This is a genomic window from Rhizobium tibeticum (assembly GCF_900110205.1).
In the GTDB taxonomy this organism is placed as follows: domain Bacteria; phylum Pseudomonadota; class Alphaproteobacteria; order Rhizobiales; family Rhizobiaceae; genus Rhizobium; species Rhizobium tibeticum.
In genome coordinates this window covers 56,392-166,396 of record NZ_FOCV01000008.1, presented here as the reverse complement: position 1 = coordinate 166,396, position 110,005 = coordinate 56,392, and the positions used below count along the sequence as shown (strand labels likewise).

Here is a 110,005-nt window from a genome sequence, read left to right as displayed (position 1 = left end):
AGGCACTGGAGACGGCGATTGGCCTTCGCATCCGCAAGCTCCGGATCGAGAAGAATTTGACGCTGGATGATCTTGCCGACGCCTCCGGCGTCAGCCGGGCTATGATTTCGCGGATCGAGCGTGGCGAAGCGAGCCCGACAGCGTCGCTGCTTGCCAGGGTTTGTGCAGCGCTCGGCCTCTCGCTCTCGGCCTTCTTTGCCGAGGAGGGCGAGGTCTCGCCGCTTTCGCGCCGGCACGATCAGCAGGTCTGGCGGGATCCGGAGACGGGTTACATGCGCCGCTCCGTCTCACCGCCCGGAACTGCCTCGGATGTCGATATCGTCGACGTCGAATTCCCGGCCGGTGCCCGCGTCAGTTTCCCTCCGCATGCGGCAAGCAACGGCATGACCCAGCATATCTGGCTTTTCGACGGCGAGATGGAGATGACGACGGGCGACACGGTCCACCGACTCCTGCCTGGTGACTGTCTGTTCATGCCCGTCAGCGAGGGTCACCGTTTTCACAACCCCGGCAACATACCCGCTCGCTACTGCGTCGTGCTCGACCGTCGCGGCCACTAATTCACTTCAGGAGAGAATGATGATAGCCACGATCCGCCTTCTCGACGCCGCAGAAGCCCGCGCGGCAATTCCCGACCTTTGCGAGGTGCTGACCGATTGCGTGAATGGTGGCGCATCGGTCGGCTTCATGCAGCCCTATGGCAATGCCGATGCCGCGCCCTACTGGCAGGTCGTCGCCGATGCCGTCGCATCTGGCGCAACGCTGCTTCTCGTGGCCGAGATTGACGGTCGGGCCGTCGGTACTGTGCAGGTCGGCGCGGCGCAGATGCCGAACCAGCCGCATCGCGGCGATCTGAAGAAGTTGCTGGTGCATCGCTCGGCTCGCGGCAAGGGGCTAGCGCGGTTGCTGATGGATGCCGCCGAGCGCGAAGCTGCCGCCCGCGGCAAGATGATCCTGGTGCTCGACACGGCAACCGGCAGCGACGCCGAGGCGATCTATCCACGGCTTGGCTGGGAGCGGGTCGGTGTGATCCCGGACTACGCGCTGTGGCCGCAAGGCGGCCTCTGCGACACCACGCTTTTCTACAAGCGGGTTGCTTGAAATAGCTTAGGCCGGCTTGCGCATCGGATCGTCGAGCGCCGGATTGTAGAAGAGCGACAGCGTCAGGCTCTTGGCAATGCGTTCGGCGGTCGCCATGAACCAGGCCTTGGCTTCCGGGTTCGGGGCGATATCACTGAGCGTCTCCGAAAACAGCGCCAGCCATTGCGGGAAGAGATCGGGCGACATGTTCGCGACGCCTGTATGCGCCTGTACCGGCTTTCCGCCATAGGCGCCGCTGCGGAAGGCGACTGATGACCAGAAGCTCTTCATCTTCCGCATATGCTCGGGCCAGCGACCGGAGAGGCGGGCGTCGAACACCGGTCCGAGCGCCGGATGCTGGAGCACGCGACCGTAGAACGTCTCGACCAGTCGATCGATGAACGCCTCGTCGATCCCCATCGCCTTCATTTAGGCTTCAGCGCGCTCGCGAATGGCGGCCACATGCATCGCGCGGCCCAGTATTTCCGTATCCATCGTCAACTCCGGCACGTCGCAATCGGCGACCGTTCTCATATAGGCTGTCAACGCCGCAAGATGAAGCCGCTGCGACCCAGGGCAGCATTGCGCCTCAATAATCGCTTCTGTTTTCGCTTCTGGGGTTATCGACCATCTTCTCGCGATAGATGTCACCCTGTCGGGCCTTCAGTCGCCACGGCCGGGCCTTCTGCAGCGGAATGTCATAGACTGGGTCGTCGCGATCTAGCACCGCGGTTGCCAGGCTTGGTTCGGGAGCCGCTGGACATTGCGTCACCCAGTTTCCATCCGGGCCGATAATGCCGGCCGGCCCCTTTGTGGCCTTCTGCACCGGCGTTGCAGCGCCGATCCAGATGCAGTTCAGTCCCGCATGCGCGCGCAGCGCAATCTGGAAATAATCGGGAGTGCCGTATGAGGAAAAGAGCACAGCATCGACGCCAAGCCTCTCATATTCCCCGAAGATCTCCGGAAACTGCGATTCGATGCAGATCGCGCAGCCGAAACGATAGCCGTCGACGTCGAAGGTGATCGGCGCGGTGCCGGGCGAGTACCAGCCGCCAAGCTCGCTGTTCGACAAAAACCTCTTGTCGTAGCGGGTCAGCAGCGCCCCGGTATCGGAAAACACATAGAGGCTGTTGTGCGGCGGGTAACCCTCGGATAGCCGGTGCGCTCCGCCGATCACCGCGAAGATGCGAAGCTCGCCGCAGAGACTGGCGATTGTACGAAGCTCGGCCTCCTGCTGCGGCCAATCGAAACCGGCCCAATCGTCGGGATGCATCATCTGCAATTTCGAATATCCCGAAAGCGCGCCTTCGCAGAAGTTGACGACCCGCGCGCCATTGGCAGCCGCGGCCGCAATCATGCTCCGGATTGCGCTGCCGTTCGCGGCAATGTCAGGCGAAACGATGGTCTGTGCTGCGGCTATCTTCAACGGCCCACCTCTCGTGATTCGGTCCGTATCTTTCACCGATTCGACGCGGTGTGGAACCGCAAATCGGGAACGATGAAGATACGTGAAGCGAAGCCGGCGTTAAGGAGTGGCGAGGCCGCGCAGCACTCCGATCATTGCTTTCCCATCGCTGAAATAGGGATCGCCGCCCCCATTGCGGCCGGTCTTCGTGGCGCCGATGCCGGGGATCTCGTAAGTCGACGACAGTTGTCCGGCCTTCTGAAGATCGCCGATGATCAGACCCCGCTCAGCGTCGACATCGGGCGCGATGTGATGGGTGATTTGGCCGGTGTCGTGGCTGAAGCCGACACCACGATCAAAACTCGCCGAGCCGAGCCACAGCGGACGCCCGTCCGCACCGGTGCTCCTAGTTAGCCAAAAACGTACATGGTGGCGCTCGTCGGCGCTCTTGCCCACTGCCTTTTCAAACGCCAGATCCTGCTTGCGCCCCTCAAACAGCAAGGCGCTGACCGGAGCGTCGAGGTCGGGTCGATCGAGCATGACGCTCAAGCCGATTTCGGCCGATGTACGTAGCGTAATCTTGTCGGCTGGATCCCATCCGGCCGATGCGAATGCCCGGAGCACGTCCTCCTTCGAGCCAACAAGCCCAACATTGATCGGGTCGCCAGGAATGTCCTGTTCGGTGGTTGTGACCATTGGGCCAAATTCCCCAATGCGGCCGGCGTCGCGATGAATCCATATTTCCGGAATGAAGAAATAAGCGACAAGCAGATACGCAACCAACATGGCCGCCACACCGCCTATCGCTATCTGTGTTTTCGTCAAGCGTCGCATCCTACTCGCCCCCCGGTCTCGGCTATATCATACGATCCTCCTGCGATCGGTGCCAGCTTCCGCCGTTTTTATCGCGTCGATGGCAAGTCCAGGTGTACGCATGCGCGTCCTGGTGTCCCTATCGCGCCTCTCACCCTTGCCATCCGCCCTCGTTGCGCTTAGCTCTCGGGCACCACGAATCCGGATATCGAATGCCGCACAAGGTCTCCCTGTCCCGTCTAAAGCTGACCGACTTTCGCAACTACGCGTCAGTCTCGCTGTCGCTCGACGGTCGGCATGTGGTGCTGACAGGAGATAATGGTGCCGGCAAGACCAATCTGATGGAAGCCGTTTCCCTGCTGTCGCCGGGCCGCGGTTTGCGCCGCGCCACCTATGGCGATATCACTCGCGTCGGTGCGAGCGGCGGGTTTGCGATCTTCGCTGAGCTCGACGGCATGGAGGGCGAGGTGGAGATCGGCACCGGCGTCGACACCACCGATGATAGTGCCTCGCGGCGTTTGCGCATCAATGCCACGCCGGCGAAATCGGTCGATGAACTGACCGATCATCTGCGCCTCCTGTGGCTGACGCCGTCGATGGATGGCCTCTTCACCGGTGGCTCGTCCGAGCGCCGTCGTTTTCTCGACCGGCTCGTGCTCTCGCTTGATCCGGCTCATGGTCGCCGCGCCAGCGATTTCGAGCGCGCCATGCGCAGCCGCAACAAGCTGCTCGACGAGCGCCGCTTCGATCCCGCTTGGCTTTCCGGCATCGAGCAGCAGATGGCGAGTCTTGGCATTGCCATGGCAATGGCGCGCCAGGAAATGCTCGGCCTCCTCGCCCGGCTCATCGAGGAAACGCACGATACGGCGCCGTTTCCGGCTGCCGTGCTCGAACTCGCTGGCTTTATGGACGGCCAGTTCTCGCGCCCCGCTGTCGATCTCGAGGACGAGTACACCGCCGTGCTTGCCGAAAGCCGCTATCGCGATGCCGCGGCCGGCCGTACGCTCGTCGGTCCGCATCGCGCCGATCTCATCGTCCGCCACCGGCAAAAGCAGATGGAAGCAGCGCGCTGTTCGACGGGCGAGCAGAAGGCGTTGCTGGTCGGACTGATCCTTGCCCATGCCCGGCTGGTCGCCAATCTCACCGGCCACGCGCCGATCCTACTGCTCGATGAGATCGCCGCGCATCTTGACGAAGGCAGGCGTGCCGCCCTTTTCGACCTCATCGACGCGCTGGGTGGTCAGGCCTTCATGACGGGTACGGACCGCGCCATGTTCTCCGCGCTCGGTGAGCGCGCGCAATTCTTCACCGTTGCCGACGGAAGGGTTTTCGAGTGAGCGATGCCGCTTCCCCCACAACCAAAGGCCGTGGTAGCATCGCGCCCATGGAACCCCTGAGCCCGGAAGAAATCGCGCGATATCAGCGTCATATCCTGCTTCCCGAGATCGGCGGTGCTGGTCAGCAGAAGCTGAAGGCCGCGCGCGTGCTGGTGATCGGGGCCGGCGGGCTGGGCGCGCCGGTCCTGCAATATCTCGCGGCCGCGGGCGTCGGCACGCTCGGCATTGCCGATGACGACCGCGTTTCGCTTTCCAACCTGCAGCGGCAGGTGATCCACGATTCCGGCACGATCGGCGAGCTGAAGACGGAAAGTGCGGCCTTTGCAATCGCCAGATTGAACCCGCACGTCAATGTGATTCGCTTCGAGGAGCGCTTTTCGCCGGACACGGCCCGCCGTCACCTCTCGGGTTTCGACCTCCTGATCGATGGCTCCGACAATTTCGATACCCGCTATACCGCAGCCGATACCGCCGAGACGGCGCAAATCCCGTTGGTGACGGGCGCCGTCGGCCGCTTCGATGGCTCCATCACAGTGCTGAAGCCCTACGAGACGGCGGAGGATGGCACACCCAACCCGACCTATCGCGATCTCTTTCCCGAGAAACCACCGGCTGGCCTGATCCCGGCCTGTGCGGAAACCGGCATCATTGGCGCGCTGACCGGCGTGATCGGCACGCTGATGGCCATGGAAGCGATCAAACTGATCACCGGCACCGGTGAACCGCTAATCGGCCGACTGCTGCTCTACGATGCGCTTGCCGCCCGCTTCGATACGATTCGCTACAAGCGACGGCGCCAAAGGCAAAGCCAGGCGTCATGAAGATCGTTCGCATCGATGAAGGTTTTCAGCGGTGGGACGAGCTGCTGGCGCTGATCCTGTCGTCCTTCGCCTATATGAACGATCGCATCGATCCACCATCTTCGGCCCTGAAACTGACGCTCCCGAGCCTTGCCGACAGGGCGCGTTTAGAAATCGTCTATGCGGCGACGGAAGGCGAAGTCCTGCGCGGCTGCGTCTTCCTGCGGCCGGAGGATGATTGCCTTTACATCGGCAAGCTGGCGATTTCCCCGGATGCTCAGGGCCGGGGGATCGGCCGCAGGCTCCTGGCGGTTGCGGAAGAGGTGGCGCGGTCTCGCGCGCTAGCGTCGCTGAGGCTCGAGACGCGCATTGAGCTCGTCGAAAACCATCGCGTCTTCGTGCGCTGGGGATTTGAGAAGACCGCCGAAAACGCGCATCCGGGCTTCACACGCACGACGTCGATCGAGATGCGTAAGCCGGTCTCGGTTTAGCGGCCGGGCAGCACCCGGTTCGGCGGGCGATGTCCGTCGATGAAGGTGCGGATGTTGATGATCACCTTGTCGCCCATGTCGATACGGCCTTCGATCGTCGCCGAACTCATGTGCGGCAGAAGTACGACCTTACCTTCGTTTGCGAGCTTGACGAGCTTCGGATTGACCGCCGGCTCATTCTCGAAGACGTCGAGACCAGCGCCCGCCAGCTTGCCCTCCCGCAGGCTCTTGATCAGCGCGGCCTCGTCGACCACGTCGCCGCGGGCAGTGTTGACGAGGTAGGCGGTCGGCTGCAGCAGCGCCAGACGGCGGGCCGAAAGCAGATGGAAGGTCGCCGGCGTCGACGGGCAGTTGACCGAAACGATGTCGACACGAGCGAGCATCTGGTCGAGGCTCTCCCAATAGGTCGCCTCTAGTTCGTCTTCGGTCGCCGGGTTCACCCGCTTGCGGTTGTGGTAGTGGATCGAGAGGCCAAAGGCCTTGGCGCGGCGGGCGACGGCGGTGCCGATCCGGCCCATGCCGACGATACCGATGCGTTTGCCATGGATGCGCCGCCCGAGCATCCAGGTCGGTGACCATCCGGCCCATTCACCTGGCTGATCGGTCAGCACGCGCGCACCTTCGCCCAGCCGGCGCGGCACGGCGAGGATCAGCGCCATGGTCATGTCAGCAGTGTCCTCGGTCAGCACATTCGGCGTGTTCGTGACTGTGATGCCCTTGCGGGCCGCAGCCTCCACGTCGATATGGTCGGTGCCGTTCGAGAAGCTGGCGATCAGCTTCAGCTGTGGCCCGGCCTCCTCGATCAGGGCTGCGTCGATCCGGTCGGTGACCGTCGGAACCAACACGTCGGCGCTTTTGACGGCGGCAATCAGCTCGGCCTTGGAGCGTGGCACATCGTCGATATTCAGTTCCGCATCGAAGAGTTCGCGCATGCGCGTCTCGACCGCGTCGGGCAGCTTCCGTGTGATGTAGACCTTCGGTTTTTTCTTCGTCGTCATGTGCGCCGGCGCTAACTTGTTCAGAGGTCCTTAACCAAGACGCGGGATAATTTTCCCGTTCCGGGCAATTTCTACCAGACCCGCACGCGAAGACAAACAAAACTCGTCCAGCGTGCGCAGGAATGTCAAATTCCCGGAATCAGGCAGCAGTCCTGCCCTCATCTGAGCAAACGGAAGTCCCATGCATAGCAAAGTCCTGAAATCTTGCCTCGCCCTTGCGATCGGTTTCGTGCTTTCGACGGGAACGGCCGAAATGGCCTCCGCGCAGGCGGCAAAGGGACCGAGCGGCCTGCCGCTGCCGCGTTTCGTCACGCTCAAGTCCAAGCGCGTCAACCTGCGCATCGGCCCTGGCACGGACTATGCGGCCTCTTGGATGTATCTGAAGGCCGGCCTGCCCGTCGAGATCATCCAGGAATACGACAACTGGCGCCAGATCCGCGATGCCGACGGCACCGAAGGCTGGGTCAACCAATCGTTGCTGTCAGGCTCGCGCGCGGCGATCGCTGCCCCGTGGATGAAGGGCAAGGGCAAGTCCGTCTATGTCAACATGCGCCGTGATGCCCTGCCATCGGCAAGCGTTATTGCCAAGCTGGAGCCCGGCGTCATGATGAACATCGGTGAATGCAATGGCGATTGGTGCTTCGCCAAGAGCGACGGCGCCGAAGGCTGGGTGGCGCAGTCGGAAATCTGGGGCGCGTATCCTGGCGAGGCCTTTAAATAAGCCCAGCCTGCTTGCCGGCTTCAGCAAGCGACTTCATCGGCCGCGGGCCGATTTGCTGGATCACGATGCCGGCCGCGAGGCAGCCAAGCTTGCCGCAATCTTCCAATGTCCGGCCCTGCGTATATCCGTAGAGGAAGCCGGATGCGAACAGATCGCCGGCGCCCGTCGTATCGACCAGTTCCCTGATCTTGATGGCATCGACATAGAAGCGTTCCGTGTCTTTCAGGATCACGGCGCCGTCCTCGCTCATCGTCACGGCCGCGATCTTGCAGTCCTTGGCAATGCTGTTGAGCGCCGCCTCGAAGTCGTCGGTTTCATAGAGCGCCAGCACTTCCTGGCGATTGGCGAAGACGATATCGACAGTGCCGGAGCGCATCAGATCGAGGAATTCGCCGCGGTAGCGGTCGACGCAGAAGCTGTCGGAGAGTGTCATCGACATCTCGCGGCCGTTCTCGTGGGCGATACGGGCGCATTCGCGGATCGCTTCCTTGGCGCGCGGCGGATCCCAGAGGTAGCCCTCGAAATAGGTGACCTTGGACGCGGCGACCACGTCGGCCTCGACGTCCTCAGGCCCGAGATCGACGCAGGCGCCGAGATAAGTGTTCATCGAGCGTTCGCCGTCGTCGGTCACGAAGATCATTGAGCGCGCGGTCGGCGGGAACGTACCCTTCGGCTGCGTCTGATAGTGAACGCCCTGTGCGCGGATGTCATGGGCGAAGATCTCGCCGAGCTGATCTTCGGCGACCTTGCCGAAATAGGCGGCCTTGCCGCCGAAGCTCGCGACACCGGCTGCCGTATTACCGGCGCTGCCGCCGGAGGCTTCCACCGCCGGCCCCATGTGTGCATAGAGAAGTTCGGCGCGCTCAGCATCGATGAGGTTCATCGCCGCCTTGGTGATCTTATTGTCAATGAGGAACTGGTCGTCGCAACGCGCGATGATATCGACGATAGCATTGCCGACAGTCAGAACATCGAATTTGGTCATGAAAGGGAAGGTCCCGGTTTTGGTGATAGCCGGTGATCGGTCTTAGCGAATTTTCGCCGCATGGGAAGCGGAAATGCCGTTTGAGCCTATCTATGCCTTCGCAAAGTGCGCTGCTGCGGATCAAATGCCACGAGGCGTTCATCAAGCCGTGCTTCAGGTAACGGCCGCATAGATGAGGTCAGGTACGACAAGCCACTCGTTCTTGCGCAAGGCGGACACATCGAGCCTGCCACGTCGATCGCGGCGGGCAACTCCGACGAAACGATAGCGGCTGCCTCGAATGTCGATCACGCGAGCAGGGATCGGTCTGCCATCGATATGGCCGATAACCGGCCCGTCAAAACGGGAGCCGTTGAGGAAGAAATATTCATGGGGGAGGTTCCTGCTCACCATCCTATTGCCTTTCGTCGTTTGGTCGTGCGCCCAGCGCAATTGCGGACGCGCTTCTCATCGCGGGTTGGCCTTCTCCAAAGGAACGTCGCTTTTTGATGGCAACCTTGAAAAAGGACGCCGCGGTTTCTTGAGCTCGACGACAAATGACTCCCTTTGAGAACGCATCTATGGATCCTGATGGTTGGCGAGATGGTCAGCTGAAAAATGCAATCAACCTGACCGAGCGGTCCGAAATCGGCTGTCAAATGTTGACGAGGCAAGCCAAACGACGGCCTCCAAAGGGTGTCCAGGAATCGAGGTTGCCGAGCCGGCGAACACGGTGTCACCGAAAAGGAAGACGTTCACTTCGATATCTGCGAGGAAATCAAGATCAATCGCGTCTGCGCAGCGTCCGCAGAGCGTGGCGACATGCAGCCCAAAGTCGACAATGGCCGCAATCGTTCCCGACAAAGCTCCGACCTGTGCGCCGGCCGAGGATGCCGATGGCGGGATGACAGCCCAGCAAGGCGCTCGCCACCGATGCCCGGTCAACCGCTTCGCCTGCGTCGGGGGAAGGGTCGCAAGTATGCTAAACACAAACTCGCATTGAGCACCGATGGCGCCGGCGGCAGCCTGAATTGCTTTATTCCCATGATCAGGGCTGACTGCTGGAATTTCGTAAACTACCGGCTTGGTCAAACCGAGATGCGCCTGGAAGGTTCGCGACTGCCGACAAGTGCATAGCCTTGCGCTCGAAGCCCAGCGAATCCTCGGCAATCGCCTGAACGCCGTATGCCTCGTCCTCCGAGGAGATTAGATCGAGCGGAAGATTGCGCAGTTGCTCCCGTCTCCGGAGCCTGGCGAGAACGTCAGCTGTCTTATCCTTGAGTTCGAAGTACATTGCTGTTCTCCGTGCCTTGGTTCCGCGGCGCTCGTGGCGCCTCGTCATGAGGATGGAACGGTGATAGGCATTCCATTCGGACGCCGCGCTTCCGGCATTAAAATCTCATAGCGCCTAAAAAGCGCGAGCCGACGGAGCGTGTCATTTCCCGCCTAGTGTTCGATCTGCTGCTCTGCCACGGCACTGGCGATAATCTGATCAGAACCCTTTGCGTAGAGCGGAAGCGCCAGGGTGATCGCTTCGCTGCGCCCGTTGATGCTGGCTGTATATCGCTTGTAGACGCGATCCTGCCCTTGCTCTTCACCTGCCGAGACTGCGTTCACCTTCTCGACCAATGCCTTTTCGAAGACGGCTGCGTCGACGTCGCCCAATGCCACCGTGCAGCCTTCGACGATCTTGCCTCCGACATTCGCCCGTGAGACCACCAGTGCTTGAAAGCTTTCGCTTTCGCCGCCACTGACAATCCACCCTTCCAGCGCTTCGGGGTTTTCCATCGGCGTGAAGGTCAGCGCCAGATCCTGTGCCATCGAAGGCCATTCGTCAGTTTTCGCACGCTCGGACATGCGCTCGAAGTCTGGGCCGGAGGAAACGCAGCTGTCGTAGAAGAACGCAAGCTTGGAGCTCGCGTCATCGGCGAACGACGGCCCGGCGGCGGCAAGCAGGAAGAGCCAGACAGCAAAGCTACGCTTCATATTGTCTCCGAGCGGCAAAGTCAGTGCGGCCTTTCGGCCGCACGGATCATTTCAAACCGGGCGCACATTGTCGGCAGAGGTTCTGCCGGTTCGTCGGTCCTGTGCGACTTCGAACGCCACATCCATGCCTTCCTTCACGGTGTCGATTCCGCCTCGTTGAGCGGCCGTGATGTGCAGAAAGATATCGGTACCTCCGTCATCCGGCGCGATGAATCCAAAGCCCTTGTCCAGGTTGAACCACTTGACTTTACCTGTTGGCAAAATTTACCCCCATTTTGGTCTCCCCAGCCGACATGGGACATCGCATGATTTTGGCGGCGAACACAAGAGCCGTTGAAGGCAGAGGCGGGGCGGGGCGCGGGGCGCTGACAGCGCGAATCGCCAGTCCGCATTTTCACGGACTCAAATCCGATGGCGCTGGTAAGATTCGAAACCACATGCGCCACAATCGGCCGCTTGCGGGTTGCCTCGGCTCTTCGCAAAAATCCGTTGACGTCATCCCCATGTCATTTTCCTCTCCTATAGACAACGTCAACGAGATTGGCATGAGCGGCTTGCGGGTCGCAGTCAATAGAGAAGGGAATGATGCCCTTCGACGATACCGGAGCGACGCTGACCACGGATGGACTGGCAGCATCGCAAGCCGGCTATCCGGCAAGACCGGATGCGGAAAAGCGGGCGAGGCCCGCTTTTTTTGTTTTTGTGTCGCGCGTGTTTGTCATCCCGGCCGATTTGCTGCTACGCATGCTTATTCCCTCGCAAGGCAGCCGTACTGAATGTCAGCCATCATCTTCGACGTCCTTCCCATCTTCATTATGATCCTTATCGGCTGGCTGACCGTGAAACTGCGGGTGATGAAGGCGGAGATCGGCGATGCGCTGAGCGAATTCGTCTTCAAGATCGCCGTGCCGCTCTTGTTGTTCCGCACGATCGCGGCGGCAGAGTTTCACGGGGCATCGCCGTTCAGGCTCTGGATCGCCTACTTCTCCGGTGTTGCAGTGACCTGGATCGCCGCCCATCTCGCCGCGACGCGCTTCTTCGGGCGCGATGATCGCATCGGCGTGCTCGCCGGCGTGTCGTCAGCCTTCGCCAACACCATCTTCATCGGCTTGCCGCTCGTGCAGCGAACGGTTGGCGACAAGGGGCTCGTGCCGCTCTCGATCCTGATCGCGGTCCATCTTCCTGTCATGATGATTATCGGTACCATCATGATGGAGCGCGCCGAACACAAGATCTCGGGCAAGCAGGAGCGGAGCATCGCCAAACTGGTCCGCCAGATTGCCCAAAACCTCGTGCGAAACCCGCTGGTGATCGGCTTGGCCGGAGGCTCTGCCATGCATCTTCTCGGCCTCACGATGCCCGGGCCGGTGGAATCCATCGTCGATCAGATTGCCGGAGTCGCCGGACCGGTTGCGTTGATCTCGCTCGGCATGGCGCTCGAGAAATACGGGATATCCGGCAATGCTGGCATCGCAAGCGTTACCGCCGGCTTCAAGCTCCTGCTGTTGCCGGCCTGCGTCTGGACGGCCAGCCATCTGGTGGGGCTCGCCAGCGACTGGACGGCGGCCCTGGTGCTGATTTCGTCGGTTCCGACGGGCGTCAACGCCTGGCTGATCGCCAATCGTTTCGGCGTCGGCCACAGCCTGGCGGCATCGACGATCACGCTAACGACGGCACTCGGCGCCATCTCCGTATCGTTCTGGGCCTTGCTGCTTGGCGTCTAGCGCAAAGAAAAAGCCCGGCGCAGGCCGGGCTTCGATTCTCTCAGCAACAGAGCATGCTTACTGCGTCGCGCTATCCGGTGCGTTCGGATCCGGAAGCGGAACCGGCGACTCGGCCAGGGTGTGAAGGTAGAGGATGACGTTGGCGCGGTCCGTGTCCTTCGGAAGACCTGCAAAACCCATCGCCGTGCCGGCAACATATTTCTTCGGCGCTGCCAGGAAGTGGTTCAGATGATCGAAGGTCCACTTCTCGCTGCCGCCCTTGGAGAAGTCCTTCATGGCCGACGAATAGGCAAAGCCCTCGTGCGTGCCGATCGGACGATCGACGAGACTATAGAGGTTCGGGCCAACTTTGTTCGGCCCCCCCTTGGTCGCGTCATGACAGGCCTGACACTTCTTGAAGACAGCTTCGCCAGCCTTGGCGTCTGCCTTCGAAAGCAGCTGCGCGATCGGAACGGCTGCAGCCGGTGCGGCCTCGCCGCCACCAGAGGCGGGTGCCTCTTCGGCTACGATCGCGAAACCTTCCTTCTCCGGCTTCTCCGAATGAAAGATTCCCTCCGACGCGATGGAGACGGACATCAGAACGAAAACCGTCCCGAGCAGTGCCCCCACAGCCGTATTCACGTATGAATTCATCTGCAATGCTCCCCTTGCAGCCGGCAGACATAAAACCGGACCATCTTGAAATCGCGCGGAACCTATGTCTTTTGGCTATTCGTTGCAACAGTCTAAATGGGCTGCTGCGTGAGACTTTTTGACACCTTTCCGCCCGGATTAGAAGGCCCGAACAATGACCAGTCCAAATTTAGATCACGTGCTCGTGCTGATCCCGGCCCGCATGGCATCGACCCGTCTTCCGGGTAAGCCGCTTGCCGATATTTGCGGTCTGCCGATGATCGTGCAGGTGGCGTTGCGGGCGAAGGAAGCCGAGATTGGCCGCGTCGTCGTCGCCGTCGATGACCAGCGGGTCTTTGATGTCGTTGCCGAGGCGGGCTTCGAGGTCGTCATGACGAGCAAGAATCATCAGTCCGGTTCGGACCGCATCTACGAAGCGCTCAGGAAGGTGGATCCGGAAAAGCAGGCCAAGTTTATCGTCAACGTGCAGGGCGATCTGCCGACGATTGAACCGGAGACGGTTCGCGCCGCACTGCGCCCTCTGGAGGACCCGAGCGTCGATATCGCAACACTAACGATCGCGATCGATAACGAGGCGGACAAGACTGCACCGCATATCGTCAAGGTCGTCGGTTCACCGCTCTCCGAAAGCCGTCTGAAGGCTCTCTACTTCACCCGGGCGACGGCACCTTACGGTGATGGACCACTCTACCACCATGTCGGCCTCTATGCTTACCGCCGGTCGGCCCTGGAGCGTTTCGTAAAGCTTGGACCATCGGTCCTGGAAAAGCGCGAGTCGCTGGAGCAACTGCGTGCGCTGGAGGCCGGCATGCGCATCGATGTCGAGATCGTTGACACGGTTCCGCTCGGTGTCGATACTCCCGCCGACCTTGAGAAGGCGCGGCACATTCTCTCCGCTAGAACGAAGTGACGGATTTTCCATGAACATCAAGACCAACAGGATCGCCTTCCAGGGCGAGTTCGGCGCGAACTCCGACATGGCGTGCCGCGACATGTTTCCGACCATGGGACCGCTGCCATGCCAGACGTTCGAGGATGCCTTCGTGGCGGTCGAGAACGGCGATGCCGATATCGGGATGATCCCGATCGAGAACACGATCGCCGGTCGCGTCGCCGACATTCATCACCTGCTGCCGGAGTCCCGCCTGCACATCATCGGCGAATATTTCATGCCGATCCGCTTCCAGCTGATGGTGCTTCCTGGCGTGACAAAGGATGAGATTCGCACGGTTCACAGCCATATCCATGCACTTGGCCAGTGCCGCAAGATCGTGCGCTCGCACGGCTGGAAGCCGGTGATCGCCGGCGACACGGCAGGTGCCGCAAAGCTCGTCCAGGAGACCGGTGATCGCTCGATGGCCGCGCTTGCGCCGCGTCTTGCTGCGGATCTCTACGGTCTCGACATCGTGGCAGAGAACGTTGAGGACACCGAGGACAACGTCACCCGCTTCGTCGTCCTCTCGCGCGACGAGGAATGGGCGCATCGCAATTCCGCCGAGGAGAAGCTCGTTACGACATTTGTCTTCAACGTCCGAAACATTCCGGCCGCGCTCTACAAGGCGCTCGGCGGTTTTGCGACGAACACCATCAACATGACCAAACTGGAGAGCTATCAGCTCGGCGGCAAGTTTGTCGCAACGCAGTTCTATGCCGATATCGAGGGACATCCGAACGATCCGAACGTCCGGCGGGCACTGGAGGAACTTCGGTTTTTCTCCGAGAAGGTCCGTATTCTCGGCGTCTACAAGGGTCACCCGATGCGGGGCCAGTTGCAGAAATGAGAAGGGCGCCTCCGGGCGGGCGCCCTTTTCCGTTATAGCTTACTTATCCGGCTCACAGACACGCAAGCGATGGCCGTCCGGGTCGAGAACGACGAAGGTTGGACCGAAATCCATATCCGTCAGATCTTGCGCGATGGGTAGCTGGCGTTTGCGCCAGTCTTCGTAAAGCGTTGACACGCCGTTCTCGCCGGGAACCATGAAGGCGATCTCGGCGCGGCTGCCAGTGGCAGAGGGCTGCGGCGCGACCTTGCTCAGCCGCCAGAGACCGAGCGTGAAGCCGCCGTCGAGCGCGAAAGCGACGAAGTTCGGAGCTTCGGCCACCGGCTCGCGGCCAAGCAGCGATCGGTAGAAACCGGCGCTTTCGGCCGGGTCCTTGACGTAGAGAATGATGAGGTTCGGGCTGTTCATCGGGGGTCCTCGTTGTGAGATGGTGGCAGGCGAAGAAACGCCGCTGCACTCATCGGCAGCGGCGGCGGTCGTTTACGCGTCTTGGGAGTTGCGCTGTCGAGGTCTATCCTTCGTGGCAGGGGCGGCCCCAGTCCACGAAGCCGAGATCGCGTTTCATCGCCTCGGGCATGGTCTCTAGATCGAGGCGCGGATACTTGCTCCGTGCCATGTGGCGCGACGCGTTCAGCATCATCCGCAGCAGCGTGGATTGCGGGTATCCTGTATGAGCGGCGGTATCCTCGACAGGATGATTGCCACGCGTCGATCGGGTGAGTTTCAGGCTCGTCATCATCGGTCCTCCTGTTGGATTGATACCGATAATAGCGCTAACCACTGTCAGTTTATGGCAGTAGCATCGCGGTCAGGGTGCAATCTCTTGCTGGTCCCGCCATTCCTTGAGTAGCACTGCGCGCCGGCGCGGATAACGCCCGTCCTGGGGGGTCATTTCGACGATCCGATCCGTGCGGAAGTGACGGTAATCCCGACGCAATTCGCACCAGGCAACAACAACGCGCACGTGCTCGAAATAACTCAGTGCGAAAGGCCAGATATTGCGGACGGAGACGGTTCCGCTTTCATCCGAATAGGTCAGCTTGAGGATTCGTTCGCTGCGAATCGCCTTGCGAATGGCGCTGAGATCGGCCTTGTCGGCAACGGGCGGTCGGAGATGCACGAGCAGCGGCGATGTCTCGATTTCGTCGCGCATCTCTTGCGGCAGCACATCCGCGATCTTCGCCAGTGCGTCGGCGCCGGCGGCGGCAAGTCGCGGATCGGCGGCGCGCGCCACCCAGCGCGAACCGAGAACGAGCGCCTCGATTTCGTCTAGTGAGAACATCATCGGCGGCAGCATGAAGCCCGGCTTCAGCACATAGCCGAGGCCAGGCTCTCCTTCGATCAGAGCCCCTTGTGCCTGCAGGCTGGCGATATCGCGGTAAAGCGTGCGGATGCTGACGCCGGTCTCTGTTGCCAGCACCGCGCCGCTGACCGGGCGGCGATAGCGCCGCAGGGTTTGCAGCAGCGTCAAAAGGCGTTCGGAGCGTGCCATATCAGGGGCCTCGTTCTGTCAGGCCTTATTGCCTTTTCCACTCTACCCAATCGCGCATTAGTCGATGGGCGATCGCGCCCTTGGGCGGCGGGGCTTTGCCGGTCGCGCCGGGGCGTTCGAGCATCTCAAGCGTTTCGGCACGCGTGAACCAGCGGCAGTCCTCCAGCTCCTGGCTGTCGAACTTCACGTGCGCGGACCTGGCTTCGGCGTAGCAGCCGATCATCAGTGAATGCGGCATCGGCCAGGGTTGCGAGGCGTGGTAGCGGATCCTTCCCGTTTGGATTCCGGATTCCTCCAGCGTCTCGCGCCGCACGGCGTTCTCGATCGTCTCACCCGGCTCGACAAAACCGGCGAGACAGGAATACATACCCGGCGCAAAATGCGGGCTGCGGCCGAGTAGGCAGAGATCGCGTTCCTCGTCGATCGTCAGCATGATGACGACGGGATCGGTGCGCGGGAAGATTTCGTGTCCGCAGGCCGCGCAGACGCGCTTGTACCCGCCGATATGGATTTCCATGGTCGAGCCGCAGCGACCGCAGAACTTGTTGTCCCGGTTCCAGCGAATGAGGCTTGCGCCCTGGGCGAACTCACCGAGAAGGACTTCATCAAGCAGCATCTCGCGAAATAGCGAGCGTCCGTCCGAGGGCTTGTATTGGCTAGCCAATTCCTCTTCCGCGACGCCGACGGGAACCGCAAGCCGGGGCTCGCCGGTCTTGCGATAGCCGAGCAGCACTGTTTCGTCCCAGTTCGGCCGCAGGTCTTTCAGTTCGTAACGGGCAAACAGCGGATCGAGCACCTGTCCGTCGTGCTTCAATACCAATTTGTCGCCCGCAAAAGCGAAGATATGCGTTCCCTCCTTCGCAAGTGCCTTGTCGACGGAAGTCTCGTCGCGATGTTCGGAATCGCGGATCAGGTCGTTGGCAGCGAAGGCAGTCAGGCTGCTGGGTTCCGGATGCGGAACATCCGAATCGAAAAGCGAACGGCTCATGATGAAAGGGCTTCCCGCAACTTCTCCATAAGGTCATCTCTCTTATCCGCCGCATAGGGTTCCGCCTTGCCAAATCCCCAAACCGGATTTGGCCAATTGGCATCGCCTTCGAAGCGGGCAATGACATGAACATGAAGCTGACGGACGATATTGCCAAGGGCCCCGATATTGATTTTTGCCGCGCCGGTGATCTTCTTCAGGGCGGAGGCGACCATCTCCGTCTCGAATGTCAGCAACACCTGGTCGAGCGGGGTCAGTTCGAAGACTTCGGTGACATCCGTCCTGCGCGGTACGAGAATCAGCCACGGCCAACGGGCGTCCTTCGACAGCCTGAGATCGCAGAGCCCCGTCTGCATAACTCTGTCGCTATCGCTTTCCAACCGACGGTCGAGCTTGAAATCGTCCAACGGGCATTCCTCCATGTTTTCTTGAGGCTAGCAGTTTTTTTTGAGCTTGGCTTGCTTTTGATGGCGATATTGCCGATATGTGCATCCGGGAGGTTGGTGGTGGACGAGCCACTCGCCAACCGGGTCAGGTCCGGAAGGAAGCAGCCCTAACGAGCCCGGCACGGGTCATCGTGCCAGCCTCCCACCCTTCTCTCCATCCTTTGCCCGATGAGTCCGGGCGCTAAGCAGGGCGATGAGCGACACCGAGCGACAATCAAAAGATGCCGCCTCGACGGGCACCGGATACCGGGTGCTGGCACGCAAATACCGCCCCAAGGATTTCACGGATCTGATGGTCGGCCAGGAGCCGATGGTCCAGACCCTGACCAACGCTTTCGAGACCGGCCGCATTGCGCAGGCCTACATGCTGACCGGTGTTCGCGGGGTCGGCAAGACGACGACGGCCCGCATCCTTGCCCGCGCCCTGAACTACAAGACCTCAGAGGTCGACAAGCCGACGATCGATCTGCGCATTCCCGGCGAGCACTGCCAGGCGATCATGGAAGGCCGGCATGTCGATGTCATCGAGATGGACGCCGCCTCTCATACGGGTATCGACGATATCCGCGAGATCATCGAGCAGGTGCGCTACCGTCCGGTTTCGGCGCGCTACAAGGTCTACATCATCGACGAAGTGCACATGCTTTCGACGCAGGCCTTCAACGGCCTGCTGAAGACGCTCGAAGAGCCGCCCGAACATGTGAAATTCATCTTCGCCACCACCGAAATCCGCAAGGTGCCTATCACGGTCCTGTCGCGCTGCCAGCGCTTTGACCTGCGCCGCATCAGCGCCTCGGATCTCGTCGGCCTCTTCACCACGATCGCATCGAAGGAAGGCATCGAGGCAGAGCCCGATGCGCTGGCGATGATCGCCCGCGCCGCCGAAGGCTCGGCACGTGACGGTCTGTCGCTGCTTGATCAGGCAATCGCCCATGGCGGCGGCGCCGTTTTGACCGAAGCCGTACGCGGCATGCTCGGCCTTGCCGACCGCGCTCGCATCGTCGATCTCTTTCATTACATCGTCAAAGGTGATGTTGCTGCGGCGCTGCGCGAATTCGAAGGCCAGTACGAAGCTGGTGCCAATCCGGTTGCGGTGCTGACCGACCTTGCCGATTTCACGCATCTCGTGACGCGGCTGAAGTATGTGCCGGACGCGGCGAACGACCCTTCGCTCAGCGAGATCGAACGCACAAAGGCTGCGGAATTCGCCCAGGGCGTGGCGGTGACGGCGCTGTCGCGCATCTGGCAGATGCTGTTGAAGGGCATTCCGGAAGCCGAAGGCTCCTCGCGCCCGGCAGGCGCCGCCGAGATGGTGCTGATCCGACTGGCGCATGCCGCGCATCTACCGGCACCTGAGGATGCTGCCCGTCGCCTCGCGGAGTTTTCCGAGACGAACGGTGGAAGCCGTCCGTCTGCGCCGTCGGGCAACAGCGGTGGCGGCGCAACGGTGAACTATCAGGGCAATCTGGCGGCGCGATCGACGGACCCGATACCGCGTCCGCAGCCGGTAGGGCCGACCGCCATGCTGCGTGCGGTTCCCAATCCCGATCCGCATTACGCGCCGGTTGGGCGTGTCGAGACGAAGCCCACCGAGGCGCCGAAGCCATTGGTGCCGGTCAATTCCATCGCCGATCTCGCCAATCTAGCAGGCGACAAGCGCGATGCGAAGATCAAGGCGCTGGTGCGCAACTTCGTCCGTCCCGTTCGCATCGAACCCGGTCGCCTCGACGTCAATCTGACCGAAGGCGCCCCCGGCACGCTGCTCAACGAACTGGCGGTCAAACTCAAGGACTGGACGGGCATCCATTGGATCGTCAGCCTCAGCCGCGAGCAGGGCCAGCCGACGATTGTCGAGGCCGAAGCCAGCGCCAAGGCGCAGCAGGTGAGCGACGCCCGGCAGGACCCGGATGTGGCGGCGATCCTCGCGCAGTTCCCGGGCGCCAAGATCATCGACGTGCGCGTGCGGGCACCGGAGCCGGACGAGGAAGAGGAGGTCAAGGCGCCTGCCGCTGCCGAATCCGATGAAGGCGACATCCTGCCCGGCGACGACATAATATTCTGAGTTATCGAGAAGGAGCGAGACGATGCGCGACATCATGGGCATGATGGGCAAAGTCAAGGAAATGCAGGCCAAGATGGAGAAAATGCAGGCGGAGATCGCCGAACTCCATGCGGAAGGCAAGTCGGGTGGCGGCCTCATTACCGTGGTCCTCAATGGCAAGGGCGAGATGCAGAGCCTGAAGATCGACCCGTCGCTATTCAAGGAAGACGATGTCGAGATTCTCGAAGACCTGATTGTTGCCGCTCACAAGGATGCCAAGGACAAGGCCGAAGCCGCCGCGGCTGAGAAGACCAAGGCGCTGACCGCCGGCCTGCCGATCCCGCCCGGCTTCAAGATGCCGTTCTGATCGGCCAGTAGCCCGAAGGAGCGGTGCCGGCAACCTGGCACCGCTCCCGTCATTTGAGGGGGGATTCGGATGACGTTGACCAGCCTGTTCGTCTTTGCCTGCGCGCTGTTCGTGGCTGCCGGCTCTCCGGGGCCGAGCGTTGCTGCCCTCGTCGCCCGTGTGATCTCCAAGGGCGCGCGTGACGTTCTTCCCTTCCTGGCGGCCATGTGGCTCGGCGAGGCGATCTGGCTGACCTGCGCCGTTGCCGGTCTCGCCGCGATCGCCGAAACCTTCCATTACGCCTTCGTTGCCATCAAGGGGCTCGGCGTCTGCTATCTGCTCTATCTCGCCTGGAAGATGTGGTTTGCCTCGCCGGACCGTGAGGCTGAATCGCTGCCCGACACGCAATCGTCGCTAAAGCTTTTCTTCGCTGGCATGACGGTGACGCTAGGCAACCCGAAGATCATGATGTTCTATATGGCGCTGCTGCCCTCGATCATCGACATCCGCGCCGTGACCATGGTCGGCTGGGGCGAACTCGTCGGGACGATGCTTCTGGTGCTGATCGTCATCGATATCAGTTGGGCGCTGCTCGCGGCGAAGGCGAGAGGCTTCCTGAAAAGCCGCCGCGCTATTCGTGTGGCCAATCGGGCCAGCGCCGGAACGATGGCCGGCGCTGCGGTCGCGATCGCGATGCGTTAGGCTATCGCTGTGAGATATGCCGCTTGGGAGCCGGTGCCGGCGGCACCCAAGTCAGAATCATGTTGGCAACGCCTGCGGCGATATTGAGACCGGACGTGCCCTCCGCCGAGACTGGCTGCAGCGCAATCGAGCCTTCGAAACCGCCGATAAGGACATTAGCCCCGACACCGAGGCCGACAGTCGCATTGGCTGCGACGCCGGAGTAGCTTCCCTGCAGAGCGCCGTCGAGCCGGTTGGTCGGTGCATAGACGAGCCAAATCATTCCGCCGCCCGCCAGCGTGCCGATATCAATGCCGAGCTTAGTGATTGTACCGGTATAGCGTTCGCTCGGCCGTCCCGGCGAAGACGGGGTGAATATGCAGTTGAGCGTCCGTTTCGAACCGATGATCACGCCAAATCCGGGAGATATGTCACAGCCAAGCGAGCCGACTTTGACGCGGGCAGCCGCCGGCGTCGCTGATAGGAAGGTAGTGGCCGTTGCGGCGATGACTACCGCCGCGATAAGTCTTGCGATGGACATGCGAGCCTCCTTCGATTTACACTCCGTGCGTGAAAAACTAGGAGCGTCGGCCTCGTCAGCAAGTGGCAGTGGTTGAAATCGCGTCAGAGGTGGTGTCGCGCCAGTTTCACCAGTTCGCGGCCGATCGGCTTCATCGGTTCGCCGCGCAATACGAGGGAGGTCGTCACTGCGCCGTAGCGCGCGATGCTGTCGACGATGATCTCAAGCTCGGACGGCGAGGGGACCAGGACCTTCAACACGAAGCAATCCTCTCCCGTCAGCCTGAGAACCTCGACAATCTGTGGCATTTCCGAGAATTGCTTGAGACAGCTGCGGATATGTTCGTGGCTCGTACGCAGCCGAACGACGGCCATCATGCCCAGCCCGAGGGCCGCGGCATTGACGCGGGCACTGTAACCCTCGATGATTCCCCGTTCTTCCAGGCGTTTCAGCCGCTCGGACGCAGCCGGTTGCGACAGACCGACCTTGCGCCCGAGTTCGGAAACAGAGATGCGCCCGTCCGCCTGCATGATCTCGACGATCAGCATGTCGGTCGGGTCGAGTTGTCGGCTCATAAAACCAGCCATCATTCTTCGCCTTTAATTCATCGGTTGAACGATGATTTCTCCGATGATTTCCTATGTCGTTTGCGGACTATCTCACGCAGCTTATGCGTCGAGCAACAGGAAGGAAGCGATGCGAGATATCATCATGGTGCCGGGCATTGGCGGGTCTGGCGAAGCACACTGGCAGTCCCGATGGGAGGCGGCCGATCCCCGCATGCGGCGGTTTTCTCCCTCAAACTGGGATCGGCCGGACCTCGAGGATTGGATCGCCGCGCTGGACCGGGCTGCAGGACAATCGGAGAACGAACCGCTTCTCGTCGCCCACAGCCTCTCGTGCCTTCTGGTTGCCCATTGGGCGCGGCGGGCGGCGCATCGCGTCAGCGGCGCCTTGCTGGTCGCGCCACCGGACCCACGCTCGCCGGTTTTCCCCCCCGGAGGCCGCCGGCTTTGCCGATCCACCTTTCACGGCCCTTCCGTTCCTGTCGCTTGTCATAGCCAGTAGCGACGACCCTTTCGGTTCGCTCGACTATGCGCGTACCAAGGCCGATGCTTGGGGTAGCGAATTCATGGGTATCGGTGCCCGCGGTCACATCAATGAGAAGAGCGGGCTCGGCGAGTGGCCGGAGGGAAGGGCGGCATTGGCGGCTTTTGAGGCGCGCCTGCGCTAGGTGCCTGCCTGCACTGCCAAGATATTGCGCAGTTTATAGTGGATCGGTGCTGCGAGATAGCGGCTGCGATCCTGCGCCGCGAGTGTCTTGCCGAAGGTCGCGATCATCTCCGGCATCGTCACCTTCTCGCCGTCATAGGGCCGATAGTCGACAGTTATTCCGGCGGCGATTGCCCCACCGTGAAGAACGCGGCAATAGATGCCTGGCCGCGCTGCCTGTGTGTAGCGCTTGATAAACAGCGGGTCGCCCATCCGGGCGGCAAAAGTGGCGCAAGGGATGCGTGCGCTGGTGACCTCCAGAACAAGATCGCCGGCTATGAATCTATCGCCCACCGAGACCATGCGGTTATCGAGGTCGTCGATCACCATGTTCTCTCCGAACGTCCCCGGCTCGATTGGCCGCCCAAGCTCCTTTGACCACCAGTCGAGCGTCAGCGAACCCTCGAGATAGACGGCCTGGTCAGCGCCGCCATGGTGTTTCCGGTTACAAATGGCGTCGCCGACAAGCCCCTCGGCATCGACGAGCACGTTGCCGCCGACGGGATGCTTGTAGATGCCGGTCTTGTAGCTCTTGCCGGGTAGCCGCTCGGCACTGCCAATGCAGACGGCGAGGATTTTCATCGAGCGGCGCTCCCAAGCTGTTTCCGTTTTTACAACATATGGGCTAATAACCCCTCATGGCAAAGCGAGTCACCGGCCCCGAGATCGAAAAACTGATTCAGCTTCTGGCGAAGGTGCCCGGCCTCGGTCCGCGGTCCGCGCGCCGGGCTGCCCTGCACCTCATCAAGAAGAAAGACCAGCTGCTCGGCCCCTTGTCGAATGCGATGGGCGAGGCCTATGACAAGGTCAAGATCTGCTCGCATTGCGGCAATGTCGATACGGTTGATCCCTGCACGGTCTGCACGGACGACCGGCGCGACCAATCCGTCATCATCGTCGTCGAAGATGTCTCTGACCTCTGGGCGCTGGAGCGTGCCGGCGCCTTGAACGCGACCTATCATGTACTCGGCGGCACCCTCTCACCGCTGGATGGTGTCGGGCCTGATGACCTCAACATTCGCGGTCTGATCGAGCGCGCCAGCGCCGGCGGCATCCGCGAACTAATCATTGCGGTCAATGCGACCGTCGAGGGGCAGACGACAGCACACTATATAACCGACCAGCTGAGCGGGCTCGACGTGAAGATCACGCGCCTCGCCCACGGCGTCCCGGTCGGCGGCGAGCTCGACTATCTCGACGAAGGAACACTGCAAGCGGCGCTCAGAGCACGTACAGCAATCTAGGGGGAAGCATGAACAGGAGCATTTTCGGCCGCCTCTTGATCGCAACGGCGGCGTTGCTGACGCTGTCATGCTCGTCGGTTCTTTCCGCATCGAAAGCTGATGTCGAAGCGCAATTCGAAAGATGGGTGCAGGCCGATCTCTGGCCGGAGGCGCAGAAGAACGGTATTTCGGAGCGGGCGTTTCGCGCGTCCTTCGCGGGCGTCGAACTCAACTGGAGCCTCACCGATCTTGCCCCTCCCGGCTTCCCGCCGCCGAAGCAACAGAAGCAGACGCAGGCTGAATTCTCCTCGCCGGCGCCCTATTTCAACGAGGATCGGCTGAGGCGGCTGGGTGGCACCGGCCGCGGTTTTGCATCACAATATGCCTCGACGCTGAAGAAGATCGAAAGAACCTACGGGGTCCCCGGTTCGATCGTGCTTGCCGTCTGGGGACGCGAAACGGGTTTCGGGGCGGCCAAGATCCCCAACTCGGCGATCGAGGTGCTGGCGACGAAGGCGTTCATGTCGACACGCAAGGAGATGTTCCGCACTGAACTGCTCGCTGCCCTGCACATCATCGATCGCGGCGACGCGACACCAGCCGAATTCAAAGGCTCATCGGCGGGCGCGCTTGGCCAGCCGCAGTTCATGCCGACCAGTTATCTAAAATATGCCGTCGATTTCGACGGTGACGGCCACCCCAATATCTGGACATCGGTTCCCGACACGCTTGCCTCGATCGCCAATTTCCTGGTCCAGAAGGGCTGGCAGCGCGGTCGTGGCTGGGGATATGAAGTGACGATTCCCGATCAGGTTTCCTGCGCGCAAGAAGGGCCGGATCTCGCCAAGCCCGTATCGCACTGGGCCTCGCTCGGCATCGCGCGCATATCCGGCAAGGCCTTCCCTTCCGACGAAGGCAAAGCATCCGGCATGATACTTGTACCGGCCGGCCGCGACGGGCCGGAATTCGTCGTCACGCCGAACTTCTACGTGATCAAGGAATACAACAACTCCGACCTTTACGCGCTCTATATAGGCAACCTCTCCGATCGCATTGCGTACGGCTCCGGCGCCTTCCAAGGGGCATGGGGCGATGTCGGCAAGATGCTGCGATCCGACGTCGCGGCCATGCAGAAGACATTGGAGAAGAAGGGATACGATGTCGGCGGCTCCGACGGGCTGCCGGGCTACAAGACGCGCCGGTCCATCGGCCAGTGGCAGGAAAAGAACGGCATGAAGCCGACCTGCTATCCCGAGGCAACGATGATCGGCAAGTTGAAGTAAGCCTAGAGGTTGCGCTTCAAGCCCTCGTGGCTCGCGACGAACCCCAGCTTCGCGTAGAAGCGGATTGAATCCCTCCGCGATTTGTCGGACGTCAATTGCACCAGACCACAGCCGCGTTCGGCGCAGCGCGCAACTGCCCATTCGATGAAATCGGAGCCAAGGCCCAAGCCACGCGCGTCTCTGGCAACACGCACGCTCTCGATCTGCCCGCGCCACATGCCCGTTCGGGACAGGCCGGGAATAAACGTCAGCTGCAGGCAGCCGATGACACGATCGTCCTCGTCCACCGCGACGGCCAGCAGTTGGTTTGCATCGGCTTCGATTGCCTCGAATGCGGTAACATACCTTGCATCTGGCGGATCCGAGATGACCTCGCGGGGCGCTCCGAGATAATCATCAGAGAGCAGGCCGATGATTGCCGTCAGATCGGAAGGACGGGCGGGGCGAAAGGAATACATGTCTTGCCTCAATGGTGCAGATCGATCGGTGTCTTGTAGAAGACGTCGCTGTCGGGCGGAATGGCCTGGCGTTCGATCAGCCGGTGGACCTGCGGCAGTTGTTCACCGTGGTGAAGCGCCCGAAGCCTTTCGATGTTTTCCGCATCGGCCTGCGTTCGGCGCTGATTGTGCCTGATGTATTCGACCCAGGTCGGCGTGTGGTAGGTCTCCGTCCATCGCCCCGGCTTTTCGAGATCGCGCATCAGCGCCCAATTGCGGGCGCCATCGCGAATTCTGATACGCCGCCGCTCGCCCATCAGTGCCAGGAACTCGTGAACATCCGCATCGGCGATTTCGTAGTCGATTTGGACGACGATCGGACCGCTGCGCGGCGTAATATCGAGGCCGAGCGCCGGCTCGATGAAGCGGTTGAGCGGGTCGAGATTGAGCGAGGCAAAGGCCGGCATGGCAAAGCGCAGCCCGACGACGATGCCGAAGAGCATGACGACGGCGGAGATCAACAAGGTATCCGAGACGCCGTAGCGATCGGCCGCCACGCCCCATAGCCAGCTGCCGCCCGCGATGCCGCCGAAGGTCACCGTCTGATAGAGCGACAAAGCGCGACCAACGACCCAGCGCGGCGTCGACAGCTGGACGATCGTGTTGAAAAGCGAAAGTGCCAGCACCCAGCATGCCCCTGATATCACCAGCCCGGCACAGGTCAGTGCGGCAATCGGGCTAAAAGAGGCAATCGCGGCGCTCAGCGCAAAGCCGGCGAAGGAAATCCGCACGATCGTTTCACTGGAGAAGCGTTCGCGCAGCTGATCATTCAGCATCGCGCCGCCGATCGCACCGATGCCGAAGGAGCCGAGCATGAGACCGTAGGTCAACGGGCCGCCGACAACGAGGTCGATCGCCACGATCGGCAGCAGTGCGAGAATCGAGCTGGCGCTGATCCCGAAGATGAGCCCGCGCAGCAGCACCTTCTGCAGGTTGGGCGACATTGACACATAGCGAAGGCCCGCAAACACTGCGCTGCCAAGCGTTTCCCGTGGCAGGGTAGAGGCCGGGGGGGCCGGCTTCCAGCGAATGAGCGCATAGATCAGTGCGAAGTAGCTCAGCGTGTTGACGGCAAAGGCCGCTGCTGCGCCGGCGGCAGCGACGATAACGCCGCCGATCGCGGGGCCAACGCTGCGGGTGATGTTGAAGCCGACGCTGTTCAACGTGACCGCGCCCGGCAGGTCGCTGCGTGGAACCATGTCGCCGACCGAAGCCTGCCACGACGGATTGTTCAACGCAGTACCGCAGCCGATCAGGAACGTGAAGAAGAGGAGCAGCCAGGGCGAAAGCCAGTTGAAGTAGGCCGATACGCTGAGCAGCGCCGAAACCGCAAGCATGAAATACTGCGCGGTCAGCATCACCCGGCGGCGGTCGAAGCTGTCGGCAAGGGCGCCCGATACGAGCGAGAAGAGCATGATCGGCAGCGCCGTCGATGTCTGCACCAGCGCGACCATATTTTCCGATGCCGTGATGGTTGTCATCATCCAGGCAGCGCCAACCGCCTGGATCAGCCCCCCGAAGTTCGAAGCGAGGCTTGCAAACCAGATCGTCCGGTAGGTCTCGTGCCGCAACGGCGCCAGTGTCGACGAAGTGTATGGCACGATCCCTCCCGATGTCGGTCCCTCTGAGCCAATATATGGCGAAAGATGCCGCTGGCTAGCGCGGGAGCTCAATGGGAAGGTTAGCGATGGAGCTTGCAATTTCGTAAAAACGGGCCTATATCGCTCTCAAATCTTGATCGTATTGATGAAGAGTGGGCCGCAAGGACCCGCTCTTTTTTATTACCGCGATCACCCAAAATGCATGACATTGCTAGGAGCGCATCGCTTGTCGGATCCGACGAAAGCAGACAATGAACTTGAGCCGCGGCTCATCACGGAAACTGGTCTCGACCAGCGTCTTGCCGACATTATCGAGCCCGTGCTTGTTGACCTTGGTTACCGTCTGGTCCGTGTGCGCATGCTCAACCAGAACGGCGCCACCATGCAGATCATGGCCGAGCGCAACGATGGAACGATGGACGTCGAAGGCTGCGAAGAGGTCTCGATGGCCGTTTCTCCGGTTCTCGATGTGGAAGATCCTATCGATAGAGAGTATCATCTGGAAGTGTCTTCGCCGGGTATTGACCGCCCGATGGTGCGGAAGTCCGATTTTGTGCGCTGGCAGGGACATCTTCTGAAGTGCGAAACGTCGATCATGGTCGGCAACCGTAAGCGCTTCCGCGGTAAGATCGTTGCGACCGACGCCGACGGTTTCACGCTCGAGCGTGACCAGGTTTCCGAGGACGAAGAACAGAATATCGTTATTCCGTTCACGGCCCTCGCCGATGCAAAGCTCATTCTGACCGACGATCTGATCCGTGATGCACTGCGCGCCGACAAGCTGGCGAAGGCAGAGGCCGCGAACCAGAACGAAGCGGAAGACGAAGAATAACCGATCAACTTGTGGCTCCAGGGACGGGAACCCCGGACGCCTAGACGGAGAGAAAAGACAATGGCAGTCAGTGCGAACCGGCTCGAACTTCTGCAGATCGCAGATGCAGTGGCGCGCGAAAAGGTCATCGACCGTGAGATCGTGCTTGCCGCAATGGCAGATGCGATCCAGAAGGCAGCGCGCTCTCGCTACGGCACTGAGTCCAACATTCGGGCCGACATCAACCCGAAGACCGGCGAAATCCGCCTTCAGCGCCTGCTCGAAGTTGTCGACAAGGCCGAAGACTATTCGACCCAGATCCCGCTCGAGCTGGCCCGCGACCGCAACCCGGATGCAGCCCTTGGCGATTTCATCGCCGATCCGCTGCCGCCGATGGATTTCGGCCGTATCGCGGCTCAGTCCGCAAAGCAGGTTATCGTCCAGAAGGTTCGCGAGGCCGAGCGTGATCGCCAGTTCGACGAGTTCAAGGATCGCGTTGGCGAGATCGTCAACGGCACCGTCAAGCGCGTCGAATACGGCAACGTCATCGTCGATCTCGGCCGTGGCGAAGGCATCATCCGTCGCGACGAAATGATCCCGCGCGAAAACGTCCGCTATGGCGATCGCGTCCGCGCCTACGTATATGATGTTCGTAGAGAGCAGCGCGGCCCGCAGATCTTCCTGTCGCGCACGCATCCGCAGTTCATGGTGAAGCTGTTCACTATGGAAGTGCCTGAAATCTACGACGGCATTATCCAGGTGAAGTCGGTTGCCCGCGATCCGGGTTCGCGCGCCAAGATTGCCGTGATCTCGAACGACAGCTCGATCGATCCGGTCGGCGCCTGCGTCGGTATGCGCGGTTCGCGCGTTCAGGCCGTTGTCGGCGAGCTTCAGGGCGAAAAGATCGACATCATTCCGTGGTCGCAGGATCCAGCGACCTTCGTCGTCAACGCTCTGCAGCCGGCTGAAGTGGCCAAGGTCGTTCTCGACGAAGATGCAGAGCGCATCGAAGTCGTGGTTCCGGACGAGCAGTTGTCGCTGGCCATCGGCCGCCGCGGCCAGAACGTCCGCCTGGCGTCGCAGCTGACCGGCTGGGACATCGACATCATGACGGAGGCCGAAGAATCCGAGCGCCGCCAGAAGGAATTCAACGAGCGTACCAATCTTTTCATGGACTCGCTCGACGTTGACGAGATGGTCGGCCAGGTACTGGCCTCGGAAGGCTTCGCAGCCGTCGAAGAGCTGGCTTACGTCGATCTCGACGAAATCACCTCGATCGACGGTTTCGACGAAGACACGGCACAGGAAATCCAGACCCGCGCCCGCGAATACCTGGAGCGCCTGGAGGCCGAAATGGACGAAAAGCGCAAGGCGCTTGGCGTTTCGGACGAACTGCGCCAGATCGACGGCATAACCGCTCAGATGATGGTCGCGCTCGGCGAAGACGGCATTAAGACGATCGAGGACTTCGCCGGCTGCGCCGCTGACGATCTCGTCGGCTGGAGCGAACGCAAGAACGGTGAGACCAAGAAGTTCGAAGGGCTGTTCTCCAAGTTTGACGTCTCGCGCGTCGAAGCCGAGCAGATGGTCGTTCAGGCTCGCCTCGCGGCTGGGTGGATCACCGAAGAAGATCTCGCCAAGGACGCGGAAGCTGAAGAAGCTCCCGAGGCCGAGCAGGAAGTATAATGTCCGCGCGGGAGCCGACCGTTTCTCCTGAGGACGACGATCTTGCAGGATATGACGTGAATGGTCGCATGTGCATCGTGACGCGCGAAAGCGGATCGCCGGATGAGCTGATCCGCTTCGTCGCCGCTCCCGATGGGACTGTGGTCGCCGATCTGAAGCGCCAGCTTCCGGGACGCGGCTGTTGGGTCAAGATCGATCGCTCGCTGGTCGACAAGGCGGTGGCGAAGAAGCTCTTCGCCCGCGCTTTGAAAGCGGATGTGAAGGCGGCAGCCGATCTCGGCCAAACCGTTGAGACGCTGCTCGAACAGCAGTTGATGCAGATGATGAACATGGCCCGCAAGGCGGGGCAGTTCGTTACGGGCTCCGCGAAAGTGGACGCCGCAGTCAGGAGTGGAGCGGCGATTGCCGTGTTCCACGCGACGAATGCCGCCGAAGATGGCGTGAGAAAAATCGACCAGGCTCGCAAGGCCTGGCACCTCGGAATGGAGACCGAGGAGGAAATACCTTCCTACCGTCTCTTCTCGGAGAGCGAAATGGAAGGCCTGATGGGCCAGAACGCTTTTATCCATGCTGCAGTGCTTGCAGGGCAGGCGGGTGAGGGTGTAGTGAAGCGCGCAAAGATGCTCGAACAGTACCGCAATGGCGGTCAGTCCCGGGCAGCGGGCGGCGCTGGCCGGCAAAAACAATGATACGGTCACCGGCTTGTCCGGTCCCAACATCATTGATCGACATATTTGATTGACAGGGCCTGATGACGTCATCGCTCCCTGTCCGAAGGAACGGGAACGAATGACCGATAGCAATGACGACAAGACACTGAACGGACCGGGCAAGAAGACTCTGACCCTGAAGCCGTCGGGCATGAGCCAGGGCACCGTGCGCCAGGACATGGGCCGCGGTCGCACCAAGGCGGTCGTTGTCGAGACCCGAAAGCGGCGTCCGATGCGTCCGGAAGACGAACGCCCGATCACATCTGCAGCGCCGGCAGCGCCTCTTCGCGCCGCCGAACCCGCCCGTTCTCCGGCACCCGCGGCACCGGTTCAGGCGCGCGGTCCGCAGGTACCACAGCCGCGCATCCATCAGCCGGGTGGACAGCAGCAGCGTCCGCAGCAGCCTTCATCGCAATCTTCGCGTCCTCAAGATCGTCCGCGGCCGGTTGTCCTGAACCACCTGTCTCCGGAAGAAATGGACGCCCGTCGTCGCGCGCTTGCCATGGCGCAGGTTCGTGATGCCGAAGATGCCGTTCGCCGCGCCGAGGAAGAAAAGCGCCGTGCTGCAGAGGACGCCGCGCGTCAGGCTGCCGAAGCTGAAGAAGCCAAGCAGCGTGCAGAGGAGGAAGCGGTACGCGCGGCCGCAACCGCATCTGCCGCGGCAGTGGCAGAGGCACCAGCTGCACCGGCAGACGCTCCCCGCGTCCAGCCCGCCACGCCGGCAGTACGTCGTCCAGACGCGGCTGCTTCGCCGACCCAGGCACGTCCGGCCCCGGGCGGCGTCGCTGCCCCGGCCGTTCGCGGCCGCCGTGAAAACGAGGAAGAAGATCGTGGGGCACCCCGTGGCGTTCCCGCTCGTGGTCGCGTCGTGCGCCCCGAGCCGGCAAAGCCGGTCACGACACGTCCGAAGACGGACGACGAACGTCGCCGTGGCAAGCTGACGATCGGCACTGCCGGCGTCGACGAGGACGGCACGGCACGCGGTCGCTCTATGGCTGCCATGCGCCGACGCCAGGAAAAATTCCGCCGCAGCCAGATGCAGGAAACCCGCGAAAAGGTTGTTCGCGAAGTCATTCTCCCTGAGACCATCACTATTCAGGAACTGTCGCAGCGCATGTCCGAACGTGCGGTCGACGTCATCAAGTACCTGATGAAGGAAGGCCAGATGATGAAGCCGGGCGACGTCATCGATGCCGACCTTGCGGAACTCATTGCCGGCGAATTCGGCCATACCGTCAAGCGTGTCTCCGAATCCGACGTTGAGCTTGGCATCTTCAATGTTGCCGACCAGGAAGGCGATCGCGTTTCGCGTCCGCCGGTTGTGACGATCATGGGTCACGTCGACCACGGCAAGACCTCGTTGCTCGACGCCATCCGTCATGCCAACGTGGTTGCCGGCGAAGCCGGTGGTATCACGCAGCATATCGGCGCCTACCAGGTCGAACAGAACGGTCAGAAGATCACCTTCATCGACACCCCCGGCCACGCCGCCTTCACGGCAATGCGTGCCCGCGGTGCGCAGGCGACCGACATCGCGATCCTGGTCGTTGCAGCTGACGACAGCGTCATGCCGCAGACGATTGAATCGATCAACCATGCCAAGGCGGCCGGTGTTCCGATCATTGTGGCGATCAACAAGGTCGACAAGCCGAGCGCCGATCCGCAGAAGGTTCGTACGCAGCTCCTGCAGCACGAAGTCTTCGTGGAATCGATGGGTGGTGAAGTTCTCGACGTCGAAGTTTCGGCGAAGACGGGCTTGAACCTCGACAAGCTGCTGGAAGCCATCCTGCTGCAGTCCGAAATCCTCGACCTCAAGGCCAATCCGAACCGCACGGCGGAAGGTACGGTCATCGAAGCCCAGCTCGACCGCGGCCGCGGTTCGGTTGCCACGGTTCTCGTCCAGAACGGCACGCTGAAGCCCGGCCAGATCATCGTCGCTGGCGATGTCTGGGGTCGTGTTCGCGCGCTCGTCACCGACAAGGGCGAACACGTCAAGGAAGCCCCGCCGGCCATGCCGGTCGAGGTGCTCGGTCTCTCCGGCACGCCGCAGGCGGGTGACAAGTTCGCGGTCGTCGAAAACGAAGGCCGTGCTCGAGAGATCTCGGAATACCGCCAGCGTCTCGCCCGCGACAAGGCTGCCGCCCGCCATTCTGGCCAGCGCGGCTCGCTGGAACAGATGATGACGCAGCTGCAGTCCGCCGGAGTCAAGGAGTTCCCGCTGGTCATCAAGGGCGACGTGCAGGGTTCGATCGAAGCGATCGCCGGTGCTCTCGAAAAGCTCGGCACGGACGAAGTCCGCGCCCGCATCGTTCACTCGGCCGTCGGCGGTGTCACGGAATCGGATATCTCGCTTGCCGAGGCATCGGGCGCCGCGATCATCGGCTTCAACGTCCGTGCAAACGCGCAGGCTCGCACTCTGGCCGAACGTCAGGGCATCGAAATTCGCTACTACAACATTATCTACGACCTCGTGGATGACGTGAAGGCGGCGATGTCGGGTCTGCTCTCGCCGGAGCGCCGCGAAACCTTCCTCGGCAACGCCGAGATCCTCGAGGTGTTCAACATCACGAAGGTCGGCAAGGTCGCGGGCTGCCGCGTCACTGAAGGCAAGGTCGAGCGTGGCGTCGGCGTCCGCCTCATCCGCGACAACGTCGTCATCCACGAAGGCAAGCTCAAGACGCTCAAGCGCTTCAAGGACGAAGTCTCGGAAGTGCATTCCGGCCAGGAATGCGGTATGGCTTTCGAGAACTACGAAGACATCCGCGCCGGCGACACGATCGAGTGCTTCCGCGTCGAGCACATCACCCGTACGCTCTGATCGTGTGATATTGGAAATTTGGACGGGCGCCGGATCATGTGAGGCCGGCGCCCGAACCTTTTGAGGCAAAGAAAAATGGCAACAAGACCAACAACCTCCGCACCTTCGCAGCGCATGCTGCGCGTAGGCGAGCAGGTTCGCGCCGCCATCACGCAGGTTCTGCAGCGCGGCGAAGTGCGCGATGACGTGATCGAGAAGACCGTCATTTCCATCTCCGAAGTCCGAATGTCGCCCGACCTGAAGATCGCGACGGCGTTTGTGACGCCGCTCGGCGTGACGGATCATGATGCCGTTATCGGCGCGCTGAACCGCAATGCGAAATACATTCGCGGTCGCCTCGGCCCGCAGCTTCGGCAGATGAAGTACATGCCGGAAGTCCGCTTCCGCGACGATACGAGCTTCGACAATTACAAGAAGATCGACGAGTTGCTGCGCTCGCCCGAGGTCCAGCGCGATCTCGACCAAGGCGATACTGAAGAAGAATAGTAGAAGAGACTGATGTCCAAACCACGTAAACCGAAGGGCCGCCCGATCTCCGGTTGGCTGATCCTTGATAAGCCGGTCGATTTCGGCTCCACCGAAGCCGTTTCCAAGATCAAGTGGCTGTTCAAGGCGCAGAAGTGCGGTCACGCCGGCACCCTTGACCCGCTGGCCTCGGGCATGCTGCCGATTGCGCTCGGCGATGCAACGAAGACCGTTCCCTATGTGATGGACGGCCGCAAGATCTACGAATTCACAGTGACCTGGGGCGAGGAACGCGCAACCGACGATCTCGAGGGCGATGTCACCCAGAGCTCCGACGCGCGCCCGAGCGAGCAGCAGATCCGCGATCTCCTGCCGAAGTATACCGGCGTTATCAGTCAGGTTCCGCCGCAGTTCTCCGCGATCAAGATTGCCGGCGAGCGCGCCTATGATCTGGCGCGTGACGGCGAGGCCGTCGAAATCCCCTCCCGTGAGGTTGAAATCTTCCGTCTCACCCTGCTTGCCTGCCCGGATGCCAACACCGCGCATTTCGAAGTGGAATGCGGCAAGGGCACCTATGTCCGGGCGCTGGCTCGCGACTTTGGCCGCGAACTCGGCAGCTATGGCCACATCTCCGGCCTGCGCCGCAGTTTTGTTGCGCCCTTTGCCGAAGAAACAATGGTGCCGCTTGCCGATCTCGTCGCGCTCGAGGCAATCGAGGACGCGGACGAACGACTTGCTGCACTGGACGCCCTTCTGATCGACACGAGCGAAGCGCTTTCTTCGCTGCCGCATCTCGTCGTCAACGACGACCAGGCGCACCGGCTGAAGATGGGCAATCCGATCCTCGTGCGTGGCCGGGATGCGCCGGTTGCCGAAAGCGAAGCCTACGCCACAGCCCGTGGCAAGCTGATCGCAATCGGCGAGATTGGCCAGGGCGAGTTCCGTCCGAAGCGCGTCTTCGGCTGAGTTTCCAGTACCTCTGGTTTCTTCCGGATAAGGACCGGACCTAACCATAGGTCGCAATTGTCAACCTTTGCAATTTGGATATGCTTCCTGATCTGGGCCGTGGGGCCGTTCAGGTCAGGGAGAAAGTTATGTGCAGAGTTGCAGCCGGCATCCTGATGTTCTTCTCGGCGGTCTTGATGGCCGCCAATGTCCACTCCGCGGAACGCTGGGCGAAGTTGCCAGCCTTTCCGCCGATGCCTCCGGCAAAGACGAGCGGCATGGCCCCCGTCAACGACATCAAAATGTACTATGCCGAGTACGGCGAGGGTGAGCCGATCCTGTTCATCCACGGTGGGCTCGGCAGCGCCGATGTCTGGGGCTATCAGGTCGCCGATTTCGCGAAGGATCACCGGGTGATCGTTGCTGACAGCCGCGGACACGGTCGTTCGACGCGCAGCGAGCAGCCTTTCGGTTATGACCTGATGACCTCAGATTATGTCGCGTTGCTCGATTGTCTGAAGCTCGACAAGGTGACACTCGTCGGCTGGTCGGATGGCGGCATCATCGGCATCGATATGGCGATGAAGAACCCGGAAAGGCTGACGCACGTCGTTGCACAAGCCGCGAACGTGACGACCGACGGCGTCAAATCTGACGCCACGGACGACGAGACGTTCAAGGAGTACATAAAAGCCGCCGGCGAGGCCTACAGGAAGCTGTCGCCGACGCCAAACGGCTATAGCGCCTTCTTCAAGCAGATGGTGGCGATGTGGGGGAGCCAACCTGCCTGGACGGCCGACGATCTCGGCAAGATCAAGGTGCCCGTCACCCTGGCGATCGGCGATCACGACGAGGCTGTCAAGCGCGACCATACCGAGATGATGGCCAAACAGATTCCAGGGTCGAAGCTGGTGATCCTCAAGGACGCGAGCCACTTCGCCATGCTGCAGGATCCTGAGGGTTATAATGCGATGATCCGGGATGCAATGACTGGAAAGTGACGAATCAGCCGTCTGTGGCCATGCCTCTTTCCATCGCGACACATTTGGTTTATACGCAGCGCCAGCATCAGGCAGGGCTTGAATGCATTCGCGGCCAAAGCTGGACGACATCCCGGCTTTTGGCGACCTTATCTCCTCTCATCGAAAGGATTATCCGATGTCGATTACTGCTGAGCGCAAGACGGCTCTGATCAAGGAATACGCAACGTTCGAAGGCGACACCGGTTCACCGGAAGTACAGGTTGCCATCCTGACCGAGCGTATCAACAACCTGACCGGCCACTTCAAGGACCACAAGAAGGATAACCATTCCCGCCGTGGTCTGCTGACGATGGTTTCCAGCCGCCGCTCGCTTCTTGATTACCTCAAGAAGAAGGACGAAGGCCGCTACACCAAGCTGATCGGCAGCCTGGGTATTCGCCGCTAATGATTTTTCGGCGGGCGCTCCCATTGGGACGCCCGCCGGATTTTTTCGGGAAGCCTTTTCCCGATTCCGCCACACGTGGCGGATTGCCCGGCAGACCCGGATGGGCCGGTTCTGCCAAACCAACCGTTGACCTGTCATGGGGCAGGATTGCCGGATGCTTTCGGCCAGAGCTTCAGGAGCTTTGGCCCGGTCTCTCCGGGGCCGTCGATGCAAAGCCTCCCGTTGTCTTGCCCATGATGCGTCACACCGATTGCGGTTGACCGTGCGCGGTGCCTTGGAAGGCGAGGCGCATGTTCCCGCATTGAAGGACAAGACATATGTTCGATACCCATAGTGTTGAAATCGAGTGGGCAGGCCGCCCGCTGAAGCTCGAAACCGGCAAGATCGCCCGCCAGGCTGATGGCGCTGTTCTCGCAACCTACGGCGAGACCGTGGTCCTCGCTACCGTCGTTTCCGCCAAGGCGCCGAAGCCAGGGCAGGACTTCTTCCCGCTCACCGTCAACTACCAGGAAAAGACCTATGCAGCCGGCAAGATCCCCGGCGGCTATTTCAAGCGCGAAGGTCGCCCGTCCGAAAACGAAACCCTCGTTTCCCGCCTGATCGACCGCCCGATCCGCCCGCTCTTCCCGGAGGGCTACAAGAACGACACGCAGGTCGTTGTCACCGTCATCCAGCATGACCTTGAAAACAACCCTGACATCCTATCGATGGTTGCGACCTCGGCAGCCCTGACGCTCTCCGGCGTTCCCTTCATGGGCCCGGTCGGCGGCGCGCGCGTCGGCTATATCAACGGCGAATACGTCCTCAACCCGCATCTCGACGAGATGGACGAGTCGGTGCTCGACCTCGTCGTTGCCGGTACGCACGACGCCGTTCTGATGGTTGAATCCGAAGCCAAGGAACTCAACGAGGAAGTCATGCTCGGCGCCGTCATGTTCGGCCACCGCGGCTTCCAGCCGGTTCTCGACGCGATCATCAAGCTCGCTGAAGTGGCTGCCAAAGAACCGCGCGACTTCCAGCCGGAAGACTATTCCGAACTCGAAGGCGAAATGCTGAAGCATTTCGAAGCCGAGCTTCGCACCGCCTACAAGAACACGCAGAAGGCTGAGCGCTACGCTGCCGTCGACGCTGTCAAGGCGAAGGTCAAGGCGCACTTCCTGCCCGAGGAAGGCGAAGCCAAGTACACGGCCGAAGAAGTCGGCGCGATCTTCAAGCACCTGCAGGCGAAGATCGTTCGTTGGAACATCCTCAACACCAAGAGCCGTATCGACGGCCGCGACCTCGAAACCGTTCGTCCAATCGTTTCGGAAGTCGGTCTCCTGCCGCGCACGCATGGTTCGGCGCTCTTCACCCGCGGTGAAACGCAGGCGATCGTTGTTGCGACCCTCGGCACCGGCGAAGACGAGCAGTATGTCGACTCGCTCACCGGCATGTACAAAGAGCGCTTCCTGCTCCACTACAACTTCCCTCCTTACTCCGTTGGCGAAACCGGCCGCATGGGCTCCCCGGGCCGCCGCGAAATCGGCCACGGCAAGCTCGCATGGCGCGCTATCCGCCCGATGCTGCCGACGGCCGAGCAGTTCCCCTACACGCTGCGCGTCGTCTCCGAGATCACCGAGTCGAACGGCTCGTCCTCGATGGCCACCGTCTGCGGCACGTCGCTCGCTCTGATGGACGCTGGCGTTCCCCTCGCAAAGCCGGTTGCCGGTATTGCCATGGGCCTGATCCTCGAAGGCGATCGCTTCGCGGTCCTCTCCGATATTCTCGGTGACGAAGACCACCTCGGCGACATGGACTTCAAGGTCGCTGGTACGGCCGACGGCATCACCTCGCTGCAGATGGACATCAAGATCGCCGGCATCACCGAAGAGATCATGAAGGTCGCTCTCGGCCAGGCACAGGGCGGCCGCAAGCACATCCTCGGCGAGATGGCAAAGGCCATCACCGAGAGCCGCGGCCAGCTCGGCGAATTCGCACCGCGCATCGAAGTCATGAACATTCCGGTCGACAAGATCCGTGAAGTCATCGGCTCCGGCGGCAAGGTCATCCGCGAAATCGTGGAAAAGACCGGCGCGAAGATCAACATCGAAGACGACGGCACCGTTAAGATCGCCTCTTCTTCGGCCAAGGAAATCGAAGCTGCCCGCAAGTGGATCCACTCGATCGTTGCAGAACCGGAGGTTGGCCAGATCTACGAAGGCACGGTCGTCAAGACCGCCGACTTCGGCGCATTCGTCAACTTCTTCGGCGCCCGTGATGGTCTCGTCCACATCTCGCAGCTCGCTTCCGAGCGCGTTGCCAAGACGCAGGACGTCGTCAAGGAAGGCCAGAAGGTCTGGGTCAAGCTCCTCGGCTTCGACGAGCGTGGCAAGGTCCGCCTGTCGATGAAGGTTGTCGACCAGGCAACCGGTCAAGAAATCCCTGCCGACAAGAAGAAGGAAGAGGCAGCAGCCGAGTAAGCTGCGCCTTCCCAAGTCTTCATGGGCGCGGGATCTTTTTCCGCGCCCTTTTTGTATCCGAGAATGAGACGAGACCATGAGCCGCGAAACCTTGAAGACCCTGTTCCATCCCTTTGCAAGCGGCACCGTCGAAGCGCCAGGCGAGGGTGAGCGCGTGCTCTTCCTTGGCGCCGAGGCAGGTTTTGCCGTGCCGGAGGGCTTTGCCGCCTCGCTAAGCGCCGTGCAGGGCTTCCGGCCGCTGTACCGGCAACTTCTCTCCCAGCGCATCGAAACCACGCCTGAGATCGAAGGCGAGGACTACGATGCCGCGCTGGTCCTCTGCAACAAGCATAAGGGCGAGAACGAGGCCAACATCGCTGCGGCACTTGAGCGCGTGAAGGCAGGCGGCCTGATCGTCATCGCCGGCGGCAAGGAGGATGGCATCCAGTCGCTCCGCAAGCGCATGGAGGGCTTCAGCCTCGAGATCGAGCATATGCCGAAGTATCACGGCGTTGCGCTGTGGTTCGCACGGCCGGCCGATGTCAGCGAGATCGTTGGCAAGTTCGCCAAGCCATCCGTGCGCGTCGATGGCCGCTTCCTGGCCGCCGCCGGCATGTTCTCGCATGACCGCATCGATGACGGCTCGGAACTGCTCGCCTCTCGGCTGCCTGCGGATTTCACCGGCGATGTTGCCGATTTTGGCGCTGGCTGGGGCTATCTCTCCGTCGAACTGGCAGAGCGCTCGCCCGGTGTGGGCCGCCTCGATCTTTACGAGGCCAACCACGCGGCCCTGGAGGCAGCCAAGGCAAATCTGGCGGCGAACTGCCCTGATGTGCCTGCGCGCTTCTTCTGGGCCGATCTGGCGGGCGAGCCGGTCAAGGACAGGTACGACCTCGTCATCATGAATCCGCCCTTCCACGAAGGCCATGCGGCGGAGCCGTCGCTCGGCCAGGCGATGATCAAGACCGCCGCCTCGGCGCTGCGCGGCGGCGGACGTCTGCTTCTCGTTGCCAATCGCGGATTGCCCTACGAGCCGGCGCTGGCTGCGAACTTCAAGGAAAGCGGCGAAACCTGCCGCAATGCCCGCTTCAAGGTGCTATGGGCGAAGAAATAGAAAAGGCGGCAATCGGCCGCCTTCAGACTGCTGACAAACCCGTCGATATTTCGGCGGGTTTTGTTTTTTGCGGATAGGGTTCTTCTGGCTGCAGGATTCTGGCGGAGGGAAGTACAGCACCGACGTCGAAGCCGAACCGCTCACGCTGGCGGTCCAGCCGGTCGAGATAGACGATACTGTCATGCACATTGGCGGGCGTGACATGGGTATCGGTGATGAGCGCAAGCTTGCCATCCACCGTGCGGTGATCGAGGTAGAAGAAGCCCTTTGGCTTGCCGTCGCGCACCATGTAACCGCTGTCGGCCCGGTGCGCGACACCTTCGTTTCCTTCACCTGAAGTCGATCACCGCGTCGATCTTGCGAAGCAGATGAGCCTTCGGCACCAGGCTATCGAGCGTCACCATCTCAAGGGCAGTCTGGCAGGGAGCAGGTTTCTTCAACATGTCCCAATGAATCACAAACCCCTGAACGGTGCCAGGGGTTTGTCAGCAGTCTGAAGGCGGCCATCGATCGCCTTTTTTGTCGCATCAGTTGACGCTCACTCGACGTCTGCCCTGCGCAGCGCTTCGAGCGTCGGCATCGAGGTGATGTTGAAACCGGCATCGACGAAATGGATTTCGCCGGTGACGCCAGCGGCAAGGTCCGACAGGAGGTAAAGGGCGGAATTGCCGACCTGATCGATCGTCACCGTTTTGCGCAGCGGCGAGTTGCGCTGGTTCCAGGATAGGATCGCGCGCGCATCGGAAATACCGGCACCGGCGAGGGTGCGGATCGGGCCTGCGGAGATCGCGTTGACGCGAACACCCTTGGGACCGTAATCCGCAGCCAGATACCGCACAGACGCCTCGAGAGCCGCTTTGGCGACGCCCATGACGTTGTAGTTCGGGATGACGCGCGTCGAACCGTTATAGGTCAGAGTCAGCATCGAGCCGCCTTCGTTCATCAGCGGCGCACAGCGCTTGGCGATCTCGGTGAAGGAGAAACAGGAGATAACCATCGTGCGGCTGAAGTTTTCGCGCGTGGTGTCGGCGTAGAGGCCCTTCAGCTCGTTCTTGTCCGAGAAGCCGATGGCGTGGACGACGAAGTCGAGCGCGCCCCAGCGCTCCTTGATGGCATCGACGGTGGTATCGACAGATGCGATGTCCTCGACATCGCACGGCAGGACGAAGTCGGAACCGACTTCTGCCGCCAGCGGCTTGACGCGCTTGCCGAGCGCGTCGCCCTGATAGGTGAAGGCGAGCTCGGCTCCTTGCGCTGCCAGTGCTTTCGAAATTCCCCAGGCGATGGAATGGTTGTTCGCGACGCCCATGATGAGGCCGCGCTTACCCTGCATGATTCCCGTCATATTATTATCCGTTGTAGCGCTGGAAGACGAGCGTGGCGTTGGTACCGCCGAAGCCGAAGGAGTTGGAAAGCGCGATGTCGATCTTGGCGTCGTCGATGCGCTTGCGAACGATCGGAACGCCGTCGAATTCGGGATCAAGCTCGGTGATATGTGCGCTTTCACCGATGAAGCCGGCTTGCATCATCAACAGGGAGTAGATCGATTCCTGCACGCCGGCGGCACCAAGCGAGTGGCCCGTCAGCGACTTCGTCGACTGGATGTGCGGGATCTTGTCGCCAAAGACTTCGCGGATCGCGCCGATTTCCTTGCTGTCGCCAACCGGGGTCGAGGTTCCGTGCGTGTTGACGTAGTCGACGTCGCCCTTAACGGTGGCAAGCGCCTGGCGCATGCAGCGGATCGCGCCTTCGCCCGATGGTGCAACCATGTCGTAGCCGTCGGAGGTCGCGCCGTAGCCGACGATTTCGGCATAGATCTTCGCGCCACGTGCCTTTGCGCGCTCAAGCTCTTCGAGAACGAGGACACCGGCGCCACCGGCGATCACGAAACCGTCGCGGCTGACGTCATACGCACGCGAGGCCGTTGCTGGCGTGTCGTTGTATTTGGAGGACATGGCGCCCATGGCATCGAAGAGGTTCGACATCGTCCAGTCAAGGTCCTCGTGGCCGCCGGCGAACATGATGTCCTGTTTGCCCCACTGGATCATTTCCGCAGCATTGCCGATGCAGTGCGCCGAGGTTGAGCAGGCCGACGAGATTGAGTAGTTGACGCCGTGGATCTTGAACCAGGTGGCAAGCGTCGCCGATGCGGTCGAGGACATCGCCTTCGGCACGGCAAATGGGCCGATGCGCTTCGGGCTGTTGTTCTTGATGGTGATGTCGGCCGCTTCGATCAGTGTGCGCGTCGACGGGCCGCCGGAGCCCATGATGATGCCGGTGCGCTCGTTATTGCTGATGTCACTCTCTTCCAGACCGGAATCGGCAATCGCCTGCTTCATAGCGACATGATTCCAGGCGCCGCCCTGCGACAGGAACCGCATGGCGCGACGATCGACCAGGTCGGTCGGATCCAGTGTCGGGCGCCCCCAGACTTGGCACTTGAAGCCGTGTTCTGCGAAATCGTTGGAAAAGGAAATGCCGGACTTGGCATCGCGCAGCGAGGCAGTGACCTCGGCGGCATCATTGCCGATCGAGGAAACAACGCCCAGACCCGTGACAACTACCCGTCTCATGTGTTTCGACCTTTTCGTTTTTTCTAACTTGGAAAGCCGGGCAAGCGTGCCCGGAGCAATCAGGCGGCCTTGTCCTTAGACAGTCCCACGCGCAGGTCGCTTGCCTGATAGATGACCTCGCCGTCGGCCTTGAGCCAGCCGTCGGCGGTGCCAAGTACGAGGCGGCCACGCATGACGCGCTTGAAATCGATGCCGTACTCAAGGAGCTTCGTCGTCGGACGAATCATGCCCTTGAACTTCACTTCGCCGGTCGAAAGGGCCATGCCGCGCCCCTGTTCACCCAGCCAACCCAGGAAGAAGCCAGTCAACTGCCACATGCCGTCGAGGCCAAGGCAGCCTGGCATGATCGGGTTGCCGGCGAAGTGGCAGGGAAAATACCAGTCGTCAGGCTTCACATCATATTCCGCGCGAATGTAGCCCTTGTCGAAGCTGCCACCCGTTTCGGAAATGTCTGTAATGCGATGAACCATCAACATCGGCGGGAGGGGGAGCTGCGCATTGCCCTGGCCGAACAGTTCGCCGCGGCCGCAGGCCAGAATTTCCTCGTAGTTGAAGCTGGATTGTTTCGTCGCCATGAAAACTCTAATTCCCCCCGCAACTCTGCCGATGGATGTGAACGTTTAGTCCAAGTTCAGCGGAAAATGAAGCATAAGCATGACTGAGCTTCACCCACCTTCGGAGGACCGGCTGCGCGCCTTATTTGGTGGTCGCATACAGGAAGGCCAAGCCCCCGGCCAGCACTAATTGCGCCAAAAGCCCGATTTCGCGGCGCTTTCGCACTCTTTGTCCCCATTGCAACTATTGAAACGCTTTTGCGCAAAAGTTATATGGCTACTGAAACCTGATTACTTGACGCTAGATTAACCGGAGTTTGACGGATGGTGGCAGAGGCCCCGCTTACCATAGAGGTACGGCTGAGAAGCGCCGGCTTGCGTCCGACGCGCCAGCGTGTCGCACTTGGCGACCTGCTCTTTGCCAAGGGCGATCGGCATCTGACCGTCGAGGAGCTCCACGAGGAGGCCGTGCAGGCGGGCGTTCCGGTGTCGCTGGCAACTGTCTACAACACGCTGCACCAGTTCACCGAAGCGGGCATGATCCGGGTTCTCGCGGTGGAAAGCGCCAAAACCTATTTCGACACCAACGTCTCCGACCACCACCACTTCTTCATCGAAGGCGAAAATGACGTGCTGGATATTCCGGTCAGCAATCTGACCATCGGCAATCTGCCGGAGCCACCGGAAGGCCTGGAGATTGCGCATGTCGACGTGGTGATCCGCCTACGCCCGAAGCGGCGCTGATTTCACATCACATCATCAGGGTGCCGGCCGGGCTTGGCTTTGTAAGTTGGAAAGGTCCAGCCGAAATACAGCGCGCCGCCGCGCACTGAGAATGCCGCGATCACGCCGACCGCAGAGGCCGCATAAAGTGGCAGGTCGAGCGCGTGTGCAGCCGTAAAAATGCCGCTGCCGACGAGTGCTGCCGTGATGTAGATTTCAGGCCGCAACAGCACAGACGGCTCATTTGCCAGGAGATCGCGCAGGATGCCGCCGAACGTCGCCGTCAGTGTCCCAGTGACGATGCCGATCGTTGGCGAGCCCGTGGCGGCGAGGCCCTTCGCCGCACCCATCACGCAATAGGCGGAGAGCCCGACGGCATCCAGCCAGATCAGCAGGCGATAGCGCGACTCGACAAGGTGGGCGGTAAAGAACACCAGGATGCCGACGGCGCAGCAGACGATGACGTAGGTGGGATTCAGAACCCAGAATACCGGCACGCGACCAAGGACAATGTCACGCACCGTGCCACCCCCGGTGCCGGTAACGATCGCAAAGAAGAGAAAGCCGATCAGGTCGAGCTGCTTGCGTGAGGCTGCGAGCGCTCCTGTTGCCGCAAAGAGCGCAACGCCGGCATAATCCACGTAGACGAACAGCGGCATGCAGTCCTCCAGAGCCGACGCGTATCTTTGCGAAATATGAATCACGGCGGCAAGGGCGGCGCAAGGCGGATCAAGCAAACTGTTCGGCCAACAGCGTCCTTATCCGACCAAAAGAGAAGCCCCTCGTGAAAACGCTCCTGATCGCTTTGAACATTGCCGCGCTGCTCGCCGCTCCCGCTGCGGCTTTTGCCCAGCAATCCCTTATCTCGGACCCGGAGATCTATGAGAAGAAGCACTTCCAGGAGCAGTGCACCAAGGCCGAATTCTCGGATGGCTTCATCATCCGCCAGGATATCAACAATGACGGCCTGATTGATGCCGTCGTGAACGAGGGTGAGCTGACCTGCGACGGCGAGAAGGGCCCACAGTGCAATGACGACGGCTGCACCTACAATTTCTATCTGCAGGTCGCCGAAGGTGGCTACTTCATGATCGCGACCGCCCAGATCTATGGCTACGACTTCGTGAAGCGCTTCGGCAACATGGTGTTGGCAATGAAAATGCATCCGCGCTTCTGCGATCGGCCGGATGCCGACAAGGGGAAGGAGCCCTGCATTGTCACAGCCCGTGTGCGCGGCACCAAGTTCGTGACGATCTCCAAGAAATAGCTCGTTCAGCCGGGATAGAGCTCTGAAATGCGGCCGGCAAGGTAGTAGCCGACAAGCCCGAACCATTCGCGGATTGCTGTCGCCAGGTTCTGCGAATTCCGGCTCGGTTGCGTGAAGTCGAGGCCAAGCCTCTCCCGCCCGTCGGTGCGGTAGTCTGTTGGCCATGGCATCACGTCGATACCAAGCTTGCGGAAGATGCCGACCGAGCGCGGCATATGATAGCCGGAGGTGATCAGCAGGCAGTTCGAAAGGCCTTGGCTCGCCAGAAGATCCTTGGTGTTCATGGCGTTTTCGAAGGTCGTCCGGGACGTCGTTTCTTCAACCAGGCGTTCCCCAGTGATGCCGAACATCGGGAAGAAACGCGCCGATATCACCGCGTCGCCTTCATAGATGCCGGAGATCGATCCATCGCCGCCTGAAATCAGGATTCGCGCCTGCGGATATTTCTGTGCCAGGCGCAGTGCCTCGACGAAGCGATCGGCGCCGGCATTGAGCTCTATACCATGGCGCGCGGTATTCACTTCGTTCTCGAAAGCGCCGCCCAGCACGATCATGCACTGCAGGCTGGCCGGATCCTGCGGTTTTACAAACCGACCCTCCAGTCCCTGCAGAAGGTAGTTGCCGACGGTCGTGTAGAGCGTGACGAACAGGATGAGGCCCGCAATTGCGGAGGAAGCGAGGCTTGTCTTGCGCCAACGGACAAGGCCCGCCACCAAGGCAAGCACGACGCAAAGAAAAGCGAGCGACAAAGGTTGCCCGAACACCCAGATGAACTTTGAAAAGAGAAACAAGGATGCCTTCCTCTAGCGGTTTCCGCGCGCCTCTATCTGAACCGGTGGGGCTTTATTGCGACCGTCACTTCATGCGCGTTGCCGAACGTGGCGCGGCGTTGAACCGGCGTTGCGTACGTTTCGGAATCAAGAGGGTAGCGAGCGCAACCAACATCGCAAAAACGGCAATCAGCCACAGCGCCGCTGCCCCCGCGATCTGTGTCAGCAGCGCCCCAACGATCGCTCCAGCCAGCATGCCGACCCAAGGCACGATCTGGATGGTCCAGTCCACTCGCCTGTCGCCGACGATCCAGCGTCCGAGACCGCGTCCGAAACGCGAGAGGGCTCCTGTGACATAAGTCAGGCCGATCGGTAGCCCTTCGATCTGCTCTACCGCCGCGTTCACCATCCCCATCGAGGCAACAATGAGATAGAAACGCGGCATCGCCAGGCTCTCGCCCGCCATGAGCGAGGCGGTTGCGAGCACGATACTGACGCATGAAAGCACAACAAACGTACGACGGTCGGCAAAATAAGCGAGCACGATGCCGGCGGCATTTCCAAGCACGAAGACTACGATCGCCAAAAGAAGAATAGTTGCATGTCGCAGGTTGCCATCGCCGAGTGACAACGCGGCGCGCGTCGTGTTGCCCGTCATGAACGACACGAAGTCTCCTGTCAGTGCGAGGCCCGTCGCATCCGTCATACCAGCCAGAAAGGAGATCGCGCCGGCAAGGGTCAGGCCCGTTGCCGTTCTGCGCGTATGAATGATCCGCCGCCGTTTTTCTCGTGTCATTGAACCAAGGCTCCACTCCGCCGGACAAGGCGGCATCGAAACCATAGCGGGTGTTGCTAAAAAATTGGCAAAGCAATGGCGCGCGAAGCGCTACCGCAATTTGTTGTTCAGTTGACGGTGGCTGGCGATCTCGCGACATCCGGCGCGCTCAGCACATAGGTCTGCTCCATCAGATCGTGATGGCGCTTCGGCCAAGCGAAGCCGGTGAGGGCCGGGAGGTAGGTCTTGGGAAGAAAAAAGTCTTCGCTGCCTTTGCGATTCAGCATGCCCACCAACTCATCGCCTTCCTCGGCGGTAACCATGTCTATGACAAACCCGTCGAGCACGGCTTTTTGGCCGGTGATGTCGTCAAACACTGTCCAATAGATGTTGAGGTTCTTGCGCAGGCTATATCTCTGGGCTTCCATGGGAGAATCCTCCGGCTTACCGAAATCGCCAGGCTTCTGCGCAGAATTGGATGGTGGCGCAGTACCTTGGAACACCCTGATAGAAGACCATGATCGCTCCGCGAAATGAATCGTACAGACATATAGACAGCCTATCCATTCGGATAGGATCTGGTGGACCTTCGCCGGACGCGCATCCCGACACAGGCGTTTCAATGGAATAAGACGAGGCGGTATTCCATGTTCGGAAGATTTGGTGGAGCTAAGCGGGATCGAACCGCTGACCTCTTGCATGCCATGCAATGGGCCATCGTTTCCGGGTGTTACCGCATGCCATCGCACCTTGCCGTAACACCTTCCATTTCAATGAAAATATAGTAGGATGCCTCCGCATGTTTCCGCTGGTTTCCGATTTTGTACTTCCCCGGTGTTTCCCTGGAATATTTTCATGGCAAAAAAAGACGCTCCAATTACCTCCGCTACCTCAGCAGAAATCACTTTAAGCTTGCTTAAGCGGATAGAGGCGGGAGAGAGCGAATATCTTGTCTCCGACACCAGTACGACGGGCTTCGCAGTCCGTGTTCGTCCCTCCGGGGCAATGTCCTATGTGGTGTTCTACAGATTTGGCAGCGGCAGAGCTGGCATTCCCCGCAAGTACACGATTGGCAGCACCAAGAAGGTGACACCCGACGAGGCTAGGCGCGTCGCTAAGACCGTGCTGGCCGACGTCGTGCAAGGGAAGGACCCTGCAAAAGAAAAGAGCGTTGAGCGGGCGTCTCTGACCTTTGACGCCATGAAGAGTGAATACCTGCTGTCGATCGACGCCAAGCAGAAGAGCTCAACATACAAGCTATACGCCCATTGGCTCGACCTCGCTTCCGAAACGCTCGGCCGCAAGAAGGCGAAGGATGTCGGAACAGGCGAAATCGAGAGGCTGCATGTCTCCTTAAAGGACAAGCCCATAACGGCGAACAGGGTCCTGTCCACGATTAGCTCCATGTACACCTGGGGGATGGACACAAAAGCCATCCCGAAGATTGAGAACCCCGCGAGCGGCATCAAAAAATACCCCGAGGATAATCGAGAGCGATATCTGACGAGCGACGAGCTCGGCCGCCTCGGCGATGCCATCCGAGAGGCGGAAACGGACGGTATTTCATGGGATCCGGACCCTGACAAAAAGGTCAAGCACGCGCCGAAGGCGGAGAATCGGCGGATCAAAATCGATCAGTTCTCTGCCGCAGCCATCCGTCTGTTCATACTGACAGGAGCTCGCCGCGGCGAAATTCTAAAGCTGAAGTGGTCGAACGTTGATCTGCAGCGCGGGCTGCTCTTCCTCGATGACAGCAAGACCAGGAAGAAAACCATCATCCTGAATGGGCCAGCGCAGCTCATTCTGACTGAGTTGCCGAAGGTCGGTCCATACGTCATCCCTGGGGAGCCGAAGGTCCTTGAAGGTGGCAAGATTCAGCACCGTCCTCGATCGGACCTCAAGCGGCCTTGGCATCACGTTCGGAATCGCGCCGGGCTCGACGCTTCCGCTGATGACGCGAAACTCCGGGTCCGTATCCACGACCTGCGGCACACTCATGCCTCGGTCGGCGTCGAAGCGAATCTGAGCCTCCAGATCATTGGAAAGCTGCTTGGACACACACAGATGAAGACGACTGAACGTTACGCGCATCTCGCCGACGATCCGAAGCGGCACGCGTCCGACCTTATTGGCTCCAAGATTGTCGATGCCATGGGCGACCGTCCCCGGCGCGAAAACGTACATCCATTGCGACCAGGAAAGGGCTGATCGCTATCATACTGCAGGGATAGGACGGCCATCCGACAAGCTGGGTAGCACCCCCAGCTTCCCTGCGGCCCTATTGGTGCCGTGCGAGGTGCAGCATGGACGACGAGAGCAAGTTTTGGATTGATAAGACGCGTTGGCAAGAGGACGCGATGGGCTACGTGTTTCTTGGGAACGCTGTAAATCGCGTAGGCAAGTTTCTTTTCCCGGGAGAATGGGATGAAAGCGAAACCTACACGGACGCGCCTTATTCCTTCTGGCGTCAGATAGACGGCACGGTATGGAGAATCACACCCGAGGAAGCAACCCCGCGGCAGAAGATGGACATTCACCGCCTGTTGGTCAGAGGTAGACCGGAGTTTGGTCGGGATCCGGAGATAAAGCGAGGACGGTTTGGTCCAGTCGTTGCCGATTTTTCACACCAAGAGTGGAATGCTGGCATCGACGAGGCACAGCGCATCAACGCGGAACGGCAGTCGAAACTGAACCGGAAAGCCGAGGTCCGTCGTTTCATAAAGAAAGCAATCCTGGACGGATCATTGCGTTTTGTATTGCTCCCCCAACGTGGCGGCTCATTTTCTGAGCCGCAAGACAGGGCGTGGTGGAACCGCAAGGACCACAACCAGATCTTTGTCTGGTGCCAGATGAATCCCCAAAGTCCGCTCAGCGTAGGAGTGGGCGGCGACGGCTATCAGCACGTTTTCGTTGATGGAAGCGACCTAGACAACCTCATGGGCGCCAAGCCGTTGAAAAGCGCTGGAAAACAGGGCCTAGCTACACTGTCTCGTGAAATCCTGATCGAGGCCATCGAGACAGGTCAGATGTCTCCTGCCCAAGAAAAATTCATGGATGATGCCGCCCAGGAGGGCTTCCATTTCTGGAGCAATCCCAGTGCTTGGCCCAGAGATACGCGCGAGTACATCTTTCTCGCCCGCGTGGTCAATCAGATCGGGCAGAAGCTTTTCCCGGACGATTGGCGGGAAGACGAAATGTCAGAAATTTTCCTGCCTCGGTTCAAGGAAGGGAAGGTCCCCGTCGTCAAACCGGGCAGCTATGCGGAACTCTATTTGAGCACGGTCGCCGACACCGTTGAGAAAAAACATGGCGTGAAGCTTGCGCCGTTAGATGGCTACCTCAAGTACATCGCTGGGGACCGATTGAAGTCGCGCGAGCGGATCGCGAAGACCGCTGAAATGCTCATTGATGCGGTCGTTCATGGCGACCTAGTTGTTTTCGGTCAGAGGATCGGTGGTGGCACAGGTTTCGAGGAGATGCCGGCCATTGAATGGACAAGCGACGAGGCAGCCGATTGGCTCATGTTCTGTCATCAGGGCCCCTACGCTCACTCCCCGGCTCGATTGAAAAGAACGTTGGGAGCGCATGATCTGCCAAAGTCTCTTTTCGTGCAGCGGTCATCGCTCGACCGATACATGCAACTTTGGGAGCAGCACGGCGAATTTTTTCCATATCTGATCCGATACCCAGAAGACGGGGCCGCGTCACCAAGCCCTGTCGCCGCTGTCGATGTTGTTTTGGATGATCCAGGTGAGGACAACGTGACGCTCACTGCCGAGCCAGACTCAGCATCGGACCCGCAACTATCTCCAATCATTATCGATCGCATTAGGGCGAACGGGGGAATTGCGTCATTGAGCCCCGGAGAGCGGCAGATCTTGGAGGTGATAGAAGCTCTTGGCGGCACGGTTGCATCACTCCCACCCCGCAGAATGAACTATCTTGAAGTTATCCGAAATCAGGTGCGCGGGACGCCGCCCTCTAACTCCACTATCGACCGATTTATCGGGATGTACGTGCCGGAGCTGAAACGAAAGTAGTCAGCTATCGTCAATTACCGTCACGCTTAGTCACGGATCACCACCCACCTATCTGACTGATTTCGTCGCCTGCACCCTCCTCCTGTCATCTCAACCCGCCGCGTGTCGTCGGGTCCGGAAAAACAGGAGCAAGCATGTCGAACGAATCCCGTCCCAAACTTCGAACCGCTGAGGCGGCCGAGTACCTGACCATTGGAGCTTCAACCCTGGAGAAGCTCCGCGCTGCTGGCGGCGGTCCCGCATACTGCAAGGTTGGTAAGTCGGTCGTTTATGACCCGGCAGACCTAGATGCCTGGCTGTCGGGCAGCCGTCGCACCTCCACTTCGGTCGCGGCGTGAGGGTATGGCCATGACGAAAACAACAAACCCGGCGGCGCGTGCAGGCGCCATCCGGGTTCTGGAAATCGGAGCAACCGCCAAGCCGCTCGATATCTGGAACCCTACCGAAAACGCCTCTGAACTTCAATCGGAATTGCTGGCAGTCAGCTCCGTCATGCGTCGCTTCCGTGTGTCCCTCTGGCATGCAAAGGCGATCTGCTGCCTCTCCGGTCTCGGAGGTGCGGCATGACAAAGCGACTCACCATTCGGGCCCGCATCCTTCCGGACGGCCAGCCTATCAAGGTTGTTGGCCGGGAGGCTTGGGCGCTCCAGAACCTCGCTAAGGCTGGCACCAATGGCTGCACGCCGATCGATCATCCTGGCCCGCGCTGGTCTTCCTACGTGCTTGACCTTCGTGGCATGGGCTTCGTCATCGAGACGGTCCATGAAGCACATGGCGGCCAGTTTGCCGGGACACATGCTCGGTACGTCCTTCGCTCGGAAATTGAAATCCTGGCCGAAGCGGAGGCGGCATGATCAGCGCTCCGAACCACGAACAGAAGGTTGTCGCCGCCGCTCAATGGCTTGCCGACCAGAAGGAACCGCCAGTAATGGTGGTTCCGACCATCCGAGAGACCTTCAGTCTCTCCGCACTGGAAGCATGCCACGCCTGCGCGCTTGCACAGAAGTACAGGACCATCCGGAGGGCCTTCGGATGATCGGCCAACACGATCTGAAACTGGAAACGATGGGCGCAGCGCAATTCCTTTGGCTTCACCGCCAGGGCGTTAGCGCGTCCCTCCTCGCTTCCATGGCTCCGGTACAGGTAGTCACTGGTTATCGTGACACTGATGGAAAGTTCGAGCCAGGTCCCGGAGAGACTTACGTCGTCTTCGAAGAGCCGGAAGACTTGATCTTCTGGCAGCCCAAGACGGATGAGTTGCTGACTTGGAACGGCCGAGCATTCGCGTTGAACGAAGCCCGCATCCGGAACCCCTCGACCTACAGCTTCGACGCCAATCTAAATGTCTTCTCCGGTGTTCTCGACTGGCTCCGCGCTGATTGCGACGGCGTTGTCATCGTCGACTGGTCGAAGGCGTTCGATCAATTGCGAGAGGCGCCACGTATCGCCATCGCTGAAGACCTCCTCCGAACGTACAAGACATGGATGCAGCCTCGCCGCCTGCCGGCGCTCTCCGTGATCCAGAATACCGAAAGGCGCGCCGCATGAATGCCCCGACAACCATCTCCATCGCCGACTATGAACGTAGCAAGAGCGAATGGCCGACGCCCGACGCTCGATACCTGCGGTCAGACCTTCCCGAGCCGCCCACTATTCCGCTCGAAGACGTTTTCACGCCTCGCTGGGCAACGTGGATCCGAGTTGCGGCCGAAGCAAAGGCGGCACCTCCTGATTACATCATGGCTGCTGTCTTGGCGTGCTGTGGGTCACTCATCGGCAATTCGCGCTGGGCGACACCGTGGGCAAGCTGGAAGGAGCCGCCCGTCCTCTGGGCCGTTGCCATCGGCAGCCCGTCCATGAACAAATCGCCCGCCCTGGACGCTGTCTTGAATCCGCTGAAGCAAGCCGAGAGGTCGCTTCAAGCCCCTTGGGAAGTGTCGATGGGTGAATGGCGCCAACGTGCCGAGATTGCCAAACTCATGGATGCTGCTTGGAAGGATGATGTCAAAGGGGCGCTCAAGGCTGGTAAGCAGCCACCCGCTCGGCCGGATGGATGCGACGCTGGGCCTGAACCCAAGCAGGTTCGGCTTTCGGTGACTGACGCCACCGTCGAAAGACTAGGCGTTATCGTAGGCAATCAGCCCCGGGGGACGCTCCTGGCTCGCGATGAGTTGTCCGGCTGGTTGCTTAGCATGACGCGATACTCCGGCGGGTCTGATCGCCCATTCTGGTTGGAGGCGTATGGTGGGCGCAGCTACACCGTCGAGCGCATGGGTCGCGACTCGGTGTACATCAGCCATCTTACCGTTGGCGTCATTGGTGGTATTCAGCCCGACAAGTTGCGAACGCTTCTTACGGGTACTGACGATGACGGCCTTCTTGCACGGATGATTCCGATTTGGCCCAGCCCTGCGCCAGTTAAGCGACCCGGCTCGCACTTTGATGAGGTCTTCATCCAGGAAGCAATGCAACGGCTGCTGTCGCTGCAGATGCCGATCGACGAGGAGGGAGCCCATCGTCCTTGGTACGTGCCATTCTCAGAAGACGCTGCGGGCCTGCTTGATCAGTTCCGCGAAGATGTCCGGGCATGGGAAGGACAGGCCGAAGGGCTCCTGCTTTCCTTCATCGGAAAGCTCCCCGGTCTCGCAGTTCGTATTTCCCTCGTCCTGGCGATGATGGAGTTTGCAAGCGGGGAGGCTCCAGAGCCCAAGGAGATTTCGATCGAGCACTTCGGTCGCGCTGCTCATCTCGTCGAAGCTTATCTGCTTCCGATGGCACGCCGTGCCTACGCAGACGCCTCTGTTTCGACGAAGGACAGATCGGCGCGGAGCCTGGTCAAGCTGATCGTCGAGGAGGGGCTGGAGCAATTCAGCAGCCGAGATGTTCTTCGCAAAGACATGAAAGGTCTCTCAACGACTTCAGAGTTGAGCACGGTCATCAAAATCCTGGAGGAGGCAGACATCGTGCGGCTGGCGCCATCCTCTTCCCCGCCTCAGGGTGGGCGTCCCGCGAAGGTGTTCCTCGTAAATCCTGCAGTGCATCGGAGGCAATCATGAGCAAATGGCTTCAGGCTGCGAACACACAGCTACCCCCGCCTGACAAAACTGACTTTACTGACAAAACCCCTGCTGCCGATGATGGAGGCGCTCTGGATTACGGGCGAAACGAGGTTTCGTCAGTTTTGTCGGTTTTGTCAGGAGCCGCTGATCCGGCGCCGAGCCCGGCACTAGCATTGATCGAAGCGTTGCGGACCGACATGGACCTCTACGCAGAAGCTCTGCGCCTTCACGGTTCGATGTCATACGGCCAGGCAATGGATGTTCTGGGGTGGGGAGCCACGCGAGCTGGGAGCGCTGAAACGGATCTCCGCAAAGCTGGGCGCATCGAGTTTAATAGGCTGGGCCGCGCGGTTCTCATCGATCGAGAGGGAGGATCAGAATGAGCGATCCATCGCCCGGCTCTCTCTTCGGCGGGGAGGCGCTGAGCCAAGAGCGTAAGTCTTCACTGTGGCCAATCTTAATGCGTCCAGATGACGTCGTTCCGATGAAGCGCGCCGTCGATCTTACTGGTAGGGACGAACGCACTTTGCGAAACTGGAACAAGCGCTATCGCGTTGGTCGGCAATCGAGCAAGAGCGCGCCGATCGAGTTTTCGGCGCCGGCTCTTGTCATGATTCTCCACGGGGATACATTCGCGCTGGAAGAGCTTCGAAAAGGCAACCGCATGCATCCGAGCGTGGTTCGATATTTCGAATTCCTCGGCATACCAGTCTAAGGTTCCAAGGTGTTCGTCTTCTAGTCCCGCGCGGCAAAAGCTTCGCCAGGATAGACCGTTTCGAGGAACCCCCGATATTCGTCGTGCGGAAGATATTTCAGGAGTCGGAATTCCACGACGAACTTGCGGAAGTCATTCGAGGCTTCAGTTAGCGCGTTCGCTGCAATGAGTGCGACCTCAGGCGTGCTTAGTTGGCTACGGACAAGGTTTCCATATTGGATCTTTGTCTGGCCATCCAAAACGCGGCTCTCCGAGATCCGACGTAGTATCGTATACAAAATCCGGAAGTACGGGCCGAAAGAGTATTCTGCGTAACGATGGACGTCGTCTCGGTAAAGGTCCCGGATCGTTGTTTCGACGTCGGTAATCATGTCAGGAAATGTATAACTCGGGCCGAGCAAAAATTGCATGTGTTTGTGCGCGGCTTCAAATGCTGCTCGACCGGTGCCTCCACGTTTGCTGTTCTCTGGGATTTCAAAGGTGGCGCCTTCCCGCAACTGCCGAGAAAGCTCGAAAAGCTGGAAAAAAGACGCATCAAACTCCGATCGTTCCAGTCTCTCGTTTTGGCTCTCGATTTGCCGCTGCTGGTCGCTAATTTCCTTAGATTGCATCCTCAGGGTGACGAGGACACCAATCACCGCCGCCGCAGAAAACGCAGCATTGAGAGCGCCGAAACTGTCTCCCCACTGACCTAGCGCCTCCATCTTCACGGGCATGCCAACTCGTACAAGAAAGCGCGGAAGCATTACCCAGAAAAACCACGCCCCAGAGACAATCAAAATCAGGCGTACGGGAATGCTCATGCCTATCCTCTTGGTTGCAACGCCCGGGAAGCAATACAAAGTAAACCGTACGTGGGCAAAGGCTTTTTCGCCTCGGTGCGCGCAACTGGCATGCGCAAAGGTGACCAGGTCCAAGAGAAGCCAACATCGTGATCTGGCGAATACGTTTCCGGATGTGTCAAATCGCCTTAACCCATGAAGCATGGGATTCTCCGTGTCAGATGAACATAGGAGACGCGACATGCTCACTTCTTCGAGACCCCGTCAGGGACAGGGACAAGACCCTATCGTCAACATCATGCTCAGTGGTGGACGGGTAACGACGACCTTCCGAGAAGCGCTGTTCGACGCCACGGCAAGGGAGGGCCTTAGTGTCAATGAGTACTGTCTAATGGCCGCGGCTGAAAAGCTCAGGGCTTCCGGACATCAGTTCTCCGGAATCTTCACGCCTGGCGATACCGAGGCGAGCAACTGACCAGCCTCCAGTCCCAACGAACCCCGATTCAAGGAGCAATATGAAATGTCTATGAACCTCAATTATCCTGCCAATCTCATGCCGCCAGTCTGGCAGCGGCTAACAGACACCTCCACGGTTCGTATCGGCGAGGTTGCTGATGACACCCTAATACTCTCCGGATTCTCGATCACGAACGATGGATCTGCGGCGAAAGTGGTGTCCTTGATTTGGTACGACGGCGCGAACGAAAAGGTGATCTGGAAAAAGTCAGTCGCCCAGGATGACACGGCCTTCGGATCTGACTTCCCAATACGCCTCAGAAAAAACAATGAAATTCGGGCCAAGGGCGCCGCCGATATATGTGTGACGCTGTTTTATTCCTTCCTCGTCCCGAACTCCGGTGTAAACGGCCTCGGAGGGATTAGGTGAATGCCTGATAATACAGCGATTAAACAGGCACGGTCCGCCGCTGTTGAGGTGGTTGAATCGTCCCCTGAAGTGGCCGGCCTCGGGCAGTGCGATCAGGTGACATTGAAAAGGATAGGCAAAAAAGGCGCCGTTCAATACGAGGAAGGTGGGCGGGTCACTGTCGAGCATCCCACGTGGATGAACGCCATAGGCACCGACTACGTGAACCTGTCGGAATTCGTCGCAGAGCAGATGTTGATTCTTGCTGCCCCCGGAGACAAGGTCAGCCCGAAGGAGCTTTCCTTCCTCACGGAAACGGTAATGGGCATTGCACCGTCCGACCACGTCGAAATGATGCTGTCGACACAGATGGCTACGGTTCACCTCATGACCATGAACATGGCCGCTAAGTCGCGCCGGGCGGCGAGTCTTCAACAGATCGACACCTACGTGAAGCAAACCAATCAGCTCATGCGGACGTTCACGGCCCAGGTTGAGGCGCTGAAGAAGTACCGGAGCACTGGTACACAGAACGTCAACGTGAAGCATGTTCACGTCCACGAGGGCGGCCAGGCTATCGTCGGGAATGTCACCAAAGGGGGGCGGGGGTGAGCGAAATGGCCGAGGCAATGTCATGCACCCATTCTCCTACCGATCGGCTCAACGCGGCGGCCAGATGCCACGCTACCTCGAAGCGGTCAGGCTTCCAGTGCCAGGCGCCTGCCGTTCGCGGCAAGAAGGTCTGTCGGATGCACGGCGCTCGTGCTGGTGCGCCAAGTGGAGAGCGGAATGGCAACTATCGTCATGGCGGCCACACCAACGAGACACGGACGCTGGTCGCCAAGGCTAGGCTGCTGAAGGTGATTTCTCGCAAACTCCTCCAAGCGCTTTCCGATTGATAACGGCGGATAAGGTTCGGTCAGAAACACTACCGTGTTTCTTGTCTCTCCTGGAATCCCTCGTTGACCCAATTCTGCCAACTCTGAGCCGTGGGTCTCGTCTGCATGCTCTCGACGAGGAAGCGAATGGACGGCAAAGTCCGTGAGCCGCGGCGGTCTCTCATGGCTTCAAACGCAAAGCCGTACCACCAAGCAAGATCCTGTCCGAGAAGTTCGAAGGCAACATTCCCGTCGATGCGGCCCGTCTTTGCAAGCGCACCCCACTGATGGAAGAAACGCATGACCTCGTGCAAAGAAGCCGCTTTTGCAGCTTTCTCGTCCTTTGGATCATCCCAAGTGCTGAAACTGGGCGCATCAATCCACGCCTCGCCCCGGTCTCTATTTTGCCTTACGAACTTTCTGGCTTCAGAGCGCACGTTAGCAAAGGCTCGTGTGTTGTACTCGCGATGGAGCTCCAATGCAGATGATATCCTGGTTTGAGTATCTTGTTGGATATCCCGGATCCGGGCATCCCTCCGCTGCAGCACGTAGAGACCAATCGCTGTCGCAAGCGAGAAAACAATCGCGGCGTATGCCGCAACATCTGACGCGGAAACTGACCGATTTGCCGCACATGCGGCCAGTTTTTCCATCGCACCGGGCGTTGCGAAGAACAAAAAATCCACGGCCTTCCCTTCTTCCTCGTTGCGTGCACAAGCCAGGTGGTGATGCACTTCAAGCACAGAATTTTCATTTTAGAACGGGCAAGCCTCAGGCCCGATCTTTCCCGCGGTGTTCGGTAATTTGGTGGGGCAGATCAAACACGACCTTAAGCAACATACCTAAATACTCTACGACCGCCGATGCGTCTTGAGCCGTTGTCGCGGTAGATCCGGGAGTGGGGTGCGCGTTGTCATTTCCGAGCACTCGAACCTCGTGTGCCCATTCCAACATAACGGGTGGGAGAAGCCCCTTGGAGCCAAGGTCGTTGATTTCGTCATAGAGATTCTTTCCTACCGCACCCTGATGCCGCAGCGTAAGTTGCACTGCGCTCCGCGCCATGAGTGCTGCCGCGTCCCAGTTGGATGCCTCGAGACTCCTTCGAGCTTGGAGCCAGTAACGGCCAACGTCGTCCGGCCAATGACGCGGCCACTTTGTCGTTTTCCGAGGCCAAGGAACCTGGTGAATTCCCTGCAACCCGGAGTCCCCTTGTCCCCAGAATACGGAGGTCAGATTCCCACATTGCTCACATTTCAGGGTGTCGTAGTGCAAGACCTTGCCGGCGGCATTCTTTCGCGTGAGGCGCCCTTCAAACTGGAATTTACCTGACTCGCCGCAGAATGCGCACTCCACGAGGTCCGCGCGCAGATCTCCGTTATAACTTGAGTAGCCCGACCCCTCACCAATTTCCCACCAACTCATAGTCACATCCTTAGGTTCTTGCTTTTTCGTTCCGACAAAACTGACTGTCATGGACAGAACAATCGCTGATCTATCGGTGGTCTGGGCTGCGGGCGCTTCTTATGGAAAAGCTTCTGTCAGCAGCCGTGGATTCTTAAGGCCGTGTTCGGCAACATGTCCGAAGACATCAATCAGGAATGCCGGGCGCGGTGCATGTGTGTTCACTGCTACCGTGTAGCGCAGGGCGAAGTCGCTCTCTCGTCCGTGGAGATAGCCAAGCAGTTCCAGCGCCAGTAGTAGTTCCTGCCGCGGATCTTTGTTGAAATCGTCAATAGGCCATTTTCCGGAAGCGTGAGCCTCACTCCAGGCCTCATCTGAGCGGTCCAGACAAAGCCGCCGGGTTGCCTGATTGTGGGCATCGTTCCACAACCTCGACAAATCGTGGCCATATCGCTTGCCCACATCCTCGGGCGAAACACCCGCCTGCAGCAGCGGAAACTTCAGAAGGAGTTCGATGCCGTGTGCGAGCAGGTGGAGAGCGGGCGTCTGAAGGAGCGTCGGTCCGCGAAGCCACTGCTCAGAATATCGGACGATGCGGGCGGCGCTGAGATACTTGTGCGCCCCCGCCAGGATTTGACCGCTCTCGCTTTCCAGAAAATCAGTCATCGCACCCGCCTCCCTTTGCATTCGCCTGACAAAACCTCACGCAATGGCGTTTTGTCAGATACATGGCTACGGTGATGTATTTGCAAAACTAGCAACTTGGGTGGTTTCGTCAGTTAAGTCAGTTTTGTCGAGGGGGCGAACATGCCGCTTGTCGATGGTGGCGCTTGATACTCTTCCATAGCCCGATCGAGCGCCATTTGAAGCCCCAAAAAGATGGTCGCAGGCTTGAGCGTCTTGTAGGCTTGGATCTCGCTTGCGAAGGCCGCAGCCTTCACCTTGACCGAAGTGGCAATTCCTTCCTCAGTAATCAGGTAGTCCAGGTAGGTTTGCCATTCGGCGAAGCCGTTAGTCGTTGGGAATTTCGATTTGTACATCTCCGCTTTGTAATAACGGACGATGCGCCTCTTTCCGAAGAGGGCGTATGAAAGCCAGAACTTGATGACGCCCCAAAAGGATACTCCGAGGGGCACTACCCATAGGAACAGCAACGCCATCAGGAACATGAACGCCTTGTCTGGACGCCCGTCCCAAAATGTTAGGCCAACTGCCAACGCGATATCAAGGATGATGCCGAAAAGGAACCCAAGTAGCCAGTTCATATGCTTCCTCGCAAATAAGGCTGACGAAATCCCTAGCCTGGTTGTGCCTACCGTGGCCGTGGCCTTAACCAATGGATCACAGCGCCGCAAAGAGACGCGAATGCTACGGGAGTTAATATGAGCTTCCATAGAAATGCCCAGTCGGCCGATGACCAATACGATCCGAAGGGATCAAAAATGAAAACCCAGCACAAAACCGCGGCCATCCAGAGAACTGCGCCCGCTAAATAGTATTTTAGGGTCTGGCTGGGCGAGGCTATTCGCATCGGCAAACTTGGCAGAGCACCTTCGGCGAGTTTGGCGCCAGCTATGCCCACCGCCAAGGGAGCGAACAGCCATCCAGCGCCTCGTGGCATGTAGTGCTTCCCCGTAACGTCATTCAAAACGGCAAAGAAGAGGAAAGCGAGTAGGTAGCAAAGAACAACCGCAACCACGAACCCTAAGGTTCGAGCGAGCCACTTTTTCATTGAAAGAATACCCCCGATGGTTGCGGTAATGAAATCCCAGAATCACGTAGATGGCAAGGCGGCTACGCCGACATCCACGTGATTGAGTTACTTGCGATACCAAGTGTTATCGGTCTGTCTCGCCTCGATTTTTACCGACTGAATCTCGAAGGGCGCGCAGGATACAACTTTCACTGCTGACAGGTCGAATAGGGCAAGATTTTTCCCGGCATCGCCAAACTGGCTCCGATAGCTAACGCCGTCATAACCTGCGTCTCGAAAAAGCTCCGTTAGGATCTGTGTCGGTGCATAGAGTGCGACGTCGGTGTCGTCTCTGGAAACGGGTCGCGAGAAGGCTTCGTCAATAAAGGCCCAAAGTGCCTTCTGCGCCTCCTCGTCAGACAATTCGCTGAAGAGATACGACAGCTTCATCGCGCGGCCACCAATGTTGTCTGAGAGATCAACTACCCTCAGCGGTCGCGTGATGCGTAACGTCGCAAGCGATACCTGCGCGCCTATCCAGGGCCTAACCTCAGAAATTGCTGTAATGGGCTGCGTAGCCACGTAAACTACGGGAATGCCGAGAGGGTTTGCGCGACCTTCTGTGGCTCTATCGCTTCGCGGGAGCATCCGCGCCGCGCCATACCCAGAAATGCTAAACGTGCCGTTTGCTTCGTCCTCATGTTCATCAACACCTTTTGCGGCTCGATACACGATGGCCCCACGTTTTAGGTGACTCACACGAGTCTCGGCGGTCGATTTCACCATCTCCAGAAACCTGTGAACCTCGGGCGTCCACACGTAGCGCCGTTCGCGGGTAACAGCGCGAGCAAATTCAGAGTATGCACGCCAAGACAACATCGGCTCTCCCATTGTCACCATCCTCCTGGCCGCGACATCGCGCTTCGATTGCCGCACCTGTGGCCGGCAGCGTCGTATTGCCAGTCATATTGGCAGTTTCCGGGGTAGCGACTTGGCGAATAGTAATTCCCGCCACCACAATTGTTGTTGGCGCAGACCGCGACTGCGGTCCCCACAACAGCTAGAGCCACCAGCGCTGCGGCTGCTTGGTTCTGTTGCTGAACCATCTGGTAGCATTCGAGCGGATCGATCTTGCGACGGGCCAACTCCCCGAGGAGGCTTTGATAGAATGCCTGATCCTTTGTTTCCATCAGTGTCCGGCATAGTGCGGCCTTGCTCACCGCTTCCGGTTTCTTGCTGAACTCCGCCTGCGTCGTTGTGCAGCTCGCCAACGCGAGCGATATCGCCACGGCGCCAACTCGCCGAGCCCAAATGCCTAAATTCACGGTCGAACCCCTCAGTTGCCCGAGGCGAACATCGCAGATATTGATGCTCCGTCAAATTGCATGTTAAGATATCGTTAACGCAGCCATGGCGTGCGGTTGAGCACGCAGCCCCGGTCACCTGATGGCAGAAGCAACTCCTGGTTCAGATCTCCAAGCCTCCTGACAAAACCGACTTAACCGACAAAACGCAGCAGATGCAGGTTTCGTCAGTTTTGTCGGTTTTGTCAGGGATGGGTGTAAAGCCGCGCGAAAGATGGTTTTCCACTGTTTGCGCCATTCTCGGCCAGCGTCCTGTGGATGTTACCCGCCTTGAAACCTTCCTGGGAGCTTCGGTTAGTCACTGCCGGCGGCGTCGCTAAAGGTGGTTCTGTACTCATCACCAAGAGGATTTCAGAATGGCCAACGCCTGAAGATGCGTGAATACGCGGTGTTGCCGTCAAGCTCCGGTTGGCTTAGCCAAGCGGACGCCCGCACCGCCGCCGTTTTCCGGTATGAACTGGACGCCCATCGCTTCGAGTGCTCGCTTGATAGCATCGAGATTGTTTAGGACGGGAACCGACCGGCCAGCCTCGAAGTTTCGAACAGTCGAGTTGCCGACGCGCGCAGCGGTAGCCAAATCTTCTTGAGATACGCTCACCAAACCACGTGCGGCTCTGCATTGCGCAGGCGTTATCATTCAGAGTCTCCGCCAACAATTTTCGCCAAGCATAACGATTATCGTTTGACAGGTCCAGATGTAACGATTATCGTTATAGATAACGTTAATGGATATCCACCGGAGACCCATGATGCTGAACCACCGCGTTCGGGCAGCCGCCGAAGGCATGCCAAGATTCGACCGAGCCGCCATCATGGCCCACGCGTGGCGGCTCTATCGAAATCAATGGACAGGCGCGCGACCTGCAAACCTGCAGGCCCGGCGCAAGTCGTTCTCGCGCTGCCTGAAGTCAGCATGGATGACGGCGAAGTGGGACGCTGCCGAAGCTCTCAAGACTGCTACGCAGCGCGCTGCCGATCGAGTGCAGGAGCTGACCTTCGAACTCATGCGGGACGACGCTCGCGACTGGCGGGTCTCAGGCCGCGCTGATCGGCGGGCAATCTACACTGAAATTGCGGGGCTCGAGGGGAGGGCGTGAGGCCCGAACCCGCCAACGACCAGTCAACACATACGCTCAATGGAGATCGACCATGCAAAACGGACCCACCACCACCAACTCCGAAACTGCGCTCACGCGTCGCGATGCGCTTGGCCTGTTGGCCGCAGCCACAGCTCCTGCTGTAATCATCGGTTCGCCAGCCGTTGCGAAGGCAACTATCTCCAGTAATGGTCCGTCGTCGATGGAAGAAAACCCCGCGCTGGTCGAAGCCTATGCCAGGTTGAACATCGCCCGGTTGGAACGGCGTGAGGCAAGGGACGCCCTTGAGTGGCTCGTGGACGAGTATCGGCATCTATGGCCCTTGGCCCCAGAGGAGCTTTTAGGCGCCGCGAACGCCGATAAGGGGAACCGCAGTAGCGACGCAGAGTGTGACATCATCGGCCGCTTTATGATGAGGGATACAAGCGTGCTCACCAAGCGGCTCGCCGCGAAGTTTCGACATGCCAACCCAACAGCCTGCTTTGTCGTCATGTCGCCGGAGGATGCTCAAGAGAGGCTCGAATGGGCGCGAACCTATGTTCCAAAGGGGCGGACGGAAAAGGCTCTAGCGGCGAAACGAGCCCTGAAGGAGCGGAATATCGTCGAAAGCGAACGCCAGCTTGCGCTCGCCCGCGAATACCATGCCGAGACCGCTCGGCTCCGGATAGCTGCAGGTGTTGACCAGGCGAAGCGACGTGTCAGCAATGCAGAGACCGCAGTTATCAATGCATGCAGGGAGCTCTCCCAAGCCGAGGCCTTCACTACTGAGGGGCTGCGCATGAAGGCCGAGGCGATCAAGGCGTGCGGCTTCTTCGACCACTTCAAGAATACGGGAGGGATTATGGCCGAGATAGCCAGCTTCGTTCAGTCGGTAATAACCGTTGCCCCGAAGTTGGCCCAAGCAGCCTGATCGCCGCCGCATTCGCACCCAGAGAACCTAGCTCGGAGCCACAGGCCATGCCAAACCTTGTAACGAACACTGCACCGCAGGAACGATATTCCAACCCGATGGCGAAACTCGACAGCCTCCTGAGAGAGGCGGCCACCATCCTGCGCGACAATTCAGATCTCAAGATAGCAAGAATTGCGCTCAACGAACACGGTGTACACACCTTCCTCAAGATTCCCGGCTACTCCGAATCCGATCCGCTCCTTGAGGCGATTACGGCATATCGCGAGGGCCTGGCGGCGCTCAGGGCTATTCGCGAGCAGATTACCCGCGACAACGAAGATGGACTGGTTGAGCAAACCTATGGCCCGCATATGCGTGCGCTCTTGGAATGGGACAAGGCTGCTATAAGCCGTCAAAGCGCCATCGAGGCGATGAAGCTGATGGCCGAAGAAGATGTCTTCGTCGATGAGATTGGCGAGGCGTTGCGTCGCGCGGTGCTTGGCTACCTTGAATCGCTGAAAGGCGTGATTTGAGATCGGGCATGCAATGCTTGGTACTGGCCCTTGTATCGTCGGAGGTGATCCGCTTTGATGCGTGAGCATCTCCGAGGGTCTCTCATCAATGGCATTGTCAGTTAGGTACTATCTGTTCCCCGAGGGCTCTGATCCGTTGCGCCTGTCGCAGCGGCTCGTCGAAGGTCTCACTCACGGCAAGGACGCCATGCCGCAATATGCGGACACCACGCAACGTGTCCTCGGTGCCGTGGTTCAGAACGAGGATGGAAAACCCATCCATATCGATCGCACCTATGGAACGATGTGGACCTTCAATGAGGATGGTGAGATCAGGGAAGGGCTCCAGGAAGCAGTCTTCGAGGCGATGAACTCGATCGGGACCCAATCATCGTCTGATACCGTAGTGTCGATCCGACCGCAGATCAGCAGGAAGCGGTACGCAGAGAAGTTCCGCTGGGAGCCGTCAGCCATCGATATCAATCGCGTCATCCAGGATCTGTGGCCCAAGCAGAAGGCAGATCGCTTGAAGGAGGCGAAAGGTGTCTCTCAACGGAAGCCAGCCCTCACCTTTGAAGCAAAACATACGCTGGACAAGATTTCCGCTGGCTTCTGGGAGATAGCCCACCAGATTGAGGCACTAAAGGAGCCCAGCTTGCGAGGCTTCGCCTTCGAGGCGAGGAAACGCGCCAGCGATGATCTGGAGCATCGGCACCTATATAATGCTCTGGCCGAAGCAGCCGTCGACCGTCTGGAGCTGCTGAAGAGGCAGAAGAGCGGGAAGGGCATTTGGTATGCTGTGCTGGAGGTCATCATGACACGCCCGGAGGGATTTTCGGAAACCATACAAGTCTACCACGAGCGATGTGATGGACGAGACGCCGCGGTTGTCGCCACACGGAAACTGCTGGTTCAGCACGCCGAACTGTTCAACGACTACACTGGTCTGGAAGCAAGCGTGATGACCGATCTGGAATGGGAAGTGATGGCGTACCCGGACTAGGAGGGCCGTTGTCCCCACTCGACGAATGAATTGCTTGGGCTCCGATAATGTAGGTTTTCGGAAGTTAGAAAAACGCGACTGAATGATTGATCTACGCTCTGCTGGCGCAATCCGGGACGGCGAAATGGGTTATGGGGGGCAGGCTCAGCCAATCGGAGTTCTGTCATTTCGCCGCGATGGAGGTGCTGCGGGAGCGACCCTCAAAGATTTTGAGATAGTTCATGGTTGTAATGTCCTGGGCATACATGCAGTGCAGAAGCCAGATCCGCTTCCAAAGTTCGTCATCGTGCGGCAGGTAGTTTATAGCCAGTCCGAGTGCGGTTGCCTCACGATGGTCGATTACAGAGCCATGGGAGTGGAAAACGTCCTTGGTCGAGAGAGCTTCAACCACCATAGCTATTTCTTGATCGGACTTTCCAGCCAACATGCCGTTCTTGAGAAGGGATGTGGCCAGTTTTTTCGTCTGCATGATGGCATACGCCGCCAGGCGATGGAGCGGATAGTTTTGCTGCGCGATAGCGGGCTCGACCAGGATTGACGCTGGGACGTCGGCCAACCAAGGATCGATCGGTCCGAGCTCGGACGTCGGCCCCATGATGATTTCTCGTGCTGCTAGGCATATTGTAGTGCCATTGCTCTTGGCGGCGTTCACAACAATGATGCGCAGGTCAGTGACCATGCTTTGGAGCAAGGAAACCAACGCCTCGGTTGCATCCGTCTGCCCGCCGTTTGTCTGCAGGAGCAAATCGGTTGGAGCATTTCCGATGTCACCTAGCAACTCAGCAACGTAAGCGATATCGGCAGCGTCGATAATCGATTCATTCTTGAATCGGTTGGCGAAGTACACAACCAGGCGCCGTTCGGTCATCTCCTCAATGTCGGAAATGAGAAGTTGGCGAAGATATCTGTCTTTCTGTTGGACCCAGAACATCGGAGACTGGGTAGGGAGGGATTTCCCCCTCGGAAACTTTGGTTCGTCGCCTTTACTAACCTTGCTTTCGTCCTTGCTCATTTTCCCCCGGGACCTTCTTTTCCGCATCATCGCCATGGATCATGCGGCGCATCTTGTCATAGTCCGGGCGCGGCTCGGCGGGAGCGTGGACGACTCGCGTATCTACCATTCGCCCAGAAGACTTCGGGCGGGTGATGTCGGAAATGTCTGCCATTGCGACGGATTGATAGATGTTCATGGTGCTCTCCATCGAGCGACTGAGTGCTCACTTCACTCATAGAAGCTGGTCGTTGCGCGAGGCTGGCGGCGCATCTGGTCCCAAGAGAATCAGCCGTGCCGTTTGCCGTCAAGGCGTTTGTCTACATTGGTAACGTTCTCGACGTCTTTTTATCCCAAACGGCGGTAAAAAAAGTGAGACTAGCTGCTTCGTGGTTCCCCGGTGCTTCCCCGAGCCGCTACGGTTCGCTAGGTAGCGTTCTTTCGCGAGTAACTCGTTGAAACAGTTGAAGGAATTTGGTGGAGCTAAGCGGGATCGAACCGCTGACCTCTTGCATGCCATGCAAGCGCTCTCCCAGCTGAGCTATAGCCCCATCAAGGCGGTCCGGCGTGGCCGGTCCTGGGATGCTTCGCGAAGGCTTGCCTCGCGGAGTGGCGGCTTATTACTTCCGGTTTTTGGAGATAGCAAGCCAAAAAGATCGGCCCGGCGAAATTTTCTCGTCCGGGCCGAGACTTATCGGATCAGACTTCGTCTTCGTCGCCGGTGACGCCGATGATGTCGCTCATGTCGTCATCGTCGTCGTCTTCGTCGGCTTCGAGGAAGGTGTCGTCGTCGTCATCGCCTTCGATTTCGACGTCGTCATCGCCCATATCTGGAATGTCGTCGCCAGATGCGCCCTCATCAGCGTCCTCGAGCGAAACCAGTTCGACTTCCGTGGTTTCGGTATCGACTTCCGCCACTTCCTCTTCATCCTGGACTTCAGCCGCTGCGGCAGCAGAGGTTTCCTCGAAGAAGGAGAGGGGATAGGACTTGCCGGTGTAAGGAGAAACAATCGGATCCCGGTTCAGGTCGTAGAACTTCTTGCCGGTTTCCGGGTCGGTACGCTTCGTTCCAAGTTCAGCTTTCGCCACTGTAAGCCTCGTGAGAATGGCCGAATCACGATTCGGCAAATGCCGTGAAAACCGGCGTGCTATTCGGAATTTATAAGCCGGTCCCCATAATCGTTGCAGCACTGCATGTCAAAGCCAAACTTCATGCATCGCTCATGGGCGCCGGATGACCGCCACCGCCATTTGTGGTAGTGAGCCGGCGATTGTTCATTTGCAGGGCAGATCGGCGCGCGGCCGGCTGCCGGAATGGGTGTCAGACAATGTACCAGCCGCCGCATTTTCGTGAGGACGACTTAGGTGTTCAGCACGCCTTGATCCGGGCGCATCCGCTCGGCTTGCTGATCACGGCGGGCGCCTCGGGCCTGATGGCCAATTCGGTTCCCTTCCATCTGGATGCCGCTGCATCCGAGAAGGGGATCTTGCGTCTTCACCTCGCCAAGGCCAATGCGCAGTGGCGCGATATCGACGCGGGCGCCGATGTGCTTGCCGTCTTCCAGGGCGCCGATGCCTATATTACGCCGTCCTGGTACCAGACGAAGCAGGAGACCGGCAAAGTCGTGCCGACCTGGAATTACGCCATCGTGCAGGTGAGGGGCAAGGCGCGCGTCATCGACGATGCCGCCTGGCTGCTAGCGCAGATCAACGCAATCACCACGCAACAGGAAGGATCGCGTGACAGGCCCTGGGCGGTCGGCGACGCGCCGGATGATTTCATTCGCGCGCAACTGAAAGGCATCATCGGCGTGGAAATCGAGATTGCCACGATCGAAGGCAAGTGGAAGGTAAGCCAGAACCGACCGGTTGCCGATCGCGAGGGGGTTGCTGCCGGTCTCGGCGAAGGGGCCGGTCAGGCCGATATGGTCGATCTCGTTCGTCGCTACGGGGGGCTGACGGAGAAATGGGACAGATGACCTCCAGACACTTTACGATCGCCATCGATGGGCCGGCCGCTGCAGGCAAGGGTACACTCTCGCGCCGTATAGCGGAGACCTACGATTTCCATCATCTCGATACGGGCCTTACCTACCGCGCCACGGCAAAGGCATTGCTTGACGCCGGCCTGACGCTCGATGACGAGGCGGTGGCGGAAAAGATGGCTCGCGAGGTTGAACTGGCCGGTCTCGATCGCGATATACTCTCGAAACACGAGATCGGCGAGGCGGCCTCGAAGATCGCGGTCATGCCTGCGGTGCGGCGTGCACTGGTGGAGGCACAGCGGCGATTCTCGAAAAAGGCGCCCGGAACGGTGTTGGACGGCCGTGATATCGGTACCGTCGTGTGCCCGTCGGCGCCGGTGAAGCTCTACGTGACGGCAAGTCCCGAGGTTCGGGCAAAGCGCCGCTACGACGAGATAAGAGGCAAGGGAGGCATTGCCGATTTCGATGCCATTTTCGAAGACGTCAAGCGGCGCGACGAACGCGACATGGGGCGGGCCGACAGCCCTTTGAAACCAGCGGAAGACGCGCACTTGCTTGATACGTCGGAAATGAGTATAGAGGCGGCGTTTCAAGCTGCGAAATCGATCATCGATGCAGCTTTGAGCCGAAATACCTGAATTCGAGCGGTTTGCCCAAGCTCTGCCTGGGTCGCTTATGAAGACTAAGCCTGAAATTCCGTCCAAGCGCCGGATTGCTTCCTGAAAGGAGGCGGACTGGGTTCAGGCCCGTTCAACACGAACCAACCGGCGCATACGTATCCGGATTCGGATATGCAGGAGATTACATGTCAGTAGCTACTCCCTCTCGCGAAGATTTCGCGGCTCTTCTCGAAGAGTCCTTTGCCAAGCACGACCTGGCTGAAGGCTATGTCACCAAGGGCATCGTAACGGCAATCGAGAAGGATTCTGCCGTTGTCGACGTCGGCCTCAAGGTCGAAGGTCGCATCCTACTCAAGGAATTCGGCGCCAAGGCCAAGGACGGCTCGCTCAAGGTCGGCGACGAAGTCGAAGTTTACGTTGAGCGCATCGAAAACGCTCTCGGCGAAGCTGTTCTGTCGCGCGAGAAGGCTCGCCGCGAAGAAAGCTGGATCAAGCTCGAAGCCAAGTTCGAAGCTGGTGAGCGCGTTGAAGGCGTCATCTTCAACCAGGTCAAGGGCGGCTTCACGGTCGACCTCGACGGCGCGATCGCCTTCCTGCCGCGTTCGCAGGTCGACATCCGTCCGATCCGCGACGTTACCCCGCTGATGCACAACCCGCAGCCCTTCGAAATCCTCAAGATGGACAAGCGCCGCGGCAACATCGTCGTATCGCGTCGTACGGTTCTGGAAGAATCCCGTGCCGAGCAGCGTTCTGAAATCGTTCAGAACCTCGAAGAAGGCCAGGTTGTTGACGGCGTCGTCAAGAACATCACCGATTACGGTGCGTTCGTTGACCTCGGCGGCATCGACGGCCTGCTGCACGTCACCGACATGGCATGGCGCCGTGTGAACCATCCGTCGGAAATCCTGTCCATTGGCCAGCAGGTCAAGGTTCAGATCATCCGTATCAACCAGGAAACCCACCGCATCTCGCTCGGCATGAAGCAGCTCGAGTCGGATCCGTGGGATGGCATCCAGGCCAAGTATCCGGAAGGCAAGAAGATTTCCGGTACCGTCACGAACATCACCGACTACGGTGCGTTCGTCGAGCTGGAACCGGGCATCGAAGGCCTGATCCACATCTCGGAAATGTCCTGGACCAAGAAGAACGTGCACCCCGGCAAGATCCTGTCCACGAGCCAGGAAGTCGAAGTTGTCGTTCTCGAAGTCGATCCGTCCAAGCGTCGTATTTCGCTCGGCCTCAAGCAGACGCTGGAAAATCCGTGGGCAGCCTTCGCTCGCAACCATCCGGCTGGCACTGAAGTCGAAGGCGAAGTCAAGAACAAGACCGAATTCGGCCTGTTCATCGGCCTTGACGGCGATGTTGACGGCATGGTGCACCTCTCCGACCTCGACTGGAACCGTCCGGGCGAACAGGTCATCGAAGAGTTCAACAAGGGCGACGTCGTCAAGGCTGTCGTTCTCGATGTTGATGTCGAAAAGGAGCGCATCTCGCTCGGCATCAAGCAGCTCGGCAAGGATGCTGTCGGCGAAGCAGCAGCTTCCGGCGACCTGCGCAAGAATGCAGTCGTTTCCTGCGAAGTCATCGCAGTCAACGACGGCGGCATCGAAGTGAAGCTCGTCGACCACGAAGACATCACTTCGTTCATCCGCCGCGCAGACCTGTCGCGCGATCGCGACGAACAGCGTCCGGAACGCTTCTCGGTTGGCCAGGTTGTTGACGCTCGCGTCACCAACTTCTCCAAGAAGGACCGCAAGATCATGCTGTCCATCAAGGCTCTGGAAATCGCGGAAGAGAAGGAAGCTGTCGCTCAGTTCGGTTCGTCCGATTCCGGCGCTTCGCTCGGCGACATCCTTGGCGCGGCTCTGAAGAACCGCGGCGGCGAATAATCGCTGGCCTCAGGCTTGAAGACGAAAAGAACCCGCCGGAGCGATCCGGCGGGTTCTTTGCTTGTGTGCTGTTGTTGTCGCGGTCTCTGGCTATTCCCAGTCGACCTTGCGCCGGTAGAGCGTATAGGCTTCGTCCATGCTCGCAGCCATTGGCAGGGCCGGCGCCGGACGGTGAGGCGGTGTCCCAGCCTTGATCTGGCTTTCCCGGGCGACCATCGCGGCGGCTTCATCATCCGTGATGATATCGGCCTCGCTGTCATTCGGGGGATCGCCTTGCTCAGCATCCTCTTCCGACGGCTCGCCGCCGTTGTGATCTTCGCGATACATCTCGCGGGCGCCGCTGTCGTCGGCCTCGTCCCTCGAGAACTCGTAGGGCTGCATCGCGTAAGGCACGCCCTCGACGATCTTCATGAGCACCGGTACATAGGGTTCATCGATCGCCTGCTGCACCATCAATGGCACCGGCACTTCCGGTGCAGAGTGTTTCTTCGCGGCAGTGGCGGCTGTTTCGGTCGCCGGTTGTTCTGCGACAAGTGGCGATTGATGCGCCACGCCATCCGCCGGCGCGTGCCGATCGGGCAGGGTGGCCAATTCCTCCGGGAGACCAGTAAGGACCGTCTCGCCGAGGATGATGTCGATTTCGACTGCGGGATCTGGATCGGCAGCCTCCAGCAACGCGTCCGTTTCCTGGTCCTGAATGATTGTAACGATCAGCTTTGTCGTGGCGTCCGAGAGTGAGGCTGGTATCGCCGGCCAGCTCTTCGGAATGATGGGCTCGCCCTTTGACACTGCCCGCGGTGTGTCCGCTTGTGCCGTTGCGTGCGCAAAATCCGCGGCTTCCTTAGGCGATATGGCCTCTTGCAAATCCTGGTCGAACGCGGTGCGCCCCACCTCGACAGTCAAGTTCGCGATCGGCTCGTCAACCACTGCAGATTCTTTGATGAGTTGGACCTGCTCGCCGTCTGCATCGACAAAGGCGGCTGCAACAAGCGATGCCGGCGGCCGTGGAGCTTCCGGTTCCTGCTTCGTCGTCAGAGGGCGTGCTGCTCCGGCAAGACTGTCGCGCTGGATGCTGATTTCAGTCCGCTGCTCCTGGCGTAGCGGAGATGCATTGTTCTGGCCGTAGGAGCGAACAACGGCGCGGGCTGCGAGATCGTGATCCTTGTAGCGGATGGTTTCGAGATAGGCCGCGATGCGGGCGGCTTCCGGTCCGGCTGGATTCCGAAGCGCGGCTGCGAGCAGGCGCAAAGGAACCGCTTGGCCTTGCATCGCAAGCCGACGCTCGACTTGCTCTATCTTCGCCGGCGGCAACGTCTGAATTGCAGCGGCCAGCCGAGAGGCAAACGCAAGGGCAGTTTCGTCGTCCTCACGCGGGATTGAAAGCGCCTCGCTCGTGGCATTGAGTACATCGAGAAGGGCGTCGACCATGCGTGCCCGCACAGCCAGCAGGAGCATGTTGAGCCTGCCGGCAACGGCAGAATTGAGATCCGCGCCCTGAATCTGATGCACGGGAGCGACTGCACTGGCAGCACCCGCGAGGCCGTCGGCGCTGACCGCCGCAGTCTGGCCCTGGGAGGAAAAGCTCGCATTTGACGCTGAACGAACCGGAGTCAACATGTCATGCTCCTTCTTTCGTAAAGTGTGGTGAAAGCAGGTTACAAGAAGGCCGCGCTCATCCGGCCTTTCGCATTCCCCAGCAGTTCCTCCTGCCTAACTCGGTGCTCCATCGCACCGTCGAATGCATAAAAATTAATGAGTATCCTAGCGAAACGGCGTTAAAGAATCGCTAATGGCCGGCGCGCGGCAGGCCGCACCCGGTGCAAATCGGGCAAGATCGGGGAACGTTTCAGCTATGCGCGAAGATGTCGGCTTCTTCCCAGCCGAGCAGGTCGAGCTTGGCGCGTGTCGGTAGGAACTCGAAGCAGGCGATGGCGTGGTCGATGCGACCGTCGCGCACCAGCCGCTCGGTCAACTTGTCGCGCAGCGCGTGCAGGTAGAGCACGTCGGAGGCGGCGTATTCCAGCTGCGCCGGCGACAGCGTCGCGGCTGCCCAGTCGGAAGACTGCTGCGCCTTGGAAATATCGACGTCCAACATTTCCTTGAGATTATCCTTCAGGCCATGCCGATCGGTATAGGTGCGGCAAAGGCGCGAGGCGATCTTGGTGCAGAAGACCGGCTGCGTGGTGACGCCGAAGGTGTGGAACAGAACGGCGATATCGAAGCGGCCGTAGTGGAAAATCTTCTGGCGGGAGGTATCGGCGAGCATGGAGACGAGGTTCGGCGCTTCCTTTTGGCCGGCAGCGATGCGGATCACGTCGGCCGAGCCGTCGCCTGCCGAAAGCTGCACGACACAGAGTCGGTCGCGGCGCGGCACAAGGCCCAGCGTTTCGGTGTCGATGGCAATCGCTCCGGTGTAGCGGGCGGCATCTGCCGCGGAAATATCGCCTTCATGGTAACGTATGGTGGCTGCCATCTGCCTCGTCTCTCATCCGAAATGTCTGTCAGGGCGCTATAGCGCAAAGACGTGGCCGGCGATACCGTTAAGGCTCAGAATGTCGGCGGCGTATTGATCCAGATCAGGATCGTCTCGCCATCGTGGCGATTGCGCCAGGAGTGATAGCGTCGGCTTTCGAAATAAAGCGAATCGCCGGGCCCGAGGTCGAAGAACTGGTCGGAATCGAGAACCAGTTCCAGCCGCCCCGAGAGCACATGCATGAACTCCTCGCCATCGTGCCGGTAAGCGCCTTCGCTCGCCGCACCGGGTGCCAGCACGAAACGGTGGCAGTCCATCATCGTGCGACCCTCGGCCAAAAGCTGTACGGTGACACCCGGCGTGGTTTCCGGCCAGGTGCGCCAAGCCCCTGCGCGGACGACCTCGGGCACGGCATCGCGTTCCTCGCCGGAAAGCCGGGAAACCGTCGTGCTATAATATTCCGCAAGATCGTGCAGCGTCTTGAAGCTCACACCCTGGGATGTGCGCTCGAGCGTCGACAGCGTCGATGCGGCAACGCCGACATCGCCTGCGACCTGGTCCAGTGTCTTGCCAGCGGCATGGCGCAGACTGCGCAGCCGCCGTCCGAGATCGGAGGCATCCGCTGCATCGGAACTGTCCGAGGGCACTTCGCTTTCCAACGCCTCGCGAATGGCCGCCGGATTGAGCCCGCGCTCAGTTCGATACCAGGCTATCTTCTTTAGCCGTGCCACGTCTTCGGCGCTGTATTGTCGGTGTCCGGTCGCCGACCGATCCGGAACGACGAGGCCCTGGCTTTCCCAAAGGCGCAAGGTGGATGCGGAAACACCTGCCGATCTTGCCGCCTCGGCTACCTTGTAGCGCACGGACGTCCCATTGCTCATAAGCCAAATATTCCCGGTTCGTTTGAGGCCGTATCGGCCCTCGTTTTCTTGAGCGACCATCGCCGAAAACGGCGACGGTTTGAAGCAGAAAATGCCGCTTGCATTCTTGCAGGAAAAATGTAGGTATTTTCTACACCCCTTGCAGAATTTATGCAAGATCGCTTCGATTCATTCCAAAGCGCAGGAGCGCACCGATGACCGCGACTACCCTTACAGACCGGAAGAATGCTGCAATTTCCCGCGGCGTCGGGATGACCACGCAGATCTATGCAGATCGCGCCGAAAACGCCGAGATCTGGGATAAGGAAGGTCGCCGCTATATCGACTTCGCGGCCGGCATCGCCGTCCTCAATACCGGCCATCGCCACCCGCGGGTGATCGCTGCCGTGAAGGATCAGCTCGATCACTTCACCCACACCTGCCATCAGGTCGTTCCCTATGAGAGCTACGTGCATCTGGCGGAGCGGCTGAACGCGCTGACGCCCGGCGACTTCGCCAAGAAGACTATCTTCGTCACAACAGGTGCCGAAGCCGTCGAGAATGCCGTGAAGATCGCGCGGGCGGCGACCGGCCGTTCTGCCGTCATCGCCTTCGGGGGCGGCTTTCATGGCCGCACCTTCATGGGCATGGCTCTCACAGGCAAGGTCGTGCCTTACAAGGTCGGTTTCGGCGCGATGCCGGGCGATGTCTTCCATGTGCCGTTCCCGGTGGAGCTCCATGGCGTGACGCCTGAGCAATCGCTTGCAGCCTTGAAGAAGCTGTTTGCCGCCGATGTCGATCCGCAACGCGTTGCCGCAATCATCATCGAGCCGGTGCAGGGCGAGGGCGGCTTCTATGCGGCGCCGGTTTCGTTCATGAAGGCACTGCGCGAACTCTGCGATCAGCACGGCATCCTCCTGATCGCCGATGAGGTCCAGACCGGCTTTGCGCGCACCGGCAGGATGTTCGCGATGGATCATCATGAGGTCGCACCCGACCTGATGACCATGGCCAAGAGCCTCGCCGGCGGCTTCCCGCTGGCAGCCGTCACCGGCCGCGCCGACATCATGGATGCGCCGGGACCGGGCGGCCTTGGCGGCACCTATGGCGGTAATCCGCTTGGTATCGCCGCTGCTCACGCGGTTCTCGATGTCATCAAGGACGAAGATCTCTGCAACCGCGCCAATCAGCTTGGTAGCCGGTTGAAGCAGCGTCTGGAATCGTTGCGCGAGAGGGCGCCTGAGATCGTTGATATCCGTGGCCCGGGCTTCATGAATGCCGTCGAATTCAACGACAGGACGACGAAGCTGCCGAGTGCCGAATTCGCCAACAAGGTCCGTCTGACCGCGCTTGAGAAGGGCCTGATCCTGTTGACCTGTGGTGTCCACGGCAACGTCATCCGCTTCCTTGCCCCGATTACCATCCAGGACAGTGTCTTTGGTGAAGCACTGGACATTGTGGAAGCCTCGATCCTCGAAGCAAGTGGCAAGTAGGCTGGCCGGCCCTCTCTGCCCTGGAGTTACATGACATGGCATTCACGACTGCACTGACCAAGCACGTTCCCTTCTCCTCGCCCTTCCTGCGCGATGCCGGTTACATCAACGGCTCCTGGACAGCCGGTGGCGCGACCAAGACCTTCGATGTCCTCAATCCTGCTACCGGTGAGGTTCTGGCCTCGCTGCCCGACATGGGTGCCGCCGAAACGCGGGAAGCGATCGATGCCGCCTATGCCGCGCAGCCGGCCTGGGCCGCGCGCCCTGCCAAGGAACGCGCCGGGATCCTGCGCAAATGGTTCGACCTGATGGTTGCCCATGCCGATGAGCTGGCTGCAATCCTCACCGCTGAAATGGGCAAGCCTTTCGCGGAGGCCCGTGGCGAGATTCTTTACGCCGCCGCCTATGTCGAATGGTACGCGGAGGAAGCCAAGCGCATCTATGGCGAAACGATCCCGGCGCCGTCGAACGACAAGCGCATGATCGTCATCAAGCAGCCCGTCGGCGTCGTCGGCACAATCACGCCCTGGAATTTTCCGGCAGCGATGATCACCCGCAAGATCGCACCGGCGCTAGCCGTCGGCTGCGCGGTTGTCGCCAAGCCGGCCGAGCAGACGCCGCTGTCGGCACTGGCACTTGCAGTTCTTGCCGAGCAGGCCGGCATTCCAGCCGGCGTCTTCAACGTCATCGTCGGCGACGACGGCCCGGCGATCGGCAAGGAACTCTGCGGCAACGAGAAGGTGCGCAAGATCAGCTTCACCGGATCGACCGAGGTTGGCCGCATTCTGATGCGCCAGTGCGCCGATCAGATCAAGAAGATCAGCCTCGAGCTCGGCGGCAACGCGCCGTTCATCGTCTTTGACGATGCCGATCTCGATGCCGCGGTCGAGGGTGCGTTGGCGTCGAAGTATCGCAATGCGGGCCAGACCTGCGTCTGCGCCAACCGCCTCTATGTCCAGTCCGGCGTCTATGACGCCTTTGCCGCCAAGCTTGCGGCGAAGGTCGAGACGATGGCGGTCGGCGACGGCTTCAAGGCAGGCGTGGCGATCGGCCCGCTGATTGATGAGCAGGGGCTGGCGAAGGTCGAAAGCCACGTGGCGGATGCTGTCTCGAAGGGGGCAAGGATCCTGACGGGCGGCAAGCGCGTCGAAGGTGCCGGCACCTTCTTCACGCCGACCGTGCTCACCGGCGTTACCCGCGAGATGAAGGTCGCTCGTGAGGAGACGTTCGGTCCCGTTGCGCCGCTCTTCCGCTTCGATACGGTCGAGGATGTCATCGCCCAGGCAAACGACACCGAGTTCGGTCTCGCCGCCTATTTCTTCGCCGGTGACCTCAAGAAGGTCTGGCGCGTCGCCGAGGCGCTCGAATACGGGATGGTGGGCATCAACACCGGTCTGATGTCGACGGAAACGGCACCTTTCGGTGGCATCAAGCAATCCGGCCTTGGCCGCGAGGGCTCGCGTCACGGTGCCGAGGACTATCTCGAGATGAAATATCTCTGCATGGGCAATGTCTGAGCGACATCCGGCCCAGATGCTTTGAGACAATACGAAAGGGATCGCCGGCAGCTGCGGTCCCTTTTTCTTTGGTTGCGTGATGCCTAGCTTTGCGATGCTTGCGCTGCGGGCTGCCAATCCGGCAGCGGGAACACACGGTCATAGGCCCAGTTGAAGACGAAGGCGTAGACCATGTAGAAAAGCGCGAACGACACGTCCATCATCAGGGCGTGAATGATATTGACGCCTAGGTACCAGGCGATCATCGGCAGCAGCGCCAGCAGCAACCCCACCTCGAACATGACCGCGTGCGCCACGCGGATGCCGACGCTCTTGCGGGTACTGCCGGTCAGACGCTGCATCAAATGATCGAAGCCGAAATTGTAAATATAGTTCCACATCGTCGCCAGCGTCGCGCCGGCAATGGCGACCACGCCGATATCGGCAATCGGCATGCCGAAGGCGAGCGCGCCGAGCGGCGTGACGAGCGCGAGTCCGATGAGTTCGAAGCTGATGGCGTGACGGATACGATCTGCGGCTTTACGCATATTTACCCCCGGCGGGAATGCTCGGGTCGTCCCGAGGTGATGCCCGTAGAGGGGGAGGTCGTCCTCACCGCCCTTTAATAGGTATTCCGGCCGCCAAAAACAAGGGCGGAGCTTGCTCAGTAGTGCGGTGGCCGCGTAATTGCTGGGGCTTCCAACGATTGCTCTTCGAGCGACAGGAAGCGTTCCGTCAACCGGTCAAGCTTGGCGCGCGTCTGTTCCATGACTTTCCATTGCTCGGCCAGCTGGTCGGACATTTCCTCGATCGTCTTTGCCTGATGGGCAACGATTTCCTCGAGTTTCGTCATGCGGCTCGTCTCTTCGGACATGGAACCTCCTTGCCGCAACCGGCCAATGTCATCTGCACCTGAAGAGCGGAAATAGTCCGTGCGGTCAATCATTTCGAGAGTAGGGAAGTGCGATTTTCAAAAGTGAACCGTTTAGTTACTAAAAGCCCTTGCCGCGTTCCAAGTTGTGGGGTAGGCCGGTAGCCCTTCAGGGAGGAATTCTCATGGATGTTGGAAACGGCTTTCTTCATCCGGACCGGCTCTTTCCGGCCGATCCGACAACCGGCACGATCGCGCGGGACCTTTACGAGACCGTCCGGACGCTGCCGATCGTAAGCCCGCACGGCCATACAGAACCCTCGTGGTTTGCCGACGACAAGCCTTTCGACGATGCATCCTCGCTCCTCGTCATTCCGGATCACTATCTCTTCCGCATGCTGCACAGTGTTGGCGTCAAGCTCGACGATCTCGGCGTACCGCGCCTCGACGGTAAGCCGGTCGCCAAGGGCCGTGACATCTGGCGCGCTTTTGCCGCGCGGTACCATCTCTTCCGCGGCACGCCCTCCAGCCTGTGGGTCGATCACGCGATGTCGGCCGTGCTGGGTTGCGAGGAACCGCTGACGCCTGACAATGCCGATGCGCTCTACGACCACATCAACGCCCAACTGGCACTTCCGGAGTTCCGTCCGCGCGCGCTGCATAAGCGTTTCGGCATCGAGACGATCGCCACGACCGAAGGCGCACTTGACCCACTGGTGCACCACCAGAAAATGGCGCAAGACGGCTGGATCGGCCGCGTCCGCACCACTTACCGCCCAGATGGCGTCACCGACCCGGATGCCGTCGGCTTCCGCGAAAACCTGGTGCGGCTTGGCGAACTGACCGATTGCGACGTGACGAAGTGGGACGGGCTGATCGAGGCTCACCGCAAACGGCGTGCCTATTTCCGCCAGTACGGCGCAACCGCCACAGACCACGGCGTTCCGACGGCGTTTACCGCCGACCTGCCACTGGCCGATAAGCAGCGGCTGCTCGACAAGGCGCACAAGGGCGCGCTGAGCACTGAGGATGCGGAGCTCTTCCGTGGCCAGATGCTGACCGAAATGGCCGGGCTTTCGGCCGACGACGGTATGACGATGCAGATCCATGCCGGCTCGCGTCGCAATACCGACCACGAGCTGTTCCAGACCCGCGGCCCGAACATGGGCGCCGATATCCCGACGCCGACGGATTGGGTCGGCGGGCTCGCTGCGATGCTTGCAAAGTATGGTCACGCGCCTAGCCTGCGCGTGCTCCTGTTCACGCTCGACGAGACGACCTATGCCCGCGAGCTGGCGCCGATGGCGGGCCATTGGCCGTGCCTGATGATCGGCCCGCCCTGGTGGTTCCACGACAGCCCGAACGGCATCCGCCGCTATCTCGACCAGGTGGTCGAGACGGCCGGTTTTGCCAATCTGGCCGGCTTCAACGACGACACACGCGCGCTTTTGTCGATCCCGGCACGCCACGATGTCTGGCGCCGCGAGGTCTGCCGCTTCCTGGCCCAGTTCGTGACGGAACACCGGATGTCCCGAAAGGAAGCAGAAATCGTCGCCGGCGAACTCTCCTATGGAAACGCGAAGAAGGCATACAAGCTGTGACCGAACGACTGACGAGCCTTTCCGGCCTCGCGCCGACAGCCAAGCTTCCCCTCTATGAGCGCGGTGCGTTGAAGCCGGGCATCCTGCATCTCGGTCCCGGCGCATTCTTTCGCGCGCACTTCGCCCCCTTCACCGATAGCGCGATCGCGGCGGCCGGCGGCGACTGGGGCATCGAGGTGGCGAGCCTGCGCACAGCCGATGTTGCCGATCACCTGAACGAGCAGAGCGGGCTCTACACCATGCTCGTGCGCGATACCGCGGGCACGACGGCGCACGTCATCGGCCCGATCCTGCGCGCCCATGTCGCGACCCGCAATCCCGGCGATCTGCTCGCCAAGCTTGAGGATCCCGCAATCCGCATCGTCAGCTTGACGGTCACCGAGAAAGCCTACGGCTTCGATTCCGCCACTGGTGGGTTGGACCTGAAGCATCCCGACATTGCCGCCGACCTCGCCGACCGCCATGCGCCGCGCGGAGTCATCGGCTATCTGGTCGAAGGTCTTTCTCGCCGGCGCGCCAAGGGCATCGCACCCTTCACGCCGCTTAGCTGCGATAACCTGCCAAGCAACGGCGCCGTTTTGAAGCGGCTGGTGCTCGACTTCGCCGAACGAGTCGATCCGGACCTTCCGCAGTGGATCGAGGACAACGTTCCTTTCCCGTCGACTATGGTCGATCGCATCACGCCGGCAAGCACGGATGCCACCTATCGCGATGCCGAAAGGCTCACGGGCAGGCGGGATATGGCAGCGATCGAGACCGAACCTTTCACGCAATGGGTGATCGAGGACCACTTTGCCAACGGCCGCCCGGATTGGGAGCAGGCCGGCGCTCTGATGGTCGAAGATGTCTCCGCTTATGAAAAGATGAAGCTGCGCATGTTGAACGGCGCGCATTCGCTGCTCGCTTATCTCGGCTATATCGGCGGCTATGAATTTATCCGCGACGTCATGGATGATGCCGGCCTGGCAGCCCTTGCGCGTCGTCACATGAACGCCGCCGCCGCAACCTTGGATCCGGTGCCTGGCATCGCTCTTGAGGCCTATGCTGATGAGCTGATTGCACGCTTTGCAAACAAGGCGATCGCCCACCGCACCTATCAGATTGCCATGGACGGCACACAAAAATTGCCCCAGCGCCTTCTCGAACCTGCCTCCGAAGCTGTGGCTGAGGGCGGCAAGGCAGAGACCTATGCGATCGCGGTGGCCGCCTGGATGCGCTACGCACTTGGCGCTGACCGGAACGGTGAAAGCTACGAACTGCGCGACCCTCGCGCCGCCGAGATAGCAGCGCGACTGGCCGACGTGCCGCGCAATGGGGGCGCTGTATCGAAAGCTCTGTTCGGGCTGCCGGGCCTTTTCCCGCCTGCGCTGACCGACAACCTCGGCTGGACAGAGGATGTGGCGAACAAGCTGGAGATCTTGATCCAGGACAACAGGTTGCCGTTGTTTTGATGGCGCACGTCATCCCTTCGCCGCAGAAGACTCCCCACCGCACAAAAAAGAGTCTTTTTGCCTCGCAGACGCGCGTCGGCTGGATTCCTGTGACAAGCACAGGAATGAGGCAATTCGAGTCTCAGGCCGTCCTTCTATTGCCTTCTCACGCCTTTACGCGGGCCATCTCAGGATCGTAGAGGGGCTCGAGCGATGCCCGGCAGGGCACGCGCTCGTGCGCCACGTCAAGTTCGTAGCTGCCGGACAGCACGAAGTCTTCGGTCACGCCTTCCGGATTGCGGACATAGCCGTAGCCGATCGGCTTGCCGATCGTGTAACCGAAGCCGCCGCTGGATAGCCAACCGACACGCTTGCCGTCGCGATAGATGGTCTCGCGGCCGAGCAGAACCACATCTGGGTCCTCTGGTACGAAGCATGCAAACATCTTCTTGACGCCCGAGGCCAACTGCCGCTCGATCGCCTCGCGGCCGCGAAACGGCGTGGTCCTTCTGGTCTTCACGGCCCAGCCGAGCCCGGCCTCGATAGGCGTATGATCCGGCCCGATATCGGAGCCCCAGGCGCGATAGCCCTTCTCTAGGCGGCAGCTTTCGATGGCGCGGTAGCCGGCATTCATGAGCTGCAACGGACCGCCCGCCGCCATCAGCGCGTCGTAGACGGTTGTTGCGTATTCGACCGGCACATGCAGTTCGTACCCGAGCTCGCCGACATAGGTGATGCGCAGCGCCCGTACCGGGCAGCCGGCGATGCCGATGGTCTTGACGCGGCCGAAGGGGAAGGCAGCGTTGGAAACGTCGTTGCTTGTGACCGTCTCCAGCACTGCGCGAGCGTTTGGTCCCATCAGCGACAAGACCGAATAGGCGGAGGTGACATCAACGAGTTCGGCATGCATTCCATCTGGAATATTGCGTGCGATCCAATCGAAGTCATGCGTCGCGAAACCGGTACCGGTGACGATATAGTATTCGTCGTCGGCCATGCGGGCGCAGGTGAGGTCGCACTCAATGCCGCCCTTGTCGTTCAGCATCTGCGTATAGATCAGCGAGCCGACCGGCTTTGTCACATCGTTGGAGGCGATCCACGACAGAGCCGCCTCGGCATCTCGTCCCTTCAGCACGAATTTGGCAAACGATGTCTGGTCGAAGATGACGGCCGCCTCGCGCACTGCCTTGTGCTCGCGGCCGACGGCATCGAACCAGTTCTGGCGGCCATAGGTGTAGATATCCTTCGGCTCCTCGTTGGCGAAGAGATCGGCAAACCAGTTCGGCCGCTCCCATCCAAGCTTTTCACCGAAGCAAGCACCTTGTGCCTTCAGCCGGTCGTAGAGCGGCGATTTACGGCAGGGCCGGCCACTTGAATACTCTTCGAGGGGGAAAGCCAATGTGTAGTGCTTGCCGTAAGCTTCCAGCGTGCGGGTGCGCAACCAATCGGTATCGAAATGCGGGCGGCCGAAGCGGCGAATATCGACGGGCCAGAGATCGTAGGGCGGTTCGCCGTTGGCGACCCATTCGGCGAGGGCCATGCCGGCGCCACCGCCGGACGCGATGCCGAAGGCATTGAAGCCGGCGCCGACGAAGAAGTTCTTCAACTCCGGTGCTTCGCCCAGAATGAAGTTGCCGTCAGGCGTGAAGCTCTCCGGGCCGTTCAGCAGCTGTTTCACGCCGACGTTTTCGAGCGCCGGGACACGCCCGAGAGCCTGTTCCATGATCTGCTCGAAATGCTCGAAATTGCTATCGAGCAGCGTGTAGTGGAAGCCCTCGGGAATCCCGGCTTTCGCCCACGGTATCGGGTTGGGTTCGTAACCTCCCATGACGATGCCGCCGACCTCCTCCTTGTAATACGTCAGGCGGTCGGGGTCGCGCAGCGTCGGCAGGTTCGACGGCACGCCGAAGGACTCGGTGATGATGTACTGGTGCTCCACAGAGACGAGCGGGACGTTGACGCCGAAGCGGGCGGCGAAAGCGCGCGTCCACTGCCCAGCGCAGACGACGACACGCTCGCATTCGATGCGGCCTTGCGTGGTGATGACGGCGCGGATCTTGCCTTTGTCGATCTCAAGATCGATCACCTCGCTATCCTCGAAGATCGAGACGCCAGCCATGCGCGCACCCTTGGCGAGTGCCTGGGTGATATCAGATGGGCTCGCCTGGCCGTCCGTCGGCAAAAACGCCGCGCCGACGAGATCGTCGATGGTCATCAGCGGCCAGAGATCGAAAGCCTCCTGCGGCGTCAGCAATTGCATCTCGAGCCCGAAGGATTGAGCCGTGGTCGCCTGTCGCTTGACCTCGGTCCAGCGTTCCTCGTTGCAGGCAAGTCGCAGGCCGCCATTCATTTTCCAGCCGGTGCCAAGTCCCGTCTCGACCTCCAGTCTCTTATAGAGATCGACGGAATAGCCGAGCAGCTGGGTGATATTGGCACTGGTGCGGAGCTGGCCGACGAGGCCGGCCGCATGGAAAGTGGTGCCGGAGGTGAGCTTCTTGCGCTCCAGGAGCACGGTATCGGTCCAGCCGAGCTTGCCGAGATGATAGGCCGTCGAGCAGCCGATGATCCCGCCGCCGATAACGACCGCCTTGGCGGTCTTTGGCAATTCCTTCGTCATATTATCGATCCTGTTCAAAAAGCGTCGTAGGCGCGCTCGAAGCGCGCAAGATTCTCGGCCGTGTAGGCGGCGTAATCGAAGTCGATCGTGGAGTGGATTTCCGAAACCATGCTCCAAAGTGTCTCGCGCAACAGCGAAGCGCATTTCATCGCCTGGTAGCGCCGCCAGAGATCTCCAGTCAGCGGCATCTGATAATAGGTCTCGAGCATCAACCGCTCAGCCGCCTCGGAGAACTCGCTGTTGGAGGCGAGGCCACCCAGATCGAAGAGCGGCGTGTTGAAGCCCGCATAGTCCCAGTCGATCAGCCACAGGCGCTTGCCGTCATCGAGAAAGTTGGCGGCGAGCATGTCGTTATGACCGAAGGCGATCTCGAACGGACCGCCGGCCGCTTCCAGCCGTTCGGCCTTTGCCAGCAGGTCCGGGAAAAGTTGACGATAGGGGCTGTTGGCTGCTTCCAGATTGGCGATGTAATCGCGAATGACATGAAAGACCCAGAAGATCGCCGCCGCGCCGCGAAATTCACGGGCGATATCGTGGTGGCAGGCCCGCACCAGCGGGATGACACGCTCCAACATCTCTGAGCGTCGCAGGTCGTTAGGTAATAGCGCCTTCGACTCGATGTAGTCGAGAACAAGCACGCCCGGCGCATGATGGATAACAGCCGGCGAAAGCCCCGCTGCATGTGCAGCCTGGCTGGCGGCAAGCTCGTTCTGGCGGCTGATATGGTGAACGGGGATATCTTCCCCCAGCCGGACCACGCGACGCACCGCACGATCCCGCACGAGATAGTTCCGGTTGGTGATGCCGCCGGCGATCGGCACAATTTCGATCGGACCCTGCCAGATGCCGAGCGCATGAATCCGATCTTCAGGCGTCACGCTTTTCCCTTTCGTGGCCTATCCTATTGAAATCATGGCCAGAGCGGGATCGGCTGTCAAGCGCGCTAGATGGCGGCGCCTGATGCGTCGAAGACGTGGCACCGCGCCGGGTCGAAGGAGGCCTTCACGTTCGTCCCGCGCTCCACCTTCTGCTGTCCGTCGAGCGCGATCGTCATCTGCTGGCCGTCCGGCGTCTTCGCGTAGAGCATGGTCGCGCCGCCGAGGTTCTCAACGAGGTCGATATTCACGGTCGCAAGCGTGATGCCGCTGTTCTCGAGGACCGAAAGATGTTCCGGACGAATGCCGAAGGTGACGCTCTGGCCGGCTTCTGCCTTCAGCCGCCGAGGCAGGCGAACGGAGTTGCCGCAGACGGCGATGGTCGTCTCGGCCTCTCCGGTCTGCTCCACGCGCGCCTGTAGGAAGTTCATCTTCGGGCTACCGATGAAGCCTGCCACGAAGCGGTTGGTCGGATTGTTGTAGAGGTCGAGCGGCGCGCCGATCTGCTCGATGCGGCCTGCGTTCAGCACGACGATCTTGTCGGCCATGGTCATGGCCTCCACCTGGTCGTGGGTGACGTAGATCATCGTATTGCCGAGACTGCGGTGCAGACGGGAAATCTCTACGCGCATCTGCACGCGCAGTTCCGCGTCGAGGTTGGAGAGTGGCTCGTCGAACAGGAAGATGCGCGGCTCGCGCACGATCGCGCGGCCGATCGCCACGCGCTGGCGTTGGCCACCGGAAAGCGCCTTCGGCTTGCGTTCCAGTAGTTTCTCGATCTGGAGGATTTCAGCCGCGCGTTTCACCTTCGGCTGGATCTCGGTCTTCTTGTAGCCGGCCGTCTCAAGCCCGAAGGCAAGATTCTTGTAGACCGACATATGCGGATAAAGCGCATAGGATTGGAAAACCATCGCGATGCCGCGCTTGGCCGGCGCCACCTCGTTCATTCGCTCGTTATCGAGCAGGAGCGCGCCGCCGGTGATTTCTTCAAGCCCGGCTATCATGCGCAGCAGCGTGGACTTACCGCAGCCGGAGGGGCCGACGAAGACCGCGAACTCACCGGGATCGATCTTCAGGTCGATGCCGTGGATGACGTCCAGGGCGCCGTAGCGCTTCTCGACTTTCTGGAGAACGACGCTTGTTGCCATGATCTCAGGATCCTCCCTGGTCCGTTACTTCGTGCGGGCACGCCAGTCGGCGTACTTGGGGCTGTCCGATCCGATCGGCAGGCTGACGTCGCGGCCGGTATCGGACGATTGATAGATCGCAGTGACGAGCTCCAGCGCGCGGCGCGCATCCTGGGTCGTCACCGGCAGCGGTCCGTTGCCGCTAAGATAGGTATGAAAATTCTCCATCTGCGTGGTGAAGCGCGGTGCGACCGGCTGCCAGTTGCCGATGACGGCGTCGATGCGCGCCTGCACATCGTCATTCTGGACGATGATCTTCCAAGGGTCCCTACCCGGCGAGTAGGGCTCGTGATTGCTCTCGAACGTCACGTTCTCAAAGTGCAGCCGCAAGCGACTGATCTGCTCGTGCGAGCCCAGCGTGCAGGAGAGCGACACGAAGGCGCCGTTCTCCATCAGCAGGCTCGCCGAGGCGCAGTCCTCCACCTCGATGTCGTTGACGCGGGTCGCAACGCGGCCGAACACCTTCGAGACCGGCCCCATCAGATGCAGCAGCATATCGTGCAGGTGCAACGCGTGGGTCACCAGCACGCCACCAAGCTCGGTCGCCCATTTTCCGCGCCATGGAACCGAATAATATTCGGGCGTGCGCAGCCAGAAGGTTTCGACCGAGCCCATGTAGGGCTTGCCTGCGATGCCGGCGTCGATGATCCGTTTCGCCTTCTCGATGCCGTCGCCATAGCGATACTGGAAGATCGGCATCAGCGTGCCTTTGGCCGTCTTTTCCGCTTCCATGATCGTGTCGACGCCCGAGAGCGAGCCGGTCAGCGGCTTCTCGCAGATGACGTGCTTGCCGGATGCCAGCGCTGCCACGACTTGCTCGAGGTGGATGCCGGGCGGCGTGCAGATGTCGACGATGTCGACGCTCTCGTCGCCAAGCACATCGGCAAAGGAGGTCGTGCGCTTGGCGATGTCGAACTCATCGCCGATCTCGCGCAGGCGCTCCTCGTTCAGGTCGCAGATCGCTACGACCTTGAACTTGTCGGGATGCGGTACGTAGCCTTCAACGATGTGGGAGCGGCCGATGCCGCAGCCCACGATCGCAACTCTCTTGATACTCATATGACCTGTACCCGTAGCTGCATCAGCGCTTCATGCCTGTCGTGGCGATGCCTTCGATCAGCAGGCGCTGGAAGAATAGGAAGAACAAGAACACCGGCACCAGCGTCAGCGTCGACATGGCGAACAATCCGCCCCAGTCCGATGCACTGGTCGAGTCGACGAAGGTGCGCAGGCCGAGCTGGATCGTGTAGGTGTTCATATCGTTGAGGTAGATTAGCGGACCGAAGAAATCGTCCCAGGTCCAGATGAAGGAGAAGATCGCGGCGGTCGCCAGCACCGGCAGCGACAGCGGCAGCATGATCTTCCAGTAGATGCGCCAGGCGCTGCAGCCGTCCATCATCGCAGCTTCATCGAGTTCGCGCGGAATGCCGCGGAAGAACTGCACCATCAGGAAAATGAAAAAGGCGTCGCTTGCCAGGAACTTCGGCACCACGAGCGGCAGGATGGTGTTCACCCAGCCGAGATTGAGAAACAGGACATACTGCGGGATCAGCGTCACGTGGTATGGGATCATCAACGTGCCGAGCATGATCGCGAACCAGAAGTTCCGGCCAGCAAAGTGCAGGCGCGCAAAGGCATAGGCTGCCAGCGAACAGGCAACGACATTGCCGATGACCGTCAGGATCGAAATGACGAGCGAATTCCAGAAAAAGCGCCCGAAGGTGATATCGAGCCCCGTCCAACCACGCAGGTAGGAAGAAAAGTCGATCGACGACGGAATGAGCGAGGTCGACGAGAAGATCTCGTTTTCCGGGCGAACTGAGGCGGACACCATCCACAGCAGCGGATAGAGCATCAGCAGGGAACCTAAGATCAGCAGCGTATGGATCGCAACCGACGCCGGAAGGCTGCGCTTGGTGATGTCGGATGGCGGCGCCGTGACGGCGGTGGTGATCCCGTTAGTCATCGTAGTGCACCCAGTAACGCGAGGTCAGGAAGGAGAAGGCCGTGAAGATCGCGATGATCAGCACGAGGATCCAGGCAAGCGCCGAAGCATAGCCCATGCGGAAGTTTCCGAACGCCTCCTGATAGAGATAAAGCGTGTAGAACAGCGTCGAGTTGATCGGCCCGCCCGTTCCGCCGGATATGATGAAGGCCGGCGTGAAGGCCTTGAAGGCGTCGATCGTCTGGACGACGGCGTTGAAGAAGATCACCGGCGTCAATAGCGGCAGCGTGATCTTGTAGAACTGCCGGAATTTGGATGCGCCATCGAGGCTGGCGGCCTCATACATGTCGGTCGGAATCTGGCGCAGGCCGGCGAGGAAGATGATCATCGGCGAGCCGAACTGCCAGACGCTGAGCGCGACCAGCGTGTAGATCGAGTAGCTCGGGTGAGAGATCCAGCTCGGGCCTTCGATCCCGAAATGCGCAAGCGCGGCATTGACCAGACCGTCGCCGGCAAAGAGCTGCCGCCAGAGGACAGCAATCGCCACGCTGCCGCCGAGCAGCGACGGCAGGTAGAAGATCGCGCGGTAGAGCGGCAGGCCGCGAACGCCCTTATTGAGCGCCATCGCGACCAGCAGCGCGAAGGTGAGCTTGAAGGGCACTGACAACACGACATAAGTCAGGGTGACCTTCATCGCCGCTGCAAATTTCGGGTCGGCGGTTGCGATGCGCACGTAGTTTGCTGCTCCCACCCACTCGGCCGACTGGATCATGTCGAAATCCGTGAACGAGAGGTAGAGCGAGATGACGGCCGGTCCGAGCGTCAACCCGAAAAAGCCGATCAGCCACGGCAAGAGAAAGAGATAGCCTGGGGCATTGGCGGTCCAGAGGCGTTTGAAACGCCCCTGGGTCGCCGCCCCATATTCACTCTTGATGGCGTCCGGGGCGGTCGTGCGCATCACATCACTCATTCGCGTCAGCCTTTGGCGAGCAGGCGGCTGATCTCATCGACCAGCTGCTTGCCGCCGTCGCTGGGCGAAAGCTGGCCGAAAGCGACTTGCTCGGCGATGGTGCGCAACACCACCTGGCCTTCACCGGCGCCTGACGGTGGTGGCGGCGGCAGCTTGCCTGCTAGGTCGCCTAGACCGCTGACGTAGTTGAGCGGGACCTTGCCCGTCTCGTCGAGCTTGGCGGCCACGACGTCGCGCATCGCCTTCGATTCGGGAATGCCGCGTTCGACGTCGAGCGCCAGAGCCGCATCGGGGTTGGTGACGAAGAAGTTGACGTAGTCGACCGCCTGGTCGAGCACCTTCGACTGCGAGGACACCGAGAAGAACATCGAAGGCTTGCGATAGTGGCCGCCCTTCGAATCCGGCTTGATGCGCATGTAGTTGGTCAGCGCCAGCTTGTCCTTGCTGATAGCCTGGAAGCCGACGAACTGGTTGCTGTGCGCGTAGTCGGCCGCAGCCTTACCAAGGGTGAGCGGGCTGGTGTCGATCGTGTCCTTGTAAAGCGCCTGAACGTCGGGCGGTACGCAGGCGTTCGCTTCGCGGAATTTGCTCCACATGTCGAACCATTCGGAAACCTCTTCGGCGCCGAAGGCGATCTTGGAATCGGCCGTATAGAGCGCTTTGCCGCGCTGCCTGAGATAGTTTTCCAGCAGCGGTTCGTTGCCGCTGCCATCGGCAAAACCAAAGAAGCCCTTGCGCTTGCCGGCCTTGGTGATCTCGGCGCCGATCTTGCCAAATTCCTCCCAGGTGGTTGCCTGCGTAGGCAGGTCGACACCGGCTTCCTGGAACGCGGTCGTATTCAAGACCGTTGATGCGGCGTTGGCGCCGAGGCTGACGCCGTAGAAATGCCCGTCAACGCTGCCGCCCTCGATCTGTGCTGGGTCGAAATCGCCAAGATTGAGCTTGGACGGCATGTAGGATTCGAGCGGGGCGAGTGCGCCGCGCCGCGCATATTCGACGATATAGCGGTAGTCCATCTGGATGACGTCGGGCGCATTGCGGCCGGCAACCTGTGTGGCCAGGCGGGGCCAATAGTCTCCCCATCCAAGGAATTCGCCGGTGATCGACGTTCCCGCATTCTTCGTCTGGTAGAGTTGCGAGACCTTGTTGGTGCGGTCGGCACGCGGCTGCGAGCCCCACCACAGAAGCCGCAGGCGGGCATCGGCGGCAAAGGCCCTCGATCCCAGTGCGGACATCGAAAGAAGCGTTGCTCCTCCCGCAACGAAATTGCGTCTGCTTACGCGAAGTGTCATCTGTTCTCCTCCTCCCTTGGGGAGCGCCTCCACACGCTCCTTGCTGGTTTCTCTTGCAACAAATAACTAATTGGTTACAAGCTATGGAGAAGCGTTGAGGCTGTCAAGCGCTGATATGATGGTGCTCCTCACGCGTCTCGTTTTTTACAATCTGTTCTCAACGTACTATGAGCGCAATGGGGAAATAAGAAAGGTGGGCCGATGGAAGGCGCCGGCGGAAATAGGGAAAAGAAGAGAGTAAGGCGTCAATCGCCCGAGCGCGTCTTGCAGCGCGATCCCGAACGAACCCGTGCGGCGATTCTCGAGGCTGCGACCAAGGAATTCGCTGAGAACGGCATGGGCGGCGCAAGAGTTGATGCGATCGCCGAGCGCGCCGGCACCAACAAACGCATGCTCTACCACTATTTCGGCGATAAGGAACAACTGTACCTGCGCGTCCTGGAGGAAGCCTACGTCGGTATTCGCACGGCCGAGCGGGAGCTCCATATCGGTGATCAAACGCCCCAGGAAGGAATTGGCGAGCTGGCGCTGTTTACCTGGCGCTATTTTCTCAAGCACCCTGAGTTCCTCAGCCTGCTCGGAACCGAAAACCTTCATCGTGCGCGCTGGCTGCGCCAGTCCGTTCGACTCAAGGAACTGCATTCGCATCTGATCGGAGAACTTTCCGACGTGCTCGAGCGCGGCAAGAAGGCGGGCGTTTTCATCGCAAACGCAGATCCGCTGAACGTCTATCTGACGATTGCCTCGCTCGGATACTTCTATCTTTCCAACCAGTATACGCTCTCGACGATTTTCGGCCGCGACTTGGTCGAGCCGGACAATCTCGATGCCTGGGAGCGGCACATCGTCCATGTGACGCTCGCATCGATCGCCGCCTGATCGTCGAAATCCGCGATCGGCTATTGACAGGGGACGGTGTCTGCCATCAGGTAACTGTTTAGTTACAGCCTGATATGGCCCGCAGACTGGGGGGGCCGCGACCTTGTTGGGCACCGGACCACTGTTCGTTTCATGACGCATGAGGAGGATCACACGATGGAGAAACGTCGCTTTGCCTTGATTGGAACGGGAAACCGCGGCACCACCATGTGGGGCAAGGAACTGCTTGCCGGCTGGCGCGAGCATGTGGATCTCGTCGCGATCGTCGACACCAATTCGCTGCGCGCCGAGCGCGCCCGCACGATGATCGGCAGCAATGCGCCGATCTATGAGAACATCGACGCCATGCTCGCCGAACAGCAGGTCGACCTCGTCATCGTCTGCACGCCCGACTATACGCATGACGACATCGTCGTGCGTGCGCTCGAGGCCGGCATCGACGTCATCACGGAAAAGCCGATGACCACAGCGGTCGACAAGATCCGCCGTATCCTCGATGCCGAGAAGCGCACCGGCAAGCGGGTGGATGTCTCCTTCAACTATCGCTATTCGCCGACGGCCGCCAAGATCAAGGAACTGCTGAACGCCGGCGAGATCGGGCGCGTCACGTCAGTCGACTTCCACTGGTATCTCGACACCAAGCATGGTGCCGACTATTTCCGCCGCTGGCACGCCTATACCGAAAATTCCGGCAGCCTCTTCGTGCACAAGGCGACGCACCACTTCGACCTCTTGAACTGGTATCTGGACAGCGACCCGGATGCCGTCACCTCCTTTGCCGATCTCCAGAATTACGGGCGCAAGGGGCCATTCCGCGGCCCGCGCTGCAAGCTCTGTCCGCATACGGGGGAGTGCGACTATTTCCTCGACCTCGAGGCCGATCCATTTCTCGATTCGCTGTACGAGGATCCGTCGAAGATCGACGGCTACTTCCGCGACGGCTGCGTCTATCGCGAGGATATCGATATCCCCGACACGATGGTCGTCAGCATCCGCTACAAGAACAACGTCCATGTCTCCTATTCGCTGAACACCTTCCAGCCGATCGAGGGCCACCATATCGCGTTTAACGGCACGCACGGGCGCATCGAGCTGCGGCAATACGAGAAGCAGCCGTGGGAAACGCCGGATCAGGACACTATCCTGCTCGTTCGCAATTTCCCGAAGGGAAAGGATACCGTCGAGCGGATCGTCGTGCCGCATTCACCGGGCGGCCATTACGGTGGCGACGACCGGATGCGCAACATGATCTTCAAGCAGGGCATGGAAGACAGGCTCGGCCAGCGGGCCGGGACGCGCGCCGGTGCCATGTCTGTGTTGTGCGGCATCGCCGCCCTGAACAGCTCACGCAGCGGCAAGGTCGTGAAGATCTCCGACCTGATGCCCGAGATCGTCACGGGCGGCGCACCGGCAAGTCTGAAGGCTGGCTAAGCGATGAGTGCCAGATCACGACGCAGGATCTGGTAGAGGAGCGGTTCACCTTTGATGAACCGCTCTATTTCATCGACTGCCATATCCCCAAGCCGTCCGCGCTCCAGTCCCACGGCACCGGCGATATGCGGCGTCAGGAAGACATTGGGAAGGTCGTAGAAGGCCGAGGCCTCCTCCGGTATCTCGGGGTCCGTCACGTCGATGATGGCGTCAATTCGTCCGGCGCCAAGCGTCTTCAGCAGCGCGGTTTCGTCGATCAGAGCACCGCGCGCTGTGTTGATCAGCGTGGCCCCGTCTTTCATCAGCGACAACTCTTCGGCGCCGATCATATGACACGTCGACGGTAGCGACGGTGCGTGCAGCGAGACGATATCGGATTGTTTCATGAGTGTCGGCAGATCCGCCTTCTCGGTTCCAAGACTGCTCGCCTCGGCAATGTCGACGGTGGGATCGAAGAGGAGGATCCTGTATTCGAATGGCCGCAGCAGCTCGATGACCCGTCGACCGATGCGCGAGGCGCCGACAATACCGACGGTGCGGCGATAGTTGCCGATCGCCAACCGCTGCATCGGGTGCGTCCGGTCACGGTTGCGGTCAGCGACGTAGAGGTCGCGGAAGCGCAACACCTGCTTGCCGGCGAAGATGATCGCCGCAAGCGTAAATTCCGCAACCGGGACAGAATTTGCCTCGGCAGCATGCGTTACGGCAATGCCGGCATCGAAGATCTGCTCATCGACGATTCCCTTGACTGTTCCGGCCGCGTGCGCAACCAGCCGCAGCCCTGGAGCCGCTGCAAGGACCTCGCGCCCGACATAGGGCGATCCCCAACCGGTGATGAGGATATCAGTGTCGGCAAGAATGTGCCGGGCGCGATCGTCGTCGAAGCTTTGGAGCGGCTGGGGATCGAGAAGGTGGCCGAGCTCGCCGAGCCGGCGCAGCGTCTCGGCAGGCAGGACATGCTCGGTCCGTGAAGGCTGCATCGCAAGCGCGATGGAGAGGCGCGTCATGGCATCTGCCCCGGCGCCTCGATCGCGCTGACCCTGATGCCCTTGCTGGCGACAAGCGCTTCGAGTTCGGCAAGGTCAGGCGCCTGCGGCGGCGTGGTCCAAGCGCCGCCCACGATACCTTTGTCATTTGCTGCGAGGACAGCGGTCATCAGGATCGTCTGGCCTGCCGGTACTGCTGCGCGCAACTGCGGCACGAGCGTCTTGGCGACAATCATGTTGGTATTCGGCGGCGCCTTCTGCGCCAGGCCCGTGCGCGGCACTTGGGAGCCGATGTCGAGAATGCCGCTGAAATCCGCTTCTCCGATCGCATAGGCGCTCGAGCCCTCCGCGACCAGTGTATCAAGTTCGAAATCGCGGCGCGCGATCGCAAAGCCGCCTTCCGCGGTCTGCAGCGGCCGCGGCGTATTGATGCGGTGGACGCGGACGTGCCAGGGCGCTGCCGGCACCAGCCAGGTTTCGACCTCCACGTCCCGGAATGGCGACCACTTCGAGTAGAGGACGTCGCCTGCAAGCTTGGCTTCCTGATTTGTCTCGCGAACCCGGTAATGCAAGCCGTCATCGCTGAAGGCGAGGGTCGAATCGAGCGCCGCGCCCGCGAAGTTGCGTTCGTCGGATTCGACGCTGAAACCGTAGCGGCTGGAATAAGCGAATTTCGCGTATTTCTCCGTGCCGAACCGCATTTGCAGGTTCTCCTGGCCGGACGAGAGCGCCACGACGTCGCCGGCATTGCGCATCAGCACCATACCGGGATGGCGCTGCGGCAGGACTCCTGGCGTCTGCGCAGGTGCCGTTTCCTCGGCGGTCCAGAAGGGGTGGTCGTTAGCGAGTGCCAGCGGCAGGAACGCCTTGAAGGCCCAATAAGGCGAACCGGCCGAATTGTAGTTCTCCGACATCAGCAGGTTGGGATAGCCGAAACCGATCGAAAGAATGCCGTCGCGGTTGGTCATCGGCTTGTCCTTCCACCAGCGCAGGTGCTGCAGGCAAAGGCTTTTGATCTCGCCCCACGGCAGCGCTTCGAGGTCGGCGAAGGCGAGCGCCGACCAGAAGCCGGCACAGGCGAAGCGGTAGGTCAGGCTGCGGCCGAATGGGATAGTCGCCCCATCCGCGCCGAACCAGTGCCTGAAGTCGTTTGCAAACAGCAGGGCGCGCTCGCGGTAGCGCTTCGCGTAGTCGTCATCGACGAGCTTGGAATAGATCAGGCCGTAGAAATGCATGGCGAACGGGATGTAGTGGTCGATGCGGCGCACGTTGCCGTCGCGGTACCATCCGTCGCCGATATAAAAGCCTTCGAGCTCCTCGAGATACTGCCGTGTCAGGCTGCGGTCGAAGTTGGCGCCGACCCGGTCGAGCGCGATGTCGACGAAGATGCGGAAGAATTTCCAGTTGTTGTCGGCATAGTCGAACTGTCGCGCATGCTTGAGATAGGCGACGACGTTGTCGCGCGCCCGTCCGCCAAGCGGCTCCCATACCTTCTCCGGCACGAGCGCTAGCGCAAAGCCGAGCGCCGCAAGCTCCACCATGCGTTGGTCACGGCCGTTGACCGTTCCCCAATATTCCGGATGCTTCGGGTCCGTGCCATTGGCGATGCCTTCGGCAAAGCGATGCCACTCCGTAAATTCGCCGCCGCCGGCCCCGAGCGGCGCTATTCCCCAGAGCGGCCGCGCAAAGCCTTCGAGGTCCGCTGCCGCACGGTCGAAATGGGCGGCTGCGCCGTCGAGGCGTACGCGCGCATTCCCGGCCGAGAAGTAGGGCAGCAGCGGATCGAAGAGATTGTGAAGCGCACGCGACATGTCCTCGCGCGTCTTCAGCGGATTGTCGGAAAGCGGATTTGCACTGGCGGGATCATAGGTCATCGACATTGCTCGTCATATCAGGAGTGCGGAACGGTGCCGCCGGCAATAGGCACGACGGCGTGGCAAATCTGGCGGGCGGGGGCGGCGCGATCCTTGAAGCGCGCAACCATGAGACCGACCGCCTCCCTGCCGAGCGCCACGCGATCCACGCGCATGGTTGACAGCGGCGGATTCGTCATCAGCGCGCAGGGAAGATCGTCGAAGCCGACGATGGCGAAGTCATCGGGCACACGCAGCCCGGCCTCGGTCACGGCTTCGAGAACGCCGACGGCGATGAAGTCGTTCATGCAGAAGGCGGCGGTGAAGCCGGCATTCTCTGCAAGCACGGCGGCTGTCAGTTCATGCGCCTCATGGATCGCGCTGCCTTGAAAGGTCATCGACACGAGACGCCCTTGCGCGCCTTCGACCTCGGCAATCGCAGCCCTGAAGCCTCGCACGCGCTCGCGGATGGTGTTGCGGTGCGAGCCGGTCAGATGCAGGATCTGGCGGTGGCCGGCATTCAGCAGGCGCGTTGTCGCTTCATAGGCGCCGAAGAAGTTTGAGGGAGAAGCGCCATCGAGCCGCAGTTGCGGATCGGTGCCGTTGACCAGTACCGTCGGGATTGCCGCGTCCTCAAGCCACGCGCACAGTTCGGCGCTCGGATCGATCCCGACCAGGAACAAACCACCGGCGCCGGCCGTCTGCATATACTCGTGGACCACATCGGGTGTGGCTCTATTCTCGCGGATCAGCCGCACCTCGAAGGGAACGCCGGCATCGAGCGCGCCGGCGCGCAACCCTTCGACGATCCCTTCGTAGAAGACGCTGAGCCCGCCTGTTACCCCGTCGCTTGCAATCAGCGCCAGGCTGCCACGCAGCGCACCGTTTGCGGTGCGTGCCGAGTAGCCGTTTTCGGCCGCCACCTTGAGAATGTGCTGACGTACGCTCTCGCTGATGCCGGGCTCGTTGGCGAGCACACGGGACACGGTAGATATAGACACACCCGCCATGGTGGCGATGTCGGCCTGTCTCAGTCTTTTGGTCTTGATCTCGTTCATGGAGTGAAGCTTATGCAAATAGTGCAAATTTGCAAGAGAAAGATAATTTGTTGCATTGGGTAAGTTTTTGCGTAATCTACGCCGACAAGCCCATGGAGCTGTTGGAGGATGGCGGGGCGATGAAAGAGGAGGATGAAATCATGCAGGTCAATCGCCGTTCATTTCTGATGGGTTCGGCAGGTGTCGCTGCCGGGCTGGCCTTCGGCGCCGGAAGCTCAGTTCCGGCCTTTGCAGAAGATGTCAAGCTGCGTGCCATGTGGTGGGGATCGAACGATCGCGCCAAACGCACGCTTGATGTCGCCAAGCTCTATGAAAGCAAGAACGCCGGTGTTTCGATCGTCGGCGAGTCGCTGAGCGGTGATGGCTATTGGACAAAACTCTCCACCCAGATGGCCGGCCGTGCAATTGCCGACGTCTTCCAGCTCGAGCCGGGAACGATCTCGGACTACTCCAAACGCGGCGCATGCCTGGCGCTCGACGAGTTCGTGCCCTCGACGCTGAAAGTCGATTCCTTCGGCAAGGACATGCTGAAGCTGACGACGGTGGACGGCAAGCTCTATGGTGTCGGCCTCGGCCTCAACTCCTTCGCGCTGTTCTTCGATCAAACGGCGTTCGAAAAGGCAGGCATTCCGGTGCCGACGGCGGATCTGACCTGGGATGAGTATGCCAAGCTCGCGGTCGAGCTGACAAAGGCCGGAGGCAAGGACAATTACTGGGGCGGCCCGTACGGCGCGCGCTACGCCTACGTCTTCGACGCCTGGCTGCGCCAGCGCGGCAAAAGCCTCTATGCCGATGGCAAGCTCGGCTTCAACGTGGATGACGCAACAGCCTGGTTTACCTACTGGGAAGATCTGCGCAAGAAGGGCGGCACGGTCGCAGCCGATGTCCAGACGCTCGACCAGAACACGATCGACACGAACTGCCTCGCGCTCGGCAAGTCGGCGATGGGCATGGCCTATTCCAACCAACTCGTCGGCTATCAGCTGATTTCCAAGAACAAGCTCGCAATCACGCTCCTGCCGCGTGAAAAGAAGGGCGGCCCATCCGGGCACTACTATCGCCCGGCGTTGATCTGGAGTATTGGCGGGACGACGAAGAACGGCGAGGCCGCGTCCAAGTTCATCGATTTCTTCGTCAATGACGTGGAAGCCGGCAAGATCCTTGGCGTGGAGCGCGGCGTGCCCATGTCGCCGACTGTGCGGGAGGCGATTCTCCCTCACCTTAATCCGACCGAGCAAGACACCGTGAAGTACGTAAACCTGCTGAAAGATCAGGTGGGCGAATATAAGGCGCCTGCACCGCTCGGCTCGACACAGTTCGACCAGCGCGTCTTCCGTCCGATTGCCGATGAACTTGCATTCGAGCGGACAACTCCCGCCGAAGCCGCGGCACGTCTCCTGGAAGAAGGCAAGGCGACGATCAAGGGCTGATCGTACCCCGCATCGACAAGCTTTTGGATCGCGGCGGACATTGGTCCGTCGCGATTTTCTTTGTCGCCAGCGTTCCCCACCTTGATGACAATCGTATGATTTTTGCGATGAGAAAACCTTTTCCCACTTGACGATGAGATTGGGAAAAGCTTTTCTCATCGCAAATGAGGAGACGCGCGGTGAACGTCGCGGGAGGAAAAAGAGGCCGGATCACCATCCACGACGTCGCGGCGGCGGCGGGGGTCAGTATTTCCACGGCTTCCAAGGCGCTGAATGAAACCGGCCGCATGAGCGCCGAGACCCGCGAGCGCGTAAAGCGCATAGCCGGCGAAGTCGGCTTCCGCCCGAATGCACTCGCCCGGGGCCTCCTGAGCAAGCGCAGTTTCACCATCGGCCTGTTGACCAACGACACCTACGGGCGCTTCACGCTGCCGGTGATGGCCGGCATTTCCGACGCGCTCGTCGATCACGGCGTATCTGTTTTTCTCTGCGCGATTGAAGACGATCCGTCCCTCGGTCAGATCCATGTCGATGCCATGCTGGAAAAGCAGGTGGACGGGATCATAGCAACCGGAAAACGCTTGGACCGGCAGCTTCCGGTCGATCTGTCGAACCTGCACGTCCCCGTCGTCTACGCTTTCACCGAGGGGACGCCGGCAAGCGTTACCTTCCGCTCCGACGACGCGCAGGGCGCACGGCTCGCCGTGGAGTGGTTGGTGAAGATGGGCCGTCGGCGGATCGCGCATATTACCGGGCCGGAAGACTTCTTCTCGGTTCGCGAGCGCACGGGCGCCTACCGCGATGTCATCGGCGATGAGGGCCTCGTCATGTTTGGCCATTGGGCGGAGGCCTGGGGCCACGAGGCCGTCGCGCAGATCTGGGACGAAGAGGGCGAAAAGCCGGACGCGATCTTCTGCGGAAACGATCAGATCGCCCGTGGCGCTGTCGATGCGTTGCGCGAGCGCGCTGTTCGCGTGCCGGAGGATGTTTCCGTGGTCGGGTTCGACAATTGGGAGATTGTCGCCAGCCAGACGCGGCCGCCGCTCACCTCCGTCGATATGGAGTTGAAGGAACTGGGGCGCCAAGCCGGGTTAACGGTTCTGGCGCTGGCCGAGGGGCGCGCGGTGGAACCTGGCGTCAGGAAATTGCCGTGCCGCCTCGTGGTGCGGCAGTCATGCGGGGCCCAAAGCCCCAGGAGATGAGGAACCGGCGCGGAGGAGATGCGCCAATTTGGGAGGAGTGCCATGATTAAGCGTCTGTTGGCTGCGACAAGCGTTGCCACTCTATGTCTGGTGTCCGGAGCATCGGCCGCCGAGAAAGTCGAAATGTGGGTCCGTTCCGGTATCGGCGAGTCATTCAAGAAGGTCGTCGAAGCCTACAATTCCAGCCACGAGAACCAGGTTGTCGCGACCGAGGTGCCGTTCTCGGAACTTGTCCAGAAATACGCAACCGCAATCGCTGGCGGCCAGGCGCCCGACGCGTTGTCGATGGATCTCATCTACAATCCTGCCTTTGCCGCTGCGGGACAGTTGGAAGACCTGACGGACTGGGCAAAGAAGTTGCCCTATTTCAATTCGCTATCGCCGTCGCACGTCCGCCTCGGCACCTATCAGGATCGCGTCTATGGGCTGCCGCTGTCGGTCGAAACCTCGGTCTTTGCCTGGAACAAGGACCTCTATAAGAAGGCGGGCCTCGATCCTGAAAAGGCGCCTGCGACCTGGGAGGAAATCACTGCCAACGCCGAGAAGATCCGCAAGCTGGGTGACGACACCTACGGCTTCTATTTCTCCGGCGGCGGTCGCGGTGGCTGCATGATCTTCACATTCACGCCGCTCACGTGGGGCGCAGGCGCCGATATCCTGTCGGCCGATGGCAAATCGGCGACGCTCGACACCCCGCAGATGCGCAAGGCCGTCGACTACTATCGCGACATGGTGAAGAAGGACCTTGTCCCGGCAAGTGCTGCCAGCGACAACGGTGCCAACTTCCTGAGCTTCACGAACGGCAAGATCGGTCAACAGAGCCTCGGCGCATTCGCAATCGGCACGCTCGTGACCGAGCATCCCGACATCGACTTCGGCGTGACGCTCATTCCGGGCGTTGACGGCAATCCGTCCTCCTTCGCCGGTGGCGACAACTTCGTCATCACCAAGGGCACGAAGAAGATCGATGCCGTGAAGGAATTCCTCGAATACATCTATTCGATGGACGGTCAGAAGATCATGGCGAAGTATGGCAGCCTGCCGACCCGCGGTGATATCGCCGACAAGGTGCTCGAAGGCCTTGATCCGAGGATGCAGGTCGGCCTGAAGGCCATATCGGTCGCGAAGACACCCTACACTCTGCAGTTCAACGATCTGATCAACAGCGCCAACGGTCCGTGGGCGACCTTTACGAACGCCGCCATCTTCGGTGACGATGTCGATGGCGCCTTTAAGAACGCACAGTCGGAGATGCAGTCGATCATCGACAGCGGCCAATAATCTCCCAACGGCCGTGGCCGGAGGATGGTGGCAGTCCTCCGGCCGATTTTATCAGGAATGATGCGGAGTGTTTCGATGACCGTGACGGGTCAAAAGCAGACAGCATGCGTGCGCAGACGTGCCCCACGACCGGAATGGACCGGCCTCCTCTATATCGCTCCGGCGATGCTTTTGGTGATCGTGTTCTTTGTGCTGCCGGTCGGTTTCACCGCCTGGATGAGCCTTCACAACTGGCCGCTGATGGGTGCCTCGCGCTGGATTGGCTTCAACAACTACTTTCGCATGTTCAATGACGGCCGCTTCGTCGCGGCGCTGAACTTCACAGCCTATTATACGGTCATCGTGACGATCCTCATCTTCGCGGTCGCCTTTCCGCTTGCTCTTTTCGTCGAGCGGCACCGGGCATTTGTCAGTATCTACCGCACCATCATCTTCCTGCCCGTCGTGGTCGGTCTGGCGTCGGCGTCGCTGCTTTGGGTGTGGCTTGCCAATGTCGACAGCGGCTTCATCAGTCCCGCCTTGAAAGCGCTCGGACTTGTCGAGAAGAGCCCCAATCTGCTCGCCACCTTCGACAGTGCATTCCTGACCATCTGCGTCATGGTCGTGTGGAAGATAGCCGGCTTTACAATGATCATCCTGCTGACGGGCCTGCAGGCGATCCCCGCCGATCTGACGGAGGCCGCCGTCGTCGACGGGGCAAGCTGGTGGCAGCGTTTCCGCTTTCTGACACTGCCGCTGATGCGCAGGACGATCGCGCTCGCGCTGATCATTTCCGTGACGGGGTCGATCCTCGCCTTCGATCAGTTTTACATCATGACCTCAGGCGGACCGCAAAACCGTATGATCTCCGTCGTCTACTACATCTTCAACCAGTCTTTCGTGTCCTTCAATCTCGGATACGGCGCGGCGCTGTCGATTGCGCTTCTCGCCATTCTGGTGATCATCAGCGTCGTGCAGCTCTGGCTGCTGCGTGTCGGGGAGGAGCGCTCATGAGCCTCGTCACCGGTCGCAGGAGAAGCCGTGAAATCCGCGGTCAGGTCGCCTATCACGGTACCGGCATGGCGGTTGCCATTTTCTTTCTCGCTCCGTTTGTCATTACGCTGCTCGCCTCGTTCCGGCATGGCACGGAGGCGCGCCTGCCACCGCTACCGCCGTGGCCGACGAACGGCATCAGCGTCGATTCCTATCGCTCGCTCGACAGTTTCGGTGCCGGCATCTGGCAGCACACCCTCAATTCACTCATCGTATCGCTTGCGACCGTCGTGCTGACGGTCGTGATCAGCCTGCTCGCCGGCTATGGTTTCTCGCGCTATCGCTTCCCGCTGAAGAATGTCTTCTTCATCCTGATCATCGCGACGCTGATGATCCCCTTCCAATCGATCCTCACGCCGCTCTTCATCATCCTCGCCAAGCTCGGGCTCAACAACTCGCTCTTCGGTCTGACGCTGGTCTACGTGACGCTGCAGTTGCCGTTCTCGGTCTTCATGATGCGCAATGCCTTCGATGCCGTGCCGAAAGAGATCGAGGAGGCGGCTCGCATCGACGGCGCCCATGATCTGAAGATGCTGGTTTTGGTTCTGCTGCCGCTCGTGCTGCCGGGTGTCGCCACTGTAGCGATCTTTGCGTTCCTCAATGCCTGGAACGAATTCCTGGCCGCGCTTGTGCTGCTTTCAAGCAACGAGAAATACACGCTGCCTGTCCTGATGATGGCGGTTCGCGCTGGCCGTCTCGGGGCGATCAACTGGGGCGCCGTGCAAGCGGGTGTCGCTGTCATGACGATCCCCTGCCTCATCGTCTTCCTGCTTCTGCAACGCTACTACATGCGCGGGCTTATGGCCGGCGCGGTGAAATGACTTCCAAGAAAGATGGATCACGCCATGAACAAGTTGAAAAGAGACCGCCAGTTTCGTCCGCTGCCCGTGCCTGATGTCGATGTGCATGGGCTATTTGGAGAGCGCCAGGACGCGATCTGCGATTCCACTGCCGAAACGCTGCTCGACCGTTGCGTCGAGGCAGGGATGCTACGTGCGATCGATGTCGACCAGCCTGGTCCCGGAATCGTGATCCCGATCGGCCCATGGGGTGGTTCTACGCAGATGTTCTGGGACAGCGATTTCGGTAAGTCGATCGAGACGGTTGCCTACTCGCTCTATCGCCGCGCCAATCCCGCTCTGGAAGCCCGCGTCGACGCCATCATCGACATGTATGAGAAGCTGCAGGACAAGGACGGTTATCTGAACGCATGGTTCCAGCGGGTTCAGCCCGATCGCCGCTGGACCAACCTCCGCGATCATCACGAACTCTATTGCGCCGGCCATCTGATTGAGGGCGCCGTTGCCTATTATCAGGCCACCGGCAAGCGCAAGCTGCTCGACATCATGTGCCGCTTTGCCGATTACATGATTTCCGTCTTCGGCCACGGACCGGGCAAGATCGCCGGCTACTGCGGTCACGAGGAGGTCGAACTGGCGCTGGTCAAGCTCGCCCGCGTGACGGGCGAGAAGAAGTACTTGGACCTCGCCAAGTTCTTCATCGACGAGCGTGGCACCGAGCCCAATTTTTTCACCGAGGAAGCGATCCGCGATGGTCGCAACGCCGCCGACTTCCACCAGAAGACCTATGAATACGGCCAGGCGCACGCGCCGGTTCGCGAACAGAAGAAGGTCGTCGGTCATGCCGTACGCGCTATGTATCTCTATTCCGGCATGGCCGACATCGCGACGGAGTATAATGACGACAGCCTGACCGGGGCGCTCGAGACGCTCTGGGACGACCTGACGACCAAGCAGATGTACGTCACCGGCGGCATCGGGCCGGCAGCCGCGAACGAGGGCTTCACCGACTATTATGATCTGCCGAACGAAAGCGCCTACGCCGAAACCTGCGCGTCAGTCGGCCTGGTATTCTGGGCGAACCGCATGCTCGGACGCGGCCCGAACCGGCGCTATGCCGATATCATGGAGCAGGCGCTCTACAATGGCGCTATGGCCGGCCTGTCGCTCGACGGCAAGACGTTCTTCTACGAGAACCCGCTGGAAAGTGCCGGCAAGCACCATCGCTGGACCTGGCACCATTGCCCCTGCTGCCCGCCGAACATCGCCCGCCTGCTCGCCTCGATCGGCTCGTACATGTATGGGGTGGCGGAAGACGAGATCGCCGTTCACCTCTACGGCGAGGGAAGCGCGCGGTTCGAAATTGCCGGCACCAACATCGAGCTGACGCAGAAGACCCGCTACCCCTGGCACGGCGCCGTTCACTTCGACGTCAAGACGAGCAAGCCGGCGCATTTCGCAGTTTCGCTGCGCATCCCGGAATGGGCAAAGGGCGCGACACTGGCAGTCAACCGCGAAACGATCGATCTCGGTGCAGTCGAAGTCGATGGCTACGCCCGCATCGAACGCGAATGGCGCGATGGCGACAAGATCGATCTGAACATCCCGCTGGAAGCGCGCGCCCTTTGGGCAAACCCGCTGGTGCGGCAGGATGTCGGACGCGCTGCGCTGTTGCGCGGACCGCTCGTCTATTGCGTGGAGGCGACCGACAATGGCGCGGGCCTGAATGGCATCCGGCTTGGCGAGGACATCGCAGCGACGACCGCGGAGATCGCCGAGCTCGGCGGTGCGGTTGCGCTCGACATTCCGGTCACGAAGGATGAACCGGATTGGGGCGCGACGCTCTATCGGACCAAGCCGCCGGTGGCCGAGAAGGCGACGGCTCGCTTCGTGCCGTACCATCTGTGGGACAATCGCGCGCCCGGCGAAATGCTTGTCTGGATCCGTTCCGCGACGTAGCGCCGGCCATGTCGTATTCGTTCAAAATGGTCGTCGCCGCTGCTACCTAGCGGCGGCGACTGCCTTGAGGAATGGCCGTGCCTCGGCTTGGATCATGCGCACCCAATTGCGACCGATGGCAAGGCCGCTCGCATCTGATTCGCTCGCATGGCCGGCGGCAAGCGTCGTGTAGCGTTCATGCCAGCCGGGCTCCATCTGCTCGATCGATGCGGCAAATTCGGCTTTCCAGCTATCGATCACCGATGCGCTGGCTTCGAAGTGGAACTGCGTGCCATAGGCTGCGCGTGCAACGCGAAACGCCTGGTTCTGCGTCAGGCTGCTGACCGCAAGGCGCTTGGCGCCCTCCGGCAGCGTGAAGGTGTCGCTGTGCCACTGGAACGTCGTGAAATCATCCGAGAGGCCGCAGAGCAATGGGTCCGTCCGGCCATCCCTGGACTTGCTGACCGCGTGCCAGCCGAACTCCAGCCCGGCATTCAAATGGTTTTCCGCGCCGTAGGCACGCGCCAGGATCTGCGCGCCGAGGCAGATGCCGAGCACCGCCTTGTCGGCGTCGGCGAAGTCGCGCATCAGTTGCGCAAGCGCCGGCAGGTACGGATAGTTCTCATCATCGATCGCGTTCTGCTCGCCGCCGAGCACTACCAGCGCGTCATGATCGGCAATACTGGCGGGTAATTTGCCATCGATCCACGGGTGGAAGCGCTCGACCTCTGCTTTGGCCTCCGCCAGTGCCACGCCCAGCGAGCCGAGCGGCGTGCTTTTCATGTTCTCGATGACGGCGACTCGCATCAGCATCTCAAATACGATCTTCGACACGGACAGGAACACCAAGCGCTGCGCGATTGCAATATGGATTGCGCCGCGCCACGGCAGTTCGTAAACCGGCATGACGAAAGGAAACCTGACATGAGCGACGAGAAAGCCCGCGTGACGATCCTCTACTGCACCCAATGCAACTGGCTGCTGCGTGCCGGCTGGATGGCGCAGGAGCTTCTGCAGACCTTCACTGACAGTCTCGCCGAAGTGGCGCTCATTCCCGGGACGGGCGGCAATTTCGAGATCCGTGTCGATGGCGACCTGATCTGGGAGCGCAAGCGCGACGGCGGCTTTCCAGGTCCTAAGGAATTGAAGCAGCGCGTCCGCGATATCATCGAGCCCGGCCGCGACCTCGGCCACGTCGATCGAGCCTCGCTGGAAAGCTGAGCCTAGATCAGGATGAATTTAGGCCGATCGGCCTAGAATCTGAATCCCCTCTAGTCGTACGGCGAATTGCAGGTTTTGTAGATGCCCTCAAACGTCACGAACCGGTCGGTCTTGGGATTGTAACTCCGATACTGATTTCGGCACCAGTCCACATGGAACTGTCGTCCCTGCGCGTTCGGTTGCACCGTGCGCACGGGCGGTGGATCGTAGTAGAGCGGCGCGCGTCCCCGTGCGCCCGGTCGATAGTAAGTCGGGCCTGTGGCGGTCGGCGGCCGGTAGTTTGGCTGCACATAGGATGGGCGGAACGACTGCACCGGCCCGAAGGTAAAGCAGCCGCGCGCGTCGCACATGGTCGACCCCACACGGACGATGTCCGATTCGCCGGCGGGGGCTGAAAATACGCCGAGCGGCATCGCAACGGCTGCGTACGGTAACAGGGAGAAAAGCGCGATCAGGCAGAGATTGTGAAGACCAGGCATCGGACGATCCTTTCTTGCTGCGTATATAGTGCGCCTTGCGCCGATCACTATCGCCGCCTCCTCAGATTGTGCCGTCGTCAGCATACACCGGCATCAAAGACTTTTTTGCTGCCTGTCAGGAAAACTTCAAAAACCCTGTTGACAGCAAGAGGCCACCCCCGTACATGGCTCTCCGTCGCCCAGATGGCGGAATTGGTAGACGCGCCAGCTTCAGGTGCTGGTACCCGAAAGGGTGTGGAGGTTCGAGTCCTCTTCTGGGCACCAAATTCCCACTTTTCCCGGTCCACTGGACATGAGGAAAGCGCAAAAAGCCCGGTTTTTCCGGGCTTTTTTGTTACTTTGGCCCTGTTGCTGTCCACCGCCGCCCACTTGCATCCACTGCCTTTGTTGGTACTCTCGTTGGTATTCATCGCTACCAACGCACTCGCGCCTATTCCGGTACCAACAAAATGGCCCTCACCGACGTCCAAATCCGCAATCTGAAAGGCCAGACGGCCGCAAAGAAATACAGCGATGCTGGCGGCCTGCATCTGCTCGTCACGCCGAGCGGTTCGAAGCTCTGGCGAATGCAATACCGGTTCCACAACAAACAGCGGACATTGGCCTTCGGGGCGTATCCGGCCGTTAGTCTTGCTGACGCACGCAAGCGCCGCGACGAGGCCAAGAAGCATCTTGCAGCGGGGCTGGACCCATCGCACCAGGCGAAGATCGAAAAGACCGTCAGCCGCACGTCGAACGAAACCACCTTCGCGGTTATTGCCGACGAGTTCATTGCGAAGGTCAAGCGCGAGGGCAAGGCGGCGGCGACGATCGCGAAGAAGGAATGGCTAATCGGCCTCGCCCGCGGCGACCTGGGCAAGAGGCCAATCGCGGAAATCACCGCGGCCGAAATCCTCATACCGCTGCGCAAGGTCGAGGCAGACGGGAACTATGAAAGCGCCCGCCGGCTTCGATCCACGATCGGCCAAGTCTTCCGGTATGCGGTCGCGACAGGCAGGGCAGTCAACGACCCAACCGGCGCGCTGAAGGGCGCGCTTATTGCGCCCACTGTGACGCACAGGGCCGCCGCCACCGAACGGGATACGTTCGCCGGGCTTCTCCGGGCCATATGGGCCTATGACGGCATGCCGGAGACGCGCGCCGCTCTGAAGCTTATGGCGATCCTCTATCCGCGCCCCGGCGAACTGCGACAAGCGGAATGGTCGGAATTCGATCTGGATAAGCGGGAGTGGATCATTCCAGCGGAGCGGGCCAAGATGCGCCGGGAGCATCGAAAGCCCCTTCCCGATCAGGCGGTGGCGATCCTGAAAGAGGTCCGCAAGCTCACTGGTGACGGCGCACGCGTCTTTCCTGCCGTCCATACCCGCCAGCGCCCAATGTCTGAAAACACGCTGAACGGGGCGCTGCGGCGCCTGGGCTTCAGTTCGGACGAAATGACAAGCCACGGCTTCCGGGCGACGGCCTCGACCCTATTGAACGAGAGCGGCAAATGGCCGGCCGATGCTATCGAGGCCGAACTAGCCCACGCCGGGGCGGATCTGGTGCGCCGCGCGTATCACCGCGCGCTCTATTGGGATGAGCGTGTCCGCATGGCGAAATGGTGGGCCGACGAAATCGACGCGCTCCGCGCCGAGAAAGTAGACATCTTCTCATAATCGGGCGGCCGACGGACGGTCAGCGGAAATTGATGACAGCAATGATGCGAGGATATTTTTACGCCAGGTAAAATGAGGGGGTGGGGAATGAAACGGATAAAGATCGCGGCCGGCTTGGCCGCGGTATTGAGTTTTGCGAGTTGCCAGACGAACGCGGAATACCAGTCACAACTCAACGCAAATCTAGACGCCCGGTTGAGCGCCTATCACGGCACGACCTTGGCAGAGTTCATTGCGCGGACCGGCCTTGTTCCGGTCAACGCCTATCCCGTCGCAGGCGGCAAGGTGTTCGTGATCGAAGGCGCGCCGGTCTATGTCACGCTCCCTGCAACGCAGGTCACGCCGGGCATTACGCGAGCATCGGCCTGCCAGCTTCTCATTCGAGCCGCTTTGACAGGGCCGGGCGGCACGGCAGACGATTGGAAGATTGTCGGAACATCGCGGTCGGGACCGTGCAACAATTTGCCGGTGTAAGGCGAGCTACCTGGCGTCGCGCCCGTCCATTGCGGCCTTGACAATAGACAGAGACTAGCACATATCGAGGGGGACACGGCCGGCCCCTCTGCAACGCAAGGGTCGGCCTTCTTATTTTCCATGACATATAACAAACCGCACCTGCCAGTTCCGCAACAGCGAGCCCTGCTCGAATCACGCGGGCTGTTGATCGCCGATCCGGCCAAAGCCGAAGAGTATCTTCAACGGATTGGTTACTATCGTCTGAGTGCGTATTGGTACCCCTTTCGAAAGATCGAGAAGCAGGCGGACGGCTCCTACAAGCTCGGCGATCACTTTAAGGACGGAACCGATTTTGGGCACGTCACGGCCCTGTATGCCTTCGACAAGACCCTGCGGCTCTTGGCGTTAGACGCGCTCGAACGGATCGAAGTATCGATACGCACGGAGGTTGCCCTATGCCTGGGTAGCCACGACCCCACCGGTCACCGCGACCCCAAAAAGTTAGATAAGAGGTTCACCACGCCGGGAACCGGGTTCCAGAATTCAAAACATGACGGCTGGCTAAAGCAACTGGACGATAGAGCCGCATCGTCCAAGGAGGAATTCGCGAACCATTTTCGCTCGAAGTATCCAAACTCACACATGCCGATCTGGATCGCGGTCGAACTTCTCGATTTTGGCCCTCTCTCGCACCTCCTTGCGGGAATGCGGTACGCGGACCTGCAGACCATTTCGAAGAGCTACGGCGGCCTTCAGCCCCACCTCATAAAATCATGGATACGGGCGCTCTGCGGTGTCCGAAATGTTTGCGCCCACCATTCGCGACTTTGGAACAAGCCTTTGGTCGATCAACCGGCATTGCCGCGCCAAGGCGAGGTGCCCGAAATGGACCACTTGGCGCATACGCCAGGTGGGAACCGCAGGATCTATGCAGCCTTCTCGGTCATGCAAACCCTTCTGAAATTGGTGAACCCGCGAACCAAATGGGCCGAACGTCTGAAGGCGCATATGGCTACCTTTCCCGCCGCGCCCAACGTAACCATTGCCGATGCCGGCTTTCCGGCTAATTGGGAACAACTGCCGCTTTGGAAATAGCTCCGCTGCTGCCAAGAGGCCGGTATCGATCAGCGATTTTCACTGACTGCTGATTGAACCGTGCCGCGCGCCACGGCGCGAGGAACGAGCCCCGTTTCGCCTCGAGCGATTGCCTCGCGGATGAGATCGACGGAATTCGGATCGGTGAACATGTCTGCAAGCCGGTTGATGTTGCCGCGTAGCGTCGCCCGGCTGAGAGCGTCCCCGGCATTCGCGATCAGGCTAGCGCCGAAGGTGCCCGCGGCATTCGCGGCGCGTTGAGCAAGCGGAGCCTGCGACAATTCGGCATTGGCGGCGCGGTTGAACTCCGTTGCGCTACCGATCGGCTTCCGGCGCCCTGTGGCGCGCAAGACGTCCAGCAGTTCGGGCGCGGCGGTCGCCGCTGTCTGGTCAGGAAGCGAGCGGAGTATCGCGTCCAGGACCGCGTTGCGTGGCTGATTGCCCGCGATGTCCTTGGCGAACTTGGCACCTGCAAATTCCCGGTCGCCTGATTGCGTCTCCGTCGCGGCGCGGGCGTAGCGATCGGCGATCGACTGGCGGGCGAGGGCTTGCGCCGTCTCCGGATCTTGCGCCATCAGACGGGTCATTGCGTCGGCTGTTTCGCCTTCAGAGCCAACGAGCGGGTTTCGCGGCAGAAGCGCGTCGCTGGCCGAAGAGGTCGTGCTCGCGGCGGCTACGCGTCCAAGGGGGCCTTCCGCAACAGGCTGAAGCTGCTCGCGGCGTAGGCGCGCCTGTTCTGCCAAAGCCTGGTCGTATTCCGACGAAACGTTGCGGGCCACGTCGCGGGCATTGGCGGCGGCCTGCGTGTTGAGCGCGCCTATCTCTGGCGCGTATCCGGGGTTCGCACTGTTTGCCAGGGCCTCGCCGCGGGCGTACATATCCTTCGTCACGGCGTCCACAACGCCAACCGAGTTATCCGGCAGATTGGCATAGCCGGGGGCAATTTCCGGATTGTTGCGAAGGCGCTCCAAAGCCAACCTGAAACGCGGATCGGCTCGCATCGCCTGAAACTCCGCGTCGGGAATAACGGCCGGCGCCGATGCCTGGTAAAGCGGTCGGGTCTGCGCGTTGATGGCTTGTCTTGCATCGTCGATGGCGTTGGTGGCCGCTTCGGACGCACGCGGGCCAAGTGTAGACGGATTGGCACTCTGTGGCGCTATGGCATCAAGAAGCCGATTGACTGCAGTATCGACCTGCGCGGGGCGTTCGGCAAGGAACGGCCGCATGCGCGCCCCGCCCGAAACTGAACCCTCCGTCAGCCGCTGAAGGTCGGCGAGCGACGTGCCGCCGTTCTGCGCATGGGTGATCGCCTCCGGGCCGGTCAAGCGAACGCCGGTCGAATTGTCCTGGAGGGCGAGAGCTCGCGCCCAATCGATTTGCTCGGGATCGCCAACAGCGCGCGCCAGGACGCTTTCGGGCGTGCGGGCAGAGACGACAGCGCCCCCGACATTCCCGGCAATTGCGCCGAGCAAGCGTGCATAAGGCTCAGCGGAGGTTCCTTCGGTCAACTGTCCGGCGGCCTCCGATGCGGCGCCAGGAACGACCGCATTCCGTGTAACGTCGCCCGCATAACTCAGGACCCGGCGACCGATGCCTTGCGCGGCGCGCGTGGCTCTCGACGGCCCGCCGCCCGGCACAGCGAATTCGGCGATAGTCTCGGCATATTTGCCGGGGGTCGTCTCAGGCGCATGCAGATGTTCGTCCATGGCGCCGCGAACTGCGTCCTGGCCAGCGTTCAGGGCGCGATCTACGCCACCGCTTTCGATTTCTTCAGCGGTCGGTACGGGCAACGGATCGTAGCCGAATGCGCCGCGCACGGCGTTGACCGCTCCCACCTCGTAGGGCGTGGCGTAGGTATCGAGAAGGCGCTTTGCCGTCACCGGTAGCATGACAGTTTCGGCGGCGCCGCGAACGATACCGGAGCCGATGCTCTTGGCGATGTCGCCGGCAAGCGTGGATTTCTCCTGTGGCGGAGCGCCTGGTACGAGATCGTCGAAAGAAACGGCTCCCTTGTTGGCAGGAACGCCGCTCTGCGAAATCAAGTCGTCAAACGTAACGTCGGGCATTTAGAGACCTTTCGGATCAATGCCGTTATCGATCAGGCGCTGAATAA

The 110,005-nt window shown here is 60.4% G+C and carries 118 protein-coding genes, 2 tRNA genes, 1 other RNA gene and 3 pseudogenes (2 of these 124 running past the window's edge); 65 read left to right on the top strand and 59 right to left on the bottom strand.

From position 1 onward, the window contains the following. A protein-coding gene (locus BSG20_RS11475; protein ID WP_072374752.1) for a helix-turn-helix domain-containing protein crosses the window boundary here: on the top strand, positions 1–560 show its 3' portion. It extends 7 nt beyond the left edge of the window; the window shows 560 of its 567 coding nt (coding positions 8–567); its start codon lies beyond the left edge, outside the window; its stop codon occupies positions 558–560. Between the two features lie 22 nt (positions 561–582). After that, a complete protein-coding gene (locus BSG20_RS11470; protein ID WP_177309834.1) occupies positions 583–1,101 on the top strand; it encodes a GNAT family N-acetyltransferase in 519 nt (172 codons plus the stop codon). 6 nt (positions 1,102–1,107) lie between these two features. Here BSG20_RS11470 and BSG20_RS11465 read toward each other — a convergent pair. The 3 genes and pseudogenes from BSG20_RS11465 to BSG20_RS11455 form a co-directional block, all read right to left on the bottom strand. Then, a pseudogene (locus tag BSG20_RS11465) lies at positions 1,108–1,575 on the bottom strand (group III truncated hemoglobin). Between the two features lie 94 nt (positions 1,576–1,669). Then, positions 1,670–2,506 (bottom strand): carbon-nitrogen hydrolase family protein, encoded by an 837-nt coding sequence (locus tag BSG20_RS11460; RefSeq protein WP_072374757.1) that lies wholly within the window; start codon positions 2,504–2,506, stop codon positions 1,670–1,672. A 99-nt stretch (positions 2,507–2,605) separates the two neighbouring features. Continuing rightward, positions 2,606–3,319: an LssY C-terminal domain-containing protein gene (locus BSG20_RS11455; protein ID WP_072374760.1), complete on the bottom strand. Its 714-nt coding sequence runs from the start codon at positions 3,317–3,319 to the stop codon at positions 2,606–2,608. 191 nt (positions 3,320–3,510) lie between these two features. Here BSG20_RS11455 and recF point away from each other — a divergent pair, with 191 nt between their 5' ends. The 3 genes from recF to BSG20_RS11440 are packed head-to-tail and all read left to right on the top strand — an operon-like array spanning position 3,511 to position 5,926. Further along, complete coding sequence (recF, locus tag BSG20_RS11450; protein WP_072374763.1) at positions 3,511–4,635, top strand: DNA replication/repair protein RecF; 1,125 nt, start codon at positions 3,511–3,513, stop codon at positions 4,633–4,635. 47 nt (positions 4,636–4,682) lie between these two features. Beyond that, the gene (locus BSG20_RS11445) at positions 4,683–5,456 is read left to right on the top strand and encodes a molybdopterin-synthase adenylyltransferase MoeB (protein ID WP_072375187.1); all 774 of its coding nucleotides are present in this window, start codon (positions 4,683–4,685) and stop codon (positions 5,454–5,456) included. After that, positions 5,453–5,926: a GNAT family N-acetyltransferase gene (locus BSG20_RS11440; protein WP_072374766.1), complete on the top strand. Its 474-nt coding sequence runs from the start codon at positions 5,453–5,455 to the stop codon at positions 5,924–5,926. Before BSG20_RS11445 ends, BSG20_RS11440 begins: the two co-directional genes overlap by 4 nt. On the opposite strand, the gene BSG20_RS11435 is transcribed toward BSG20_RS11440, so the two are convergent. Next, positions 5,923–6,924: a 2-hydroxyacid dehydrogenase gene (locus BSG20_RS11435; RefSeq protein ID WP_072374769.1), complete on the bottom strand. Its 1,002-nt coding sequence runs from the start codon at positions 6,922–6,924 to the stop codon at positions 5,923–5,925. The two genes, BSG20_RS11440 and BSG20_RS11435, sit on opposite strands and share 4 nt — an antisense overlap. Before the next feature lie 181 nt (positions 6,925–7,105). Between BSG20_RS11435 and BSG20_RS11430 the strand changes: the two genes are divergently transcribed. After that, a complete protein-coding gene (locus BSG20_RS11430; RefSeq protein ID WP_072374772.1) occupies positions 7,106–7,645 on the top strand; it encodes an SH3 domain-containing protein in 540 nt (179 codons plus the stop codon). Here BSG20_RS11430 and BSG20_RS11425 read toward each other — a convergent pair. From BSG20_RS11425 to BSG20_RS11405, 5 genes are all read right to left on the bottom strand, one after another. Beyond that, the gene (locus tag BSG20_RS11425) at positions 7,638–8,630 is read right to left on the bottom strand and encodes an adenosine kinase (RefSeq protein ID WP_072374775.1); all 993 of its coding nucleotides are present in this window, start codon (positions 8,628–8,630) and stop codon (positions 7,638–7,640) included. The genes BSG20_RS11430 and BSG20_RS11425 overlap by 8 nt on opposite strands. Positions 8,631–8,783: 153 nt before the next feature. Next, the gene (locus BSG20_RS11420) at positions 8,784–9,023 is read right to left on the bottom strand and encodes a hypothetical protein (protein ID WP_072375190.1); all 240 of its coding nucleotides are present in this window, start codon (positions 9,021–9,023) and stop codon (positions 8,784–8,786) included. A 634-nt stretch (positions 9,024–9,657) separates the two neighbouring features. After that, entirely contained in the window at positions 9,658–9,903 is a 246-nt protein-coding gene (locus BSG20_RS36415) for a hypothetical protein (RefSeq protein ID WP_072374780.1), read from the bottom strand. Positions 9,904–10,055: 152 nt separating this feature from the next. Further along, on the bottom strand, positions 10,056–10,595 hold the full coding sequence (locus BSG20_RS11410) for a hypothetical protein (RefSeq protein WP_072374783.1): 540 nt from the start codon (positions 10,593–10,595) through the stop codon (positions 10,056–10,058). A 51-nt stretch (positions 10,596–10,646) separates the two neighbouring features. Continuing rightward, complete coding sequence (locus BSG20_RS11405; RefSeq protein ID WP_072374786.1) at positions 10,647–10,856, bottom strand: cold-shock protein; 210 nt, start codon at positions 10,854–10,856, stop codon at positions 10,647–10,649. A gap of 321 nt (positions 10,857–11,177) precedes the next feature. On the opposite strand from BSG20_RS11405, the gene BSG20_RS35565 reads away from it, so the two are divergent. Together BSG20_RS35565 and BSG20_RS11400 are read left to right on the top strand one after the other, a co-directional pair. Next, complete coding sequence (locus BSG20_RS35565; RefSeq protein WP_143147474.1) at positions 11,178–11,414, top strand: hypothetical protein; 237 nt, start codon at positions 11,178–11,180, stop codon at positions 11,412–11,414. After that, a complete protein-coding gene (locus BSG20_RS11400; RefSeq protein WP_072374789.1) occupies positions 11,372–12,319 on the top strand; it encodes an AEC family transporter in 948 nt (315 codons plus the stop codon). Before BSG20_RS35565 ends, BSG20_RS11400 begins: the two co-directional genes overlap by 43 nt. Before the next feature lie 57 nt (positions 12,320–12,376). On the opposite strand, the gene BSG20_RS11395 is transcribed toward BSG20_RS11400, so the two are convergent. After that, the gene (locus BSG20_RS11395) at positions 12,377–12,952 is read right to left on the bottom strand and encodes a c-type cytochrome (RefSeq protein ID WP_072374792.1); all 576 of its coding nucleotides are present in this window, start codon (positions 12,950–12,952) and stop codon (positions 12,377–12,379) included. Between the two features lie 154 nt (positions 12,953–13,106). On the opposite strand from BSG20_RS11395, the gene BSG20_RS11390 reads away from it, so the two are divergent. Together BSG20_RS11390 and BSG20_RS11385 are read left to right on the top strand one after the other, a co-directional pair. After that, positions 13,107–13,862 (top strand): 3-deoxy-manno-octulosonate cytidylyltransferase, encoded by a 756-nt coding sequence (locus tag BSG20_RS11390; protein ID WP_072374795.1) that lies wholly within the window; start codon positions 13,107–13,109, stop codon positions 13,860–13,862. 10 nt (positions 13,863–13,872) lie between these two features. Further along, positions 13,873–14,733, top strand: coding sequence for a prephenate dehydratase (locus BSG20_RS11385; protein ID WP_072374798.1), 861 nt, complete (start codon positions 13,873–13,875; stop codon positions 14,731–14,733). Positions 14,734–14,772: 39 nt separating this feature from the next. Here the strand turns inward: BSG20_RS11385 and BSG20_RS11380 are convergent, their stop codons facing one another. The 5 genes from BSG20_RS11380 to BSG20_RS11360 form a co-directional block, all read right to left on the bottom strand. Beyond that, positions 14,773–15,141, bottom strand: a complete 369-nt coding sequence (locus BSG20_RS11380; RefSeq protein WP_024316260.1) for a VOC family protein — start codon at positions 15,139–15,141, stop codon at positions 14,773–14,775. 103 nt (positions 15,142–15,244) lie between these two features. Then, the gene (locus tag BSG20_RS11375; RefSeq protein WP_072374801.1) at positions 15,245–15,472 is read right to left on the bottom strand and encodes a hypothetical protein; all 228 of its coding nucleotides are present in this window, start codon (positions 15,470–15,472) and stop codon (positions 15,245–15,247) included. A gap of 69 nt (positions 15,473–15,541) precedes the next feature. Next, positions 15,542–16,225, bottom strand: coding sequence for a helix-turn-helix transcriptional regulator (locus BSG20_RS11370; RefSeq protein WP_024316262.1), 684 nt, complete (start codon positions 16,223–16,225; stop codon positions 15,542–15,544). A 25-nt stretch (positions 16,226–16,250) separates the two neighbouring features. Beyond that, positions 16,251–17,213, bottom strand: coding sequence for an NAD(+) diphosphatase (gene nudC, locus BSG20_RS11365; RefSeq protein ID WP_072374804.1), 963 nt, complete (start codon positions 17,211–17,213; stop codon positions 16,251–16,253). Continuing rightward, a complete protein-coding gene (locus tag BSG20_RS11360; protein WP_177309833.1) occupies positions 17,210–17,620 on the bottom strand; it encodes an HIT domain-containing protein in 411 nt (136 codons plus the stop codon). The genes nudC and BSG20_RS11360 overlap by 4 nt, the downstream gene beginning before the upstream one ends. Before the next feature lie 88 nt (positions 17,621–17,708). On the opposite strand from BSG20_RS11360, the gene ffs reads away from it, so the two are divergent. From ffs to BSG20_RS11340, 4 genes are all read left to right on the top strand, one after another. After that, positions 17,709–17,805, top strand: an RNA gene (ffs, locus tag BSG20_RS11355) — signal recognition particle sRNA small type. 47 nt (positions 17,806–17,852) lie between these two features. After that, positions 17,853–19,721: a DNA polymerase III subunit gamma/tau gene (locus BSG20_RS11350; RefSeq protein WP_072374810.1), complete on the top strand. Its 1,869-nt coding sequence runs from the start codon at positions 17,853–17,855 to the stop codon at positions 19,719–19,721. Positions 19,722–19,743: 22 nt separating this feature from the next. Next, complete coding sequence (locus BSG20_RS11345; RefSeq protein ID WP_072374813.1) at positions 19,744–20,067, top strand: YbaB/EbfC family nucleoid-associated protein; 324 nt, start codon at positions 19,744–19,746, stop codon at positions 20,065–20,067. A 69-nt stretch (positions 20,068–20,136) separates the two neighbouring features. Beyond that, a complete protein-coding gene (locus tag BSG20_RS11340) occupies positions 20,137–20,748 on the top strand; it encodes a LysE family translocator (RefSeq protein ID WP_072374816.1) in 612 nt (203 codons plus the stop codon). Position 20,749: 1 nt separating this feature from the next. On the opposite strand, the gene BSG20_RS11335 is transcribed toward BSG20_RS11340, so the two are convergent. Continuing rightward, the gene (locus BSG20_RS11335; protein ID WP_072374819.1) at positions 20,750–21,268 is read right to left on the bottom strand and encodes a DUF992 domain-containing protein; all 519 of its coding nucleotides are present in this window, start codon (positions 21,266–21,268) and stop codon (positions 20,750–20,752) included. 83 nt (positions 21,269–21,351) lie between these two features. Next, positions 21,352–21,834, bottom strand: a complete 483-nt coding sequence (locus BSG20_RS11330) for an Lrp/AsnC family transcriptional regulator (protein ID WP_072375193.1) — start codon at positions 21,832–21,834, stop codon at positions 21,352–21,354. 109 nt (positions 21,835–21,943) lie between these two features. Here BSG20_RS11330 and BSG20_RS11325 point away from each other — a divergent pair. Next, positions 21,944–22,481: pseudogene (locus BSG20_RS11325) on the top strand (RBBP9/YdeN family alpha/beta hydrolase). On the opposite strand, the gene BSG20_RS11320 reads toward BSG20_RS11325, so the two are convergent. Beyond that, positions 22,478–23,101 (bottom strand): MOSC domain-containing protein, encoded by a 624-nt coding sequence (locus BSG20_RS11320; RefSeq protein ID WP_072374823.1) that lies wholly within the window; start codon positions 23,099–23,101, stop codon positions 22,478–22,480. The pseudogene BSG20_RS11325 and the gene BSG20_RS11320 sit on opposite strands and share 4 nt — an antisense overlap. 56 nt (positions 23,102–23,157) lie before the next feature. Here BSG20_RS11320 and recR point away from each other — a divergent pair, with 56 nt between their 5' ends. Both recR and BSG20_RS11310 read left to right on the top strand, forming a co-directional pair. Next, complete coding sequence (gene recR, locus BSG20_RS11315; RefSeq protein WP_024316272.1) at positions 23,158–23,763, top strand: recombination mediator RecR; 606 nt, start codon at positions 23,158–23,160, stop codon at positions 23,761–23,763. Positions 23,764–23,771: 8 nt separating this feature from the next. Beyond that, the gene (locus BSG20_RS11310; RefSeq protein WP_072374826.1) at positions 23,772–25,025 is read left to right on the top strand and encodes a lytic murein transglycosylase; all 1,254 of its coding nucleotides are present in this window, start codon (positions 23,772–23,774) and stop codon (positions 25,023–25,025) included. A 2-nt stretch (positions 25,026–25,027) separates the two neighbouring features. On the opposite strand, the gene BSG20_RS11305 is transcribed toward BSG20_RS11310, so the two are convergent. Together BSG20_RS11305 and BSG20_RS11300 are read right to left on the bottom strand one after the other, a co-directional pair. After that, entirely contained in the window at positions 25,028–25,483 is a 456-nt protein-coding gene (locus tag BSG20_RS11305; protein WP_072374829.1) for a GNAT family N-acetyltransferase, read from the bottom strand. Positions 25,484–25,491: 8 nt separating this feature from the next. After that, positions 25,492–27,123, bottom strand: a complete 1,632-nt coding sequence (locus tag BSG20_RS11300; protein WP_072374832.1) for an MFS transporter — start codon at positions 27,121–27,123, stop codon at positions 25,492–25,494. Positions 27,124–27,349: 226 nt separating this feature from the next. On the opposite strand from BSG20_RS11300, the gene rimP reads away from it, so the two are divergent. The 10 genes from rimP (at position 27,350) to BSG20_RS11250 (ending at position 39,538) form a co-directional block, all read left to right on the top strand. Continuing rightward, on the top strand, positions 27,350–27,955 hold the full coding sequence (gene rimP / locus BSG20_RS11295; protein WP_072374835.1) for a ribosome maturation factor RimP: 606 nt from the start codon (positions 27,350–27,352) through the stop codon (positions 27,953–27,955). A gap of 60 nt (positions 27,956–28,015) precedes the next feature. Further along, the gene (gene nusA / locus BSG20_RS11290; protein WP_024316277.1) at positions 28,016–29,620 is read left to right on the top strand and encodes a transcription termination factor NusA; all 1,605 of its coding nucleotides are present in this window, start codon (positions 28,016–28,018) and stop codon (positions 29,618–29,620) included. After that, entirely contained in the window at positions 29,620–30,309 is a 690-nt protein-coding gene (locus BSG20_RS11285) for an RNA-binding protein (protein ID WP_072374838.1), read from the top strand. Before nusA ends, BSG20_RS11285 begins: the two co-directional genes overlap by 1 nt. A 100-nt stretch (positions 30,310–30,409) precedes the next feature. Further along, positions 30,410–33,148: a translation initiation factor IF-2 gene (gene infB / locus BSG20_RS11280; protein ID WP_072374841.1), complete on the top strand. Its 2,739-nt coding sequence runs from the start codon at positions 30,410–30,412 to the stop codon at positions 33,146–33,148. Between the two features lie 75 nt (positions 33,149–33,223). Further along, on the top strand, positions 33,224–33,634 hold the full coding sequence (rbfA, locus tag BSG20_RS11275; RefSeq protein ID WP_024316280.1) for a 30S ribosome-binding factor RbfA: 411 nt from the start codon (positions 33,224–33,226) through the stop codon (positions 33,632–33,634). A 12-nt stretch (positions 33,635–33,646) separates the two neighbouring features. After that, the gene (truB, locus tag BSG20_RS11270) at positions 33,647–34,579 is read left to right on the top strand and encodes a tRNA pseudouridine(55) synthase TruB (protein WP_072374844.1); all 933 of its coding nucleotides are present in this window, start codon (positions 33,647–33,649) and stop codon (positions 34,577–34,579) included. A 128-nt stretch (positions 34,580–34,707) separates the two neighbouring features. Beyond that, on the top strand, positions 34,708–35,559 hold the full coding sequence (locus tag BSG20_RS11265) for an alpha/beta fold hydrolase (RefSeq protein WP_072374847.1): 852 nt from the start codon (positions 34,708–34,710) through the stop codon (positions 35,557–35,559). 157 nt (positions 35,560–35,716) lie between these two features. After that, positions 35,717–35,986, top strand: a complete 270-nt coding sequence (gene rpsO / locus BSG20_RS11260; RefSeq protein WP_016552226.1) for a 30S ribosomal protein S15 — start codon at positions 35,717–35,719, stop codon at positions 35,984–35,986. Between the two features lie 317 nt (positions 35,987–36,303). Then, positions 36,304–38,445 (top strand): polyribonucleotide nucleotidyltransferase, encoded by a 2,142-nt coding sequence (pnp, locus tag BSG20_RS11255; protein ID WP_072374850.1) that lies wholly within the window; start codon positions 36,304–36,306, stop codon positions 38,443–38,445. Positions 38,446–38,521: 76 nt separating this feature from the next. Beyond that, positions 38,522–39,538 (top strand): class I SAM-dependent methyltransferase, encoded by a 1,017-nt coding sequence (locus BSG20_RS11250; RefSeq protein WP_072374853.1) that lies wholly within the window; start codon positions 38,522–38,524, stop codon positions 39,536–39,538. 112 nt (positions 39,539–39,650) lie between these two features. On the opposite strand, the pseudogene BSG20_RS11245 reads toward BSG20_RS11250, so the two are convergent. From BSG20_RS11245 to fabA, 4 genes and pseudogenes are all read right to left on the bottom strand, one after another. After that, positions 39,651–39,868, bottom strand: a pseudogene (locus BSG20_RS11245) (IS5/IS1182 family transposase); the annotation flags it as partial. 208 nt (positions 39,869–40,076) lie between these two features. Then, on the bottom strand, positions 40,077–40,883 hold the full coding sequence (fabI, locus tag BSG20_RS11240; RefSeq protein ID WP_024313346.1) for an enoyl-ACP reductase FabI: 807 nt from the start codon (positions 40,881–40,883) through the stop codon (positions 40,077–40,079). Between the two features lie 4 nt (positions 40,884–40,887). Continuing rightward, the gene (fabB, locus tag BSG20_RS11235; protein WP_072374856.1) at positions 40,888–42,111 is read right to left on the bottom strand and encodes a beta-ketoacyl-ACP synthase I; all 1,224 of its coding nucleotides are present in this window, start codon (positions 42,109–42,111) and stop codon (positions 40,888–40,890) included. A gap of 59 nt (positions 42,112–42,170) precedes the next feature. Then, positions 42,171–42,686, bottom strand: a complete 516-nt coding sequence (fabA, locus tag BSG20_RS11230; protein WP_024313348.1) for a 3-hydroxyacyl-[acyl-carrier-protein] dehydratase FabA — start codon at positions 42,684–42,686, stop codon at positions 42,171–42,173. A 303-nt stretch (positions 42,687–42,989) separates the two neighbouring features. Between fabA and irrA the strand changes: the two genes are divergently transcribed. Further along, entirely contained in the window at positions 42,990–43,409 is a 420-nt protein-coding gene (irrA, locus tag BSG20_RS11225) for an iron response transcriptional regulator IrrA (RefSeq protein ID WP_072374859.1), read from the top strand. Between the two features lie 2 nt (positions 43,410–43,411). On the opposite strand, the gene BSG20_RS11220 is transcribed toward irrA, so the two are convergent. Beyond that, on the bottom strand, positions 43,412–44,047 hold the full coding sequence (locus BSG20_RS11220) for a trimeric intracellular cation channel family protein (RefSeq protein WP_024313350.1): 636 nt from the start codon (positions 44,045–44,047) through the stop codon (positions 43,412–43,414). 125 nt (positions 44,048–44,172) lie between these two features. On the opposite strand from BSG20_RS11220, the gene BSG20_RS11215 reads away from it, so the two are divergent. Then, the gene (locus BSG20_RS11215; protein ID WP_072374861.1) at positions 44,173–44,655 is read left to right on the top strand and encodes a hypothetical protein; all 483 of its coding nucleotides are present in this window, start codon (positions 44,173–44,175) and stop codon (positions 44,653–44,655) included. A 5-nt stretch (positions 44,656–44,660) separates the two neighbouring features. Here BSG20_RS11215 and BSG20_RS11210 read toward each other — a convergent pair whose 3' ends face one another. The 3 genes from BSG20_RS11210 to BSG20_RS11200 form a co-directional block, all read right to left on the bottom strand. Next, entirely contained in the window at positions 44,661–45,446 is a 786-nt protein-coding gene (locus BSG20_RS11210; RefSeq protein ID WP_072374864.1) for a YdcF family protein, read from the bottom strand. 64 nt (positions 45,447–45,510) lie between these two features. Further along, complete coding sequence (locus BSG20_RS11205; RefSeq protein ID WP_072374867.1) at positions 45,511–46,221, bottom strand: YoaK family protein; 711 nt, start codon at positions 46,219–46,221, stop codon at positions 45,511–45,513. A gap of 107 nt (positions 46,222–46,328) precedes the next feature. Then, positions 46,329–46,628 carry a hypothetical protein gene (locus tag BSG20_RS11200; RefSeq protein ID WP_072374870.1) on the bottom strand — a complete coding sequence of 100 codons (300 nt, stop codon included), beginning with the start codon at positions 46,626–46,628 and terminating at the stop codon, positions 46,329–46,331. A 427-nt stretch (positions 46,629–47,055) separates the two neighbouring features. Here BSG20_RS11200 and BSG20_RS11195 point away from each other — a divergent pair, with 427 nt between their 5' ends. The 9 genes from BSG20_RS11195 (at position 47,056) to BSG20_RS11150 (ending at position 54,014) form a co-directional block, all read left to right on the top strand. After that, the gene (locus BSG20_RS11195) at positions 47,056–48,408 is read left to right on the top strand and encodes a site-specific integrase (RefSeq protein ID WP_072374873.1); all 1,353 of its coding nucleotides are present in this window, start codon (positions 47,056–47,058) and stop codon (positions 48,406–48,408) included. 95 nt (positions 48,409–48,503) lie between these two features. Next, positions 48,504–50,240 carry a hypothetical protein gene (locus BSG20_RS11190; RefSeq protein ID WP_072374876.1) on the top strand — a complete coding sequence of 579 codons (1,737 nt, stop codon included), beginning with the start codon at positions 48,504–48,506 and terminating at the stop codon, positions 50,238–50,240. Positions 50,241–50,374: 134 nt separating this feature from the next. Next, entirely contained in the window at positions 50,375–50,578 is a 204-nt protein-coding gene (locus tag BSG20_RS11185; protein ID WP_072374879.1) for a helix-turn-helix transcriptional regulator, read from the top strand. A gap of 10 nt (positions 50,579–50,588) precedes the next feature. Next, positions 50,589–50,807, top strand: coding sequence for a hypothetical protein (locus tag BSG20_RS11180; protein WP_143147473.1), 219 nt, complete (start codon positions 50,589–50,591; stop codon positions 50,805–50,807). Continuing rightward, positions 50,804–51,094, top strand: coding sequence for a winged helix domain-containing protein (locus BSG20_RS11175; protein ID WP_072374885.1), 291 nt, complete (start codon positions 50,804–50,806; stop codon positions 51,092–51,094). Before BSG20_RS11180 ends, BSG20_RS11175 begins: the two co-directional genes overlap by 4 nt. Next, complete coding sequence (locus BSG20_RS11170) at positions 51,091–51,276, top strand: hypothetical protein (RefSeq protein ID WP_072374888.1); 186 nt, start codon at positions 51,091–51,093, stop codon at positions 51,274–51,276. The genes BSG20_RS11175 and BSG20_RS11170 overlap by 4 nt, the downstream gene beginning before the upstream one ends. Next, on the top strand, positions 51,273–51,788 hold the full coding sequence (locus BSG20_RS11165; RefSeq protein WP_093041120.1) for a hypothetical protein: 516 nt from the start codon (positions 51,273–51,275) through the stop codon (positions 51,786–51,788). The genes BSG20_RS11170 and BSG20_RS11165 overlap by 4 nt, the downstream gene beginning before the upstream one ends. Next, on the top strand, positions 51,785–53,296 hold the full coding sequence (locus BSG20_RS11160; RefSeq protein WP_167371557.1) for a YfjI family protein: 1,512 nt from the start codon (positions 51,785–51,787) through the stop codon (positions 53,294–53,296). Before BSG20_RS11165 ends, BSG20_RS11160 begins: the two co-directional genes overlap by 4 nt. A 382-nt stretch (positions 53,297–53,678) precedes the next feature. Further along, positions 53,679–54,014, top strand: coding sequence for a hypothetical protein (locus BSG20_RS11150; RefSeq protein ID WP_244541314.1), 336 nt, complete (start codon positions 53,679–53,681; stop codon positions 54,012–54,014). Positions 54,015–54,034: 20 nt separating this feature from the next. Here the strand turns inward: BSG20_RS11150 and BSG20_RS11145 are convergent, their stop codons facing one another. Next, the gene (locus tag BSG20_RS11145; RefSeq protein WP_167371558.1) at positions 54,035–54,817 is read right to left on the bottom strand and encodes a putative phage abortive infection protein; all 783 of its coding nucleotides are present in this window, start codon (positions 54,815–54,817) and stop codon (positions 54,035–54,037) included. A 220-nt stretch (positions 54,818–55,037) separates the two neighbouring features. Between BSG20_RS11145 and BSG20_RS11140 the strand changes: the two genes are divergently transcribed. The 3 genes from BSG20_RS11140 to BSG20_RS11130 are packed head-to-tail and all read left to right on the top strand — an operon-like array spanning position 55,038 to position 56,273. After that, positions 55,038–55,271 (top strand): hypothetical protein, encoded by a 234-nt coding sequence (locus BSG20_RS11140; protein ID WP_072374899.1) that lies wholly within the window; start codon positions 55,038–55,040, stop codon positions 55,269–55,271. Between the two features lie 45 nt (positions 55,272–55,316). Continuing rightward, complete coding sequence (locus tag BSG20_RS11135) at positions 55,317–55,682, top strand: hypothetical protein (RefSeq protein WP_072374902.1); 366 nt, start codon at positions 55,317–55,319, stop codon at positions 55,680–55,682. Then, a complete protein-coding gene (locus BSG20_RS11130; protein WP_072374905.1) occupies positions 55,683–56,273 on the top strand; it encodes a hypothetical protein in 591 nt (196 codons plus the stop codon). Between the two features lie 316 nt (positions 56,274–56,589). Here the strand turns inward: BSG20_RS11130 and BSG20_RS11120 are convergent, their stop codons facing one another. The 7 genes from BSG20_RS11120 to BSG20_RS11090 form a co-directional block, all read right to left on the bottom strand. Then, positions 56,590–57,282, bottom strand: coding sequence for a hypothetical protein (locus BSG20_RS11120; protein WP_072374908.1), 693 nt, complete (start codon positions 57,280–57,282; stop codon positions 56,590–56,592). 28 nt (positions 57,283–57,310) lie between these two features. Continuing rightward, positions 57,311–57,961 (bottom strand): DUF4145 domain-containing protein, encoded by a 651-nt coding sequence (locus tag BSG20_RS38810; protein ID WP_072374913.1) that lies wholly within the window; start codon positions 57,959–57,961, stop codon positions 57,311–57,313. 99 nt (positions 57,962–58,060) lie between these two features. Then, entirely contained in the window at positions 58,061–58,606 is a 546-nt protein-coding gene (locus BSG20_RS11110; protein ID WP_072374916.1) for a hypothetical protein, read from the bottom strand. Positions 58,607–58,719: 113 nt separating this feature from the next. Beyond that, entirely contained in the window at positions 58,720–59,205 is a 486-nt protein-coding gene (locus tag BSG20_RS11105) for a hypothetical protein (protein ID WP_093041114.1), read from the bottom strand. Between the two features lie 554 nt (positions 59,206–59,759). Next, complete coding sequence (locus tag BSG20_RS11100; protein ID WP_072374919.1) at positions 59,760–60,524, bottom strand: RES family NAD+ phosphorylase; 765 nt, start codon at positions 60,522–60,524, stop codon at positions 59,760–59,762. A gap of 2 nt (positions 60,525–60,526) precedes the next feature. After that, the gene (locus BSG20_RS11095) at positions 60,527–60,958 is read right to left on the bottom strand and encodes a hypothetical protein (RefSeq protein ID WP_072374922.1); all 432 of its coding nucleotides are present in this window, start codon (positions 60,956–60,958) and stop codon (positions 60,527–60,529) included. 436 nt (positions 60,959–61,394) lie between these two features. Further along, positions 61,395–61,634 (bottom strand): helix-turn-helix domain-containing protein, encoded by a 240-nt coding sequence (locus tag BSG20_RS11090; protein ID WP_072374925.1) that lies wholly within the window; start codon positions 61,632–61,634, stop codon positions 61,395–61,397. A 109-nt stretch (positions 61,635–61,743) separates the two neighbouring features. Here BSG20_RS11090 and BSG20_RS11085 point away from each other — a divergent pair, with 109 nt between their 5' ends. The 4 genes from BSG20_RS11085 to BSG20_RS11070 all read left to right on the top strand — a co-directional run bounded on the left by BSG20_RS11085 (position 61,744) and on the right by BSG20_RS11070 (position 64,501). After that, entirely contained in the window at positions 61,744–62,094 is a 351-nt protein-coding gene (locus BSG20_RS11085; RefSeq protein WP_072374928.1) for a hypothetical protein, read from the top strand. Positions 62,095–62,296: 202 nt separating this feature from the next. Then, positions 62,297–63,004, top strand: a complete 708-nt coding sequence (locus BSG20_RS11080) for a hypothetical protein (RefSeq protein WP_143147471.1) — start codon at positions 62,297–62,299, stop codon at positions 63,002–63,004. A 98-nt stretch (positions 63,005–63,102) separates the two neighbouring features. Continuing rightward, complete coding sequence (locus BSG20_RS11075; protein ID WP_143147470.1) at positions 63,103–63,519, top strand: hypothetical protein; 417 nt, start codon at positions 63,103–63,105, stop codon at positions 63,517–63,519. An 88-nt stretch (positions 63,520–63,607) separates the two neighbouring features. Next, entirely contained in the window at positions 63,608–64,501 is an 894-nt protein-coding gene (locus BSG20_RS11070) for a hypothetical protein (protein WP_072374936.1), read from the top strand. 163 nt (positions 64,502–64,664) lie between these two features. Here the strand turns inward: BSG20_RS11070 and BSG20_RS11065 are convergent, their stop codons facing one another. The 4 genes from BSG20_RS11065 to BSG20_RS11055 form a co-directional block, all read right to left on the bottom strand. Continuing rightward, positions 64,665–65,513 carry an SDH family Clp fold serine proteinase gene (locus BSG20_RS11065; protein ID WP_072374939.1) on the bottom strand — a complete coding sequence of 283 codons (849 nt, stop codon included), beginning with the start codon at positions 65,511–65,513 and terminating at the stop codon, positions 64,665–64,667. Further along, the gene (locus BSG20_RS35560) at positions 65,488–65,691 is read right to left on the bottom strand and encodes a hypothetical protein (protein ID WP_072374941.1); all 204 of its coding nucleotides are present in this window, start codon (positions 65,689–65,691) and stop codon (positions 65,488–65,490) included. Before BSG20_RS35560 ends, BSG20_RS11065 begins: the two co-directional genes overlap by 26 nt. A gap of 276 nt (positions 65,692–65,967) precedes the next feature. Continuing rightward, positions 65,968–66,043: transfer RNA gene (locus tag BSG20_RS11060), tRNA-Ala, on the bottom strand. A 148-nt stretch (positions 66,044–66,191) separates the two neighbouring features. Continuing rightward, positions 66,192–66,581 carry a TIGR02300 family protein gene (locus tag BSG20_RS11055; protein WP_024313358.1) on the bottom strand — a complete coding sequence of 130 codons (390 nt, stop codon included), beginning with the start codon at positions 66,579–66,581 and terminating at the stop codon, positions 66,192–66,194. Between the two features lie 239 nt (positions 66,582–66,820). On the opposite strand from BSG20_RS11055, the gene BSG20_RS11050 reads away from it, so the two are divergent. The 3 genes from BSG20_RS11050 (at position 66,821) to rpsA (ending at position 69,986) form a co-directional block, all read left to right on the top strand. Continuing rightward, positions 66,821–67,471, top strand: coding sequence for an FMN-binding negative transcriptional regulator (locus BSG20_RS11050; RefSeq protein ID WP_072374944.1), 651 nt, complete (start codon positions 66,821–66,823; stop codon positions 67,469–67,471). Beyond that, positions 67,468–68,115, top strand: a complete 648-nt coding sequence (gene cmk / locus BSG20_RS11045; RefSeq protein WP_072374947.1) for a (d)CMP kinase — start codon at positions 67,468–67,470, stop codon at positions 68,113–68,115. Before BSG20_RS11050 ends, cmk begins: the two co-directional genes overlap by 4 nt. Before the next feature lie 167 nt (positions 68,116–68,282). Continuing rightward, entirely contained in the window at positions 68,283–69,986 is a 1,704-nt protein-coding gene (gene rpsA, locus BSG20_RS11040; protein WP_007798943.1) for a 30S ribosomal protein S1, read from the top strand. A gap of 90 nt (positions 69,987–70,076) precedes the next feature. On the opposite strand, the gene BSG20_RS11035 is transcribed toward rpsA, so the two are convergent. The 3 genes from BSG20_RS11035 to BSG20_RS11025 form a co-directional block, all read right to left on the bottom strand. After that, positions 70,077–71,603, bottom strand: a complete 1,527-nt coding sequence (locus BSG20_RS11035) for a hypothetical protein (protein WP_072374950.1) — start codon at positions 71,601–71,603, stop codon at positions 70,077–70,079. Between the two features lie 229 nt (positions 71,604–71,832). Further along, entirely contained in the window at positions 71,833–72,459 is a 627-nt protein-coding gene (locus BSG20_RS11030) for a ribonuclease D (protein WP_072374953.1), read from the bottom strand. Positions 72,460–72,533: 74 nt separating this feature from the next. Further along, entirely contained in the window at positions 72,534–73,340 is an 807-nt protein-coding gene (locus BSG20_RS11025) for a MerR family transcriptional regulator (RefSeq protein ID WP_072374956.1), read from the bottom strand. A gap of 194 nt (positions 73,341–73,534) precedes the next feature. Between BSG20_RS11025 and BSG20_RS11020 the strand changes: the two genes are divergently transcribed. Both BSG20_RS11020 and BSG20_RS11015 read left to right on the top strand, forming a co-directional pair. Further along, positions 73,535–74,812 carry a 4-aminobutyrate--2-oxoglutarate transaminase gene (locus tag BSG20_RS11020; protein ID WP_072374959.1) on the top strand — a complete coding sequence of 426 codons (1,278 nt, stop codon included), beginning with the start codon at positions 73,535–73,537 and terminating at the stop codon, positions 74,810–74,812. Positions 74,813–74,847: 35 nt separating this feature from the next. Further along, the gene (locus BSG20_RS11015; protein ID WP_072374961.1) at positions 74,848–76,329 is read left to right on the top strand and encodes an NAD-dependent succinate-semialdehyde dehydrogenase; all 1,482 of its coding nucleotides are present in this window, start codon (positions 74,848–74,850) and stop codon (positions 76,327–76,329) included. Between the two features lie 83 nt (positions 76,330–76,412). Here the strand turns inward: BSG20_RS11015 and BSG20_RS11010 are convergent, their stop codons facing one another. Together BSG20_RS11010 and BSG20_RS11005 are read right to left on the bottom strand one after the other, a co-directional pair. After that, on the bottom strand, positions 76,413–76,856 hold the full coding sequence (locus BSG20_RS11010; RefSeq protein ID WP_072374964.1) for a PACE efflux transporter: 444 nt from the start codon (positions 76,854–76,856) through the stop codon (positions 76,413–76,415). 116 nt (positions 76,857–76,972) lie between these two features. Then, positions 76,973–77,182, bottom strand: coding sequence for a SlyX family protein (locus BSG20_RS11005; protein WP_072375210.1), 210 nt, complete (start codon positions 77,180–77,182; stop codon positions 76,973–76,975). A 182-nt stretch (positions 77,183–77,364) separates the two neighbouring features. On the opposite strand from BSG20_RS11005, the gene uxaC reads away from it, so the two are divergent. Further along, complete coding sequence (gene uxaC / locus BSG20_RS11000; protein ID WP_072374967.1) at positions 77,365–78,780, top strand: glucuronate isomerase; 1,416 nt, start codon at positions 77,365–77,367, stop codon at positions 78,778–78,780. Continuing rightward, the gene (locus tag BSG20_RS10995; RefSeq protein ID WP_072374969.1) at positions 78,777–80,231 is read left to right on the top strand and encodes a mannitol dehydrogenase family protein; all 1,455 of its coding nucleotides are present in this window, start codon (positions 78,777–78,779) and stop codon (positions 80,229–80,231) included. Before uxaC ends, BSG20_RS10995 begins: the two co-directional genes overlap by 4 nt. A 145-nt stretch (positions 80,232–80,376) precedes the next feature. Here the strand turns inward: BSG20_RS10995 and BSG20_RS10990 are convergent, their stop codons facing one another. The 7 genes from BSG20_RS10990 to BSG20_RS10960 all read right to left on the bottom strand — a co-directional run bounded on the left by BSG20_RS10990 (position 80,377) and on the right by BSG20_RS10960 (position 89,096). Then, positions 80,377–82,827 (bottom strand): GcvT family protein, encoded by a 2,451-nt coding sequence (locus tag BSG20_RS10990; RefSeq protein ID WP_072375213.1) that lies wholly within the window; start codon positions 82,825–82,827, stop codon positions 80,377–80,379. A gap of 14 nt (positions 82,828–82,841) precedes the next feature. After that, positions 82,842–83,705, bottom strand: a complete 864-nt coding sequence (locus BSG20_RS10985) for a phosphotransferase (protein WP_072374972.1) — start codon at positions 83,703–83,705, stop codon at positions 82,842–82,844. A gap of 65 nt (positions 83,706–83,770) precedes the next feature. Next, positions 83,771–84,850, bottom strand: coding sequence for an ABC transporter ATP-binding protein (locus BSG20_RS10980; protein ID WP_072374975.1), 1,080 nt, complete (start codon positions 84,848–84,850; stop codon positions 83,771–83,773). Between the two features lie 24 nt (positions 84,851–84,874). Next, positions 84,875–85,948, bottom strand: coding sequence for a Gfo/Idh/MocA family protein (locus BSG20_RS10975; RefSeq protein ID WP_072374978.1), 1,074 nt, complete (start codon positions 85,946–85,948; stop codon positions 84,875–84,877). 22 nt (positions 85,949–85,970) lie between these two features. Beyond that, on the bottom strand, positions 85,971–86,855 hold the full coding sequence (locus tag BSG20_RS10970; protein WP_072374981.1) for a carbohydrate ABC transporter permease: 885 nt from the start codon (positions 86,853–86,855) through the stop codon (positions 85,971–85,973). Next, on the bottom strand, positions 86,848–87,804 hold the full coding sequence (locus BSG20_RS10965) for a carbohydrate ABC transporter permease (protein ID WP_072374984.1): 957 nt from the start codon (positions 87,802–87,804) through the stop codon (positions 86,848–86,850). Before BSG20_RS10965 ends, BSG20_RS10970 begins: the two co-directional genes overlap by 8 nt. Positions 87,805–87,809: 5 nt before the next feature. Continuing rightward, entirely contained in the window at positions 87,810–89,096 is a 1,287-nt protein-coding gene (locus BSG20_RS10960; protein WP_072374987.1) for an ABC transporter substrate-binding protein, read from the bottom strand. A gap of 201 nt (positions 89,097–89,297) precedes the next feature. On the opposite strand from BSG20_RS10960, the gene BSG20_RS10955 reads away from it, so the two are divergent. Then, positions 89,298–89,975: a TetR/AcrR family transcriptional regulator gene (locus BSG20_RS10955; protein ID WP_072374990.1), complete on the top strand. Its 678-nt coding sequence runs from the start codon at positions 89,298–89,300 to the stop codon at positions 89,973–89,975. Positions 89,976–90,131: 156 nt separating this feature from the next. Then, complete coding sequence (locus tag BSG20_RS10950; protein ID WP_072374993.1) at positions 90,132–91,406, top strand: Gfo/Idh/MocA family protein; 1,275 nt, start codon at positions 90,132–90,134, stop codon at positions 91,404–91,406. Here the strand turns inward: BSG20_RS10950 and BSG20_RS10945 are convergent. Genes BSG20_RS10945 through BSG20_RS10935 form a run of 3 tightly spaced genes read right to left on the bottom strand, consistent with a single transcriptional unit; the run spans position 91,403 to position 95,303 of the window. Continuing rightward, the gene (locus tag BSG20_RS10945; protein WP_072374996.1) at positions 91,403–92,413 is read right to left on the bottom strand and encodes a hydroxyacid dehydrogenase; all 1,011 of its coding nucleotides are present in this window, start codon (positions 92,411–92,413) and stop codon (positions 91,403–91,405) included. The two genes, BSG20_RS10950 and BSG20_RS10945, sit on opposite strands and share 4 nt — an antisense overlap. Further along, positions 92,410–94,266 (bottom strand): DUF2264 domain-containing protein, encoded by a 1,857-nt coding sequence (locus BSG20_RS10940; protein ID WP_072374999.1) that lies wholly within the window; start codon positions 94,264–94,266, stop codon positions 92,410–92,412. The genes BSG20_RS10945 and BSG20_RS10940 overlap by 4 nt, the downstream gene beginning before the upstream one ends. 17 nt (positions 94,267–94,283) lie before the next feature. Continuing rightward, positions 94,284–95,303 (bottom strand): LacI family DNA-binding transcriptional regulator, encoded by a 1,020-nt coding sequence (locus BSG20_RS10935; RefSeq protein ID WP_072375002.1) that lies wholly within the window; start codon positions 95,301–95,303, stop codon positions 94,284–94,286. 140 nt (positions 95,304–95,443) lie between these two features. Between BSG20_RS10935 and BSG20_RS10930 the strand changes: the two genes are divergently transcribed. From BSG20_RS10930 to BSG20_RS10905, 6 genes are all read left to right on the top strand, one after another. Next, the gene (locus tag BSG20_RS10930; RefSeq protein ID WP_072375216.1) at positions 95,444–96,733 is read left to right on the top strand and encodes an ABC transporter substrate-binding protein; all 1,290 of its coding nucleotides are present in this window, start codon (positions 95,444–95,446) and stop codon (positions 96,731–96,733) included. 179 nt (positions 96,734–96,912) lie between these two features. Next, the gene (locus tag BSG20_RS10925) at positions 96,913–97,935 is read left to right on the top strand and encodes a LacI family DNA-binding transcriptional regulator (protein WP_072375005.1); all 1,023 of its coding nucleotides are present in this window, start codon (positions 96,913–96,915) and stop codon (positions 97,933–97,935) included. 42 nt (positions 97,936–97,977) lie between these two features. After that, complete coding sequence (locus tag BSG20_RS10920; protein ID WP_072375008.1) at positions 97,978–99,216, top strand: ABC transporter substrate-binding protein; 1,239 nt, start codon at positions 97,978–97,980, stop codon at positions 99,214–99,216. A 75-nt stretch (positions 99,217–99,291) separates the two neighbouring features. After that, positions 99,292–100,209, top strand: a complete 918-nt coding sequence (locus BSG20_RS10915; RefSeq protein WP_072375219.1) for a carbohydrate ABC transporter permease — start codon at positions 99,292–99,294, stop codon at positions 100,207–100,209. Further along, positions 100,206–101,069, top strand: coding sequence for a carbohydrate ABC transporter permease (locus BSG20_RS10910; protein WP_072375011.1), 864 nt, complete (start codon positions 100,206–100,208; stop codon positions 101,067–101,069). Before BSG20_RS10915 ends, BSG20_RS10910 begins: the two co-directional genes overlap by 4 nt. A gap of 24 nt (positions 101,070–101,093) precedes the next feature. Continuing rightward, positions 101,094–103,007: a glycoside hydrolase family 127 protein gene (locus BSG20_RS10905; protein ID WP_072375222.1), complete on the top strand. Its 1,914-nt coding sequence runs from the start codon at positions 101,094–101,096 to the stop codon at positions 103,005–103,007. Between the two features lie 42 nt (positions 103,008–103,049). Here the strand turns inward: BSG20_RS10905 and BSG20_RS10900 are convergent, their stop codons facing one another. Next, on the bottom strand, positions 103,050–103,793 hold the full coding sequence (locus BSG20_RS10900; RefSeq protein WP_072375225.1) for a type 1 glutamine amidotransferase: 744 nt from the start codon (positions 103,791–103,793) through the stop codon (positions 103,050–103,052). A gap of 117 nt (positions 103,794–103,910) precedes the next feature. Here BSG20_RS10900 and BSG20_RS10895 point away from each other — a divergent pair, with 117 nt between their 5' ends. After that, the gene (locus BSG20_RS10895; RefSeq protein WP_072375013.1) at positions 103,911–104,207 is read left to right on the top strand and encodes an Rdx family protein; all 297 of its coding nucleotides are present in this window, start codon (positions 103,911–103,913) and stop codon (positions 104,205–104,207) included. Positions 104,208–104,257: 50 nt separating this feature from the next. On the opposite strand, the gene BSG20_RS10890 is transcribed toward BSG20_RS10895, so the two are convergent. Further along, positions 104,258–104,686 carry a BA14K family protein gene (locus tag BSG20_RS10890; RefSeq protein WP_072375227.1) on the bottom strand — a complete coding sequence of 143 codons (429 nt, stop codon included), beginning with the start codon at positions 104,684–104,686 and terminating at the stop codon, positions 104,258–104,260. Between the two features lie 177 nt (positions 104,687–104,863). Here BSG20_RS10890 and BSG20_RS10885 point away from each other — a divergent pair. The 4 genes from BSG20_RS10885 (at position 104,864) to BSG20_RS10870 (ending at position 107,892) form a co-directional block, all read left to right on the top strand. After that, positions 104,864–104,950, top strand: a tRNA-Leu gene (locus BSG20_RS10885). A 185-nt stretch (positions 104,951–105,135) separates the two neighbouring features. Further along, positions 105,136–106,341 carry a tyrosine-type recombinase/integrase gene (locus BSG20_RS10880; protein ID WP_072375016.1) on the top strand — a complete coding sequence of 402 codons (1,206 nt, stop codon included), beginning with the start codon at positions 105,136–105,138 and terminating at the stop codon, positions 106,339–106,341. 87 nt (positions 106,342–106,428) lie between these two features. Beyond that, complete coding sequence (locus tag BSG20_RS10875; protein ID WP_072375019.1) at positions 106,429–106,815, top strand: hypothetical protein; 387 nt, start codon at positions 106,429–106,431, stop codon at positions 106,813–106,815. Between the two features lie 120 nt (positions 106,816–106,935). Continuing rightward, entirely contained in the window at positions 106,936–107,892 is a 957-nt protein-coding gene (locus tag BSG20_RS10870; protein ID WP_072375021.1) for an Abi family protein, read from the top strand. A 29-nt stretch (positions 107,893–107,921) separates the two neighbouring features. Here the strand turns inward: BSG20_RS10870 and BSG20_RS10865 are convergent, their stop codons facing one another. Both BSG20_RS10865 and BSG20_RS10860 read right to left on the bottom strand, forming a co-directional pair. Then, entirely contained in the window at positions 107,922–109,958 is a 2,037-nt protein-coding gene (locus BSG20_RS10865; protein WP_072375024.1) for a hypothetical protein, read from the bottom strand. Beyond that, positions 109,959–110,005: the final stretch of a hypothetical protein gene (locus tag BSG20_RS10860; protein ID WP_072375027.1), read on the bottom strand. It continues 1,456 nt past the right edge of the window; the window shows 47 of its 1,503 coding nt (coding positions 1,457–1,503); the start codon falls outside the window, past its right edge — the gene reads right to left on this strand; the stop codon is at positions 109,959–109,961.

Bases quoted from the DNA above. Each gene is read 5' to 3' on its own strand.
- BSG20_RS11020 (WP_072374959.1), top strand. From the start codon at position 73,535: ATGACCGCGACTACCCTTACAGACCGGAAGAATGCTGCAATTTCCCGC.
- BSG20_RS11250 (WP_072374853.1), top strand. From the start codon at position 38,522: ATGAGCCGCGAAACCTTGAAGACCCTGTTCCATCCCTTTGCAAGCGGC.
- BSG20_RS11420 (WP_072375190.1), bottom strand. From the start codon at position 9,023: ATGGTGAGCAGGAACCTCCCCCATGAATATTTCTTCCTCAACGGCTCC.
- fabI (WP_024313346.1), bottom strand. From the start codon at position 40,883: ATGACGGGAATCATGCAGGGTAAGCGCGGCCTCATCATGGGCGTCGCG.
- BSG20_RS11130 (WP_072374905.1), top strand. From the start codon at position 55,683: ATGCCTGATAATACAGCGATTAAACAGGCACGGTCCGCCGCTGTTGAG.
- BSG20_RS10990 (WP_072375213.1), bottom strand. From the start codon at position 82,827: ATGACGAAGGAATTGCCAAAGACCGCCAAGGCGGTCGTTATCGGCGGC.
- BSG20_RS11175 (WP_072374885.1), top strand. From the start codon at position 50,804: ATGACAAAGCGACTCACCATTCGGGCCCGCATCCTTCCGGACGGCCAG.
- BSG20_RS11160 (WP_167371557.1), top strand. From the start codon at position 51,785: ATGAATGCCCCGACAACCATCTCCATCGCCGACTATGAACGTAGCAAG.
- pnp (WP_072374850.1), top strand. From the start codon at position 36,304: ATGTTCGATACCCATAGTGTTGAAATCGAGTGGGCAGGCCGCCCGCTG.
- BSG20_RS10950 (WP_072374993.1), top strand. From the start codon at position 90,132: ATGGAGAAACGTCGCTTTGCCTTGATTGGAACGGGAAACCGCGGCACC.
- BSG20_RS11140 (WP_072374899.1), top strand. From the start codon at position 55,038: ATGCTCACTTCTTCGAGACCCCGTCAGGGACAGGGACAAGACCCTATC.
- BSG20_RS11335 (WP_072374819.1), bottom strand. From the start codon at position 21,268: ATGTCCATCGCAAGACTTATCGCGGCGGTAGTCATCGCCGCAACGGCC.
- BSG20_RS10920 (WP_072375008.1), top strand. From the start codon at position 97,978: ATGATTAAGCGTCTGTTGGCTGCGACAAGCGTTGCCACTCTATGTCTG.
- BSG20_RS10970 (WP_072374981.1), bottom strand. From the start codon at position 86,855: ATGACTAACGGGATCACCACCGCCGTCACGGCGCCGCCATCCGACATC.
- BSG20_RS11170 (WP_072374888.1), top strand. From the start codon at position 51,091: ATGATCAGCGCTCCGAACCACGAACAGAAGGTTGTCGCCGCCGCTCAA.
- nudC (WP_072374804.1), bottom strand. From the start codon at position 17,213: ATGAGCCGTTCGCTTTTCGATTCGGATGTTCCGCATCCGGAACCCAGC.
- rpsO (WP_016552226.1), top strand. From the start codon at position 35,717: ATGTCGATTACTGCTGAGCGCAAGACGGCTCTGATCAAGGAATACGCA.
- BSG20_RS10965 (WP_072374984.1), bottom strand. From the start codon at position 87,804: ATGAGTGATGTGATGCGCACGACCGCCCCGGACGCCATCAAGAGTGAA.
- BSG20_RS11035 (WP_072374950.1), bottom strand. From the start codon at position 71,603: ATGTTGACTCCGGTTCGTTCAGCGTCAAATGCGAGCTTTTCCTCCCAG.
- BSG20_RS10940 (WP_072374999.1), bottom strand. From the start codon at position 94,266: ATGACCTATGATCCCGCCAGTGCAAATCCGCTTTCCGACAATCCGCTG.
- BSG20_RS11165 (WP_093041120.1), top strand. From the start codon at position 51,273: ATGATCGGCCAACACGATCTGAAACTGGAAACGATGGGCGCAGCGCAA.
- BSG20_RS11105 (WP_093041114.1), bottom strand. From the start codon at position 59,205: ATGAACTGGCTACTTGGGTTCCTTTTCGGCATCATCCTTGATATCGCG.
- BSG20_RS10880 (WP_072375016.1), top strand. From the start codon at position 105,136: ATGGCCCTCACCGACGTCCAAATCCGCAATCTGAAAGGCCAGACGGCC.
- BSG20_RS11005 (WP_072375210.1), bottom strand. From the start codon at position 77,182: ATGTCCGAAGAGACGAGCCGCATGACGAAACTCGAGGAAATCGTTGCC.
- BSG20_RS11110 (WP_072374916.1), bottom strand. From the start codon at position 58,606: ATGACTGATTTTCTGGAAAGCGAGAGCGGTCAAATCCTGGCGGGGGCG.
- BSG20_RS10870 (WP_072375021.1), top strand. From the start codon at position 106,936: ATGACATATAACAAACCGCACCTGCCAGTTCCGCAACAGCGAGCCCTG.
- BSG20_RS11375 (WP_072374801.1), bottom strand. From the start codon at position 15,472: ATGATGACGAGCCTGAAACTCACCCGATCGACGCGTGGCAATCATCCT.
- BSG20_RS11380 (WP_024316260.1), bottom strand. From the start codon at position 15,141: ATGAACAGCCCGAACCTCATCATTCTCTACGTCAAGGACCCGGCCGAA.
- BSG20_RS11080 (WP_143147471.1), top strand. From the start codon at position 62,297: ATGGAAGAAAACCCCGCGCTGGTCGAAGCCTATGCCAGGTTGAACATC.
- rpsA (WP_007798943.1), top strand. From the start codon at position 68,283: ATGTCAGTAGCTACTCCCTCTCGCGAAGATTTCGCGGCTCTTCTCGAA.
- BSG20_RS11410 (WP_072374783.1), bottom strand. From the start codon at position 10,595: ATGAAGCGTAGCTTTGCTGTCTGGCTCTTCCTGCTTGCCGCCGCCGGG.
- BSG20_RS10890 (WP_072375227.1), bottom strand. From the start codon at position 104,686: ATGCCTGGTCTTCACAATCTCTGCCTGATCGCGCTTTTCTCCCTGTTA.
- BSG20_RS11400 (WP_072374789.1), top strand. From the start codon at position 11,372: ATGTCAGCCATCATCTTCGACGTCCTTCCCATCTTCATTATGATCCTT.
- BSG20_RS10935 (WP_072375002.1), bottom strand. From the start codon at position 95,303: ATGAACGAGATCAAGACCAAAAGACTGAGACAGGCCGACATCGCCACC.
- nusA (WP_024316277.1), top strand. From the start codon at position 28,016: ATGGCAGTCAGTGCGAACCGGCTCGAACTTCTGCAGATCGCAGATGCA.
- BSG20_RS11435 (WP_072374769.1), bottom strand. From the start codon at position 6,924: ATGACGACGAAGAAAAAACCGAAGGTCTACATCACACGGAAGCTGCCC.
- BSG20_RS11145 (WP_167371558.1), bottom strand. From the start codon at position 54,817: ATGAGCATTCCCGTACGCCTGATTTTGATTGTCTCTGGGGCGTGGTTT.
- BSG20_RS11200 (WP_072374870.1), bottom strand. From the start codon at position 46,628: ATGGAAGCCCAGAGATATAGCCTGCGCAAGAACCTCAACATCTATTGG.
- BSG20_RS11445 (WP_072375187.1), top strand. From the start codon at position 4,683: ATGGAACCCCTGAGCCCGGAAGAAATCGCGCGATATCAGCGTCATATC.
- BSG20_RS11330 (WP_072375193.1), bottom strand. From the start codon at position 21,834: ATGGCTGGTTTTATGAGCCGACAACTCGACCCGACCGACATGCTGATC.
- BSG20_RS10915 (WP_072375219.1), top strand. From the start codon at position 99,292: ATGACCGTGACGGGTCAAAAGCAGACAGCATGCGTGCGCAGACGTGCC.
- BSG20_RS11025 (WP_072374956.1), bottom strand. From the start codon at position 73,340: ATGAGCAATGGGACGTCCGTGCGCTACAAGGTAGCCGAGGCGGCAAGA.
- BSG20_RS11190 (WP_072374876.1), top strand. From the start codon at position 48,504: ATGGACGACGAGAGCAAGTTTTGGATTGATAAGACGCGTTGGCAAGAG.
- irrA (WP_072374859.1), top strand. From the start codon at position 42,990: ATGGTGGCAGAGGCCCCGCTTACCATAGAGGTACGGCTGAGAAGCGCC.
- BSG20_RS10980 (WP_072374975.1), bottom strand. From the start codon at position 84,850: ATGGCAACAAGCGTCGTTCTCCAGAAAGTCGAGAAGCGCTACGGCGCC.
- BSG20_RS11205 (WP_072374867.1), bottom strand. From the start codon at position 46,221: ATGACACGAGAAAAACGGCGGCGGATCATTCATACGCGCAGAACGGCA.
- BSG20_RS11185 (WP_072374879.1), top strand. From the start codon at position 50,375: ATGTCGAACGAATCCCGTCCCAAACTTCGAACCGCTGAGGCGGCCGAG.
- BSG20_RS11085 (WP_072374928.1), top strand. From the start codon at position 61,744: ATGATGCTGAACCACCGCGTTCGGGCAGCCGCCGAAGGCATGCCAAGA.
- BSG20_RS11385 (WP_072374798.1), top strand. From the start codon at position 13,873: ATGAACATCAAGACCAACAGGATCGCCTTCCAGGGCGAGTTCGGCGCG.
- BSG20_RS11310 (WP_072374826.1), top strand. From the start codon at position 23,772: ATGAACAGGAGCATTTTCGGCCGCCTCTTGATCGCAACGGCGGCGTTG.
- BSG20_RS11075 (WP_143147470.1), top strand. From the start codon at position 63,103: ATGGCGAAACTCGACAGCCTCCTGAGAGAGGCGGCCACCATCCTGCGC.
- BSG20_RS35560 (WP_072374941.1), bottom strand. From the start codon at position 65,691: ATGAACATCTATCAATCCGTCGCAATGGCAGACATTTCCGACATCACC.
- cmk (WP_072374947.1), top strand. From the start codon at position 67,468: ATGACCTCCAGACACTTTACGATCGCCATCGATGGGCCGGCCGCTGCA.
- BSG20_RS11430 (WP_072374772.1), top strand. From the start codon at position 7,106: ATGCATAGCAAAGTCCTGAAATCTTGCCTCGCCCTTGCGATCGGTTTC.
- BSG20_RS10875 (WP_072375019.1), top strand. From the start codon at position 106,429: ATGAAACGGATAAAGATCGCGGCCGGCTTGGCCGCGGTATTGAGTTTT.
- BSG20_RS11265 (WP_072374847.1), top strand. From the start codon at position 34,708: ATGTGCAGAGTTGCAGCCGGCATCCTGATGTTCTTCTCGGCGGTCTTG.
- BSG20_RS11150 (WP_244541314.1), top strand. From the start codon at position 53,679: ATGAGCGATCCATCGCCCGGCTCTCTCTTCGGCGGGGAGGCGCTGAGC.
- BSG20_RS10960 (WP_072374987.1), bottom strand. From the start codon at position 89,096: ATGACACTTCGCGTAAGCAGACGCAATTTCGTTGCGGGAGGAGCAACG.
- BSG20_RS11390 (WP_072374795.1), top strand. From the start codon at position 13,107: ATGACCAGTCCAAATTTAGATCACGTGCTCGTGCTGATCCCGGCCCGC.
- BSG20_RS10955 (WP_072374990.1), top strand. From the start codon at position 89,298: ATGGAAGGCGCCGGCGGAAATAGGGAAAAGAAGAGAGTAAGGCGTCAA.
- BSG20_RS35565 (WP_143147474.1), top strand. From the start codon at position 11,178: ATGATGCCCTTCGACGATACCGGAGCGACGCTGACCACGGATGGACTG.
- BSG20_RS10910 (WP_072375011.1), top strand. From the start codon at position 100,206: ATGAGCCTCGTCACCGGTCGCAGGAGAAGCCGTGAAATCCGCGGTCAG.
- BSG20_RS11370 (WP_024316262.1), bottom strand. From the start codon at position 16,225: ATGGCACGCTCCGAACGCCTTTTGACGCTGCTGCAAACCCTGCGGCGC.
- BSG20_RS10905 (WP_072375222.1), top strand. From the start codon at position 101,094: ATGAACAAGTTGAAAAGAGACCGCCAGTTTCGTCCGCTGCCCGTGCCT.
- truB (WP_072374844.1), top strand. From the start codon at position 33,647: ATGTCCAAACCACGTAAACCGAAGGGCCGCCCGATCTCCGGTTGGCTG.
- BSG20_RS11100 (WP_072374919.1), bottom strand. From the start codon at position 60,524: ATGGGAGAGCCGATGTTGTCTTGGCGTGCATACTCTGAATTTGCTCGC.
- BSG20_RS11440 (WP_072374766.1), top strand. From the start codon at position 5,453: ATGAAGATCGTTCGCATCGATGAAGGTTTTCAGCGGTGGGACGAGCTG.
- BSG20_RS11180 (WP_143147473.1), top strand. From the start codon at position 50,589: ATGACGAAAACAACAAACCCGGCGGCGCGTGCAGGCGCCATCCGGGTT.
- BSG20_RS10900 (WP_072375225.1), bottom strand. From the start codon at position 103,793: ATGCGAGTCGCCGTCATCGAGAACATGAAAAGCACGCCGCTCGGCTCG.
- recF (WP_072374763.1), top strand. From the start codon at position 3,511: ATGCCGCACAAGGTCTCCCTGTCCCGTCTAAAGCTGACCGACTTTCGC.
- BSG20_RS11010 (WP_072374964.1), bottom strand. From the start codon at position 76,856: ATGCGTAAAGCCGCAGATCGTATCCGTCACGCCATCAGCTTCGAACTC.
- BSG20_RS11320 (WP_072374823.1), bottom strand. From the start codon at position 23,101: ATGAAAATCCTCGCCGTCTGCATTGGCAGTGCCGAGCGGCTACCCGGC.
- BSG20_RS11195 (WP_072374873.1), top strand. From the start codon at position 47,056: ATGGCAAAAAAAGACGCTCCAATTACCTCCGCTACCTCAGCAGAAATC.
- BSG20_RS11455 (WP_072374760.1), bottom strand. From the start codon at position 3,319: ATGCGACGCTTGACGAAAACACAGATAGCGATAGGCGGTGTGGCGGCC.
- BSG20_RS11425 (WP_072374775.1), bottom strand. From the start codon at position 8,630: ATGACCAAATTCGATGTTCTGACTGTCGGCAATGCTATCGTCGATATC.
- BSG20_RS11395 (WP_072374792.1), bottom strand. From the start codon at position 12,952: ATGAATTCATACGTGAATACGGCTGTGGGGGCACTGCTCGGGACGGTT.
- BSG20_RS10975 (WP_072374978.1), bottom strand. From the start codon at position 85,948: ATGAGTATCAAGAGAGTTGCGATCGTGGGCTGCGGCATCGGCCGCTCC.
- BSG20_RS10865 (WP_072375024.1), bottom strand. From the start codon at position 109,958: ATGCCCGACGTTACGTTTGACGACTTGATTTCGCAGAGCGGCGTTCCT.
- BSG20_RS11065 (WP_072374939.1), bottom strand. From the start codon at position 65,513: ATGAGCAAGGACGAAAGCAAGGTTAGTAAAGGCGACGAACCAAAGTTT.
- BSG20_RS11350 (WP_072374810.1), top strand. From the start codon at position 17,853: ATGAGCGACACCGAGCGACAATCAAAAGATGCCGCCTCGACGGGCACC.
- BSG20_RS11345 (WP_072374813.1), top strand. From the start codon at position 19,744: ATGCGCGACATCATGGGCATGATGGGCAAAGTCAAGGAAATGCAGGCC.
- BSG20_RS11285 (WP_072374838.1), top strand. From the start codon at position 29,620: ATGTCCGCGCGGGAGCCGACCGTTTCTCCTGAGGACGACGATCTTGCA.
- BSG20_RS10895 (WP_072375013.1), top strand. From the start codon at position 103,911: ATGAGCGACGAGAAAGCCCGCGTGACGATCCTCTACTGCACCCAATGC.
- BSG20_RS11030 (WP_072374953.1), bottom strand. From the start codon at position 72,459: ATGGCAGCCACCATACGTTACCATGAAGGCGATATTTCCGCGGCAGAT.
- BSG20_RS11135 (WP_072374902.1), top strand. From the start codon at position 55,317: ATGTCTATGAACCTCAATTATCCTGCCAATCTCATGCCGCCAGTCTGG.
- BSG20_RS11015 (WP_072374961.1), top strand. From the start codon at position 74,848: ATGGCATTCACGACTGCACTGACCAAGCACGTTCCCTTCTCCTCGCCC.
- rbfA (WP_024316280.1), top strand. From the start codon at position 33,224: ATGGCAACAAGACCAACAACCTCCGCACCTTCGCAGCGCATGCTGCGC.
- BSG20_RS10945 (WP_072374996.1), bottom strand. From the start codon at position 92,413: ATGACGCGCCTCTCCATCGCGCTTGCGATGCAGCCTTCACGGACCGAG.
- recR (WP_024316272.1), top strand. From the start codon at position 23,158: ATGGCAAAGCGAGTCACCGGCCCCGAGATCGAAAAACTGATTCAGCTT.
- fabA (WP_024313348.1), bottom strand. From the start codon at position 42,686: ATGGCGACGAAACAATCCAGCTTCAACTACGAGGAAATTCTGGCCTGC.
- uxaC (WP_072374967.1), top strand. From the start codon at position 77,365: ATGGATGTTGGAAACGGCTTTCTTCATCCGGACCGGCTCTTTCCGGCC.
- BSG20_RS10930 (WP_072375216.1), top strand. From the start codon at position 95,444: ATGCAGGTCAATCGCCGTTCATTTCTGATGGGTTCGGCAGGTGTCGCT.
- BSG20_RS38810 (WP_072374913.1), bottom strand. From the start codon at position 57,961: ATGAGTTGGTGGGAAATTGGTGAGGGGTCGGGCTACTCAAGTTATAAC.
- BSG20_RS11070 (WP_072374936.1), top strand. From the start codon at position 63,608: ATGGCATTGTCAGTTAGGTACTATCTGTTCCCCGAGGGCTCTGATCCG.
- fabB (WP_072374856.1), bottom strand. From the start codon at position 42,111: ATGAGACGGGTAGTTGTCACGGGTCTGGGCGTTGTTTCCTCGATCGGC.
- BSG20_RS11340 (WP_072374816.1), top strand. From the start codon at position 20,137: ATGACGTTGACCAGCCTGTTCGTCTTTGCCTGCGCGCTGTTCGTGGCT.
- BSG20_RS11090 (WP_072374925.1), bottom strand. From the start codon at position 61,634: ATGATAACGCCTGCGCAATGCAGAGCCGCACGTGGTTTGGTGAGCGTA.
- BSG20_RS11305 (WP_072374829.1), bottom strand. From the start codon at position 25,483: ATGTATTCCTTTCGCCCCGCCCGTCCTTCCGATCTGACGGCAATCATC.
- BSG20_RS36415 (WP_072374780.1), bottom strand. From the start codon at position 9,903: ATGTACTTCGAACTCAAGGATAAGACAGCTGACGTTCTCGCCAGGCTC.
- infB (WP_072374841.1), top strand. From the start codon at position 30,410: ATGACCGATAGCAATGACGACAAGACACTGAACGGACCGGGCAAGAAG.
- BSG20_RS11220 (WP_024313350.1), bottom strand. From the start codon at position 44,047: ATGCCGCTGTTCGTCTACGTGGATTATGCCGGCGTTGCGCTCTTTGCG.
- BSG20_RS11050 (WP_072374944.1), top strand. From the start codon at position 66,821: ATGTACCAGCCGCCGCATTTTCGTGAGGACGACTTAGGTGTTCAGCAC.